This window comes from Pseudomonas sp. JC1203, assembly GCF_056175065.1.
Window position 1 is genome coordinate 164635 of sequence record NZ_JBWCAM010000008.1, and the last position, 105271, is coordinate 269905.

Annotated in this window: 94 protein-coding genes and 2 pseudogenes (1 of these 96 cut by a window edge); 39 read left to right on the forward strand and 57 right to left on the reverse strand. The window is 64.1% G+C overall.

The features are described 5' to 3' along the window. From ileS to murJ, 3 genes are all read right to left on the reverse strand, one after another. Positions 1-2090 carry the 5' portion of an isoleucine--tRNA ligase gene (ileS, locus tag AC0SZ7_RS14235; protein WP_475504995.1) on the reverse strand. The gene continues 742 nt to the left of window position 1, outside the view, so 2090 of the gene's 2832 nt are visible here — the first part of the coding sequence; its start codon is at positions 2088-2090; the stop codon falls past the left edge of the window. A 1-nt stretch (position 2091) separates the two neighbouring features. After that, positions 2092-3045 carry a bifunctional riboflavin kinase/FAD synthetase gene (gene ribF / locus AC0SZ7_RS14240; protein WP_475504996.1) on the reverse strand — a complete coding sequence of 318 codons (954 nt, stop codon included), beginning with the start codon at positions 3043-3045 and terminating at the stop codon, positions 2092-2094. A 108-nt stretch (positions 3046-3153) separates the two neighbouring features. Beyond that, entirely contained in the window at positions 3154-4692 is a 1539-nt protein-coding gene (murJ, locus tag AC0SZ7_RS14245; protein WP_475504997.1) for a murein biosynthesis integral membrane protein MurJ, read from the reverse strand. Between the two features lie 254 nt (positions 4693-4946). On the opposite strand from murJ, the gene rpsT reads away from it, so the two are divergent. Continuing rightward, positions 4947-5222: a 30S ribosomal protein S20 gene (gene rpsT, locus AC0SZ7_RS14250; RefSeq protein ID WP_027981210.1), complete on the forward strand. Its 276-nt coding sequence runs from the start codon at positions 4947-4949 to the stop codon at positions 5220-5222. Between the two features lie 71 nt (positions 5223-5293). On the opposite strand, the gene AC0SZ7_RS14255 is transcribed toward rpsT, so the two are convergent. The 6 genes from AC0SZ7_RS14255 to rplU form a co-directional block, all read right to left on the reverse strand. Next, positions 5294-6049 carry an autoinducer binding domain-containing protein gene (locus AC0SZ7_RS14255; RefSeq protein ID WP_475504998.1) on the reverse strand — a complete coding sequence of 252 codons (756 nt, stop codon included), beginning with the start codon at positions 6047-6049 and terminating at the stop codon, positions 5294-5296. Between the two features lie 472 nt (positions 6050-6521). Beyond that, positions 6522-6986, reverse strand: a complete 465-nt coding sequence (locus AC0SZ7_RS14260; protein ID WP_475504999.1) for a CreA family protein — start codon at positions 6984-6986, stop codon at positions 6522-6524. A gap of 9 nt (positions 6987-6995) precedes the next feature. Continuing rightward, positions 6996-8114 (reverse strand): glutamate 5-kinase, encoded by a 1119-nt coding sequence (proB, locus tag AC0SZ7_RS14265; protein ID WP_455922128.1) that lies wholly within the window; start codon positions 8112-8114, stop codon positions 6996-6998. A 137-nt stretch (positions 8115-8251) separates the two neighbouring features. After that, a complete protein-coding gene (gene cgtA, locus AC0SZ7_RS14270; RefSeq protein WP_475505000.1) occupies positions 8252-9475 on the reverse strand; it encodes an Obg family GTPase CgtA in 1224 nt (407 codons plus the stop codon). Between the two features lie 185 nt (positions 9476-9660). After that, positions 9661-9918: a 50S ribosomal protein L27 gene (rpmA, locus tag AC0SZ7_RS14275; RefSeq protein WP_003281574.1), complete on the reverse strand. Its 258-nt coding sequence runs from the start codon at positions 9916-9918 to the stop codon at positions 9661-9663. A gap of 34 nt (positions 9919-9952) precedes the next feature. Further along, positions 9953-10267, reverse strand: a complete 315-nt coding sequence (rplU, locus tag AC0SZ7_RS14280) for a 50S ribosomal protein L21 (RefSeq protein WP_007950961.1) — start codon at positions 10265-10267, stop codon at positions 9953-9955. A gap of 239 nt (positions 10268-10506) precedes the next feature. Between rplU and AC0SZ7_RS14285 the strand changes: the two genes are divergently transcribed. The 3 genes from AC0SZ7_RS14285 (at position 10507) to AC0SZ7_RS14295 (ending at position 12362) form a co-directional block, all read left to right on the forward strand. After that, the gene (locus AC0SZ7_RS14285) at positions 10507-11475 is read left to right on the forward strand and encodes a polyprenyl synthetase family protein (protein ID WP_475505001.1); all 969 of its coding nucleotides are present in this window, start codon (positions 10507-10509) and stop codon (positions 11473-11475) included. 152 nt (positions 11476-11627) lie between these two features. Further along, on the forward strand, positions 11628-11969 hold the full coding sequence (locus AC0SZ7_RS14290; protein WP_475505002.1) for a zinc ribbon domain-containing protein YjdM: 342 nt from the start codon (positions 11628-11630) through the stop codon (positions 11967-11969). A 150-nt stretch (positions 11970-12119) separates the two neighbouring features. Next, positions 12120-12362 carry a PA4570 family protein gene (locus AC0SZ7_RS14295; RefSeq protein WP_475505003.1) on the forward strand — a complete coding sequence of 81 codons (243 nt, stop codon included), beginning with the start codon at positions 12120-12122 and terminating at the stop codon, positions 12360-12362. Positions 12363-12495: 133 nt separating this feature from the next. Here AC0SZ7_RS14295 and AC0SZ7_RS14300 read toward each other — a convergent pair whose 3' ends face one another. The 5 genes from AC0SZ7_RS14300 to AC0SZ7_RS14320 form a co-directional block, all read right to left on the reverse strand. Continuing rightward, positions 12496-13113, reverse strand: coding sequence for an FKBP-type peptidyl-prolyl cis-trans isomerase (locus AC0SZ7_RS14300; protein WP_475505004.1), 618 nt, complete (start codon positions 13111-13113; stop codon positions 12496-12498). 128 nt (positions 13114-13241) lie between these two features. After that, positions 13242-13547, reverse strand: a complete 306-nt coding sequence (locus tag AC0SZ7_RS14305; protein WP_475505005.1) for a DUF6482 family protein — start codon at positions 13545-13547, stop codon at positions 13242-13244. A 104-nt stretch (positions 13548-13651) separates the two neighbouring features. Next, complete coding sequence (locus AC0SZ7_RS14310; protein ID WP_027981200.1) at positions 13652-14140, reverse strand: TIGR00645 family protein; 489 nt, start codon at positions 14138-14140, stop codon at positions 13652-13654. A 146-nt stretch (positions 14141-14286) separates the two neighbouring features. Beyond that, a complete protein-coding gene (locus AC0SZ7_RS14315) occupies positions 14287-14607 on the reverse strand; it encodes a PA4575 family protein (protein ID WP_475505006.1) in 321 nt (106 codons plus the stop codon). Positions 14608-14769: 162 nt separating this feature from the next. Then, positions 14770-17208, reverse strand: a complete 2439-nt coding sequence (locus tag AC0SZ7_RS14320) for a Lon protease family protein (RefSeq protein WP_475505007.1) — start codon at positions 17206-17208, stop codon at positions 14770-14772. Between the two features lie 315 nt (positions 17209-17523). Here AC0SZ7_RS14320 and AC0SZ7_RS14325 point away from each other — a divergent pair, with 315 nt between their 5' ends. The 3 genes from AC0SZ7_RS14325 (at position 17524) to AC0SZ7_RS14335 (ending at position 20423) form a co-directional block, all read left to right on the forward strand. Continuing rightward, the gene (locus AC0SZ7_RS14325; RefSeq protein ID WP_475505008.1) at positions 17524-18012 is read left to right on the forward strand and encodes a DUF3015 domain-containing protein; all 489 of its coding nucleotides are present in this window, start codon (positions 17524-17526) and stop codon (positions 18010-18012) included. Positions 18013-18094: 82 nt separating this feature from the next. Then, on the forward strand, positions 18095-19948 hold the full coding sequence (locus AC0SZ7_RS14330) for an Lnb N-terminal periplasmic domain-containing protein (RefSeq protein WP_475505009.1): 1854 nt from the start codon (positions 18095-18097) through the stop codon (positions 19946-19948). A gap of 124 nt (positions 19949-20072) precedes the next feature. Next, the gene (locus AC0SZ7_RS14335; RefSeq protein WP_475505010.1) at positions 20073-20423 is read left to right on the forward strand and encodes a hypothetical protein; all 351 of its coding nucleotides are present in this window, start codon (positions 20073-20075) and stop codon (positions 20421-20423) included. A 118-nt stretch (positions 20424-20541) separates the two neighbouring features. On the opposite strand, the gene ettA is transcribed toward AC0SZ7_RS14335, so the two are convergent. Further along, positions 20542-22206, reverse strand: a complete 1665-nt coding sequence (gene ettA / locus AC0SZ7_RS14340; RefSeq protein ID WP_475505011.1) for an energy-dependent translational throttle protein EttA — start codon at positions 22204-22206, stop codon at positions 20542-20544. A gap of 245 nt (positions 22207-22451) precedes the next feature. Between ettA and AC0SZ7_RS14345 the strand changes: the two genes are divergently transcribed. Both AC0SZ7_RS14345 and glyA read left to right on the forward strand, forming a co-directional pair. Next, the gene (locus AC0SZ7_RS14345) at positions 22452-26285 is read left to right on the forward strand and encodes a sensor domain-containing protein (RefSeq protein ID WP_475505012.1); all 3834 of its coding nucleotides are present in this window, start codon (positions 22452-22454) and stop codon (positions 26283-26285) included. Positions 26286-26475: 190 nt separating this feature from the next. Then, positions 26476-27729, forward strand: a complete 1254-nt coding sequence (gene glyA / locus AC0SZ7_RS14350; protein WP_455922143.1) for a serine hydroxymethyltransferase — start codon at positions 26476-26478, stop codon at positions 27727-27729. Between the two features lie 154 nt (positions 27730-27883). Here the strand turns inward: glyA and AC0SZ7_RS14355 are convergent, their stop codons facing one another. The 4 genes from AC0SZ7_RS14355 to AC0SZ7_RS14370 all read right to left on the reverse strand — a co-directional run bounded on the left by AC0SZ7_RS14355 (position 27884) and on the right by AC0SZ7_RS14370 (position 32558). Further along, complete coding sequence (locus tag AC0SZ7_RS14355; RefSeq protein WP_475505013.1) at positions 27884-29107, reverse strand: phospholipase D-like domain-containing protein; 1224 nt, start codon at positions 29105-29107, stop codon at positions 27884-27886. Positions 29108-29170: 63 nt separating this feature from the next. Beyond that, positions 29171-30133: a GTPase gene (yjiA, locus tag AC0SZ7_RS14360; protein ID WP_475505014.1), complete on the reverse strand. Its 963-nt coding sequence runs from the start codon at positions 30131-30133 to the stop codon at positions 29171-29173. 142 nt (positions 30134-30275) lie between these two features. Next, on the reverse strand, positions 30276-30473 hold the full coding sequence (locus AC0SZ7_RS14365; protein ID WP_008371622.1) for a YbdD/YjiX family protein: 198 nt from the start codon (positions 30471-30473) through the stop codon (positions 30276-30278). Positions 30474-30491: 18 nt separating this feature from the next. Then, entirely contained in the window at positions 30492-32558 is a 2067-nt protein-coding gene (locus AC0SZ7_RS14370) for a carbon starvation CstA family protein (protein ID WP_475505015.1), read from the reverse strand. Positions 32559-32777: 219 nt separating this feature from the next. Between AC0SZ7_RS14370 and AC0SZ7_RS14375 the strand changes: the two genes are divergently transcribed. Both AC0SZ7_RS14375 and AC0SZ7_RS14380 read left to right on the forward strand, forming a co-directional pair. Then, positions 32778-33227: a methyltransferase family protein gene (locus AC0SZ7_RS14375; protein ID WP_475505016.1), complete on the forward strand. Its 450-nt coding sequence runs from the start codon at positions 32778-32780 to the stop codon at positions 33225-33227. Positions 33228-33269: 42 nt separating this feature from the next. Continuing rightward, entirely contained in the window at positions 33270-33638 is a 369-nt protein-coding gene (locus tag AC0SZ7_RS14380; RefSeq protein WP_475505017.1) for a PilZ domain-containing protein, read from the forward strand. A gap of 376 nt (positions 33639-34014) precedes the next feature. On the opposite strand, the gene AC0SZ7_RS14385 is transcribed toward AC0SZ7_RS14380, so the two are convergent. The 3 genes from AC0SZ7_RS14385 to AC0SZ7_RS14395 form a co-directional block, all read right to left on the reverse strand. Continuing rightward, on the reverse strand, positions 34015-34296 hold the full coding sequence (locus AC0SZ7_RS14385; RefSeq protein ID WP_475505018.1) for a hypothetical protein: 282 nt from the start codon (positions 34294-34296) through the stop codon (positions 34015-34017). A gap of 251 nt (positions 34297-34547) precedes the next feature. Beyond that, positions 34548-35126 (reverse strand): hypothetical protein, encoded by a 579-nt coding sequence (locus tag AC0SZ7_RS14390; protein WP_475505019.1) that lies wholly within the window; start codon positions 35124-35126, stop codon positions 34548-34550. Then, positions 35123-36148: a hypothetical protein gene (locus tag AC0SZ7_RS14395; protein WP_475505020.1), complete on the reverse strand. Its 1026-nt coding sequence runs from the start codon at positions 36146-36148 to the stop codon at positions 35123-35125. The genes AC0SZ7_RS14390 and AC0SZ7_RS14395 overlap by 4 nt, the downstream gene beginning before the upstream one ends. Between AC0SZ7_RS14395 and AC0SZ7_RS14400 the strand changes: the two are divergent. Then, a pseudogene (locus AC0SZ7_RS14400) lies at positions 36129-36407 on the forward strand (hemagglutinin repeat-containing protein); the annotation flags it as partial. The gene AC0SZ7_RS14395 and the pseudogene AC0SZ7_RS14400 sit on opposite strands and share 20 nt — an antisense overlap. Before the next feature lie 150 nt (positions 36408-36557). Here the strand turns inward: AC0SZ7_RS14400 and radA are convergent. Beyond that, positions 36558-37925: a DNA repair protein RadA gene (radA, locus tag AC0SZ7_RS14405; protein ID WP_475505021.1), complete on the reverse strand. Its 1368-nt coding sequence runs from the start codon at positions 37923-37925 to the stop codon at positions 36558-36560. 164 nt (positions 37926-38089) lie between these two features. Between radA and mscL the strand changes: the two genes are divergently transcribed. Further along, positions 38090-38503, forward strand: a complete 414-nt coding sequence (mscL, locus tag AC0SZ7_RS14410; protein WP_475505022.1) for a large-conductance mechanosensitive channel protein MscL — start codon at positions 38090-38092, stop codon at positions 38501-38503. Positions 38504-38563: 60 nt separating this feature from the next. Here mscL and AC0SZ7_RS14415 read toward each other — a convergent pair whose 3' ends face one another. Further along, a complete protein-coding gene (locus AC0SZ7_RS14415) occupies positions 38564-39340 on the reverse strand; it encodes a ferredoxin--NADP reductase (protein WP_475505023.1) in 777 nt (258 codons plus the stop codon). A gap of 207 nt (positions 39341-39547) precedes the next feature. Between AC0SZ7_RS14415 and AC0SZ7_RS14420 the strand changes: the two genes are divergently transcribed. Together AC0SZ7_RS14420 and AC0SZ7_RS14425 are read left to right on the forward strand one after the other, a co-directional pair. Beyond that, on the forward strand, positions 39548-40246 hold the full coding sequence (locus AC0SZ7_RS14420) for an autoinducer binding domain-containing protein (protein WP_475505024.1): 699 nt from the start codon (positions 39548-39550) through the stop codon (positions 40244-40246). A gap of 135 nt (positions 40247-40381) precedes the next feature. Continuing rightward, positions 40382-41506: a methyltransferase gene (locus AC0SZ7_RS14425; RefSeq protein ID WP_475505025.1), complete on the forward strand. Its 1125-nt coding sequence runs from the start codon at positions 40382-40384 to the stop codon at positions 41504-41506. 129 nt (positions 41507-41635) lie between these two features. On the opposite strand, the gene AC0SZ7_RS14430 is transcribed toward AC0SZ7_RS14425, so the two are convergent. From AC0SZ7_RS14430 to AC0SZ7_RS14440, 3 genes are all read right to left on the reverse strand, one after another. Further along, positions 41636-41797 carry a DUF2474 domain-containing protein gene (locus AC0SZ7_RS14430; RefSeq protein ID WP_475505026.1) on the reverse strand — a complete coding sequence of 54 codons (162 nt, stop codon included), beginning with the start codon at positions 41795-41797 and terminating at the stop codon, positions 41636-41638. Positions 41798-41901: 104 nt separating this feature from the next. Next, complete coding sequence (gene cydB, locus AC0SZ7_RS14435) at positions 41902-42909, reverse strand: cytochrome d ubiquinol oxidase subunit II (protein WP_475505027.1); 1008 nt, start codon at positions 42907-42909, stop codon at positions 41902-41904. A 3-nt stretch (positions 42910-42912) separates the two neighbouring features. Next, positions 42913-44352 (reverse strand): cytochrome ubiquinol oxidase subunit I, encoded by a 1440-nt coding sequence (locus AC0SZ7_RS14440; RefSeq protein WP_475505028.1) that lies wholly within the window; start codon positions 44350-44352, stop codon positions 42913-42915. A gap of 392 nt (positions 44353-44744) precedes the next feature. On the opposite strand from AC0SZ7_RS14440, the gene AC0SZ7_RS14445 reads away from it, so the two are divergent. From AC0SZ7_RS14445 to trmA, 3 genes are all read left to right on the forward strand, one after another. Further along, complete coding sequence (locus tag AC0SZ7_RS14445) at positions 44745-45977, forward strand: MFS transporter (protein ID WP_475505029.1); 1233 nt, start codon at positions 44745-44747, stop codon at positions 45975-45977. Between the two features lie 226 nt (positions 45978-46203). Continuing rightward, positions 46204-47499 carry an NCS2 family permease gene (locus AC0SZ7_RS14450; protein WP_416426998.1) on the forward strand — a complete coding sequence of 432 codons (1296 nt, stop codon included), beginning with the start codon at positions 46204-46206 and terminating at the stop codon, positions 47497-47499. Continuing rightward, the gene (trmA, locus tag AC0SZ7_RS14455; RefSeq protein WP_475505030.1) at positions 47496-48581 is read left to right on the forward strand and encodes a tRNA (uridine(54)-C5)-methyltransferase TrmA; all 1086 of its coding nucleotides are present in this window, start codon (positions 47496-47498) and stop codon (positions 48579-48581) included. Before AC0SZ7_RS14450 ends, trmA begins: the two co-directional genes overlap by 4 nt. 123 nt (positions 48582-48704) lie before the next feature. Here trmA and AC0SZ7_RS14460 read toward each other — a convergent pair whose 3' ends face one another. The 3 genes from AC0SZ7_RS14460 to AC0SZ7_RS14470 all read right to left on the reverse strand — a co-directional run bounded on the left by AC0SZ7_RS14460 (position 48705) and on the right by AC0SZ7_RS14470 (position 51871). Next, positions 48705-50555: an amidohydrolase gene (locus tag AC0SZ7_RS14460; RefSeq protein ID WP_475505031.1), complete on the reverse strand. Its 1851-nt coding sequence runs from the start codon at positions 50553-50555 to the stop codon at positions 48705-48707. A gap of 40 nt (positions 50556-50595) precedes the next feature. Further along, positions 50596-51162, reverse strand: a complete 567-nt coding sequence (locus AC0SZ7_RS14465) for an antibiotic biosynthesis monooxygenase (RefSeq protein ID WP_475505032.1) — start codon at positions 51160-51162, stop codon at positions 50596-50598. A 64-nt stretch (positions 51163-51226) separates the two neighbouring features. Further along, positions 51227-51871: a hydrolase gene (locus tag AC0SZ7_RS14470; RefSeq protein WP_475505033.1), complete on the reverse strand. Its 645-nt coding sequence runs from the start codon at positions 51869-51871 to the stop codon at positions 51227-51229. A gap of 162 nt (positions 51872-52033) precedes the next feature. Here AC0SZ7_RS14470 and AC0SZ7_RS14475 point away from each other — a divergent pair, with 162 nt between their 5' ends. After that, the gene (locus AC0SZ7_RS14475; protein ID WP_475505034.1) at positions 52034-52927 is read left to right on the forward strand and encodes a LysR family transcriptional regulator; all 894 of its coding nucleotides are present in this window, start codon (positions 52034-52036) and stop codon (positions 52925-52927) included. Between the two features lie 89 nt (positions 52928-53016). Here AC0SZ7_RS14475 and AC0SZ7_RS14480 read toward each other — a convergent pair whose 3' ends face one another. The 7 genes from AC0SZ7_RS14480 to AC0SZ7_RS14510 all read right to left on the reverse strand — a co-directional run bounded on the left by AC0SZ7_RS14480 (position 53017) and on the right by AC0SZ7_RS14510 (position 61727). Beyond that, entirely contained in the window at positions 53017-54324 is a 1308-nt protein-coding gene (locus tag AC0SZ7_RS14480) for a TolC family outer membrane protein (protein WP_475505035.1), read from the reverse strand. After that, positions 54324-55583, reverse strand: coding sequence for an HlyD family type I secretion periplasmic adaptor subunit (locus AC0SZ7_RS14485; RefSeq protein ID WP_475505036.1), 1260 nt, complete (start codon positions 55581-55583; stop codon positions 54324-54326). The genes AC0SZ7_RS14480 and AC0SZ7_RS14485 overlap by 1 nt, the downstream gene beginning before the upstream one ends. Then, the gene (locus AC0SZ7_RS14490; RefSeq protein WP_475505037.1) at positions 55580-57256 is read right to left on the reverse strand and encodes a type I secretion system permease/ATPase; all 1677 of its coding nucleotides are present in this window, start codon (positions 57254-57256) and stop codon (positions 55580-55582) included. Before AC0SZ7_RS14490 ends, AC0SZ7_RS14485 begins: the two co-directional genes overlap by 4 nt. Positions 57257-57433: 177 nt before the next feature. After that, positions 57434-58063, reverse strand: coding sequence for a heme acquisition protein HasA (locus AC0SZ7_RS14495; RefSeq protein ID WP_475505038.1), 630 nt, complete (start codon positions 58061-58063; stop codon positions 57434-57436). A 79-nt stretch (positions 58064-58142) separates the two neighbouring features. After that, on the reverse strand, positions 58143-60857 hold the full coding sequence (locus AC0SZ7_RS14500; RefSeq protein ID WP_475505039.1) for a TonB-dependent receptor: 2715 nt from the start codon (positions 60855-60857) through the stop codon (positions 58143-58145). Between the two features lie 106 nt (positions 60858-60963). Beyond that, entirely contained in the window at positions 60964-61152 is a 189-nt protein-coding gene (locus AC0SZ7_RS14505) for a FecR/PupR family sigma factor regulator (RefSeq protein WP_475505040.1), read from the reverse strand. A 77-nt stretch (positions 61153-61229) separates the two neighbouring features. Continuing rightward, the gene (locus AC0SZ7_RS14510) at positions 61230-61727 is read right to left on the reverse strand and encodes an RNA polymerase sigma factor (RefSeq protein ID WP_475505041.1); all 498 of its coding nucleotides are present in this window, start codon (positions 61725-61727) and stop codon (positions 61230-61232) included. Positions 61728-61937: 210 nt separating this feature from the next. On the opposite strand from AC0SZ7_RS14510, the gene aroQ reads away from it, so the two are divergent. Together aroQ and AC0SZ7_RS14520 are read left to right on the forward strand one after the other, a co-directional pair. After that, entirely contained in the window at positions 61938-62384 is a 447-nt protein-coding gene (aroQ, locus tag AC0SZ7_RS14515) for a type II 3-dehydroquinate dehydratase (RefSeq protein WP_475505042.1), read from the forward strand. A gap of 5 nt (positions 62385-62389) precedes the next feature. Further along, positions 62390-63244, forward strand: a complete 855-nt coding sequence (locus AC0SZ7_RS14520) for a shikimate dehydrogenase (RefSeq protein ID WP_475505043.1) — start codon at positions 62390-62392, stop codon at positions 63242-63244. A gap of 149 nt (positions 63245-63393) precedes the next feature. Here AC0SZ7_RS14520 and AC0SZ7_RS14525 read toward each other — a convergent pair whose 3' ends face one another. Then, positions 63394-64161, reverse strand: coding sequence for an IclR family transcriptional regulator domain-containing protein (locus tag AC0SZ7_RS14525; RefSeq protein WP_475505044.1), 768 nt, complete (start codon positions 64159-64161; stop codon positions 63394-63396). 150 nt (positions 64162-64311) lie between these two features. Here AC0SZ7_RS14525 and AC0SZ7_RS14530 point away from each other — a divergent pair, with 150 nt between their 5' ends. Genes AC0SZ7_RS14530 through AC0SZ7_RS14545 form a run of 4 tightly spaced genes read left to right on the forward strand, consistent with a single transcriptional unit; the run spans position 64312 to position 68914 of the window. Continuing rightward, positions 64312-65121, forward strand: coding sequence for a shikimate dehydrogenase family protein (locus tag AC0SZ7_RS14530; RefSeq protein ID WP_475505045.1), 810 nt, complete (start codon positions 64312-64314; stop codon positions 65119-65121). Between the two features lie 10 nt (positions 65122-65131). Then, positions 65132-66853 (forward strand): FAD-dependent oxidoreductase, encoded by a 1722-nt coding sequence (locus AC0SZ7_RS14535; protein ID WP_475505046.1) that lies wholly within the window; start codon positions 65132-65134, stop codon positions 66851-66853. A gap of 2 nt (positions 66854-66855) precedes the next feature. Beyond that, a complete protein-coding gene (locus AC0SZ7_RS14540; RefSeq protein WP_473004558.1) occupies positions 66856-67176 on the forward strand; it encodes an NIPSNAP family protein in 321 nt (106 codons plus the stop codon). Positions 67177-67186: 10 nt separating this feature from the next. Then, the gene (locus AC0SZ7_RS14545) at positions 67187-68914 is read left to right on the forward strand and encodes an FAD-dependent oxidoreductase (RefSeq protein ID WP_475505047.1); all 1728 of its coding nucleotides are present in this window, start codon (positions 67187-67189) and stop codon (positions 68912-68914) included. On the opposite strand, the gene AC0SZ7_RS14550 is transcribed toward AC0SZ7_RS14545, so the two are convergent. Both AC0SZ7_RS14550 and quiC read right to left on the reverse strand, forming a co-directional pair. Beyond that, a complete protein-coding gene (locus AC0SZ7_RS14550) occupies positions 68841-69512 on the reverse strand; it encodes a TetR/AcrR family transcriptional regulator (protein ID WP_475505048.1) in 672 nt (223 codons plus the stop codon). The two genes, AC0SZ7_RS14545 and AC0SZ7_RS14550, sit on opposite strands and share 74 nt — an antisense overlap. A gap of 111 nt (positions 69513-69623) precedes the next feature. After that, positions 69624-71534: a 3-dehydroshikimate dehydratase QuiC gene (quiC, locus tag AC0SZ7_RS14555; RefSeq protein WP_475505049.1), complete on the reverse strand. Its 1911-nt coding sequence runs from the start codon at positions 71532-71534 to the stop codon at positions 69624-69626. Between the two features lie 350 nt (positions 71535-71884). On the opposite strand from quiC, the gene AC0SZ7_RS14560 reads away from it, so the two are divergent. Then, on the forward strand, positions 71885-73201 hold the full coding sequence (locus tag AC0SZ7_RS14560; RefSeq protein ID WP_475505050.1) for an MFS transporter: 1317 nt from the start codon (positions 71885-71887) through the stop codon (positions 73199-73201). A 113-nt stretch (positions 73202-73314) separates the two neighbouring features. On the opposite strand, the pseudogene AC0SZ7_RS14565 reads toward AC0SZ7_RS14560, so the two are convergent. Then, positions 73315-74067: pseudogene (locus AC0SZ7_RS14565) on the reverse strand (IclR family transcriptional regulator); the annotation flags it as partial. A gap of 188 nt (positions 74068-74255) precedes the next feature. Between AC0SZ7_RS14565 and AC0SZ7_RS14570 the strand changes: the two are divergent. Further along, positions 74256-75077 carry an aldo/keto reductase gene (locus AC0SZ7_RS14570; RefSeq protein ID WP_475505051.1) on the forward strand — a complete coding sequence of 274 codons (822 nt, stop codon included), beginning with the start codon at positions 74256-74258 and terminating at the stop codon, positions 75075-75077. A gap of 54 nt (positions 75078-75131) precedes the next feature. Here AC0SZ7_RS14570 and pcaG read toward each other — a convergent pair whose 3' ends face one another. Continuing rightward, positions 75132-75737: a protocatechuate 3,4-dioxygenase subunit alpha gene (gene pcaG / locus AC0SZ7_RS14575; protein WP_455922192.1), complete on the reverse strand. Its 606-nt coding sequence runs from the start codon at positions 75735-75737 to the stop codon at positions 75132-75134. Positions 75738-75750: 13 nt separating this feature from the next. After that, complete coding sequence (gene pcaH / locus AC0SZ7_RS14580) at positions 75751-76470, reverse strand: protocatechuate 3,4-dioxygenase subunit beta (RefSeq protein WP_027981145.1); 720 nt, start codon at positions 76468-76470, stop codon at positions 75751-75753. A gap of 146 nt (positions 76471-76616) precedes the next feature. On the opposite strand from pcaH, the gene ypfJ reads away from it, so the two are divergent. Beyond that, complete coding sequence (ypfJ, locus tag AC0SZ7_RS14585) at positions 76617-77516, forward strand: KPN_02809 family neutral zinc metallopeptidase (RefSeq protein ID WP_475505052.1); 900 nt, start codon at positions 76617-76619, stop codon at positions 77514-77516. Here ypfJ and AC0SZ7_RS14590 read toward each other — a convergent pair whose 3' ends face one another. The 4 genes from AC0SZ7_RS14590 to AC0SZ7_RS14605 form a co-directional block, all read right to left on the reverse strand. Then, the gene (locus AC0SZ7_RS14590) at positions 77517-78803 is read right to left on the reverse strand and encodes a carbohydrate porin (protein WP_475505053.1); all 1287 of its coding nucleotides are present in this window, start codon (positions 78801-78803) and stop codon (positions 77517-77519) included. A 296-nt stretch (positions 78804-79099) separates the two neighbouring features. Then, positions 79100-79687 (reverse strand): HAD family hydrolase, encoded by a 588-nt coding sequence (locus tag AC0SZ7_RS14595; protein ID WP_475505054.1) that lies wholly within the window; start codon positions 79685-79687, stop codon positions 79100-79102. Continuing rightward, positions 79684-80553: an acyl-CoA thioesterase II gene (tesB, locus tag AC0SZ7_RS14600; protein ID WP_475505055.1), complete on the reverse strand. Its 870-nt coding sequence runs from the start codon at positions 80551-80553 to the stop codon at positions 79684-79686. Before tesB ends, AC0SZ7_RS14595 begins: the two co-directional genes overlap by 4 nt. Positions 80554-80652: 99 nt before the next feature. Then, positions 80653-81222 carry a GNAT family N-acetyltransferase gene (locus AC0SZ7_RS14605; protein WP_475505056.1) on the reverse strand — a complete coding sequence of 190 codons (570 nt, stop codon included), beginning with the start codon at positions 81220-81222 and terminating at the stop codon, positions 80653-80655. 79 nt (positions 81223-81301) lie between these two features. Between AC0SZ7_RS14605 and AC0SZ7_RS14610 the strand changes: the two genes are divergently transcribed. Beyond that, positions 81302-82219, forward strand: a complete 918-nt coding sequence (locus tag AC0SZ7_RS14610; protein ID WP_475505057.1) for a histone deacetylase family protein — start codon at positions 81302-81304, stop codon at positions 82217-82219. Positions 82220-82372: 153 nt separating this feature from the next. Continuing rightward, entirely contained in the window at positions 82373-83629 is a 1257-nt protein-coding gene (locus tag AC0SZ7_RS14615; protein ID WP_475505058.1) for a TIGR03862 family flavoprotein, read from the forward strand. A gap of 98 nt (positions 83630-83727) precedes the next feature. Here AC0SZ7_RS14615 and AC0SZ7_RS14620 read toward each other — a convergent pair whose 3' ends face one another. From AC0SZ7_RS14620 to AC0SZ7_RS14635, 4 genes are all read right to left on the reverse strand, one after another. Continuing rightward, positions 83728-85065 carry a DEAD/DEAH box helicase gene (locus tag AC0SZ7_RS14620; protein WP_475505059.1) on the reverse strand — a complete coding sequence of 446 codons (1338 nt, stop codon included), beginning with the start codon at positions 85063-85065 and terminating at the stop codon, positions 83728-83730. Between the two features lie 76 nt (positions 85066-85141). Beyond that, positions 85142-85750: a 3'-5' exonuclease gene (locus AC0SZ7_RS14625; RefSeq protein ID WP_475505060.1), complete on the reverse strand. Its 609-nt coding sequence runs from the start codon at positions 85748-85750 to the stop codon at positions 85142-85144. A gap of 15 nt (positions 85751-85765) precedes the next feature. Beyond that, complete coding sequence (locus AC0SZ7_RS14630; RefSeq protein ID WP_416427033.1) at positions 85766-86245, reverse strand: LabA-like NYN domain-containing protein; 480 nt, start codon at positions 86243-86245, stop codon at positions 85766-85768. A gap of 127 nt (positions 86246-86372) precedes the next feature. Then, on the reverse strand, positions 86373-87101 hold the full coding sequence (locus AC0SZ7_RS14635; protein WP_475505061.1) for a DUF2076 domain-containing protein: 729 nt from the start codon (positions 87099-87101) through the stop codon (positions 86373-86375). 200 nt (positions 87102-87301) lie between these two features. Between AC0SZ7_RS14635 and AC0SZ7_RS14640 the strand changes: the two genes are divergently transcribed. Beyond that, the gene (locus AC0SZ7_RS14640) at positions 87302-87961 is read left to right on the forward strand and encodes a YciC family protein (RefSeq protein WP_475505062.1); all 660 of its coding nucleotides are present in this window, start codon (positions 87302-87304) and stop codon (positions 87959-87961) included. Between the two features lie 63 nt (positions 87962-88024). Continuing rightward, positions 88025-89113, forward strand: coding sequence for an endonuclease/exonuclease/phosphatase family protein (locus tag AC0SZ7_RS14645; RefSeq protein ID WP_475505063.1), 1089 nt, complete (start codon positions 88025-88027; stop codon positions 89111-89113). A gap of 84 nt (positions 89114-89197) precedes the next feature. On the opposite strand, the gene hrpB is transcribed toward AC0SZ7_RS14645, so the two are convergent. Further along, positions 89198-91723: an ATP-dependent helicase HrpB gene (gene hrpB / locus AC0SZ7_RS14650; RefSeq protein WP_475505064.1), complete on the reverse strand. Its 2526-nt coding sequence runs from the start codon at positions 91721-91723 to the stop codon at positions 89198-89200. Between the two features lie 108 nt (positions 91724-91831). On the opposite strand from hrpB, the gene AC0SZ7_RS14655 reads away from it, so the two are divergent. Both AC0SZ7_RS14655 and AC0SZ7_RS14660 read left to right on the forward strand, forming a co-directional pair. After that, positions 91832-92251 carry a polyribonucleotide nucleotidyltransferase gene (locus AC0SZ7_RS14655; RefSeq protein ID WP_475505065.1) on the forward strand — a complete coding sequence of 140 codons (420 nt, stop codon included), beginning with the start codon at positions 91832-91834 and terminating at the stop codon, positions 92249-92251. A 12-nt stretch (positions 92252-92263) separates the two neighbouring features. Then, positions 92264-93178 (forward strand): cation diffusion facilitator family transporter, encoded by a 915-nt coding sequence (locus AC0SZ7_RS14660; protein ID WP_475505066.1) that lies wholly within the window; start codon positions 92264-92266, stop codon positions 93176-93178. Here the strand turns inward: AC0SZ7_RS14660 and AC0SZ7_RS14665 are convergent. Then, entirely contained in the window at positions 93163-94239 is a 1077-nt protein-coding gene (locus AC0SZ7_RS14665; protein WP_475505067.1) for a DUF6515 family protein, read from the reverse strand. The two genes, AC0SZ7_RS14660 and AC0SZ7_RS14665, sit on opposite strands and share 16 nt — an antisense overlap. A 766-nt stretch (positions 94240-95005) precedes the next feature. Here AC0SZ7_RS14665 and AC0SZ7_RS14670 point away from each other — a divergent pair. Continuing rightward, positions 95006-95485, forward strand: a complete 480-nt coding sequence (locus tag AC0SZ7_RS14670; RefSeq protein ID WP_416427041.1) for an Lrp/AsnC family transcriptional regulator — start codon at positions 95006-95008, stop codon at positions 95483-95485. A gap of 12 nt (positions 95486-95497) precedes the next feature. Next, positions 95498-95701: a DUF2788 domain-containing protein gene (locus AC0SZ7_RS14675; RefSeq protein WP_475505068.1), complete on the forward strand. Its 204-nt coding sequence runs from the start codon at positions 95498-95500 to the stop codon at positions 95699-95701. Positions 95702-95730: 29 nt separating this feature from the next. Here AC0SZ7_RS14675 and AC0SZ7_RS14680 read toward each other — a convergent pair whose 3' ends face one another. From AC0SZ7_RS14680 to AC0SZ7_RS14695, 4 genes are all read right to left on the reverse strand, one after another. After that, on the reverse strand, positions 95731-96300 hold the full coding sequence (locus AC0SZ7_RS14680) for a pseudouridine synthase (RefSeq protein ID WP_475505089.1): 570 nt from the start codon (positions 96298-96300) through the stop codon (positions 95731-95733). A 139-nt stretch (positions 96301-96439) separates the two neighbouring features. After that, positions 96440-97912, reverse strand: a complete 1473-nt coding sequence (gene amn, locus AC0SZ7_RS14685) for an AMP nucleosidase (protein ID WP_475505069.1) — start codon at positions 97910-97912, stop codon at positions 96440-96442. Positions 97913-98058: 146 nt separating this feature from the next. Continuing rightward, positions 98059-99708 carry an acyl-CoA dehydrogenase family protein gene (locus AC0SZ7_RS14690; RefSeq protein ID WP_475505070.1) on the reverse strand — a complete coding sequence of 550 codons (1650 nt, stop codon included), beginning with the start codon at positions 99706-99708 and terminating at the stop codon, positions 98059-98061. Between the two features lie 71 nt (positions 99709-99779). Continuing rightward, positions 99780-102173, reverse strand: a complete 2394-nt coding sequence (locus AC0SZ7_RS14695) for a hybrid sensor histidine kinase/response regulator (RefSeq protein ID WP_475505071.1) — start codon at positions 102171-102173, stop codon at positions 99780-99782. A 263-nt stretch (positions 102174-102436) separates the two neighbouring features. Here AC0SZ7_RS14695 and AC0SZ7_RS14700 point away from each other — a divergent pair, with 263 nt between their 5' ends. Genes AC0SZ7_RS14700 through hemL form a run of 3 tightly spaced genes read left to right on the forward strand, consistent with a single transcriptional unit; the run spans position 102437 to position 105186 of the window. Continuing rightward, the gene (locus AC0SZ7_RS14700) at positions 102437-103234 is read left to right on the forward strand and encodes a hydroxymethylpyrimidine/phosphomethylpyrimidine kinase (protein ID WP_475505072.1); all 798 of its coding nucleotides are present in this window, start codon (positions 102437-102439) and stop codon (positions 103232-103234) included. Between the two features lie 24 nt (positions 103235-103258). Further along, the gene (thiE, locus tag AC0SZ7_RS14705) at positions 103259-103885 is read left to right on the forward strand and encodes a thiamine phosphate synthase (protein WP_475505073.1); all 627 of its coding nucleotides are present in this window, start codon (positions 103259-103261) and stop codon (positions 103883-103885) included. A gap of 17 nt (positions 103886-103902) precedes the next feature. After that, on the forward strand, positions 103903-105186 hold the full coding sequence (hemL, locus tag AC0SZ7_RS14710) for a glutamate-1-semialdehyde 2,1-aminomutase (protein WP_475505074.1): 1284 nt from the start codon (positions 103903-103905) through the stop codon (positions 105184-105186). The last annotated feature ends 85 nt before the right edge of the window (positions 105187-105271 follow it).

Here is a 105271-nt window from a genome sequence, read left to right on the forward strand (position 1 = left end):
CGGTCGACGGCCCAGCGGTCCAGGGCGATCATTTCATCGGCTGGCAGCAGGTCGGTGGCCGGGTTGAAGCCCGACAGGTTCGACAGCAGGAAGCGCGCGGTATTGCGGATACGGCGGTAGGCGTCGGCGCTGCGCTGCAGGATGGTGTCCGACACGGCCATTTCGCCCGAGTAGTCGGTGGCCGATACCCACAGGCGCATGATGTCGGCGCCCAGGGTGTCGTTGACCTTCTGCGGGGCGATGACGTTGCCCAGCGACTTGGACATCTTGCGGCCGTTCTCGTCCACGGTGAAGCCGTGGGTCAGCAGCTCGCGGTACGGCGCGTGGTTGTCGATGGCGCAACCGGTCAGCAAGGAGGAGTGGAACCAGCCGCGGTGCTGGTCGCTACCTTCCAGGTACAGGTCGGCACGCGGGCCAGTCTCGTGGCCCATCGGGTGCGAGCCGCGCAGCACGTGCCAGTGGGTGGTGCCGGAGTCGAACCACACGTCCAGGGTGTCGCTGATCTTGTCGTACTGGGCTGCTTCTGCGCCCAGCAGCTCGGTGGCGTCCAGCTTGAACCAGGCCTCGATGCCTTCGACTTCAACGCGCTTGGCCACCTCTTCCATCAGCTCGACGGTGCGTGGGTGCAGCTCGCCGCTTTCCTTGTTCAGGAAGAACGGGATTGGCACGCCCCAGTTGCGCTGACGCGAGATGCACCAGTCCGGGCGGTTGGCGATCATGGAGTGCAGGCGCGCCTGGCCCCAGGCCGGGACGAACTTGGTTTCTTCGATGGCTTTCACCGCGCGGTTGCGCAGGGTGGCGCCGTCGGTGGGCTGCTTGTCCATGCCCACGAACCACTGCGCGGTGGCGCGGTAGATCAGCGGGGTCTTGTGGCGCCAGCAGTGCATGTAGCTGTGGCTGATGGTTTCGGTGTTCATCAGCGCGCCGACTTCGGCCAGCTTGGCGATGATGTTCGGGTTGGCCTTCCAGATGAACTGGCCACCGAAGAACTCCAGCGAATCCACGTACACACCGTTGCTCTGCACCGGGTTGAGGATGTCGTCGTTGACCATGCCGTATTTCTTGCAGGTCACGAAGTCGTCTTCACCGTAGGCAGGCGCGGAGTGAACCACGCCGGTGCCGGCGCCCAGTTCCACGTACTCGGCCAGGTAGACCGGCGAGGTGCGGTGGTAGAACGGGTGCTGGAAATGAATATTTTCCAGGGCCGAACCCTTGGCAGTGGCGATGGTGTTGCCGGTCAGGCCGTAGCGGCTCAGGCAGGCTTCCACCAGCTCTTCAGCCAGGATCAGCAGGCGGTCACCGACGTCCACCAGGGCGTAGGTGAAGTCCGGGTGCACGTTCAGCGCCTGGTTGGCCGGGATGGTCCACGCGGTGGTGGTCCAGATGACGATGGCGGCAGTCTTTTCCAGGCCCGGCAGGCCGAAGGCGTCGGCCAGGCTTTGCTGGTCGGCGACATTGAAGGCCACGTCGATGGTGTCGGATTTCTTGTCCTGGTATTCCACTTCCGCCTCGGCCAGGGCCGAACCGCAGTCGAAGCACCAGTTCACGGGCTTGAGGCCCTTGAACACGAAGCCGTTCTTGACCATTTCGGCGAGGGCACGGATTTCGCCGGCCTCGTTGCCGAAGCTCATGGTCTTGTACGGGTTGGCCCAGTCACCCAGCACACCCAGGCGGATGAACTCGGCCTTCTGGCCCTCGATCTGCTCGCTGGCGTAGGCGCGGCACAGTTCGCGGGTCTTGTCGGCGCCCAGGTTCTTGCCGTGGGTGACTTCCACCTTGTGCTCGATCGGCAGGCCATGGCAGTCCCAGCCCGGCACGTACGGCGCATCGAAGCCGGCCAGGGTCTTGGAACGGATGATCATGTCCTTGAGGATCTTGTTGACCGCATGACCGATGTGAATGCTGCCGTTGGCGTACGGAGGGCCATCGTGCAGCACGAACTTTGGACGGTCCTTGCCAATTTCACGCAGCTTCTGGTACAGGCCAATGCTGTCCCAGCGCTGCAGAGTTTGCGGCTCGCGCTGGGGCAGGCCGGCCTTCATTGGGAAGGCGGTGTCCGGAAGGTTTAGCGTGGCTTTGTAGTCGGTCATTTCAGGCTCTTGGGTTAGCAGTTGGCCGATGCTCAAGGGCATAGGCTCGGGCGGCGGCGACATCCGCATCGATCGCCGACTTCAGCGCCTCAAGGGAGGCGAAACGCTGCTCATCACGCAGCTTGTGGTGGAACACCACCGTCAAACGCCGGCCATAAAGGTCACCGGCAAAGTCCAGCAAATGTATTTCCAGGTGGGCACTGCCATCACCTGCAACGGTTGGCCGCACGCCTATGTTGGCGACTCCTGGCCACAGCTTGCCGTCGATTTCGGCGCTTACCTGGTACACCCCGGTAAACGGCACGCGACGGCGCTTTAGCTGCACGTTGGCGGTAGGCCAGCCCAGTTGGCGGGCCAGCTTCTGGCCGTGCAGCACCCGCCCGGCAATGCGGTACGGGCGGCCGAGCAGTTGCTCGGCCAGGGAAAAATCGGCGGCGGCCAGGGCCTTGCGCACCTGCGTGCTGCTGACACGCACGCCGTTCAGCTCGACGGTCTGCGCCGCTTCCACGGTGAAGCCCTGCACCACGCCTGCCTGCATCAGGAAGTCGAAGTCGCCGAGGCGGTCGCAGCCAAAGCGGAAATCATCCCCCACTTCCAGGTGCTGCACACCCAGGCCATCGACCAATATGGTGTCGACGAACTCGGCGGCGCTGAGCTTGCACAGGCGCTGGTTGAACGCCAGGCACAGCACCCGGTCAACGCCCTCCTCGGCCAGCAGCGCGAGCTTGTCGCGCAGGCGGGCCAGGCGCGCAGGTGCGGTCTCGGGGGCGAAGTACTCGCGCGGCTGGGGCTCGAAAATCACCACGCAGCTGGGCACGCCCAACTCCCGGGCACGCTCGCGCAGCCGCGCCAGGATAGCCTGGTGGCCACGGTGAACACCGTCAAAGTTGCCAATAGTGGCGACACAGCCCCGATGTTGGGGCCGCAGGTTGTGGAGGCCTCGAACCAGCTGCATAACGCGCTTCTTGCTCATAAAGTGGCCGATTATAACCACACACGGGCGCTGGCGACAGGCGCCACCGCCCCGTGCGGGCCGTTAAACCGGAAAACCGACGCTTGGGCCTCAGGCCAGCCCGCGACGGGCAAAATCGCGCAGCCGGAAGCCGAACGCGAACAACACACCGAAATACACTACCACGCCTGTCAATACCAGGGCGCCCAGGCGCAGGAAACGCGCCAGCATCTGCCCGTCGGACCAGGCCGGCATAAAGTGCATCAGGCCCAGCAGCACGGCTGCCATGGCGATCACCGCCAGCAACAACTTGATGAAAAATTTCATCCAGCCGGGTTGTGGCTGGAACATGTCCTGCTTGCGCAGCTGCCAGAACAGCAGCCCTGCGTTCAGGCAGGCACCGCCACTGATCGCCAGGGCCAGGCCGGCGTGCGCCAGCGGGCCGATGAACACCAGGTTCATCAATTGCGTGGCCACCAGGGTAAAGATGGCGATCTTCACCGGCGTACGAATGTTCTGCTGGGCATAGAAGCCAGGCGCCAGCACCTTGATCAGAATGATACCCAACAGGCCCACGGCGTAAGCGATCAGCGCGCGCTGGGTCATGGAGGCATCGAAAGCGTCGAACTTGCCGTACTGGAACAACGCCACGGTCAGCGGTTCGGACAGCAGCGCCAGGGCCACGGAACACGGCAGCACCAACATGAAACACAGGCGCAGGCCCCAGTCCAGGATGCGTGAGTACTCCTGGCGGTCACGGTTGGCGTAGGTCTTGGCCAGGGTGGGCAGCAAGATGGTGCCCAGGGCCACGCCCAGCACGCCGGAAGGCAGCTCCATCAGGCGGTCGGCGTAGTACATCCACGACACCGAGCCCGCCGCCAGGAACGAGGCGAAGATGGTGTTGATGATCAGCGAGATCTGGCTCACCGACACGCCGAGAATGGCGGGCCCCATCTGTTTCATCACCCGCAGCGCGCCGGTGTCGCGCCAGCTGAAGCGCGGCAACACCAGCATGCCGATCTTCTTCAGGTGCGGCAGCTGGTAGAGCAGCTGCGCCAGGCCACCGGCCAGCACGCCCCACGCCAGCACCATGATCGGCGGGTGGAAATACGGGGTCAGGAACAATGCGAAAATGATCTGCGCGATGTTCAGCAGGGTCGGCGTGAATGCCGGCACCGAGAAACGGTTCCAAGTATTGAGGATGGCCCCCACGAACGACGACAGCGAAATCAGCAGAATGTAGGGGAAGGTCACCCGCAGCAGGTCGGCGGTGAGCTGGAATTTCTCCGGCGTGTCAGCGAAACCCGGCGCCGTGACCCAGATGACGAACGGCGCGGCGATCATTCCCGCCACGGTCACCAGCGCCAACACCAGGGTCAGCATGCCCGCCACATAGGCAATGAAGGTCCGCGTGGCCTCCTCGCCCTGCTGGCTCTTGTACTCAGCCAGAATAGGCACGAACGCCTGGGAGAACGCCCCCTCGGCGAAGATGCGGCGCAGCAGGTTGGGCAGCTTGAAGGCAATGAAGAAGGCATCGGTGGCCATGCCGGCACCGAAAATACGCGCGATCAGGGTGTCGCGCACAAAGCCCAGCACCCGCGAGATCATGGTGATGGAGCTGACCGCGGCCAGTGACTTGAGAAGATTCATCGAAAGATTTTTCTGCCTTCTGGACGAAAGAGCAGCGCGAGAGTGCGCCCAACTGTGCGATACTCCGCGCCGCATCAGCAGGCAGAGCCAAAACTCGCGAGTTTACAGGTCATGCGTCAGAAGTGAATCACTTCACTCTGGAGAATGACCACTCAGCGGAACGTCTCACGCACCCTTGACAAGAGATCCAGTCATCGGCATGATTCGCGGCCTATTTTGTTTGCTATTTAAAAAGTCTTTCGAGGAGCTCGACGGTGGCCAACTCACCTTCCGCCAAAAAACGTGCAAAACAGGCTGAGAAGCGTCGCAGCCACAACGCCAGCCTGCGTTCCATGGTCCGCACCTACATCAAGAATGTAGTTAAAGCCATTGACGCAAAAGACGCCGAAAAAGCACAAGCTGCTTACGTTCTGGCCGTGCCTGTAATCGACCGTATGGCCGATAAAGGCATCATCCACAAGAACAAGGCTGCTCGCCATAAAGGCCGTCTGAATGGCCACATCAAAGCACTGGTTCAGGCTGCCGCCTAAGCTTATTGCTTGATGTACCAAAAAACCGACCCTAGGGTCGGTTTTTTGTTGCCTGCAATAAAGGCAAAGGCTTAAAACGAAATCAGCCCCTGGGACACGGCAATGCCAATGGCATGCCCGCGATTGGTCGAGCCCAGCTTGTGCCCCGCATTGGCAATGTGAAAGTCAACCGTGCGCTCGGCACAGCCGATGATGCGGCCGATCTCCCAACTGGTCTTGCCCATGCTTGCCCAGCCAAGGCATTCGGCCTCCTTCAGCGTGAGGCACGTCTCTGGTGACTGCTCGATAGCGATGCGCCGCTGCAACCCCTCGATCAGGTAGGGCACCAGCATGAACAACAACCCCAGGTCGTCAGCACCTCCTGCCTGCACACCCTCCCCCACCGAGTGCGCCACACTAAGTGCCCCTACCAACGTTTTCCCGCGCAAAGGGATACTGACCCCACCCTGCAAACCCTGCCCGGCCAACGCGTCCCAGTAGTCCCTGGAGCGGCCACGCGCGCGACGCTGGGCACGCTCCCAGAACAGCGGCTTGAGGTGTTGCCGACAGTGACGAACAATAGGATCGATTTCCTGATAACGCTCGCGCTCATAATGCTCCAACCAACCACTGGGAAAGTTGGTTAACGGGCGAACAGGCTCAGCCCCCTTGGCCGAGCCGAACGACATCGAATAATAACGAAAGCTCATGCGCTTCAAGATCCGCCGCAATCGCAACTCCCAACCGCGCTGATGGGCACGCCCCGCCAATAAGGCAAAGTCTGCCAGCAATGAACTTTCCAACAGACGAACGCTGTCGACCGAGTGATTCAAGATCCGGCTTTTCATATTATTTCGCACTCAATTTACACTGCAACCATTACAAGGAGGACAGCGCTATCCTCCTCCATGGCAGCACCCACGACCCATGGGCCCTGCCGTCGCGCCGGCGTGCGACGGGCGGGACACTACGCATGGACGGAAAACGTGTCAATGCGCCGAAACACTTTGGATTGGCCGGGAAATATAACCCCTAAACACCAAATGGCAGCGGCACACATTCTCTATAAATAGGCGCAAAGCTTTGTGTCAGCGGGTTAAAAAGACCAACCCCAAGGAATACCAAATATTTGCAACACTCATTCACATAACAACTTTCGAGCTGCAGCAACACTGTACTTTCCCCAAGGAAACAAAAGCCCTGTACTTTTAACCGGCACCCTGCCGACCGCAAAATTCAATAGGGAACAATAAGCCCACGCATTGTTCGCAAGCATAAAAAAACGGCGAGCAATGCTCGCCGTTTTTTAAGGCCACCCATTCAGGGCTGAGCCCAAGGCAGGATCGGAATGGCCGTCACCGCATTCTGCGGGCTACCCTCGATCAGACGATCGCTGTACACCAGGTAGACCAGGGTGTTGCGCTTCTTGTCGAGGAAGCGCACCACCTGCATGGTCTTGAACACCAGCGAAGTGCGCTCCTTGAACACCTCCTCGCCATCCTTCAAGTCATCAGGCAGATGGATAGGGCCTACCTGCCGGCAAGCAATGGATGCCTCGGCACGGTCCTCCGCCAGGCCCAGGCCACCCTTGAGGCCACCGGTCTTGGCGCGCGACAGGTAGCAGGTCACGCCCGGCACCTTGGGATCGTCGAACGCCTCGACGACGATACGGTCGTTGGGCCCGACGAACTTGAACACCGTCGACACCTGGCCGATCTCCTCGGCCGAGGCGAACAACGGCAACGTCAGCAGCAGCCCTGCAACCGCCTTGATGATCACGCGCATGGGTATTCCTCAGACCAGAATGAGATTGTCGCGGTGCACCAGTTCCGGCTCGGCTATGTAGCCCAGCAGGCTCTCGATGACCTCGGAGGACTGCCCAATGATTTTCTGCGCCTCGGCAGCACTGTAGTTGGCCAGGCCGCGGGCAACTTCACGCCCGTCGGGCGCCAGGCACACCACCATTTCGCCGCGGCGAAACGCGCCCTGCACACCCTTGACGCCTACCGGCAACAGGCTCTTGTGACCTTCCAGCAGCGCCTGCACGGCACCAGCGTCCAGGGTCAGGGTGCCACGCGTCTGCAAGTGGCCAGCCAGCCACTGCTTGCGCGCCGCCAGCATGCCGCGCTCGGGCGACAGCAGGGTACCCAGCCGCTCGCCAGCCTTGAGGCGGTCCAGCACACGCTCCAGGCGGCCGCCGACGATGATGGTGTGGGCGCCGGAGCGCGCGGCCAGGCGCGCGGCGCGCAGCTTGGTCTGCATGCCACCACGCCCCAGCGCACCACCGGTACCACCAGCAACGGCATCCAGGGCCGGGTCGTCGGCACGGGCTTCGTAGATCAGCTGCGCATCGGGGTTGTTGCGCGGGTCGGCGTCGAACATGCCGTCACGGTCGGTGAGAATCACCAACAGGTCAGCTTCCACCAGGTTGGCCACCAGGGCGGCCAGGGTGTCATTGTCGCCGAAACGGATCTCGTCGGTAACCACGGTGTCGTTTTCGTTGATGACCGGGATCACCCCCAACTGCACCAGGGTACGCAGGGTGCTGCGGGCATTGAGGTAGCGCTTGCGGTCGGAGAGGTCGTCATGGGTCAGCAGGATCTGCGCCGTGTGCCGGCCATGCTCGGCGAAGCTCGACTCCCAGGCCTGCACCAGGCCCATCTGGCCGATGGCTGCGGCCGCCTGCAGCTCATGCATGCCGCTGGGGCGCTTGGCCCAGCCCAGGCGGCTCATGCCGGCTGCCACGGCACCGGACGACACCAGCACCAGCTCCACGCCAGCCTCGTGCAACGCTACCATCTGCTCGACCCAGACGCCCATGGCGGCACGGTCCAGCCCCTTGCCGTCAGCCGTCAGCAGCGCGCTGCCGATTTTCACGACCCAGCGCTGCGCACCTGTCACCTTGCTCCGCATGTTCTTCCAACCTATGCCCGGGAGAAATTATTCGTAGAAACCAAAACGCCGCTCCCTGGGGAGCGGCGCTGTAGTTTACTACGGTCTTGCCGGCGACACACGGTAGCCGCTGCCGCGAGGCAACGGCTACCGGCGAATCAGTCGCGCACGTAGATGATTTCCGGACCGTCTTCAGCGTCCTCTTCATCCCAGAAGCTGTCGTCCTCGCCAATGTCGTGAACGCTCTTCACGCCGCTGCGGCGCAGGGCACGGGCATCGTCCAGGGCTTGCAGCTGGGCGCGCGCCTCGTCTTCAATGCGCTGGTCCAGGTCACGCAGCTCTTCAGCGTAGGCCGGGTCGTTGGCCAGGCGATCGGCGCGGTCTTCCAGGTAACGCATCAGGTCGCGCGTCAGGCGTTCGGTACCTTCCTTGGCGATGGCCGAGATCACGTAGACCGGACCTTCCCACTGCAGGCGCTCGACGATTTCCTTGACGCGCTCTTCGTGCTCTTCTTCCAGGATCTGGTCGCACTTGTTCAGCACCAGCCAACGCTCGCGCTCGGCCAGCGACGGGCTGAACTTGGTCAGCTCGTTGACGATGACCTCGGCAGCATCCGGGGCACTGGTTTCATCCAGCGGCGCCATGTCCACCAGGTGCAGCAGCACGCGGGTACGGGCCAAGTGCTTGAGGAAGCGGATACCCAGGCCAGCACCGTCGGAAGCACCTTCGATCAGCCCCGGAATGTCGGCAACCACGAAGCTTTTCCAGCGGTCGACGCTGACCACGCCCAGGTTCGGCACCAGGGTGGTGAACGGGTAGTCGGCGACTTTCGGCTTGGCAGCCGATACCGAGCGAATGAAGGTGCTCTTGCCCGCGTTCGGCAAGCCCAGCAGACCCACGTCGGCCAGCACTTTCATTTCCAGCTTCAGGTCGCGCTGCTCGCCCGGCTTGCCCGGGGTGGTCTGGCGCGGCGCACGGTTGGTGCTGGATTTGAAGCGGGTGTTACCCAGGCCGTGCCAGCCGCCATGGGCAACCAGCAGGCGCTGGCCGGCCTTGACCAGGTCACCGATGATTTCCTGGGTGGCCGCGTCAATCACGGTGGTGCCGACCGGCACGCGCAACTCCAGGTCTTCACCCTTCTTGCCGGTGCAGTCGGTGCTGCCGCCGTTCGAACCGCGCTCGGCGTCGAAGTGGCGGGTGTAACGGTAGTCCACCAGGGTGTTGAGGTTTTCGTCGGCGATCATGTAGATCGAGCCGCCGTCACCACCATCACCACCGTTGGGACCACCGTTCTCAATGAACTTTTCCCGGCGGAAGCTCATGCAGCCATTGCCGCCGTCGCCAGCTTTTACCCGGATGGATACTTCATCAACAAATTTCATGAAAAACGCCTCTCGCCTTACGGACGAGCCAAAAAAAGCAAAGACATAAGGCTCTTGCAAAAATGAGCGCGGCGGACCCCATCAACGATACTCGCGCCAGCGGCCCATGCAAACCTTTGCAAGAGACTCACCCCACAAACGAAAAAGCCCCGTCGCGAGACAGGGCTTTCCAAGCGAACTCGCGATTAGGCCGCGACTACGCTCACGTAACGACGACCGAAGGCGCCTTTTACTTCGAACTTGATCACGCCTTCGACTTTAGCGAACAGAGTGTGATCTTTACCCATGCCAACGCCGTAGCCAGCGTGGAATTGGGTGCCGCGCTGACGCACGATGATGTTGCCTGCTTTGATAGCCTGGCCGCCATACATCTTCACGCCAAGGCGTTTGGCTTCTGAGTCGCGACCGTTACGGGTACTACCACCAGCTTTTTTGTGTGCCATGAGTCAATTCTCCTAGTGAGGAATTAGGCTGAAATTAAGCCTGAATACCGGTGATTTTGATCTCGGTGTACCACTGGCGGTGGCCCATGCGCTTCATGTGGTGCTTACGACGACGGAACTTGATGATACGAACCTTGTCGTGACGACCTTGGGAGATCACTTCAGCAACAACGGTAGCGCCAGCAACAACTGGTGCGCCGATGTTGACGTCGTCGCCATTGGCGACCAGCAGAACGCGATCAAAGGTAACGGATTCGCCAGTGGCGACTTCCAGTTTCTCGATCTTCAGGTACTCACCCGGGGCGACTTTGTACTGCTTGCCACCGGTAACAATTACTGCGTAAGACATGGTATTTCTCCGATAATCCTGCTCACCCAGCTCTTTATAAGTAGAGTGTCGGCTGGCATGGCTGCATGGGGTGGAAAGACCCAAATGCAATTGCGTAAGGCAGGTGCTGCCCAGGAAGTTCAGGGTGCGCGATTGTACGCAAGCCCTGCCCGCCTTGCAATAGGCCGTCCATCGCGCCTTGACAGGGCCGGACCTGCGACCTAGCATGCCGCGCAACCCTTCTGGAGCACCTGTCGCTGATGCAACCCCAAGCTTTCTACCGCGCGGTGGCGGACGATTTCAACGCCGTCGACGTCATCATCAAGAAGCAACTGACTTCGCGCGTACCGCTGGTGTCGAAAATCGGTGACTACATCACGTCGGCCGGGGGCAAGCGCCTGCGTCCTTTATTGGTGTTGCTCTGTGGCAAGGCGCTGGGCCGCGAAGGCGACGAACTGCGCCTGCTGGCCGCCACCATCGAATTCCTGCACACCGCCACCCTGCTGCATGACGACGTGGTAGACATGTCCGGCATGCGCCGTGGCCGCTCCACTGCCAACGCCATGTGGGGCAACGCCCCCAGCGTGCTGGTAGGCGACTTCCTGTACTCGCGTTCGTTCGAGATGATGGTAGAGCTGGGCTCGATGCCGGTGATGCGCATCCTGTCGCAGGCCACCCGCGTCATCGCCGAAGGCGAAGTGCTGCAATTGTCCAAGGTTCGCGACGCCAGCACCACCGAAGAAGTGTATATGGAAGTTATTCGTGGCAAGACCGCGATGCTCTTCGAAGCCTCCACCCACAGCGCCGCGGCCCTGGCAGACGCCACCCCCGAGCAGGCCGAGGCACTGCGCACCTTCGGTGACCACCTGGGCGTAGCCTTCCAGCTGGTCGACGACCTGCTGGACTACAAGGGCGACGCCGAAACCCTGGGCAAGAACGTCGGTGACGACCTGGCCGAAGGCAAGCCGACCCTGCCGCTGATCTACACCATGCGCGAAGGCACAGCCGAGCAGGCTGCCCTGGTACGCCGCGCCATCCAGAAAGGTGGCATCGAGGACCTGGAAAGCATCCGTGCCGCCGTGGAAAGCTCCGGCGCCCTGGACTACACCGCCAACCTGGCCCGCGAGTTCGTCAAGCGCGCCATTGCCTGCCTCGACGCCCTGCCGCCAAGCGAATACCGCGATGCGCTGGTTGAGCTGAGCGAATTCGCCGTAGCTCGTACGCACTGATACCTGTGGGAGCTGGCTTGCCAGCGAGCCTTTGACCCTAACAGCTCGCTGGCAAGCCAGCTCCCACGGGCTTGTCGATTCCGCAGATCCCCCTCCGGGTTAAAAACCCTATATAATGCGCGCCTTTATTTTGCCCGCACCGAGGATCCCGCGTGAGCACTCTGCCTGCCTGCCCCAAATGCAATTCCGAATACACCTACGAGGACGGCACCCAGCTGGTGTGCCCGGAATGCGCCCACGAATGGTCGGCCAGCGGTGAAGCCGAGGCAGCTGGCGATGACACCGTGAAGAAGGACGCCGTAGGCAACGTGCTGCAGGACGGCGACACCATCACCGTGATCAAGGACCTCAAGGTCAAGGGCACCTCACTGGTAGTGAAGGTCGGCACCAAGGTCAAGAACATCCGCCTGTGCGACGGCGACCATGACATCGATTGCAAGATCGACGGCATCGGCCCCATGAAGTTGAAGTCCGAATTCGTCCGCAAGGTCTGACCTGACGAATGGTTGCGAGGCTGCCCGCTGCGGCCTCCGCCCCCTCCAGCTGATCCCCTGCCAACCCGCCGTGACAAAATTCGCACGATAGATCCTTGCTATTCTTTGAATAAGAATTATTCTCATTGAACGCTTTCAAGGAGAATTATCATGACCTATCTCATCGACGCCTGGCTGGACCGGCCACACCCTTACCTGCGCATCCTGCATCGGGAAACGGGCGAAGTGTGCGCGGTACTGGAAGAAGAAGCGCTGGATGAACTGCGCGACCAGGGTGACCTGGACCTAACGGGGTTGAGTTCCAGCGAGCCTATCGTGCTCAAGGAGCTGGTGCGCAACCTGTTTCTGTTCTGCTATGCCCGAGCGTTGCGCCCGGTAAGCAGTTTGCATTGAACCCCTGGATTCAAACCGTACCCTTGTGGGAGCGGGCTCTGCCCGCGAAGCAGACACTGCTGTAGCAATGAAGCTACGCGGTGTACTTTTCGCGGGCAGAACCCGCTCCCACAGGGCGCGCCATTGCTAGCGCTTACAGTACGTCCAGCAGCTCTACGTCGAACACCAGCACGCTGTGCGGCGGGATGCTGCCAACGCCCTGGGCACCGTAGGCCAGTTCGCTAGGCACGTACAGACGCCATTTGCTGCCAGCGTTCATCAGTTGCAGCGCCTCGGTCCAGCCTGCGATCACGCCGCTGACCGGGAACTCGGCCGGCTGGCCACGCTCGTAGGAGCTGTCGAATACGGTGCCGTCGATCAGGGTACCGTGGTAGTGGGTGCGCACGCTGTCGTCACGCGAAGGCTTGGCGCCCTCGCCTGCGGTCAGCACTTCGAACTGCAGGCCCGAAGCCAGGGTGGTGATGCCGTCACGCTTGGCGTTTTCAGCCAGGAATGCCAGGCCAGCGCCAGCGGCCGCTTCAGCCTTGGCAGCCGCTTCGGCTTGCATCACTTCACGAATGACCTTGAAGCTGGCAGACAGGTCTTCCTGGCTGACACGGCTTGGCAGGCCATTGAAGGCGTCGGTCAGGCCGGCCAGGATCGAATCCAGGCTTACACCCGGTGGTGGGTTGTCGCGCAGCTGGTCACCCAGCTGGCGGCCAATGCCGTAGCTGACGCGGGTTTCGTCGGTGGACAGGTTTACTTCGGACATCTCGGTGCTCCGCTGCAGGGCCCGGGCTTGTGGCCACAATGTGGCCCGCCGGCTTGGGCCCAAACCAAAAGGGCAAGCAGACTAGCATACTGAGTGCGCCAGTTCAGCCTGCCGGCCTGCAGCGGCAGTCAGTGCCGGGAGCGGAAGGAAATGGGTACGCGCAGGTCTTTCTCGGCGCTGGCGCCCAGGCCACACATTTCGTCGTGCACCGAACCGTGGATCAGGTGGAAGGGCACCACCGGCAAGGCGTGCAGCAGGTCGCGGGCGTGCTCCACCGAGCGCAGATGCATGGCGTGGCCGCTGGCATCGTTGAGGGGGTGGGACTTGCCGTGCATGCGCGCTTCAAGCAGGTAGATGCCGCCTTCGAGCGAGATCAGGTTGAGCTCGTCGATCATGCCGGCATTGGCGTGGGTGGTCAGCTCCTGAAAATTCATGACTGCACCTCAGGGTGATTCGAATGGATGTCACCGCTCATTTTTCGTACAGCCACGCGCAAAGCACAAGGCGGCCGCCACGCCGCCCGTCCGATAGCTGTCGGTCAGTGCTTGGTGATCTTGTCCAGGTAACCCATGGCAAACGCCGACACCACGAAGGTCATGTGGATGATGACGTACCACATCAGGTACTGCGGCTCGATGTTGCGCGCATCCATGAACATGCGCAGCAGGTGGATCGAGGAGATGGCAACGATGGACGCCGCCACCTTCATTTTCAGTGAGCTGGAGTCCATCTTGCCCAGCCAGCTGAGCTTTTCCTCGCCCTCGTCGACGTCCAGCTGCGAGACAAAGTTCTCGTAGCCCGACAGCATCACCATGACCAGCAAGCCGCCTACCAGGGCCATGTCGATCATCGACAGCAGCACCAGGATAAGGTCGGCCTCGCCCATGGAGAACACGTTGGGAATGACGTGGAAAACTTCCTGGAAGAACTTCAGGGCCAGGGCCAGCAGCCCCAGGGACAAGCCCACGTAGATCGGCGCCAGCAACCAGCGCGAGGCGTACATGGTTTTTTCGATAAAGCGTTCCATTGAAAACTGCACCTGGGCGGTAAAATCGGGAGGCGATTATACCTGCCAAGTGCAGACTCTTGTGGGAGCTGGCTTGCCAGCGAGCTTTTGAAGGCCCTCAAAAACTCGCGGGCAAGCCAGCTCCCACAAATATCGCACCGCAACATTCAAGACGAACAGCGGTGACATCGCTCGCCGTTGATCTTGCGCAGCTGCGCCTGCAAATGCAGCGACCAGATCTGCGGGTCACCCGCCACCTTGTACCCGTGCAGCGTGAGGCTGTCGACGATGGCTTCCATCACCGACTCGGCCACGGTGGGGCCGGGGAAAGGCCCCTGGGACTTGATGGCGGAGGGTTGTTCGCCGGCCATGCCAGCGGCGAAAAGCAGCGTCCACATCCCGGTATCACCGGCCAGTGGGCGTATGCTGCATTCGATTCGGGTCACCAGACCCAGGCATTGGCGAGTAAGGCTGAGGTTGCGCGGCATCGCGTCGCTCCTCAATAAAGCTTTTGCTTCAACCTTCAGGGGAAGGCTGTTTCATTCCTGCGACCCGTGGCTATCCATGCCCTGAGGATAGAAGAAAACCCACGCTGGCAATATGCGACTGCGCAGTCAGGCGCCGAATGGTCATCCGGCGCCCTCCCCGCTTCAGGCTGGCTTCACCTGGGCCAGTTCGGCCTCGGCGTGTTCCTTCTCGGCTTCCTTCAGGTCTTCCTCGCTGATCATCTCGGCAATTTCGCGCAGGCGCTCCACCACCCGCGCGTTGACGCTGCCCTCGGGGAACTCGCCGTCGGCGTCCGGCGAGCCGGCGTCCTCGCCCACCAGCAGGCTCAGGGCCTCGTCGGCCTGGCGCACGGCGTACACATGGAACTGCCCGGCGCGCACCGCCTGCAGTACTTTCTCGTCGAGCATCAACGTGGCGACGTTGGCATAAGGGATGATTGCCCCCTGCTCGCCGGTCAGCCCGCGGGCTTCGCACAGGCGGAAGAAGCCTTCGATCTTCTCGTTGACGCCGCCCACCGCCTGCACTTCACCAAACTGGTTGATGGAGCCGGTGATGGCGAAGCACTGCTTGAGCGGTGTGCGCGACAGCGCCGAGATCAGCGTGCAGGCCTCGCCCAGCGAGGCGCTGTCGCCGTCCACATAGCCGTAGGACTGTTCCAGCGCGATGCTGGCCGAGATCGCCAGGGGGAATTCCTGGGCGTAGCGGCTGCCCAGGTACCCGGTGAGAATCATCACGCCCTTGGAGTGGATTGGCTGGCCCAGGTTGACCTCGCGCTCAATGTCGACGATGCCGCTGCCGCCCGGGTACACCGTGGCAGAGATACGCGCCGGCACGCCGAAGGCCGAATCACCGACCTCCAGCACCGTGAGGCCGTTGCATTTGCCCACGGCGGCGCCATCCGTGTCGATGAGGATGATGCCCGCCAGCATGTCGTCGAGAATCCTTGCCGACACCCGCCCGGTGCGCGTGGCCTTGGCCTTCAGCGCGCGGTCGATGTGGCCGGCATCGGTCATCTCGTCGTTGGCCAGGTGGCGAATGAAATCCGCCTCGCTGACCAGCTGGAACAGGTCGCCAATGCGCGCCGACAAACGCCCCTGGTGTTCGGCCAGGCGCGCGCTGTAGGTGGCCAGGCGCGCCACGGCGTCGGCAGTCAGCGGCGCCATGCCCTCTTCCGAGGTGCGGGTCTTGAGCAACTGGGCGAACTGCTCCAGGCTCTCGTCGACCATGGGAATGTCTTCGTCGAAGTCCACCAGCACCCGGAACATCTCCTGGAAGTCCGGGTCGGCGTCCTGCAGCGCGTAGTACAACTGGCGCGAGCCGATGATGATGACCTTCACCTGCAACGGGATCATCTGTGGCGTCAGGGTGATGGTCGCCAGGCGGCCGTACTCGCCCAACGGCGATTCCATTTTCAGCTTGCGCGACTGCAGGGCGCGCTTCAGCGCATCCCACACAAATGGCTCGCCCAGCATCTTCTCGGCTTCCAGAATCAGGAAGCCACCGTTGGCGCGGTGCAGCGCGCCCGGGCGCAATTGCCGGTAGGTGGTGTACAGCGCGCCCTGGTCAGTGCTGTATTCAATACGCCCGAACAGGTTGTCGTAGGTTGGGTGCGGCTCGAACACCACTGGCGCGCCACCATTGCCCGGGTGGCCCACCACCAGGCTTGGCGCGTATTGTTCTTCGAGCAGCTTGCGCGCCTGGGCGTCGGTCTTGCTGTCGTCCACCAGCTGCTCGACCACGGTCTTCAGCAGGTACACCTGCATGGCCTGCAGGTAGGCGCACACCGCGGCGTTCTCGGCGTACTTTTCCGACAGCGGCGACAGCAGCGGCTGCAGGGCCAGGGTGATGGTTTCTTCGTTCAACTGGCGCAGCTGATTGCCGGACTCGCGTTTCCACTGCGGCAGGCTGGCCAGCTCTTCGTTCAGGCGCTCTTCCAGGTCGGAGATGTCCGAGTGGAAACGGTCGCGGTCGGCTTCGGGCAACTGCGCAAATTCCGCCTCGTCCAGGGCCTTGCCGTCGAGCATGGGCGTGAAGGCGATGTTGCTGCTGTCACGGTACAGGGCCACGTCCTTTTCCAGCGACAGGCGCTCGATCACGTCCAGTGCGCGGTCATAGCGCTGGTTGAACGCGCGGTCGATGGCGCTTTTCTTCTGCTGGTAGGACGGGTGCTCGAACACCGCCGGGAAGGTCGACAGCAGGTTGTCGATCAGGCCACCGATATCACCGATGAAGGCGCCGGCGGACCCTGGCGGCAGTTCCAGCGCGCGGGGTTCGCGCGGCTCATCGAAGTTGTTGACGTACACCCAGTCCGAAGGCGTCTGCAGGCGTTTGCCTTCGGCCTTCAGGTAGCGCTTCACGAACGAGAAGCGGCCGGTGCCCGGCTCGCCCATGACGAATACGTTGTAGCCGGGGCGCGGCATGGCCACGCCAAATTGCAGCGCCTCTACAGCGCGTTCCTGGCCAAGTACACCGCGAAAGGGCTCCAGATCATTGGTGGTGGAGAAGCTGAACTGTTCAGCGGAAAACGGACGGGTCAGCGCTTCGGGCGCTAGACGCAAGCTGGCAGCAACAGGATCAGGCATCGGGCATCCTTACTTCGGCGGGGCAGATGACGGCATTCTGGCGCCGATAACCGCCGCGCTGCAAGCGACATGCGCAGTGTTCCCGTAGCAGCTGCCGCCAGGCGGCGTCCGGCACGGTGCAGGGTTGGCTGGAAATACGCGATTGCCGCGGACGCGGCCTGGCGGCCGCTGCTACGCAGAGGGTGGCGCGCATGGAAAAGGCAGTTTTTCAGTTGAACTGTGAATCCCCGCCTAAACTCCAAACTGCGTCCTGGAGCCGTGCCGTCCCAGGCAGTCCTGAACCTTAAGTTTTGCACCTTAAAAGAGAACAAAGCTATGAAACGGATTCTTCTGGGTACGCTATTCACCGTTGTTTCGCTCAACGCCATGGCCCAGGCGCCTGGCGGCCCGGACTGCGGTTGGGGGAACATGCTGTTCCAAGGCCAGCGCGGCACCCCCGCCCACTTCCTGGCATCCACCACCAACGGCACTTCCGGCAACGCCACCTTCGGCATGACCTCCGGCACCAACGGCTGCTCCACCAACGCGGCGTTGACCTACGGCGGCAAGTCGTGGATCGCCATGAACGGCATGATGAACGAACTCTCCGAAGACATGGCCAAGGGCCAGGGCGAGGCGCTGACCACCTATGCCGTGGTACTGGGCGTGGCGCCGCAGGACCGCGCCTACTTCGAATCCGTCACTCACCAGCACTTCCAGGACATCTTCACCACCGCCAACGTCACCGCCGACGACGTCCACACCAACACCCTGCACGTGTTGAAAAACGACCCACGCCTGGCCAAGTACGCAGCCGAGGCCTAAGCTCGAACCGCCCGCCCTTCGGGGCGGGACTTTCCACGCCACTGCGGCACGCCTTTTCGTCCATCTGACTTAGTTGCCAAAGATGCTCAAACGCCTTGCCTACCTGGCGCTCTGTGTCTGCGCCCCGCTGCATGCCGCACCTCACGTGGATCCATCCCGCATCACTGCCCTGGCAGCCGACCCGTACTGGCTTGCCCTGGGCCATTACACCCCGGCCAAGCTGGGCGGCTGGCGCAGCTACGTCAATGACCCACGCTTCTTCCTGGCCAGCGACGGTGCCCACCACCCCGACCAGGAACTGGCGGCTACGGTGCAGGCGCTGTACGCCCCCACAAGCCTGGGCAACCAGCAGGCCCAATGCGTGTTTCCCGCGCGCACACGCTGGCTACGCCAACAGCTGAACCTGCACGACCTGCCCGCACCCGACTGCGGTGATTTCCACCAGTGGTACAAGGAAATCTCGCCGCACAATGCCGTGCTGGTGTTCCCGGCTGCCTACCTCAACAGCCCTTCTTCGATGTTCGGCCACACGCTGCTGCGCATCGACCAGGCCGAAGCCCGGCAGGACAACACCTCGCTGCTCAGCTACGCGATCAATTTCGGTGCGTACATCGAGGGCAACGACAACAGCATTCTGTATGCCTGGAAAGGCTTGGCGGGCGGCTACCCGGGCATGTTCTCGCTGGTGCCCTACCAGCAGAAACTGGCCGAATACCGCAGCCTGGAAAACCGTGACCTGTGGGAGTACCACCTGGACCTGACGCCAGAGGAAACCGCACGCATGGTGGAGCACGTGTGGGAGCTCAAGCAGATCCGCTTCGGCTACTTCTTCTTCGACGAAAACTGCTCTTACCGCCTGCTGGAACTGCTGCAAGTGGCACGCCCCAGCCTGAACCTAACCGGGCAGTTCCCGCTGACGGCCATCCCTACCGACACAGTAAAGGCGGTGAAACAGGCGGGCATGGTGCGTGATATCGATTACCGCCCTTCTCGCGAGCGCGAACTGCTGGCCAGCGCCAAGCCGTTGGACGCCGACGAGCAGCAATGGGTGCTGAAGGTGGCCGCCGACACCCAACAACTGCAGGACCCGGCCTATACGGCCCTGCCGGCCCCACGCCGGGCGCTGATACAAGATGCCGCCTACCGCCTGGAACGCTACCGCGCCACCGCCCAGGAACGCGACCCGGCCAGTGCCCAACGCAGCTTCCAGTTGCTGCGCGCCATCAGCCAAAACCCGCCGCCAGCGCTGAAGGTGGCGCGCCCCGCCCTGCCCGAGGACGGCCACGACTCGCGCACCTGGCAGGTGGGCGTGGGCAGCCGCGACGGCAAGGCTTTCGGCGAGTATGGCCTGCGCATGGCCTACCACGACCTCAACGACAATAGCGCGGGCTTCCCACTGGGCGCGCAAATCGAGATTCTCAACATGAAGCTGCGCCAGTACGAGGGCAACCGCTGGCAGGTGCAGCGCCTGGACCTGGCCACCATCCGCTCCATGACCCCGCGCAACGAGCTGCTGCAACCGTTGTCGTGGCAGGTCACCGGCGGCCTGGAACGGGTGCTGGGCAAGCATGGCGACGAAACCCTGGTAAGCCATGTCAATGGCGGCGCCGGCGGCACCTGGCAGCTAGGCGAAAACACCCTGGCGTTCGCCCTGGGCACGGTGCGGTTGGAGCACAACAACGACTTCTCGGCCATGGCCTCCCCCGCCGCCGGTTTCGACAGCGGCCTGCTGTGGAAAAACCGCCTGGGCAACCTGCGCCTGGAAGCCCAGGGCGACTATTTCCTTAACGGCGAAGTACGCCGCACCCTGAGCCTCAACCAGCAGTGGGAGCTGTCACGCAACTTGGGCCTGCGCCTGAGCGCCCAGCGCGACTTCAGCGAGCTCACAGGGCCACGCAACGAGGTGATGCTGGAGCTCAAGTGGTACCACTACTGACAATTCCATCACATGGCCTTGACGCGGCGGCAACCAAATCGAACCTAGACTTGACTCACGGGTCCACCGTTTGACCGCCGCAGTTTCCAGGCGGGAGCGGTGGGCATGAAACGGGAGTCGGATCATGTGGCGCTGTGCAGTGGTATTGATGGTGGTGGCGCTGGCGGGATGCCAGTCCACTCACGAACAAATGGTCAGCCAAGGGTACCCGCCCGGTTACGCCGACGGGTTCAAGGATGGCTGCGGCAGCGGGCGGGAAGCAGCGGGCGTCAACGGCTTCTTCCGCAAGAATGTGCCGCGCTACCTCAACGAGAAGGTCTACGCCACCGGTTGGGACGACGGCTTCCGCCAATGCCAGGCCAGCGCCGCCGCACAGCCCAACCAGAACGACTGGAGCGTGCAGCACGGCGACGACCGCGAGCGGGCCTGGCAGCAGCGCAAAACCCAGGGTGAAGGGCGGGCGTACCACCCGTGAATACGCCTCCCCCGTAGCAGCGGCCGCAGGCCGCGTCCCAGCCCCGCCACCGAGGACGCGGCCTGGTGGCCGCTGCTACGGAAATAAAAAAACGGGGCCCGAAGGCCCCGTTTTTTGCTTACGCCAATTTCTTGTGGCGTACCCGATGCGGCTGGGCCGCTGCGTCGCCGAGACGCTTTTTGCGGTCGGCTTCGTATTCGGTGTAGTTACCTTCGAAGAACACCGCCTGCGAGTCATCCTCGTACGCCAGGATGTGCGTTGCCACGCGGTCCAGGAACCACCGATCGTGAGAGATCACAATGGCGGCGCCAGGGAAGTCCAGCAGCGCTTCTTCCAGCGAACGCAGGGTTTCCACGTCGAGGTCGTTGGAGGGTTCGTCGAGCAGCAGGACGTTGCCGCCCTCTTTCAGGGTCAGGGCCAGGTGCAGGCGGCCACGCTCACCACCGGACAGGTCCTTGACGAACTTCTGCTGGTCGCCGCCCTTGAAGTTGAAACGGCCAACGTAGGTGCGCGACGGGATCTCGTAGTTGCCGATGCGGATGTTGTCCGAACCGTCGGAGATCTGCTGGAACACGGTCTTGCTGCCGTCGAGGTCGTCACGGCTCTGGTCCACGCAGGCCAGCTGCACGGTTTCACCGATCTCGATGCTGCCCGAATCCGGTTGTTCCTTGCCCATCAGCATGCGGAACAGGGTCGACTTACCGGCACCGTTACCGCCGATCACGCCGACGATGGCGCCTTTGGGCATGGCGAACGACAGGTTGTCGATCAGCACGCGGTCGCCGTAGCCCTTGGTGACGTTCTTGAACTCGATGACCTTGTCACCCAGGCGCGGACCGGCCGGGATGTAGATCTCGTTGGTTTCCGAACGCTTCTGGAATTCCTGCGACTGCATCTCTTCGAAGCGCTGCAGACGTGCCTTGGATTTCGACTGGCGGGCCTTGGCGCCTTTGCGCACCCACTCCAGCTCTTCCTTCATGGCCTTTTCATGGGCCGACTGCTGCTTGGATTCCTGGGCCAGACGATCGGACTTGGCTTCCAGCCAACCCGAATAGTTGCCCTCGTAAGGAATGCCGGCGCCGCGGTCGAGCTCCAGGATCCAGCCCGCCACGTTGTCCAGGAAGTAACGGTCGTGCGTGATCGCTACCACGGTGCCCGGGAAGTCGTGCAGGAAGTGCTCCAGCCAGGCGACGGAGTCGGCGTCCAGGTGGTTGGTCGGTTCGTCGAGCAGCAGCATGTCGGGGGCCGACAGCAGCAGGCGGCACAGGGCCACGCGGCGTTTTTCACCACCCGACAGGTGTTCTACCTTCGCGTCCCAGGCCGGCAGGCGCAGGGCGTCGGCAGCCACTTCCAGCTGGCGCTCCAGGTTGTGGCCGTCGCTGGCCTGCAGGATGGCTTCGAGCTTGGCCTGCTCGGCGGCCAATTTGTCGAAATCGGCATCCGGTTCGGCGTAGGCGGCATACACTTCATCGAGGCGCGCCTGGGCGTCCTTGATGACGCTGACCGCTTCTTCCACGACTTCACGCACGGTCTTGGCCGGGTCAAGTTGTGGCTCTTGCGGCAGATAACCCACGTTGAGCTCGGGCATCGGGCGGGCTTCACCGTCGAATTCCTTGTCGACGCCGGCCATGATTTTCAGCAGGGTGGATTTACCCGAGCCGTTGAGGCCCAGCACGCCGATCTTGGCGCCAGGGAAGAACGACAAGGAAATGTTTTTGAGAATTTCCCGCTTCGGCGGCACAACTTTGCTCAGCCGATGCATGGTGTAGACGTATTGAGCCATGAGAAACCTGGTGACAGTAGACAGATGAAGAATCCGCGAGAAGGTCAAAGCTACCGGAATGCGCGAGACAGGGCAAACGACCTGCAACCACTGGTGGCACATGGCCATAAAACAAGGCATGCTAGCCGCCCTTCGGGCGTCCGGCTTATAGTGCGCGCAGTTTATGGCCTGAGCCCCCGTTGCAGCGGGCTGCAACGCCTCTCGCCAGCCACTTGTCACAGCCAGCCAGACCGCAGGATCACAGTTTGACCAACCTCAACCAGCCGTCATCCCTGCGCTCCCCGATCAATGCGACCGGCGAGCCGACGCGCGGCACCCTGAAAAGCGCGCTGGCGCTCCTGGCCCTGCTGCTGCTGACGTTGCTGGTGTGGCAACTGCTGGACCAATTCAGGCACAGCGTCGCCGACCAGCGGCAGCGCACCCTGGACTACACCACGGTGCTGGGTGAACACCTGGGGCTGAACATGGCCCTCAAAGGCCAGCAGGCGTTGTACCGCGCCACCAGCGGCGATGCGCAGACGCCCCAGGGCGTACAGGCCCTGCTGCAGGCGCACCTGCCGGCGGTGCAGAGCGTGGCCCGCCTGGACAGCCAGGGCAACGTGCTGGCGGACAACGGCCATGCTGCGCCCGGCTACGACCTGCCGGGCCTGGTGAAGCGCAGCCAGGGCGAAAATTTCCATTTCAGCCAGAGCCCCGACGCCCACCAGGTGTACCTGCTGCTCAGCGCCAGCGAACACCCGGGCGAAGGCTACTGGCTGCTGCGCCTGGACACCTCTGTTTACTCCATCCTCACCCACCGCGTGGACCCCACCGCCCCACCGCGCTGGCTGCTGGAAAGCCGTGAGCCGGCGCTGGTGCTGCAGCGCGACCCGCGCAGCAGCGAGACAGGCCTGGCGCTGAGCGCCCGCGAACAGGCCCAGAGCGTCACCAGCGTGCCGCTGGCCAACACCGACTGGCAGCTGCGCACACTGTTCGACGAACACGAGGCCGAACTGCAACTGCTGCCGGCCCTGATCGGCAAGTTCCTGCTGCTGGGCGCCTGCTCGCTGCTGCCGCTGATGGCGCTGTTCAACCTGCGCCGCCGCCAGCGCCAGCTGCACGAAGACCGCCGCCGCTACCACGACATCTTCGAAGGCACCGGCGTGGCCCTGTGCGTGCTGGACCTGTGCGCCCTGCAGGACTTCCTTGGCGAAAGCGCCATCAACACCCCGGCAGAACTGGAAGCCTGGCTGGCCGCAAAACCGGCTGCCCGTGACCAGTTGATGCAGCAACTGCGCATCACCGAAGTCAACCAGATGGCCCTCGACCTGCTCAACGTCGAAGATAGCCAGGGCGCCTGGCAGCGCCTGTTCGCAAGCACGCACCTGGACAACGCCAGCATGGGCCGGCAGTTGCTGGACACCCTGCTGGGCGAACAGCTGGAGCTGGAAACCGAGATCCGCATCAGCGACCGCCTGGGCCAGCATCAGTACCTGTGGCTCACCCTGCGCCTGCCACATGCCAGCGGCGACTACGGCTCGGTGATCCTCAGCATCAACGACGTCACCAGCCGCAAGAGCATCGAACTGTCTTTGGTGGAGCGCGAAGGCTTCTGGTCGGACGTGGTACGCACCGTGCCCGACCACCTGTATGTGCAGGACGTGCTGAGCCAGCGCATGATCTACAGCAACCACCACCTGGGCCAGACCCTGGGCTTCAGCAAGCCCGAGCTGGTGCAGATGGGCGAATATTTCTGGGAAATACTGCTGCACCCCGAAGACGCCAGCGACTACCAGCGCATGCGCCTGGCCCGCCGCCAGGACGCCGACGTGGAAATGCAGCAGTGCCAGCTGCGCTTCAAGCACAAGGACGGGCGCTGGCTGCGCTTCGACATTCGCGAACAGGCCCTGGCCCGTGACAGCGAAGGCCGCGTCACGCGCATTATCGGCGTGGCCAAGGACGTCACCGAGCAGATCGAGGCCAGTGAATCGCTGCGCGACAGCGAACAGCGCTACCGCATGCTGGCCGAGAGCATCAGCGACGTGATCTTCTCAACCGACAGCCAGCTGGCGCTCAACTATGTCAGCCCCTCGGTGCAGGCGGTGCTGGGCTACGACGTGAAGTGGGTGTTCGACAACGGCTGGCAATCGACCATCGCCAACCCGCAGCAATTGACCGGCATCTACCAGTTGATCGAGCGGGTCAGCAAGGTCCTGGACAAGCCCGACGAACTGGCCGCGCTGCGCAGCCAACTGACTACCCAGCTGTTTGTGCTGGACTGCCTGCGCGGCGACGGCCGCAAGATCCCCATCGAACTGCGCCTGGTGCTGGTGTGGGACGACCACGGCACCTTCGAGGGCATTCTCGGCGTTGCCCGCGACATCAGCCAGCAGCGCCGCGCCGAGAAAGACCTGCGCATGGCCGCCACGGTATTCGAGCACTCCACCTCGGCCATCCTGATCACCGACCCGGCGGGCTACATCGTGCAGGCCAACGAGGCCTTCAGCCGCGTCAGCGGCTACGAAGTGGCGCAGGTGCTGGACCAGCTGCCCACCATGCTTACCGTAGACCAGGAGCAGCAGGCGCACCTCAGCTACGTGATCAAGCAACTGCACACCCGCGGCACCTGGGAAGGCGAGGTGTGGCTCAAGCGCCGCAGCGGCGAGCACTACCCGGCCTGGGTAGGCATCACCGCCGTGTTCGACGACGAAGGCGACCTGGCCAGCTACGTGTGCTTCTTCAGCGACATCAGCGAGCGCAAGGCCAGCGAGCAGCGCATCCACCGCCTGGCCTACTACGACGCCCTCACCCACCTGCCCAACCGCACACTGTTCCAGGACCGCCTGCACACGGCGCTGCAGCAGGCCGAGCGGCAGAAGTCGTGGGTAGTGCTGATGTTCCTCGACCTGGACCGCTTCAAACCGATCAATGACTCGCTGGGCCACGCCGCCGGCGACCGCATGCTCAAGGAAATGGCCACCCGTTTGCTGGCCTGCGTGGACGACGAAGACACCGTGGCGCGCATGGGCGGCGACGAGTTCACCCTGCTGCTGCAACCGCGCGCCACCCGCGAGGCAGCGCTGAACCGCGCCATCCACGTGGCCGAGCAGATCCTCACCAGCCTGGTGACGCCTTTCGTGCTGGAGAACCGCGAGTTCTTCGTCACCGCCAGTATCGGCATTGCCCTCAGCCCCCAGGACGGCAACGAACTGAGCCAGCTGATGAAGAACGCCGACACCGCCATGTACCACGCCAAGGAACGCGGCAAGAACAACTTCCAGTTCTACCAGGCCGACATGAACGCCAGCGCCCTGGAGCGCCTGGAACTGGAAAGCGACCTGCGCCACGCGCTGGAGCAGAAAGAATTCGTGCTTTATTACCAGCCGCAGTTCAGCGGCGACGGCAAGCGCCTGACCGGTGCCGAGGCACTGCTGCGCTGGCGCCACCCGCGCCGTGGCCTGGTGCCGCCGGGCGACTTCATTCCGGTGCTCGAAGAGCTGGGCCTGGTGGTGGACGTCGGCGACTGGGTGCTGACCGAGGCCTGCCGCCAGCTGCGTGCCTGGCACCAGGCCAAGGTGCGGGTGCCGAAAGTGTCGGTGAACATCTCGGCGCGGCAGTTCTCGGATGGCCAGCTGGGCACGCGCATCGCCAACATCCTCAAGGAAACCGGGCTGCCACCGGCCTGCCTGGAGCTGGAACTGACCGAAAGTATCCTGATGCGCGAAGTCAACGAAGCCATGCAGATCCTCGACAGCCTGAAGTTCCTGGGCCTGAGCATCGCCGTGGACGACTTCGGCACCGGCTACTCGTCGCTCAACTACCTCAAGCAGTTCCCCATCGACGTGCTGAAAATCGACCGCACCTTCGTCGACGGCCTGCCCGAAGGCGAGCAGGACGCGCAGATCGCCCGCGCCATCATCGCCATGGCCCACAGCCTGAACCTGGCGGTAATCGCCGAAGGCGTGGAAACCCATGAGCAGTTGGACTTCCTGCGCGAGCACGGCTGCGACGAGGTGCAGGGCTACCTGTTCGGCCGCCCCATGCAGGCCAGCCGTTTCGAGGCGCAATTCAGCAATGACGCCCTATTCATGTTCGACTGAACATTGTGGGAGCTGGCTTGCCAGCGAGCTTGTGGAGCCCCCAAAGAACTCGCTGGCAAGCCAGCTCCCACAGAGGCGTCATGAACACCACTCGTCAAGGCAATGACTGCCTTTCATATGCCAGATAAAACGCGATGGGGTAGAATGCGCGCCTGATCACCTTTTTCCAGCACGATCCTTGAGGACCGCCATGTTCAGCCGTGATTTGACCCTTGCCAAGTACGACGCCGATCTCTTTGCCGCCATGGAGCAAGAAGCTCAGCGCCAGGAAGAGCACATCGAGCTGATCGCCTCGGAAAACTACACCAGCCCAGCCGTCATGGAAGCCCAAGGCTCGGTGCTGACCAACAAGTACGCCGAAGGCTACCCAGGCAAGCGCTACTACGGTGGCTGCGAATACGTCGACGTGGTTGAGCAACTGGCCATCGACCGCGCCAAAGAGCTGTTCGGCGCCGACTACGCCAACGTCCAGCCGCACGCCGGCTCCCAGGCCAACGCTGCCGTCTACCTGGCCCTGCTGCAGGCTGGCGACACCATCCTGGGCATGAGCCTGGCCCACGGCGGTCACCTGACCCACGGCGCCAGCGTTTCCTCGTCCGGCAAGCTGTACAACGCTGTCCAGTACGGCATCGACGCCAACGGCCTGATCGACTACGACGAAGTAGAGCGCCTGGCCGTCGAGCACAAGCCGAAAATGGTCGTGGCCGGTTTCTCCGCCTACTCGCAGGTGCTGGATTTCGCCCGCTTCCGTGAAATCGCCGACAAGGTAGGCGCCTACCTGTTCGTCGACATGGCCCACGTGGCCGGCCTGGTCGCCGCTGGCGTCTACCCCAACCCTGTGCCGTTCGCCGACGTGGTCACCACCACCACCCACAAGACCCTGCGCGGTCCACGTGGCGGCCTGATCCTGGCCCGCGCCAACGCAGACATCGAGAAGAAGCTGAACTCGGCCGTCTTCCCAGGCGCCCAGGGCGGCCCGCTGGAGCACGTCATCGCCGCCAAGGCCGTGTGCTTCAAGGAAGCGCTGCAGCCTGAGTTCAAGGCTTACCAGCAACAAGTGGTGAAGAACGCCCAGGCCATGGCCGGCGTGTTCATCGAGCGCGGCTTCGACGTGGTGTCGGGCGGTACTCAGAACCACCTGTTCCTGCTGTCGCTGATCAAGCAGGAAATCTCCGGTAAAGACGCCGACGCCGCCCTGGGCAAGGCTTTCATCACCGTGAACAAGAACTCGGTGCCAAACGACCCGCGCTCCCCGTTCGTCACCTCGGGCCTGCGCTTCGGCACCCCGGCCGTGACCACTCGTGGCTTCAAGGAAGCAGAGTGCAAGGAACTGGCCGGCTGGATCTGCGACATCCTGGCGGACCTGAACAACGAAGCGGTGATCGACGCCGTTCGCGAGAAGGTCAAGGCCATCTGCGCCAAGCTGCCGGTTTACGGCAACTGATAGCAGTACCCTGACGCAAAAAAAACCGGCTCATCGAGCCGGTTTTTTTATGCCCGGACGCAGCCTTCGGCAGCTGCTACGGGGGACATTGCCTGCTTCCGTAGCAGCGGCCGGAGGCCGCGTCCAGGGCGCTGGGCGCAGCCTTCGGCAGCTGCTACGGGGTGCCGGGGTGTGGGGCTGGGTAGGTCTTGTCCAGCTGCAGCGGGTGCGCGTAAGGGCTGTCCCACAGCTGCGCATGCAGTTGGCCTACGCGCGAGGCCATGGCCGGGTTGCGCATCACCACTTCAAGGTTGCGCGACTTGTCCAGGTAGCCACCCAGCCAGTTGCTCGTACCCACCCACGCCACCTGGTCATCAACGTCCATGGTCTTGCTATGGGTCACCCGCGCATACGGAATGAAGCCCGTGGGCGCCTCGGGGAGGGTGACGATGCGCACCTGCACGTTGGGCAGCACGGCAAGGCTCTTGAGGTAGGCAAGTTCGGGCTCGGCAGTGTTCCAGTCCGACACCATCAGCTTCACCTGCACGCCCCGGGCGGCGGCGGCGCGCAAGGCGTCGTCGATGACCGGATAGTAAGGGCGGGTATGGTCGGGGCCGTAGGACAGCGGCGCATAGTCGAGCAGTTGCACGCGCACCTCGTGTTTGGCCTCGGCCAGCAGCTGTGGCAGCTCCTGCTCTGAATCACCCACACCCTGCGGGTTGAAGCGCGCCGGGCTGGCCACCAGGTAATTGCCGGTGCGCGGCGGCGTGGCACCATGGGCCGGCTGGGGCACAGGTTGGTGCTGGCTGAGCGCCTGCTCGGCGGCCCAGTCCTGGTTGAAGATGGCCTGCACCTGGGCGGCCATTTGCGGCTCGCTGATGAGCATGCCGGTCTCGTGGATATGCTCCATGGAGCGCCAATCGAAATTCTGGCTGCCGACGAACGCCTGCTTGCCGTCCACCACCATGAACTTGGCGTGAATGATGCCGTTGCCGGTCAGCTGTGCGTAGGGCAGCACGGCGAAGGTCAGGTTGGGGATGGTGCGCAGCCGCGCCAGGGTGGCCGGGTCGGAGAGCTTCTGGCCCTTGTCTTCCAGCAGGAAGCGGATCTTCACCCCCCGCTCGCCAGCGGCCTGCAGGTGGTTGATCACCTGCGCCATCACCGAACCGGCATGGTCCACGGCATAGAACTGCTCGATGTCGATGCTGTGCCGGGCGTTGTCGAACAGCTGCTCCCACACCGGCCCGGGCGCGCGCAGGTCGGGGGTTTGCAGGGCGGTGGCCAGCGGCACCGTGTGCACCAGCTCGAAGCCGGGAATGCTGAAATCGGCGCGTGCCGCCGGCAGCGCCAGCAACAGGGCAAGGGCCAACCAGGGCCGTGGGGTATGGCGTGAACGCATCGGTGCTCCGCTGTCAGGGGGTGGGCAGGGGCGCCACGCTAACAGCGAAACATGACCGATCGGTTAAGCCTGCAACGCGGCGAAGCCGGCGCGGATCTTTTCCTCGGGCAGGTCGTCGGCGATGAACACCATCACGCTCTCGCGCGCCTCCCCCGGGGCCCACTCGGTGTCCCAGTCGAAGCCGTACAGCTTGAGCACGCCCTGGAACACCAGGCGGCGGTCTTCGCCGGCAATGTTCAGCACGCCCTTGTAGCGCAGCAGCTGGCGGCCGTGGTCTTCCAGCAGCTGGTTCATGAAGTCGCTGAGGCGGTCGATCTCCAGTGGCTGGTCGGTGCGCAGCACCAGGCTGCTGATGCGATCCAGGCTACCAGCGGCCACCACCGGGCGCAGGCTGAGGCTGGCGGTGAGGTTGAAGCCGCGCACGTCCAGCAGCTCGGCCAGGTCGATCTCGCCATGCTGCACCACGCGCACCGGGGCGCGGCGGTTGATGCGGGTAAGCCGTTGGCTCAGCGCCTCGAAGGCTTCAGGGCTGACCAGGTCGGTCTTGCTGACCAGCAGGCGGTCGGCAAAGCCTACCTGGGCCTGGGCGATGGTCTGCGTCAGGTGTACGTCGGCGTTGGCGGCGTCCACCAGGGTAATGATGCCGTCGAGGATGTAGCGCTCGCGCAGCTCCTCGTCGATGAAAAAGGTCTGCGCCACGGGCGCGGGGTCGGCCAGGCCGGTGCACTCGATCACCAGGCGGTCGAAGGCCAGCTCGCCGCTGTCCAGGCGTTCCAGCAGCAGGAACAGCGCCTTGGTCAGGTCGGTGTGGATGGTGCAGCACACGCAACCGTTGGCCAGGGTCATGACCTGCACCGGGGCGTCGCCCAGCAGTTGCGTGTCGATGCCGGCGTCGCTGAATTCGTTCTCGATGACGGCTATTTTCAGGCCGTGCTCGGCCTTCAGCAGGTGGCGCAGCAAGGTGGTCTTGCCGGCGCCCAGGAAGCCGCTGAGGATGGTGACGGGAATGGGGGAAGACAAATGCATACTCCAGAGGAAACCCGTAGCAGCTGCCGCCAGGCTGCGTCACAGGCACCGCGCAATACCTGGGGAATCACGTGTGCCCGGACGCAGCCTGCGGCAGCTGCTACGAAAAACATGCCCCCAACTAGTGGGGGCATGGCTTATTTCAACAACACTTCGGCCCGCCCTTGCCGCCGTAGCGGGCCTCCTGGCGTTCGCGGAAGAACGCCTCGTAGTCCATCACCGGCTTGTCCGGGTGCTTGGTCTGCATATGCTCTACGTAGTTGTCGTAGTCGGGCATGCCTACCATCAGGCGCGCGGCCTGCCCCAGGTATTTGCCCAGCCGGCTCAGGTCATTGAACATGTCTGCCTACCTCGCTCATCACGCTTCGGGAACCGCCTGGAAGGGCGATTCCTTGTCGGTGCGTTCCTTCTTGCCCCAGGCCGCGATGCTGACCTTGATGGCAAACAGCAAGATCGAGAACACCACCAGCAGGAACAGCCCGGTCAGCGCCGCGTTGGTATACGCGTTGAAGATGACGTGCTGCATCTGGTTGATGTCCTTGGCCGGGGCAATGATCTGCCCGGCGTCCAGCGCCGTGCTGTATTTCTTCGCCAAAGCCAGGAAGCCGACGGCCGGGTTGGCATCGAACAGCTTGATGAAGCCTGCGGTAGTGGTGCAGATCAGCAGCCACACTGCCGGAATCAGCGGCACCCAGATGTAGCGCTGGCGCTTCATCTTGATCAGTACCACCACGCCCAGCATCAGCGCGATACCGGCCAGCATCTGGTTGGAAATACCGAACAGCGGCCACAGGGTGTTGATGCCGCCCAGCGGGTCGACCACGCCCTGATACAGCAGCCAGCCCCACAGCGCCACGCAACCGGCGGTGCCGATGATGTTGGCGGTCCACGACTCGGTGCGTTTCAGCGCCGGCACGAACGAGCCCAACAGGTCCTGCAGCATGAACCGCCCGGCACGGGTGCCGGCGTCCACTGCGGTGAGGATGAACAGCGCCTCGAACAGGATCGCGAAGTGGTACCAGAACGCCATGGTGTTCTCACCCGGCAGCACCTGGTGCAGGATTTGCGCGATACCCACTGCCAGGGTCGGCGCACCACCGGCGCGGGCCAGGATGGTAGTTTCACCAATGTCATGGGCCACGGCCGTCAGCGCTTCCGGGGTAATGGCAAAGCCCCAGTTGCTGACCGCCGTCGCCACCGCCACCACGTCAGTACCGACCACGGCGGGCGGGCTGTTCATGGCGAAGTACACGCCCGGCTCGATCACCGACGCGGCGACCATGGCCATGATCGCCACGAACGACTCCATCAGCATGCCGCCGTAACCGATGTAGCGGGCATTGGTTTCGTTATCCAGCAGCTTGGGCGTGGTGCCCGAGGAAATCAGTGCGTGGAAGCCCGACACCGCGCCACAGGCGATGGTGATGAACAGGAACGGGAACAACCCGCCCTTCCACACCGGGCCAGTGCCGTCGATGAACTGGGTAAGGGCCGGCATTTTCAGCACTGGCATGGTCACCAGAATGCCGATGGCCAGGGCCACGATGGTGCCGATCTTGAGGAAGGTGGACAGGTAGTCACGCGGTGCCAGCACCAGCCACACCGGCAGCACCGCCGCCACGAAGCCGTAGCCGATCAGCATCCAGGTGATCTGGATACCGGTGAAGGTGAACACCTTGGCCCACGATGGGTCCGCGGCAATCTGGCCCCCCAGCCAGATCGAGCCCAGCAGCAACGCCACGCCCACCACCGAGATCTCGCCAATGCGGCCCGGGCGGATGTAGCGCATGTACACGCCCATGAACATGGCTATCGGGATGGTCGCCATCACCGTGAACATGCCCCATGGGCTGTCGGCCAGGGCCTTGACCACGATCAGCGCCAGCACCGCGAGGATGATGATCATGATCAGGAAGCAACCGAACAGGGCGATGGTGCCGGGAATGCGGCCCATTTCCTCGCGCACCATGTCCCCCAGCGAGCGCCCGTTGCGCCGCGTGGACATGAACAGCACCAGGAAGTCCTGCACCGCGCCGGCCAGCACCACGCCGGCAATCAGCCACAGCGTGCCGGGCAGGTAGCCCATCTGCGCGGCCAGCACCGGGCCCACCAGCGGGCCTGCGCCAGCGATGGCGGCAAAGTGGTGGCCGAAGAGAATGTGTTTGTTGGTCGGCACGTAGTCCAGACCGTCATTGTTGAGCACCGCCGGCGTGGCCCGACGCGGGTCCAGCTGCATCACGGTGTTGGCGATGAAGAGGCTGTAGTAACGGTAGGCAACCAGGTAGATAGCCACCGCCGCCACCACAATCCACAGTGCGTTGACCGCTTCGCCGCGGCGCAACGCCACGACGCCGAGGGCGCACGCTCCCAGTACTGCCACGATCAGCCATGGCAGATGGCGGAGCGGACTATTGTTGTTGTTCATTTTTTTTATTCCAACCAAGTGGATACGAAAGTCAGCCCTGCGAGTCTAGCGAGACTGAAGGGAAAGGCCACCCCTTACGTTGGTCTAGAGCGCTCTTTTACAGGACAACCATCATTTTTATCCGCCCTTGCCTGGCACTTGGCAAGCACCAGCGGACCAGTGAACACCGCGGCCAAACGCGGGTCGCAATAAGTAAGCCCCCCGCACAGGACTGCACCCATGCCCAAGGCCCCGTTTCCACCACCGCTGCTGTACCTGACCTTCATTGCCGTGGCCATCGCCCTGAGCTACGCCCTGCCCCTGCCCGTGCCCGACACCAGCTGGACACGCGCCACCGGCATTGCCCTGATAGTGCTGGGCCAGGGCCTGTCGTTCTGGGCCATGCTGCGCTTCAAGCGCCAGGCCACCAGCCCCAGCAACTTCGAACAGCCCGACGCCCTGCTGCAGAGCGGCCCCTTCGCCGTTTCGCGCAACCCGGTGAACCTCGGCGACACGCTGTCGTACGCCGGCATCGGCGTGCTGCTGAGCAGCCTGTGGCCGTGGCTGCTGTTGCCCGCGCTGATCGCCATCATGAACCGCGCCGTCATCCGCCCCGACGAGGCGCAACTGGAGCAACAGTTCGGCGAAACCTATCGTCAGTATTGTCGACGGGTTCGAAGATGGCTTTGAGACACTAAGCTATAGTCATGGGAATCGCAGAGGGCCGCAGCCATGACCGACACCCACGACGAGCGCCGCCGCTTCAAGCGCGTCGCCTTCGACGCCAAGACCCAGATCAGCCAGGGCGACCGCAGCTGGTGGGTGAAACTCATCGACCTGTCCCTGCGCGGCGCCCTGATCCAGCGCCCCGAACACTGGGACGTCGACCCGCGCAAGCACTTCCAGATCAACATCCACCTCACCGACCTGATCGAAGTGCGCATGGACGCTGAATTGCGTCATGAAGAGCATGGGCACCTGGGGTTTGCGTGCCTGCACATCGGCCTGGAGGATATCGGCCATTTGCGCCGCATCATCGAGTTGAACCTGGGGGATATGGAGGAGCTGGAGCGGGAGTTGGGGGCGTTGGTGGAGGTTTGAGGGGGGAAGCTGCCCCCGGGACTGTAGCCGCTGCCGCCAGGCTGCGCTTTTCAAGCCCCGAGGGCTCGCCAAAAACCTTAGACAGCAAACCGTAATTCGTACTCCCGCCCAACGGATCACCTCCGATCTGCATAAGCTTATCAAGCGCAGTACACATAAAAACCCCTTTCATCAAACTAGGATTAACCGCAGGCCGATCTCAAAAGGTTTCTCGGGGCGGTAAGGTTGGGGTCGATTGGTTATAAACCGATAAACTTATTTTCTGACTCAAAAAACCTACCTCAACTGACCGCACTACCAGCCCCCCTGACGCATAACGCTCAGAGACCAGTTAACCAAATCCCCTGCCCTTGAAAGTTCTACGCCCCCGTCAGACCTACTGCTTCAAGATGGAAATAAATGTCTGGAAGACATCAACTTCAAGTTCCGCATCATACGGAGAAAGAAGCACATTCATAAGCTGCTGACCTATCAAACAATCATATATATCGACCCCAACCCACCCCCTAGACCAAAATTCGATCGTAGCCACCTTACTAAAGCCATCCAGCTCCACGCGTTCAAGCGCCCCGAAATCTCCGTCCTCAAACTGAGAATATTCCACGGAATATCCTTGGAGCAACGGGACAAGCTCCCTGTCAAACTGAAGAAGGTTCATAACCCCTCTCATTCATTACCCAGGGCGGTAATATTTTTAATTCTGAAAATTTTCACCACCATCTTTACTGAGCACATACTGCTGACCTCTACCCTCCTTCATAAACTTTTCGAGCGAAGCCTACTCGAAAATCGGAGAAAGACGAGGGATAAACCCTCACTCCCTGCCATCCTTACAGACTAGGCTATAACAATCAAACTCTCCGAACCCCGCCAAACCAGTAATGCACTAGCATTTCAGCACATGTCATTTCAGTCACAGCAGGGGCTTTTCGATATCACACAAAGCGCGTTAATTTTTTGATCAGGATAATCTTCAAGCGGAATTCCCAGACCGGTAACTTCCAGCCCACCATAATCGACATCGGTATAGAACCACCCCTCCGCCTCATCAAACTCCAACTTGGTGAATTGACTCAAAACGGCTACCCGATCCCCCAGCCCGATGGCTTGGGGCAATTTCCCTCTATAAATATAATCTCGACAACGTTCACCAGGGAAGCTGAAATCATAAATCTTGAGCGCGTACACCTTATACTCTCTAATCATGATAGATAGCGCGGGGATCAACGCTGTTGACTTATTTATTATTTCTCTATCCAACAGAAAGAAAGCGTATCCGCCGTTACCGTACTCATCAAGGCTATAGCTTTCCAATCGCAGGCGCGGCCCCCGATCAAACTGAAAAACCGACAACCCATCATCTACAGCCGAGCGCAACAACACTTCTCGAAGCCGCTGAGCACTAGTCTTCAGTGGGATACCAGCCAACGACACCGAAGGTACAACTGGAGCATCCCACGACACGACAAAACCATCATCGATATTCACTTTGGCACCCACATATTTCTCGCAGGGTCGAACTTAACCTGCTGACCTTGAGGATTCAAGTAGATCGTTGCCTTATCATATATCGGCCCATTCTCATCAAATGTCGGCCTATAATCCGTCGGTTGAACCACTTTAATTTTACTCCCATCCTTTAGAGTGATTTTATAATATTCACCTATGTTAGTTGTTTTAATTTCAGCGTCCACTGTCGAGGGGCTATACTGAATTTCCTTGATTCCTGAAGCCCCGCCGTCGATCTTGAACGCTTGAGAAAGCCCGGAGGTACCAGAGCGAGTAGAGTCTACTACCGCTGCACCGTCCATAGTAAATGACTGCTTGATTTGTTCAATTGACTTTCCCCACACGCTGGTCGGGTCGTCGAGTATATTGCGGGGAATTCCCGCCTGCGCTGCCAGATCCTCCCTTAATCTCTCTCTGGCAATAGCAGACGTTGCCGGAATCAGAGGAGTGTCGACAGTCAGGACCTCCTCTGCAGCATTTACCCCAGACTTCGCCATGCTTTTAGCCGCTATGGATGCCGACCTTGCTTCAGCCAGCGCACCCAATACAGCTGTTAGCCCACCCTTGGCCGCACTGGCCCCAGGTACCACAGCCAACAACACATCCAGATCGACTGTACTAGTATCCACCCCACCAGTGGCATAACGCTCCAACGCGTGCCACTGATCAGCGTTCAGCTCAGCATTGTTGGAGATAGCGCCGATCTCGCGAAGCTTTTTAGTCGCTACCGATTCACCATACTGCTCAACCCACTTGTCAGGAACGACACCAACACCTCCTGGTGGGTCGTAGGTAGTCGAGTTGGCCGAATTGAACAGCGCATTGTCTTTGAACTGCGCTGGCGTAGCGCTGAACTCATAAACCTTTGCGCCATCGGCGACCACCGGTTTACCGTCCTCCCACGTCAGCAACACCTTGGCGTTTTGAAGGTCCTGCACCACTGAACGCGCCGCCGCAGTGCTGGCCGCATTGCCATTCCAGGCTGTGGAGCGAGATTTCAACGTGGCCTCCGCAGGCGACGTCCATAAGGTGGAAAGCCGCAGCAAAGACGACAAAAAACGCATCAAGGAAGAAAACGACACCACCACTCAACGCGCTTCCACCTTCACCGCGGGCAACAACTTCACCAGCGAAGCCCAGCGCGACACCACCCTGGTCGCCAGCAAAATCACCGCCGGCAACGAGGCGTACCTGTACAGCGGCGAGCAGACCAACCTGCTGGCTGCCCAGGACAGCACCCACACCCTCTACGACATGAAGCAACTGTCTTGTGGGAGCTGGCTTGCCAGCGAGCTTTTATGGCCCCAACATCTCGCTGGCCAGCCAGCTCCCACAGGGTGTAGCGAGTCCGGCGGCGGCCCTGCGTTGCTCCGGGACGCGGCCTGCGGCCGCTGCTACGGGGCGGTGGTGCTATTCGAAGAGGGCGTCGAGGGCCTGCTCCAGGCGGGTCACGGCGATGATCTGCAAGCCGGCCGGCGCTTCCTTCGGCGCGTTGCCCTTGGGCACGATGGCGCGCTTGAAGCCGTGCTTGGCGGCTTCCTTCAGGCGCTCCTGGCCGCTGGGCACGGGGCGCACTTCGCCCGACAAACCCACCTCGCCGAATACCAGCAGGTCATGTGGCAGCGGCCGGTTGCGCAGGCTGGACATGATGGCCGCCAGCAACGCCAGGTCGGAGGCGGTTTCCAGCACCTTCACGCCGCCCACCACGTTGAGGAACACGTCCTGGTCGTGGGTGGGAATGCCGCCGTGGCGGTGCAGTACGGCCAGCAACATGGCCAGGCGGTTCTGGTCCAGGCCCAGGGTCACGCGGCGCGGGTTGGCCAGGTGGCTGTCGTCCACCAGTGCCTGCACTTCCACCAGCATCGGCCGGGTGCCTTCCCAAGTGGCCATGACCACGCTGCCGGGCACTTCCTCCTGCGCGCGGGTGAGGAAGATGGCCGAGGGGTTGGACACCTCCTTCAGGCCCTTGTCGGTCATACCGAACACGCCCAGCTCGTTCACCGCGCCGAAGCGGTTCTTCACCGCACGCAGCAGGCGCAGGCGGCCGTCGGACTCGCCTTCGAAATACAGCACGGTGTCGACCATGTGCTCCAGCACGCGCGGGCCGGCCAGGGCGCCCTCCTTGGTGACGTGGCCCACCAGGAAGATGGCGGTGCCGCTCTGCTTGGCGTAGCGCACCAGCAGCGCCGCGCTCTCGCGCACCTGGGAGACGCCACCGGGGGCGGACTGCAGCGCTTCGGTGAAGATGGTCTGGATGGAGTCGATGACCATCACCTTGGGCTGCTCGACCCGGGCGGTAGCGATGATGGTCTCGATGCAGGTCTCGGTCATCACCCGCAGCTGGTCCTGGGGCAGGCCCAGGCGGCGGGCGCGCATGGCCACCTGCTGCTGCGACTCCTCGCCGGTGACGTACAACGCCGGCATGCGCGCGGCGATGTTGCACAGGGTCTGCAGCAGGATGGTGGACTTGCCGATGCCCGGGTCACCGCCAATCAGCACCACCGAGCCGTCCACCAGCCCGCCGCCCAACACGCGGTCAAGCTCGGTGGAGGCGGTGGTGAAGCGCGGTATTTCCTCGACGCTGACCTCGGCCAGGGTCTTGATCTGCGCCTGCTGGCCGGCCCAGCCGGTGCGGCCGCTGGGGGGCGCGGCGGCGCCAGCTTCAATCATGGTTTCGGTCAGGGTGTTCCAGGCGCCGCACTCGCCGCACTGGCCGGCCCATTTCGGGAAGGTGGCGCCGCACTCGGTGCAGCCGTACAAGCGCTTGGCCTTGGCCATGAGGAATACCCCTGTATATAAAAACAGTCATCATACCGATACGGACGTGATTGGGTAAAACTTCTGGGAATGAGGTGGGTCATTGTTACCAGGTGTTGGGCATGACGCGAATAGGTGTCTTACACTGCCTGCAACCATTCATCTGTAACAAGGGATATCAAAACATGGGCGTACTAGCTGAGTTCAAGGCCTTCGCGGTCAAAGGCAACGTGGTCGACATGGCCGTGGGTATCATCATTGGTGCGGCGTTCGGCAAGATTGTCTCGTCGTTCGTGGGTGACGTGGTCATGCCGCCGCTGGGCCTGTTGATTGGCGGCGTCGATTTCAGCGACCTGGCGGTGGTGCTGAGGGAAGCCCAGGGCACGGCACCGGCGGTGGTGCTGGCCTACGGCAAGTTCATCCAGACGGTGATCGACTTCCTGATCGTGGCGTTCGCCATCTTCATGGGCGTGAAGGCCATCAACCGCCTCAAGCGCGAAGAGGCCAAGGCCCCTTCCCTGCCGCCTACCCCTACCAAGGAAGAGCTGCTGCTGGGCGAGATTCGTGATTTGTTGAAAGAGCAGAACGCGCGGCCTTGATGAAGGGCCGAGACGCGGCCTTGCGGCCGCTGCTACCGGGTGCGTGTAGTAGCGGCCGCGCTACCAGTAATTTTCCACCGCGATGTGCCCCGGCTTGCGGGTCAGGGTCAGGCGCATGTCGCGGGTCTTGAGCACCGCGCGGGTGTCATCGATCATCTGCGGGTTGCCGCAGATCATTACGCGCGAATGCTCGGGCGTCAGCTCACACCCGGCCGCCGCCTCCAATTCGCCATTCTCGATCAACGTGGTAATGCGCCCGCCCAGCGCACCTGGGTGCTGCTCGCGGGTGACGATGGGGATGTACTGGAACTTGTGCGCGTACTCCGCCAGGTAATCGCGCCCGGTCAGCTCGGCAATCAGCGGCTGGTACGCCAGTTCCCGGCCTTCGCGGGCACTGTACACCAGGATAATGCGCTCGAATTTCTCCCACACCTCGAAGTCCTGCAGTATCGACAGGAACGGCGCAACGCCCGTGCCCGTCGCCAGCAGCCACAGGTCGCGGCCGTCGATGAAGCGGTCCGGGGTCAGGTAACCGAAGGCCTGGCGGTCCACCAGCAGCGTGTCGCCCTCACGCAGGCGGCTCAGCTCACTGGTGAATTCGCCTCCCGGCACCACGATGGAGAAGAACTCCAGGAACTCGTCATGGGGCGAGGACACCATCGAATAGGCCCGCCACACCACGCTGCCATCCGCCTTTGTCACCCCCAGGCGGGCAAATTGCCCGGCACGGAAGCGGAAGCCTGCGTCACGGGTGGTTCTCAAGGTGAACAGGCTGGGGGTCAGTGGCTGGACGTCCAGCAACGTCTGGCGGGTGAAATTCTCGGCACTGGCGGTCATGGTGCTCTCCATGGAAACAATGTTGCTAGTGTCCTGCAAACCAGCGCGCGGGAACACCCGCAAGTTGTAATGACTTTTTCAGGATTAAAGCCGCAGATAACTCCATTTTACCGACCAAGTTTATCTATTTCGACACATTTTGCACCTAGACTGATTCAACGGACCGATATTTGGATCCAGGTAATTTGCCTAACCAAAGGTGTCGTCATGAGAATTTGGCACGAAGCTCAGTTGCACCACCTACAGCGCATGGCCGGCAACGAGGACGTCCTCGGCACCGCCTTCGAACTCACTCGCCAGCTGGGGTTCGACTACCTGGCCTTCGCCACCGGCCCGCAACAGGCCATGCCGCGGCTGGAGGCGCTGAGCAACATGCCCACGCCGTGGTGCCAGCGCTACCGGCAAAAAGGCTATGCAGCGGTGGACCCCTGCGTCAGGCACTGCCTGCACTCGGTGGTGCCGCTGCCCTGGACCGACGAGTTGTTCAGCACCACCCCCCAGTTCCGCCGGGACGCCTGGGCCCACGGTATTCGCCACGGCTTGAGCCTGGCTATCCACGACAGCGCCCATCACATCAGCATGGTGAGCCTGGCCCGCCGCGACTCGCCACTGAGCGCCGACGAATTCTGCAGCAAGGTGGGTGAGTGCCTGTGGCTGGGCAACCTGCTGCATCAGCGCCTGGGGGATCAGCCAGAGGTACCTGAACCCCCGCGCGGCCACCTGACGCTGCGCGAACTGGAAGTACTGCGCTGGTCGGCCGAAGGCAAGACGGCCGGTGATATTGCCGCCATTCTCAGCCTTTCGGAACGCACGGTGAATTTCCACATCACCAGCGCCGTGAAGAAACTGGGCACGGGCAACAAGACCGCTGCCGTGGTCCGCGCCGCTCAGGCAGGGTTGTTATGACGTACCGCGCCTGCATTAATCTGCAAATGGACGTAGAATTCCTGCCCCGGAGCGCCGCATGGCGCGCCCCTGCTGCGAGTTTGGTACCGCCGAGACTTGCGTAATCTACAGCTGCCCACCCCGAGTCTCTGCCCCATGCCCGTGCTGACCACGCCCTTCGCCCAACTTGACCTGATTCGCCAGCCCGACCAGCCCAACGAGCCGCTGCAGGCCTTCGATGCCGCCGACGAGTACCTGCTCAGCCACATGGCCGAGCAGCAGCTGCCGGCAAGCACCCGCGTGCTGGTGCTCAACGACAGCTTCGGCGCCCTGGCCATCAGCCTGCAGGACCAGTTCGAGCTGGTCAGCAGCGGCGATTCGTTCCTGGGTAGCCAGGCCCTGGAAAAGAACCTGGTGCGCAACGGCCGGCCGTTCGACGCCATTGCCGTGCTGCCGGCCAGCCAGCGCTGGGACGGCCTGTTCGACCGGGTGCTGATCCGCGTGCCCAAGACCCTGGCACTGCTGGAAGAGCAGCTCATCCGCCTGCACGGCCACCTGGCACCCGGCGCGCAGGTCGTGGCGGCGGCCATGGTCAAGCACCTGCCCCGCGCCGCAGGCGACCTGCTTGCGCAGTACGTAGGCCCGGTCAGCGCCTCGCTGGCCGTGAAGAAAGCGCGACTGCTGATTGCCACCAGCGAGGTGCGCGGGCCGTTCACCTCGCCCTACCCCAGCCGTTACCGCCTGGAGCAGCCGCCGGTAGAACTGCTGAACCACGCCAACGTGTTCTGCCGCGAAGGCCTGGACATTGGCACCCGCGCGTTCCTGCCACACCTGCCCACAGGCCTGGGCGAAGCGCGGGTGGCCGACCTGGGCTGCGGCAACGGCGTGCTGGCCATTGCCAGCGCACTGCAGAACCCGCAGGCGCACTACACCCTGGTGGACGAGTCGTACATGGCCGTGCAGTCGGCCGCCGAGAACTGGCAGGCCGCCCTGGGCGACCGCGAAGTGACCGTGCGCGCCGGTGACGGCCTGGCCGGCCAGGCGCCGCAGTCGCTGGACGTAGTGCTGTGCAACCCGCCCTTCCACCAGGCCCAGGTGGTGGGCGACTTCCTGGCCTGGCGCATGTTCCAGCAGGCACGTGAAGCGCTGGTGGTGGGCGGCGCGCTGTACATCGTCGGCAACCGCCACCTGGGCTACCACAGCAAGCTGGCCCGGCTGTTCCGCGGCGTAGAGCAGGTGGCGGCGACGCCGAAGTTCGTGATTCTCAAAGCCCGCAAGTAACTGCCCGCGCCGTAGCCGCTGCCGTCAGGCGGCGGCTACCGGCCAATAATCCCAGGCAAAAAAAAACCCTCCGAAGAGGGCTGTAAAACCGCTGCCTGTGCTAAACAGCGGATGGGATGAGACGGTATTTCAATGGGACTTCATGCCCGCCGCAGTCATGAACATGCGCAGCAGTTCGGCGACGATGCCCAGGGCCACGATGCTGCCCGCCCAAATCACCAGCAACCAGCCCACGCGTTTCCACCACGGGCTGTTGGCGGCTGGGTCGGGTTCATGTTCCTTGCTGCTCATCGCATGCTCTCCTGTGTACGTCCGCAGCAGCTGCCGCAGGCTGCGTCCGGCTTTCCCGCGCGGGGGCGTCGGACGCGGCCTGGGGCCGCTGCTACAGGGTTCTGTCAGTGGTAGCCATCTTCATGGGTCACCTTGCCGCGGAACACGTAGTAGCTCCAGAAGGTGTACACCAGGATGAACGGGATGATGAACAGCGTGCCCACCAGGATGAAGCCCTGACTTTGCGGTGGCGACGCTGCGTCCCAGATCGAGATCGACGGCGGGATGATGTTCGGCCACAGGCTGATGCCCAGGCCGCTGTACCCCAGGAAGATCAGGATCAGGGTCATGATGAACGGCATGTAGTGGGCGCGTTGCGACACCGACTTCAGCAGGCCGTACAGCGACAGCAGCACCAGCAGCGGCACCGGCATGAACCACAGCAGGTTAGGCATGCTGAACCAGCGGTTGGCGATGTCGGCGTGGGTCAGCGGCGTCCAGATACTGACGATGCCGGTGACCAGCAGCAGGCCCAGGGCCAGCGGCTTGGCCAGCTTGTGCATGGCCTCCTGCAGGCTGCCTTCGGTCTTCATGATCAGCCAGGTGCAACCCAGCAGGGCGTAGGCCACGATCAGCGCCAGGCCGCAGAACACGGTAAACGGCGTCAGCCAGTCCAGGCCACCACCGGCGTATGCGCGGTTGACCACCGGGATGCCATCGATGAAGGCACCCAGGGCCACGCCCTGGGCAAAGGTGGCCAGCAGCGAGCCGCCGATAAACGCCTTGTCCCAGATGTGACGCTTGTCGGCACGGGCCTTGAAGCGGAACTCGAATGCCACGCCGCGGAAGATCAGGCCGATGAGCATGAGGATCAGCGGCAGGTACAGCGCTTCCAGCACCACCGAGTAGGCCAGCGGGAAGGCGCCGAACAGCGCCGCACCGCCCAGTACCAACCAGGTTTCGTTGCCGTCCCACACGGGGGCGACGGTGTTCATCATTACATCACGGTCGGACTCGCCCTTGATGAACGGGAAGAGAATCCCGATACCCAGGTCGAAGCCGTCCATGATCACGTACATCATGATGCCGAAGATAATGATCACGGCCCAGATCAGTGGTAGATCGATACCCATGACTCAGTTCCCCTTGCTCAGGCTGTCGGCGTGGCCTTCTTCGCTGCCTTCGTGGGCGGCGGAGAGAGGGCGTGCAGGCGTACGTGGCTGTCCAGGGCCACCATGGGTAGCTTCGGCGCCTTCGTGGGTTTTCGGACCTTTGCGCACCAGGCGCATCATGTAGCCGAAGCCAGTACCGAACAGCGAGAAATACACCACCACGAACAGCACCAGGGTGACGCTCATCTGCGTGACGCTGTGGTTGGACACCGCATCGGCGGTGCGCATCAGGCCGTACACGACCCACGGCTGACGGCCGATCTCGGTGGTGAACCAGCCCGCCAGCAAGGCGATCAGGCCGGATGGGCCCATGCACATGGCCAGGGTCAGGAACAGGCGGTTGGTGTACAGGCCACCGCGCCAGCGCAGCCAGGCACTCCACAGGCCCACGCCGATCATCAGCATGCCCAGGCCGGCCATGATGCGGAACGACCAGAACACGATCAGCGAGTTCGGACGGTCTTCAGGCGGGAACGACTTCAGCGCCGGGATCTGCTTGTCCAGGCTGTGGGTCAGGATCAGGCTGCCCAGGTACGGCACTTCGATGGCGTACTTGGTCTTCTCTTCCTTCATGTCCGGGATACCGAACAGGATCAGCGGGGTCGGCTCGTTGCCGACGTTTTCCCAGTGGCCCTCGATGGCGGCGATCTTGGCCGGCTGGTGCTCCAGGGTGTTCAGGCCGTGGGCGTCACCGACGAAGGCCTGGATAGGCGCGACGATCAGTGCCATCCACATGGCCATGGAGAACATCTTGCGGATGGCCGGGTTGTCGCGGCCACGCAGCAGGTGCCAGGCCGCCGAGGCGCCGACGAAGAACGCAGTGGCGACGAACGCGGCGATAGCCATGTGCGCCAGGCGGAACGGGAACGACGGGTTGAAGATCACCGCCAGCCAGTCCACCGGAATCACGCGACCGTCGACGATCTCGTAGCCCTGCGGAGTCTGCATCCAGCTGTTGGATGCCAGGATCCAGAAGGTGGAGATCAGCGTGCCCACGGCCACCATCACCGTGGAGAAGTAGTGCAGGCCACGGCCCACACGGTTCCAGCCGAACAGCATGACGCCGAGGAAACCCGCTTCCAGGAAGAACGCGGTCAGCACTTCATAGGTCAGCAACGGGCCGTTGACGGCGCCGGCGAAGTCCGAGAAGCGGCTCCAGTTGGTGCCGAACTCGTACGCCATGACGAGGCCCGAGACCACGCCCATGCCGAAGTTGACGGCGAAAATTTTCGACCAGAAGTGGTACAGGTCGCGATAAGTGTCGTCCTTGGTCTTGAGCCACAACCCTTCGAGCACAGCCAGGAAACTGGCCAGGCCGATGGTGATGGCGGGGAACAGGATGTGGAACGATACCGTAAACGCGAACTGCATTCGGGCGAGATCTAGAGCCTCTAAGCCGAACATATGGTTTCCTCTATCAGATGAATCATCTGCGTGCGTCGGGGGGACGCCCCGTCAACTCGCACCGACAGCCCTCACGGTTAATGAGTGCGGCGCGCGAAATGTGTTCTGAGTGTTCAAGTGTGGCAGTGACCGGCGGCCTCAACACAATGCAAGAGCAATGGGTATTGACCAGGATCAATGATCCCTAAAAGAGTAGACCCAAACTGCGCACATAACCGCGTGGTCTATTGTCACGCGGCACGTTGCCTCACCCTTCTAAAGCAGGGGGTGCGGCCAATTTCGGGGATCGCGCGAGGGCATTGCGGCGAATGGCAACGAATGCCATTTACGTAACCTGCGGTTACAAACTAGTGATAATCTCGCGCCTCCCGCCCGCGAGGTTGTCCTGCCCCATGTCCAGTTCCGCTGTACTGCTGCTGCGCCATCACCGTCCTTTCCTGGCTTTCTGGCTCGCGCGGGTGTGCACCGCCAGCGGCTTCCAGATGCTCACAGTGGCCATTGGCTGGCACCTTTACCAGTTGACCGGCAGCGTGCTCGACCTGGGCCTGGTGGGCCTGGTGGAATTCACCCCGCGGGTACTGTTCATGCTGCACACCGGGCATGTGGCCGACCGCTATGACCGACGCAAGGTAGCTGCCATCTGCCAGACGGGCCAGGCCCTCGTGGCCCTGGCGCTGGTGATCGGCAGCAGCACCGACAGCGTCAGCCGCGAGATGATTTTCGTGCTGGCCTTCCTGCTGGGCAGCGCGCGGGCGTTCGAGATGCCCACCACCCAGGCGCTGCTGCCCAACATCGTGCCCACCGAACTGTTCCCGCGTGCGGTAGCGGCCTCGGCCTCGGCCATGCAGACGGCGACCATCGTCGCCCCGGCGCTGGGCGGCTTCCTTTATGCGTTCGGCAGCGTATGGGTGTACGGCCCCACCGTGGTCCTTTATATCCTGGCGCTGTCGCTGATGCTCAGCCTGCCGGCCCGCCAGACCCCGCTGAACAAGGGCAAGGCCACCCTGCAGTCGTTGCTGGCGGGCATCAACTTCATTCGCAGCCGCCCGGACATCCTCGGTGCGATCTCGCTGGACCTGTTCGCCGTGCTGCTGGGCGGCGCCACCGCGCTGCTGCCGGTGTTCGCCCGTGACATCTTGCTGACCGGCCCCTGGGGCCTGGGCCTGCTGCGCTCGGCGCCGGCGGTGGGGGCGCTGCTGATGTCATTCTGGCTGTCGCGTTTCCCCATCGAACGCAAGGTGGGCCGCACCATGTTCGCCGGTGTCGGGGTGTTTGGCGTGGCGACCATCGCCTTCGGCCTGTCCACCTCGTTCTGGTTCAGCCTGGCGACCCTGGCGGTGCTGGGCGCGGCAGACATGATCAGCATGGTGATACGCGGTGCGTTCGTGCAGCTGGAGACCCCGGACGAGATGCGCGGCCGCGTCAGCGCGGTGAATGGCCTGTTCATTGGCGCCTCGAACCAGCTGGGCGAGTTCGAATCGGGCCTGACGGCGCACTGGTTCGGCACGGTGCCGGCGGTGGTGCTGGGCGGCGTCGGCACGCTGGTGGTGACCGGCACCTGGATCAAGCTGTTCCCGACCCTGGCCAAGCGCGACCACATGCTGAACCGCGAGAAAGCGCTGTAACCATCTCGCCCACTGTGGGCGCTGGCTTGCCAGCGAGCTGTTGAGGCCCGAAAAGCTCGCTGGCAAGCCAGCTCCCACATCACACGGGACGAAAGCGACACACGCATTCACCGCCAGCCAGCCATGCTGGTATGATGCGCGGCTTTTTTCGGCCCCTCGGCGAGCTTGTGCTTTGCTTGAGGGGTCAATTCATTCACGGCGCCGGGGCGCGCCACGGGGATCAGGCATGCTGGAAAGGCTGTTTCAACTAAAAGCACACAACACCAACGTGCGTACCGAGATACTGGCGGGCATCACCACGTTCCTGGCCATGGCCTACATCCTGTTCGTCAACCCGAGCATCCTCGGCGAGACCGGCATGGACAAGGGCGCGGTGTTCGTCGCCACCTGCCTGGCAGCCGCAATCGGCTCCACCGTGATGGGCCTGATCGCCAACTACCCGATCGCCCTGGCACCGGGCATGGGCCTGAACGCCTTCTTCACCTACACCGTGGTCCTGCACATGGGTTACACCTGGCAGACCGCGCTGGGCTCGGTGTTCATCTCGGCCGTGCTGTTCTTCCTGCTGTCGATCTTTCGCATCCGCGAATGGATCGTCAACAGTATCCCGCTGCCCCTGCGCTCGGCCATTGCCGCCGGCATCGGCCTGTTCCTGGCGCTGATCGCCCTGCATAACGCCGGCATCGTCGTCGGCAACCCGGCCACCCTGGTGGGCCTGGGCGACCTGAAGCAACCTGCACCTATCCTGGCCACCCTGGGCTTCGTGCTGATCGTGGCCCTGGAAGCCCTGAAAGTGCGCGGCGCCGTGCTGATCGGCATCCTGGCGGTGACCATCGTCTCGATATTGATGGGCTTCAGCCCGTTCGGCGGCGTTACCTCCATGCCGCCATCGCTGGCCCCGACCTTCCTGCAACTGGACATCAAGGGCGCGCTGAACGTGGGCCTGGTGAGCGTAATCTTCGCCTTCCTGTTCGTTGACCTGTTCGACAACTCCGGCACCCTGATCGGCGTAGCCAAGCGCGCCGGCCTGATGGGCAAGGACGGCCACATGCCGAAAATGGGCCGAGCCCTGATCGCCGACAGCACCGCGGCCATGGCAGGTTCGCTGCTGGGCACCTCCACCACCACCAGCTACATCGAGTCGGCGGCAGGCGTGAGCGCCGGCGGCCGTACCGGCCTGACCGCCATCGTGGTGGCCCTGCTGTTCATCCTGGCGCTGTTCTTCGCGCCGCTGGCCGGCAGCGTGCCAGCCTTCGCCACCGCCCCTGCCCTGCTGTTCGTGGCCGTGCTGATGATGTCGGGCCTGGCGGAGATCAACTGGGACGACATCACCGAGGCCGCGCCCGTGGTGGTCACCGCCCTGGCCATGCCGTTCACCTACTCGATCGCCAACGGCATTGCCTTCGGCTTCATTTCGTGGACACTGATCAAGCTGCTGTCGGGCCGTACCCGTGACCTGAACCCGGCACTGATCATTCTGTCGATTCTGTTCGTCATCAAGCTGGGCTGGTTCAACGCATGAGCACGGTAGTGAACCCGGCGGACTACAGCCGCCAACTGGACGAGAAAACCGCGCGCCTGCGCGAGCTGCTGGCGCCGTTCGATGCACCGGAACCACAGGTGTTCGATTCGCCGCGCGAGCATTACCGCCTGCGCGCCGAATTCCGCCTGTGGCGCCAGGACGGCCAGCGCCACTACGCCATGTTTGCCCCGGGTGAAAAGCACACGGCCATCCTGATCGAGGAATTCCCGATCGCCAGCCTGCGCATCAACGAACTGATGCCCAAGCTCAAAGCCGCCTGGCAAGCCAGCGACGCCCTGAGCAACAAGCTGTTCCAGGTGGAGTTCCTCACCACCCTGGCCGGCGACGCCATGGTTACCCTGTGCTACCACCGCCCGCTCGACGAACACTGGCAAGCGGCCGCCGAGCAACTGGCTGCCGACCTGGGCATCAGCCTGATCGGCCGTTCCAAGGGCAAGCGCGTGGTGATTGGCCGCGACTTCGCCCTGGAAAAGCTGGAAGTGGCTGGCCGCGTGTTCAGTTATCAACAGCCCGAAGGCGCGTTCACCCAGCCCAACGGCACGGTGAACCAGAAGATGCTGACCTGGGCGTATGAAGCCCTGGGCCAGCGCGAAGACGACCTGCTGGAGCTGTACTGCGGCAACGGCAACTTCACCCTGCCCCTGGCCACCCGGGTGCGCAAGGTGCTGGCCACCGAGATCAGCAAGACCTCGGTGAACGCTGCGCTGAACAACCTGGCCGACAACGCCGTGGACAACGTCACCCTGGTGCGCCTGAGCGCCGAGGAGCTGACCGAGGCGCTGAACGAGGTGCGCCCATTCCGCCGCCTGCAAGGCGTGGACCTGAAGAGCTACCAGTTCGGCAGCGTGTTCGTCGACCCGCCGCGTGCCGGCATGGACCCGGACACCTGCGAGCTGACCCGGCGCTTCGACAACATCCTGTACATCTCCTGCAACCCGGAGACCCTGGCCGCCAACATCGCTCAGTTGCACGATACCCACCGTATCGAGCGTTGCGCGCTGTTTGACCAGTTCCCGTATACCCATCACATGGAATCGGGTGTGCTGCTGGTTCGCCGCTAACGGGCATCAGAATCTACTGTAGGAGCGGACCGTGTCCGCGAAGGGCACACCGCGGTTCGTCAGACAAACCCTGGCGAGGCCTTCGCGGACACGGTCCGCTCCTACAGGGTTATGTAACCCGGCTCAAAACGCGAAACACGAACAGCCAAACGCCCCCCAGAACCCCTGGAAATCACTGACCGGCACGCTCGACTGCCGCGCCCTGTCGTGGCTGTGCGCATGCACGCCGCAGGGCCCGCTGCACTGGTGCACCTGCTGCAACACCGGCGACTGTGGCCGCCAATGGCCCGGCACAATGGCCACCGGCGACCAGTCCGGCGTCACCGGCAGGGTTGGCGGCGCCAGTTTGTCGAACTCACCGGCCGCGTGCACCACCTTGCCATCCACCACGGTCAGCAGCGACTCGATCCACTTGATCGCCTCTTCCTCGACGCTGAAATAGTCCGCCGACAAGGCCACCAGGTCCGCCAGCTGCCCAACCTTGATCTGGCCCTTCTTGCCCTGCTCGGATGAGAACCAGGCGCTGCCATGGGTGTACAGCTCCAGCGCGGTATCGCGTTCCAGGCCCTGTGGGTAAAGCTCCAGGCCGCCGACGGTCTTGCCGCTGACCATCCAATACAGCGAGGTCCACGGGTTGTAGCTGGACACCCGCGTGGCGTCGGTGCCCGCGCCCACCGGCACGCCCTCGGCGAGCATGCGCTGGATGGGCGGGGTCTGCTCGCCAGCCTTCTTGCCGTAGCGGTCGACGAAGTATTCACCCTGGAAGGCCATGCGGTCCTGGATGGCGATGCCGCCGCCCAGCGCCTTCACCCGCTCGATGTTTTTCGGCGTGATGGTCTCGGCGTGGTCGAAGAACCACGGCAGGCCGTTAAAGGGAATGTCGCGGTTGACCTTCTCGAACACGTCCAGCATGCGCGAAATCGACTCGTCATAAGTGGCGTGCAGGCGGAACGGCCAGCGCTGCTCCACCAGGTGGCGCACCACCGGTTCCAGGTCCTGCTCCATGGTGGCGGGCAGGTCCGGGCGCGGCTCCAGGAAGTCCTCGAAGTCGGCGGCAGAGAACACCAGCATCTCGCCCGCGCCGTTGTTGCGCAAAAAGTCGTTGCCCTGGCCGTAGCGGGTGCTGGCGGTCCAGTGCTGGAAGTCGGCCAGCTCTTCCTTGGGTTTTTGGGTGAACAGGTTGTAGGCGATGCGCACGGTCAGCTGGTCCTTGGCTGCCAGTTCGTTGATCACCTCGTAGTCGTCGGGGAAATTCTGGAAGCCGCCGCCAGCGTCGATGGCGCTGGTAACGCCCAGGCGGTTGAGTTCGCGCATGAACTGGCGGGTGGAGTTCACCTGGTACTCCAGCGGCAGTTTCGGCCCTTTGCTCAAGGTGGAATACAGGATCATGGCGTTGGGGCGAGCCACCAGCATGCCGGTGGGGTTGCCCTGGGCGTCGCGTTGAATCTCGCCGCCGGGCGGGTTCGGGGTGTTGCGGTCGTAACCCACCACGCGCAAGGCGGCGCGGTTGAGCAGCGCGCGGTCGTACAGGTGCAGCACGAACACCGGGGTGTCGGGCGCGGCCTTGTTCAACTCGTCGAGGGTGGGCATGCGTTTTTCGGCGAACTGGAATTCGTTCCAGCCACCCACCACCCGCACCCACTGCGGCGACGGGGTACGCAGCGCCTGCTCGCGCAGCATGGCCAGTGCGTCTACCAGCGAGGGCACGCCTTCCCAGCGCAGTTCCAGGTTGTAGTTGAGGCCACCGCGGATCAGGTGCAAGTGCGAGTCGTTGAGCCCGGGGATCACCGTGCGGCCGCGCAGGTCAATGACCTGGGTGGCGCTGCCCCGCAGGGCCATGGCTTCGGCGTCGGTGCCCACGGCCACGAATTTACCGTCCTTGATGGCCACGGCGCTGGCGGTGGGCTTGGCGCGGTCGACGGTGTGCAGGCGGCCGTTGTACAGGATCAGATCAGCGGTGACGGTGGTGTTCATGACAGGGTTCCTTGTTGTCCGGGTTCAACGGGCGCGGGGCTCAGCGGGCTTGCAGCCAGTTGCTCAGCCAGCGGGTGGCCCGCGGCATGAACACGTAGACCACAAGCAGCACGACGCTCAGGGTGATGACGGTGTTGGCCGGGGCATAGCCGCCCAGCCACGGAAACAGTTTGAAAATCGGTGCCCACAGCATCGGCACGATGAAGCTCAGCGGCAGGATGACCATGAAGGTCACGCAGGCCTGCTTCCAGCGCGGTGGCTGGGCGGCGCCGGCGTCCACCGGGGTGAACCAGAATTCGCGGTCGTTGTTGATTTCCAGCTGGTCGCCGTCGGCCAGCATGGGCTTGGCTTCCTCCACCAGGCGCTGGCGGTCGGCAGAGTCGAGCCAGGTTTGCAGCTGTTCGGTGCTGGCGAAGCGCAGCACGCTGGTGAACAGTTGCAAGCCATCGCTATGGCCGCGCATGACATCGATGCCCAAGTGGCCGGGGTAACTGCGGGCGGTGCCGATGATGCGGCGCAGCCATTCTTCGTAGGCCCGTTCACGGCCTTTGCTGATGCGGTGGCGAACCAGCAGGGTGACAACGCCATCGGCCATTTCGATGTTCATGCCTGACTCCTTTCACACGGATGCGGGAAAGCGAACCGGGACCTTGCGGCCCCGGGCGCTGAGCTTAGTTGACCTGGCGTTGCGGGGCCTTGTGCACCATGGTGTAGGCGTAGTCGACGCCCATGCCGTAGGCGCCGCTGTGCTCGCGCACCAGGCCCATGACTGCGTCGTAGGTGTCCTTGTGCGCCCAGTCGCGCTGGAATTCGAGCAGCACTTGCTGCCAGGTGACCGGTACCGCGCCGGCCTGGACCATGCGCTGCACCGACATGTCGTGGGCTTCCTGGGTGGTGCCACCGCTGGCGTCGGTGACGATGTACACCTCATAGCCCTCGGCCATGGCTTCCAGCGCCGGGAAGGTCAGGCACACTTCGGTCCACAGCGCGGCGATGATCAGCTTCTTGCGGCCGGTGGCCTTTACCGCTTCCACGAACCTGGCGTCTTCCCAGCTGTTCATCGACGTGCGCTCGATCGGCTTCTGGCCTGGGTTCACACCCAGCAGTTCGGGCCAGATGAAGCCGCTGAAGCTTTCGGTTTCCACCGAGGTGTAGATAGTCGGCACGTTGAAGATCTTGGCCGCCTTGGCCAGGCCCACGGTGTTGTTCTTCAGGGTCTGGCGGTCGATGGACTGCACGCCGAAGGCCATTTGCGGCTGGTGGTCGATCAGGATCAGGGCGGCGTTGGTTGGGTTCAGCAGTTCGCGGATGGACATGGTGTATTCCTTTTCAGATGTCGATAATCAGGTTTGAGGTGGCTGACGCTGTTCCCTTCGTTGGGCGCTGTGTGCGTCTGGCTTGGTGCTAATGTATGCGCGTGCAATATCCGAGACAATTCCCTAAAATCGAGAATCATTGATTCCAATTTGGGGACACCGATGGACCGTATCGACGCCATGCGTGCGTTTGTCACCACCGTCAACGAGAACGGCTTCGCCGCTGCCGCCCGTGCCATGGACGTGCCGCGCTCGAAAATCAGCAAGCAGATCCAGGCGCTGGAAGAAGACCTGGGCGTGCAGTTGCTGCAACGCACCACCCGCAGCCTGCACCTGACCGAGGCCGGCGCCGAGTACTACGAAGCAGTGCGCGAAGTGCTGGCGTCGGTGGATGAAGCCGAGCAACGCGCACGCAGCGGCCTGGGCGAGGCCCGCGGGGTGCTGCGGGTGAACGCGCCCATGTCGTTTGGCTTGCGCAAGCTGGGGCCGCTGATTCCGTTGTTCCATGAACAGCACCCGCAGATCGAGCTGCAACTGGTGCTCAGCGACCAGCAGGTGGACCCGGTGCGCGGTGGTTTCGACGTGACCGTCCGCATCGCCAGCCTGGGCGACTCGAGCATGGTGGCCAAGCAACTGGCCCCGGCGCCACGGGTGCTGGTGGCCTCACCTGGCTACCTTGAGCGCCACGGCACCCCGCAGGAACCACGCGACCTCACCAGCCACCAGTGCCTGAACTATGGCTACCTGCAAAGCGGCGTCAGCCTGCAGTTGAGTAACGGCCGCGAGACCCAGCGCGTGCACGTCACCGGCCCGCTGCACGCCAACAACGGCGACCTGCTGGCCACCGCTGCCGAGGGCGGCATGGGCATCGCCTTGCTGCCTTCGTTCATCGTCGAGGAAGCGCTGGTGGCGGGGCGCCTGGTGGCGGTGATGTGCGAGTGGCAGGCGCCAGCCATCAGCATCAACGCGGTATACCCCACGGCGCGGCGCGTGCCGCAGAAGACCCGCGCATTCATCGAGTTCATGGTGGCGCACCTGGCCCCCGCGCACCCGTAGCAGCAACTGTCTTGTGGGAGCGGGCTTGCCAGCGAGCTTTTATGGCCCCAACAGCTGGCTGGCAAGCCAGCTCCCACAAGAACCCGGGCCTACTCGCGAAAATGGCTGGCCACCTGGCGCATGTCTTCCTCGTCAAGCACCCCGGCGGCAGCCCTCAGCTCTACCGACGCCAGCAACCAGCCATGCTGCGCTTCACGCAGTTCCAGGCGTGCGCGGTACAGCTGCTGCTCGGCGTCCAGCACGTCGAGGTTGATGCGCTCGCCGCCCTGGTGGCTGCGCCGCGTGGCGTGCACCTGCGCTTCGGCGCTGCTGGCGGCCAGGCGGTAGGCGTGCACCCGCGCGGCGCCGCTGCGGGTGGCGTTGTAGTGGCGGCGCAGGCTGTTGAAGGTAGCCTGGGCTTGGCCGTCCAACTCGTGCTGGGCCTGGGCCAGGCGGTTGGCCGCCTGGCGCGTGGCAGCGCTGACGCCGCCGCCGGCAAACAGTGGCACGTTGAGTTGCAGGCCGATGGTGTTGGTATCGAAGGCCTGTTGGTAACTGTTTTCCGAATCCGACTGCGACTGGCGGTTGCTGGCGAACAGGCTCAGCTTGGGCAGATGCCCGGCGCGCTGGCGCTGCACCTCCTGCTCGGCAACGTCCAGGCCGCGACGCCGCGCCAGCAGCTCGGGGTTGCGGCTCACCGCCAGCTGCTGCCAGGCCTCGAAGGCTGCGGGCTGCAACGGGGGCAGGTGGATTTCTTCGGCCAGCGCCTGCAATTGCGCCGGCGGCTGCCCCAGCAGCGCCTGCAACTCGCGCGCGGCGCTGTCCTGGGCGTCCAGCGCCTCGATCTCCTCGGCCAGCGCCAGGTTCAGCCGCGCTTCGGTCTCCAGCACGTCGGTGTGGGTGCCAACGCCATCCGCGAACAGGCTGCGGTTCAGCGCCAGCCGCTCACCCAGGGCGTGCTTGCGCTCGCGGCTCAGCTGCGTACGCCGCGCCGCCAGCAGCGCGTTGCTGTACAGGCGCACCACCCGCACCCGCAGCGCCTGCTGCTGGCCCTGCCACTGGGCCTGGGCCAGGTGCGCCTGGGCATCCCCCTGGCGGAAGCGCGCCAGGGCGTCGAAATCCAGCAGTGGCTGTTGCAGGCTGAGGGTGGCGGCGTGGCTGCGGTAGTCACGCTGCTGGCGCTGGCTGCCCTGGCTGACCTGTGACTGGATGCGCGACTGGGTGTAGCCCCAGCTCAACGTCGGCAACAGCGCGGCGCGGCCGATGGCCCGCTGTTCAAGGCCGGCATCGCGCGCCGCGCCCGCCGCCTGCCAGGCCGGGTCGTTGCGCCGGGCCAGCTCGTAGGCGTCCAGCAGGCCCAGGGCCTGGGCGTTGCTGGCGAAGGTTAGTGAGGCAAGAAGCAGCAACACAGGTTTCATTATTCCTCCACCAGCGCGAGATGGCTGCGGTCGCGCAGCGGCTTCAGCAGGTAATTGAGCAGCGAGCGCTCACCGGTGCGCACGAAGGCCTGCACCGGCATGCCCGGTTGCAGGGTCAGCCCGGCCAACTGCGCGCGGCCGGTGACTTCGGCGCGCAGCAGGTAGTAGGGCTCACCGTTGCGCTCATCCTGTTGGCGGTCGGCGCCCACCAGGGTCACCCGCCCGGCCACGCGCGGCGTGGTGCTCTGGTTGAAGGCCGGGAACAGCAGTTCCACCGGCAGGCCCGGGCGTACCTTGTCGACCATGTCCACCGGCAGCCGCGCCTCCACCTGCAAGGGTTTGCCGGCCGGCACAATCTCCAGCAGCACCTGCCCCGGGGCCACCACTTCGCCCAGGGTGCTCACCTGCAAGCCGCTGACGCGCCCGGCCACCGGCGCTTTCAAGGTGCTGGCGGCCAACTCCTGTTCGGCCACGGCCAACCGGTGGCGCAGTTCTTCAGCCTGTTGGCGGGTGTCGGCCAGCTGGCTGCCGGCATCGCGGCGGAAGGCCTGGGTCAGGTGCTGCAGCCGCAGGCGCTGTTCATCAACTTGCCGCTGCAACAGCCCCGCGCGCCCCTCATCGACGCTGATGCCGGCAGTCAGCTGCGCCAACTGGCGCTCGTCCGCCAGCACCCTGTGGCGGCTGACATGCCCTTCGGCACCCAGGCGGCGCAAGCTGGCCAGTTGCGTCTCCAGGCTGGTTTGCTGGGCGCGCAGGCTGTGCAAGGAAGCCTTTAGCCCACGCAGTTGCGCCTCGCTGCCCTGAATGGCCGCCTGCATGGCAGCCCGCTCGCTATTGAGGCTGGCGGCGCGGCTGGCGTGAATCTCGCGCTGTAGCGCCATGGCCTCCGGGCTCAAGCTTAGGGGAAACACCGGCTCCTGCTCCTGCTGTTCGGCGGCCAGGCGCGCACCTTGCGCCGCCGCAGCCTGCCATTGACTGCGCAGGCTGCGCACCTGGCTTTGCAGCAGCGGCTGGCGCAGGCGCAACAGTGGCTGCCCCGCCTCCACCGGCTGGCCGTCGCTAACCAGGATACTTTCCAGCACCCCGCCGCTGGCGTGCTGCACGGTCTGGCGCTGGCCTACCACGGTGAGGTGCCCGGCCACCGCCACGCCCTGGTCCAGCGGCGCCCACATGGCCCAGGCGAAGAAGCCGCCCACGCCCAGCAGCAGCACCGTCCAGCCCAGGCGCGCCGCCGCGCGGTCATCCCTCGGCCGGCTCATGCCGCCACCCCCTGTTCGGCCAGCACCGTGGCGGCGGGGCCGAAGCGGTGCAGGTGGCCATCGCGCAGGATCAACAAGTGATCGACGCGGCTGAGCACGTTGGCACGATGGGTAATCAGGATCACCGTGCGCTGCAGCGCCTTCAGGCGGTCGATGGCCGCCAGCAATGCCCGCTCGCCCGCCTCGTCGAGGTTGGCGTTGGGCTCGTCCAGCACGATCAATGCCGGCAGCCCATAAAGCGCCCGCGCCAGGGCGATGCGCTGTTTCTGCCCGCCGGACAGCCCGGCGCCGCCCTCCCCCAGGTGGGTGTCGTAGCCCTGGGGCCATTGCAGTACCAGTTCATGCACGCCAGCCAGGGCCGCGGCAGCCAGCACCTTGTCAGCATTGGCAGGGCCGAAGCGGGCGATGTTTTCCGCCACGGTGCCGGCAAACAGCTGAATGTCCTGCGGCAGGTAGCCGACCTGCGGGCCCAACTGCCGCGGCGGCCACTGGCCAAGTTCGGCGCTGTCCAGCCGCACCTGGCCAGCCAGGGGCTGCCACACCCCCACCAGCACCCGCGCCAGGGTCGACTTGCCGCTGCCGGAAGGGCCGATCACCCCCAGCACGCTGCCTGCCGGCAGCTGCAACTCCAGCCCGTGCAAGGTCGGCTGCGCGCGGCCCGGCGGCCCCGCGTCAACACCCTGCAACGCCAGCGCCCCCTTGGGCGCCGGCAAGCGCAGTGGGTCGTCGGCCGGCGGATGCGCCTGCAGCAAGGCCACCAGCCGCTGGTAGGCATCGCGGGCCGGCCCCCATTGCTTCCAGGCGCCGATCAACTGATCGATAGGCCCCAGCACCCGCCCCATCAGGATGGAACCGGCGATCATCATGCCCGGGCTGATTTGCTGCTGCACCGCCAGCCACGCCCCCAGCCCCAGCACCAGCGACTGCAGCGCCAGGCGGATGCCCTTGGCCCAGGCGCCCACCGCCGCCGAGCGCTCGCTGGCCACCCCGTACAAGGTCAGGAAACCCTGTTGCTGCACCTGCCAACGGCCACGCAGGGCGTCGAGCATGCCCATGGCCTGCACCGCCTCGGCGTTGGCCAAATGGGCCGTGGCCTGCTGGGTAGCCGCCTGGGCCAACTGCCCGGCACGCGCCTGGAACCCGCCGCACAGCCGCTCGTTGAGCCACGCCAGCAGCACCAGCACCACCGCGCCGCCCAGCGCCAACCCGCCCAGCGCCGGGTGAAACACGAACAGCACCCACAGGAACAGCGGAAACCACGGCGCATCGAACAACGCGAACAGCGCCGTGCCGCTGGCGAACTGCCGCAGGCACGCCAAGTCCGCCAACGCCTGCCCCGCCGCGCCATGGCCGCTGCGCAACTGCGCGGCGTGGGCGGCATCATGCACGCGCGCCTGCAAACCCAGCTCCAACTGCGCGCCGAGGCGAATCACCAGCACCCCGCGCAGCCAGTCCAGCGTGCACATCAGCGCCAACAGGCCCAGCACCATCAGGGTCAACATCAGCAGGGTCATTTCATTGCCCGAGGCCAGCACCCGGTCATACACCTGCAGCATGTACAACGCCGGCGCCAGCATCAGCAGGTTGACCACCGCGGAAAACACACCGATGTCCACCAGCGAACGCCGGGCAGCCGCCAGCGCACTGCGCAATTCATTGCCAGAGCGGTACATTCAGAGGGTTCCTTGCAAGATATCCACAGAAGCCCGCCGAGCGGCGTTGACGGCACGCCCGGCGTTCCCCACAATTCAGGAGCGCCATGACCCTGGCCTAGAGAACTCGGGTCACAGCGCTGTGTCAGCGGAGCGGGTGGGAGAGCAATCTTCCACTCGCTTTTTTACGCCTGCGGTTTAGGCAGCAAGGGCCCAGTCCCACCAGGATTGCTCTGCCCCCGCCACCACCAGGTTCGGCAGGGCGACAGGCGCGGCTACCGGTGCTGCGGCAGCTACCTGGTCGAAGGTGGCGGCGGTGGACAGGTTGTATTCCGAGAGCAATTTGTTGAGGGTTGCCTCCAGCGGGTCGGCGTTGCCCTTCATGAGGCCGTAGACGACTTCATGCACGGGGTTGCCGGCGCGGCCTGCGCCTTCCGGGGCGGAGAGGTCGAGACCGTTGAAGGAGACGTTGTTTTCGGCGAGGGAGAAGTTGGTGCCTTTGCCACCGGTTAGTTTTTGGCCGAGTTCAACGTTGTCCAAAGTGCCCCACAGGTAGTGATTCATGTTGGAGCTTGAGCCACCCAGAAGCTTGAATACATAATTTAGTCCGCCCGAAGTTTCGCTCTCAGCGATCATGGCGTAATTGGAGACCTTGCTAGGCGTTGCGTATTGCTCCCCGGTGGTAGGAGGGAGAATACCTGCAGTGTTGAACCCACCCGTTGCCCCAGCGCCATGCCCGGCAGTGACAAAGCCAGTCTCCCACGTCTGGAGGTAGTCACTGATTTTGACGGAGCCCAACTCGGTTTTATAGCTAACAGAAACGCTCATATAGTTCACTCTCATTATCGGCGGATAAAGCCGCCACTTCTCGCCCTGAATAGGGCAAAGTCGTACACCTCACTAGACATCAAAAAACGTATTGCAAAGTACCCGTCAGCGTGCGCCCCTTGGCGATCGCAAGATTTTCAAAGTCAGCCTTGGGAACAAAGTAAGCTTCATCCGTTGCGTTTTCCAGCGAAAGAAACACGCTAACTTCTTTGTTTACAGCATAACTTCCATATAGATCGTAGGCGATATAGGACGGCCAGGCGGCAATGTCAAAGCGTTGTCGATACGCGCTTTTATCAAGGTCTTTTCCATAACCAGCGCTGTATCTCGCCCTAATTCCCACGTCAAGTTTTCGCTCCAGAAACCTGGCACCCAGCGTGAGAGAGCCTTTGTCAGCAGGTGTATAAGTTGCATTCCCAACAATGTAATTACAGCTAACCTCTGCATTACCTACAGCGTCATCCAAAAACAAGTCTTTCGCATTGCGTGGCCCCCAGATTACCTTGGTCGCTCCACCCATATAGTTTTTACGACCGCAGAAAGTATTTTGCCCAATCATTCTTGTGTAAGTGAAGTTAGCATAAGCCCGTTCAATATCGTAATCAAGCTGATACTCCAGTCCGCGATACCTAACTTGTTTCAGATTATTTACATTCGCCAGCTTAGCATGCTCATATGGATCAGACCGCGGCGGGACCACATCAAGCATCAAAAACATCATATTATCGATACGGGTATCAAAGTAATTAACTTTCATCGCAAAGCGATCACCGGCTAGCAACATTGAACGCTTGAACACATTCAAGCCAAACTCCCAATTCGTCGACGATTCCGGTTCAAGTGTGGAATTAGGAAATAGCAAGCCGCCACCACCGCGAGAGTGGGGGCTTCCAGACATAAACATTTCGCTTACGCTGGGAGGCCGCCATCCTTTGCCCCAACTTGCGTAAAACTGTGCCCATTCGACCCCAGGCTTGATGCCAAGGCCAAAATTGGGTGACCAGCGCCCGGCACTAACGTCGACGTTGTAACGATGCTCGACCGGGCGCTTGTGATAATGATGAAACCCTACCGGCGGAAACTCGTAAATCGTTGCTTGCGACTCTCCATAAGTGCGGTATTGGTCGTAGCGGAATCCACCATCCGCGGTCAACCAACCGCCGAAATCGTACTGTACACGGCTAAATAGGCTTGCCATGGTGCGATCTCCATGGGGGGTGGCCCCAATGATAAAAGGAGTGGTGTCCTGATTTTTCGCGGCCTTGAAGTCTGTTTGCGGCCTGAAGCTGTCATGAAAAATCTCACCACCCATCGTCCATCGCGACTGCCCTTGATCACCGTGATCAAACCGCGCCACGTTCTGCACCTGCATTCCCCACGTCGAAGTCCGGTATAGCGAATCAAACGGCGCAATGGCGTTACCCGAGTCTTCCGATGCTTCATGCCCCCGGCTCCACCGCGCGAGGCGGGTATCAACGAAGTAAAGTTTGGCCTTCACGTCCACCAATGGGTTGTCGGGTTGGTAGCTGTAGTCAAGTGCGTAATTCTGGACATTCATCCGGTCCCGACTGATACGGGCATACCCTTCGAACGTCTTCTCCAACAATGGGCCGGCATTAGCGCCATCGGCACTGATGCGTAAATAGCTCGCCTGAATACGCTGATCATTGGGCAGGTTCAGGCCAAACTTGAACATCTGCGAACGGTTGGCCCCATCCATGAAGTCAACATCCGAGTCCAGCCACTCGCGAAATGTCGCCTCGGAGTAATCCCGGCCGCCGATCTGCTCCCCCAACCGCCGATCATTATTATTCCCCGCCCGATAATCCCCGAACCGCCGCTCACTCACTCCCAGCAAGATATCCCCGCGCTCATCACCAATCGCCAACACTCCACTACCGTTGAAGTGCGTGCCATTGCCCAACTTGCCAATCCCGTGGCCCACCCGCACGCGGCCGCCGACGTCCTTGCCGTCCTGCAGGAAATCACTGGCCTGGAACGTACGGAAGGTGGCGATGCCGCCCAGTACCCCTGCGCCACCCTGGCCGGCCTGGGTGCCTTTTTCGATATCGACGCCCGCCACCATTTCCGGGTCCACCAGGATCACGCCGTTACGCTGCTGGTGGCCGCTGACGTTGAAGTTCTGGCGCATGCCGTCGATGTTCATGTTCACGCGACCGTAGTCCTGGACGCCGCGGATGTTCACCGACAGGCCGGGGTCGCGCTGGTTGACGGCGGTGTAGACGCCGGTGCTCTCCTCAAGCATGTCGGCGCTGTGGCGCGGCGGGCGGTTGTCGATCATGCGGCGGCTGATGTGCGAGACGCCGCGCGGCTCGTGGTACACCCAGTCGCCAACCTGGGCGGGGTTGGCGGCGTCGGCACTGATGTCGATCATGTCCAGTTCCAGCGCGCCACCGTCGACGGCGCCGGGGCGCGGCACAAGACTGATGTGGCCGTTTTCGCCGTGGCGCAGTATCAGCGGGTGGCCGCTGATGATCCGCTCCAGCGCCGCCTCGGGGGTGTAGCTGCCCTTCAGTGCCGTGCTGCGCAGGCCGGCCAGCAGGCGGTTGTCGTACAGCAGCGTGAGGCCGGCGCGCTGGGCGAACTGCGCCACGGCCTGCTTGAGCGGCTGTTCGGGGATGTCGAAGGTCAGTGTGCGGGACTGGGCGCTGGCGCCCCGGCGCTCATCCGCGTACGCCAGCCCTTCCCCGGCCAGCAACGTGAACAAGCCCATGTGGATGGCAAGCGCGAGCCGGCGCGTAGCCGGGGTTGCCTTGCGGTGGGTTACAGACATTGAGTTTCCCTTGTTGGCAGTATCTTGTGATGAGAATGAATCTCGGTAGCAAGACGCTGCAGCGGGGAAAACTCAGTAAATTAATTTGTATCAGGCGCGGCGTGGGCTAATCCAGCGCGCTTAACGCCGCCCAGGTCTGCTGTGCAAACGCCAGGGCTTGTGCATGCCGGGGGTCCTGGGCCAGCCATCGGGCCAATTCGGCCTGCTCGCTCAGGCTCAGTTCACCGGCCTGTTGGCGGACCAGCCACCGGGCGGCGGTTTCGATCAGGTGCGGGGGCAGTGGCGCTGGTTTCACGGCAAGGCTCGTTGGTAGGCGAAAGCCTGACTATGCCACTGTCGCCCTACATTTGTCGTAGGGCATTTCCCACAGTCCTACTGCAAACGCTGCATGATTATGGCGAGTCCTTTTGCCAGATGCTTCTGCACACAGCTGTCGGAAATTTCCATCCGCCGTGCCACTTCGGCGTGGGTCAGGCCTTCCAGGCGGTTCAGTTGCAGCACTTCGCGGGTGCGCGGCGGCAAGGCCGCCATGGCTTCGCGCAGGGCCTGGCGCTGCTGCGCGGCCATGGCGCGAATTTCTACACAGGCGTCGGGGGCTTCCAGGGTGGCGATCAGTTCAGGCGTCAGCGGCTGAGTGTTGCGCCGTTGCTGCTGGCGCAAGTGGTCCACCAGCAGGTTGCGGGCGGTGCGGTAAAGGTAGGCCGGGGACGGGCATGGCCTGCCGCCCTGGCAGTGCTGCTCGACCAGCCGCACGTAGGCGTCCTGCACCAGGTCGGCGGCCAACTGCGGGTCACCCAGGCGCTGGGTGAGGTAGCCGCGCAGGGCCCGGGCATGGCCGAGATAGAGGCCCGAGAGTTCCGTATCCGACAACAACCGATTCCCTGGAGAGTGACGCGTGAGGGCGGCATCTTAGGGCTTATCGCGAATGAGGATCAAACGTAACGCCATGTTGAATTGTGTCGGTTTGTCTAGCGAGACATTCACAGGCACAAATTAATTTGACCAAATTAACTGGTTAGTACAATTTATAGGCACCCTGCTTCAAAGTCTCACACCAAAAATAACAAGGGAGAGTCCCCCATGAGCCGTACCGTACTGGTGCTCAACGGCCCTAATCTCAATATGCTCGGCACCCGCGAGCCCGCCACCTATGGCCGCGAAACCCTGGCCGACGTCTCTGCCCTGTGTGCCCGCACTGCCGAAGAACGCGACCTTGTGGTCGAGTTCCGCCAGAGCAACCATGAAGGCGAAGCCATCGACTGGATTCACCAGGCCCGCGGCCGCTGCGCAGCGATCGTGATCAACCCGGGTGCCTGGACCCACACCTCCATTGCCATTCGCGATGCCCTGACCGCCAGCGAGCTGCCGGTGATCGAGGTGCACATCAGCAACGTGCACGCGCGCGAAACGTTCCGCCACCACAGTTACATCTCCGGCATGGCCGTGGCGGTGCTGTGTGGCTTTGGCACCCATGGCTATCGGTTGGCGCTTGAACACGTCGGCCACCTGTTGAACAACAAGGGTTAACTCGCATGTCCCAGAACAAGAAAACCAGCGTACTGGCCGGCCTGATTGGCGCTGGCATCCAGGCCTCCCGCACCCCTGCCCTGCACGAGCGCGAAGGCGCCGCCCAGGACATCGGCTACCTGTACCGCCTGATCGACCTGGACCAGCTGAAGCTCGACACCAGCCACCTGGAAGAACTGCTGACCGCCGCCCAGCGCATGGCCTACACCGGCCTGAACATCACCTTCCCGTGCAAGCAGGCGATCATCCCGCTGCTCGACGACCTGTCGCCTGAAGCCCGTGGCATTGGCGCGGTAAATACCGTGGTACTCAAGGACGGCAAGCGCGTCGGCCACAACACCGACTGCCTGGGCTTTGCCGAAGGTTTCCGCCGTGGCATGGACGGCGCCGCGCGCGAGCGCGTGGTGCAGATGGGTGCCGGTGGCGCCGGTGCGGCCGTGGCCCACGCGCTGCTGATCGAAGGCGTGCAGCAGCTGACCATCTTCGACGTGGACGCCAGCCGCGCCCAGGACCTGGCCGACAACCTCAACCAGCACTTCCCGGGCAACCGCGCCCGTGCCGGCAGCGACCTGGCCGCCGCCGTGAACGAGGCCGACGGCCTGGTCAACACCACGCCCATGGGCATGGTCAAGCTGCCGGGCATGCCAGTGCCGGCCGAGCTGCTGCGCAAGGACCTGTGGGTAGCCGAGATCGTCTACTTCCCGTTGGAAACCGAACTGCTGCGCACCGCGCGCGCCTTGGGCGCACGCACCCTGGACGGCGGCACCATGGCGGTGTTCCAGGCGGTGAAAGCGTTTGAACTGTTCAGCGGTATCGTGCCGGATGCAGACCGCATGACGGCGCACTTCAACAGCATGTAACCCCCCTGACGCGGGGGGGGGGGGGGGGGGCGGCACAAAAACAACAACAGCCCCGCGCCGCCGCGCCCCCCCCCCCCCCCCCCCCCGCGGCGCCCGCGCCCCCCCCCCCCCCCCCCCGCCGCCCCCCCCCCCCCCCCCCGCGTCCAGCCTCACAACACCGGCCGCAGCAGCGCCTGGGCCTCGTACAGCGCCGGCAGGTAGCGCTGCTGCATGGCCTGGGTGCTCAACCGGGCCACTTGGGTAGTAATCGACAGGCTCGCCTTCAACTCCCCCTTGCGGTCGCGCAGCGGCACGCTCAACACCGCCATGCCCACCTCGTATTCCTGATCCACGCAGCAGAAACCCTGCTCGCGCACCCGCGCCAACTCTTCCTGCAACGCCGCCACGCTGGTGCGGGTGTAAGGCGTCAGCGCGCGCAATTCCACACCCTCAAGGTACGCCCGCAACTCCTCGGCCGGCAGCGCTGCCAGCCACACCCGGCCACTGGCCGTGCAGTACAGCGGCAAGCGCGACCCGGGGCGAATCGACAGCGATGAAACGTGGCTGTAGCGGCTGCGCACCACGTGGATGATGTCATCGCCGTCGCGCACGCCCACCGAGACATGCTCCTGAGTGGTGCGGGCCACTTGCTCGACGATGGGCCGCAGCATGCGCGGCAGTTGCGCCGAGTCGACGTAGGCCTGGCCGATGCGCAGCGCCTTCGCGGTGAGCCAGTAGTGGCGGCCGTCGGTTTCGACGAAGCGCTCGTGCACCAGTGTTAGCAGGAAACGCCGCGCCGCGCTCTGGGTCAGGCCCGACAGGCTGGCCGCCAGCGGCACGGTAAGGCGCGGGTGGTCTTCGCTGAACAGCTGCATCAACGCCAGGCCCTTCTGCAGCCCGGCAATCAGGTCACGCTCATGAATGGTCGGTTGCTTCATCACGGCCCCAGGAGGAATTATCGGCAGGTAGTGCGATTATCGCAGTGAGCCCGCGATTAACAACCGAAACCGCGTTCTACCGCGTTGTCGCCCTGCCCCACCCGCCGCACCATGGCCTGACAACAACAGGCAACGGTCCAGGAGATCGACATGATTCGCGGCTCGACGCAGCTGGTGGCCATTCTCGGCACGCCCATCGCCCAGGTTAAATCCCCGGAAAACTTCAACCGCTGGTTCGCCGACAACGACCGCGATATCGCCATGCTGCCGGTGGACATGGGCGCCGACGCGCTGCCCGCCTTCATCCACACCCTGCGCGGCTGGCACAACCTGCGCGGTTGCGTGGTGACCGTGCCATACAAACAGGCCGTGGCACCGCTGCTCGACGCCCTGACCGAACGCGCCGCCGCGCTGGGCATGGCCAACGTGATCCGCCGCGAGGCCGACGGCCGCCTGGTGGGCGACCACCTGGACGGCACCGGCTTCCTCAAGGCCGCCGCGGCCCACGGCTTCCAGGCCGCCGGCAAGCGTGCGCTGGTGGTGGGCGCCGGTGGCGTCGGTGCGGCCATTGCCTACGCGCTGGCCGAAGCCGGCCTGGCGCAGCTGGTGGTCGCCGATGTGCGCGCCGCCCAGGTCGAGGCCCTGCGCGGGATATTGCACAAGGCCTTTCCGAAGTTGGATGTGAAGGCGACCTACACTGACCTGAGCGCCTTCGACCTGGTGGTGAACGCCACGCCGGTCGGCATGGGCGACACCGGGCAGATGCCGTTGCCCGCCGAGCAGTTGGCCACCTTGCAGGGCAACGCGCTGGTCGCCGACGTGGTCACCTCGCCGCAGATTACCCCGCTGCTGGCCCAGGCACGCGCCCAGGGTTGCCGCATCCAGACCGGCCCGGAGATGGCCCGCGCGCAGATGGGCAACCTCGGCGCCTTCATGGGCGTGACGCCCGAAGACGCCTGAGGAGCCAGCCATGAACGCAGCTGTACAACCCTGGACTCACGCCTTCGACCTGGTGGTGCTGGGCAGCGGCGCCGCCGGTTTCGCCGCCGCCACCACTGCCGCCTGCCGTGGCCTGAGCGTGCTGCTGGTGGAAAAGGCCGAGACCTTCGGCGGCACCTCGGCGATCTCTGGCGGCGCGGTGTGGGTGCACGGCACCGACCAGGCGCGTGCCGCTGGCGTACCGGACAGCGCCGAAGCGGTGCGCACCTACCTTGCGCGCACCATCGGCCCCGGCTACCGCGCCGAATTGATCGACGCCTACATAGAACGCGGCGCTGAAGCCCTGCGCTACCTGGAACAACACAGCGAACTGAAATACGCCCTGCGGCCCTTCTCACCCGATTATTACCCGGACGAACCGGGTGCCACCGACACCGGCCGGGCGCTGGAGATGGTGGAATACGACGGCCGCCGCCTGGGCCCGGCGTTCAAACACCTGCGCAAGCCCACGCCGGGCATGCTGCTGTTCGGCGGCATGATGGTGAACCGCGTGGACATCCAGCATTTCCTCAGCTTCCGCCGCTCGCCACGCTCGCTGTGGCATTGCCTGAAACTGATGGCGCGCTATGCTCGCGACCGCCTCGGCCATGACCGTGGCACCCGGCTTACGGTGGGCAACGCGCTGATCGCACGGCTGGCCACCACCGCCTTCGACAAGGGTGTGCAGCTGTGGCTCAAGGCCCAGGCCACCCAGCTGGTGACCAACGCTGGCGCGGTGACAGGCCTGGTGATTCGCTACAACGGTCAGGATCTGCGGGTGCAGGCCCGTGCCGGCGTGGTATGCGCGGCCGGTGGCTTTGCCGCAGCCGCCGACGCCAGCCAACGCCGCCCCGCCACCGGCCCCGGGCACCTGACCATGTCGCCCGCCAGCAACAGCGGCGACAGCCTGGCGCTGGCCAGTGCCGTGGGCGCACGTTTGGGCGAAGGCCTGGCGGCGGACTTCTTCTGGGCGCCGGTGTCGCAACTGCGCTGTGCCAATGGCGACACCGAGCGCTTCCCGCACCTGGTCACCGACCGCGCCAAGCCCGGCATCATCGCCGTGAACCGCCACGGCCTGCGCTTCGTCAACGAGGCCAACTCGTACCACCACTTCGTCCAGGCCATGCAGCAGGACGGCAACGCGCCGTGCTGGTTGATCGCCGATGCCCAGGCCATGAATGCCTACGGCATGGGCCTGGCGCGCCCTCGCCCTGTGGATAACAGCGCCTTGATTGACGCCGGCTACCTGCACCGTGCCGACAGCGCCGAGCAGCTGGCACAACAGATCGGCATCGACCCCGCCGGCCTTGCCGCCACCTTGCGCCAGCACAACGCCGACGCCCTGACCGGTACCGATACCGCGTTCGCCAAGGGCGGCAACAGCTACAACCGTTCGCTGGGCGACCCGCACCATAGCCCCAACCCATGCCTGGCGCCGCTGACCCGCGCGCCCTGGTACGCCATCCGCGTGGAAACCGGCGACCTGGGCTCGGCGCGCGGGCTGGTCACCGACGCCAACGCCAACGTCCTCAACCTGCACGGCCAACCCATCGCCGGGCTGTACGCCGCCGGCAATGACATGAATTCGATCATGGACGGTACCTACCCCGGCCCCGGCATCACCATCGGCCCGGGCCTGACCTTCGGCTACATCGCCGCTACCCACGCCGCCGCACGCCTGCGCACCGGCCACACCACCCCACTCGAGGCTTGACCATGTTCTACGAACTGCGCACCTACACCCTCAAACCCACCAAGCTGGCCGACTGGCTGGCGCTGTACCAGAGCGACGCGCTGGCGGTGCAGACCGAGCACCTGGGCCAACTGGTGGGTTTCTTCACCACCGAGATCGGCGATGTGAACCAGGTGGTGCATATCTGGGCCTGGGAAAGCCTGGACGACCGCATGGCCCGCCGCACCGCCATGGCCGCCGACAGCCGCTGGATGGAGTTCAGCCGCAAGAACAAGGAGCTGGACGCGGTGGTGAAGCTGGAGTCGCGGATGATGCGGCCGACCGCGTTCTCGCCGCTTAAATAAAGGGCCTGCCATGAACGCCTCCGACAATTTTGACTGCGACGTACTGGTCATCGGCTCGGGGGCTGCAGGCCTGGCCGCTGCCGTGACCGCCGCCCATGCTGGCCTCAAGGTGATCGTCGCCGAGAAGCATCACCAGCTAGGCGGCACCAGCGCCTGGTCCGGCGGCTGGCTGTGGGTGCCTGGCAACCCGCTGGCCGTGGCCGACGGGCAGGTGGAAGCGCCCGGCGCGGTGGAAGCCTACCTGCGCCAGCAATTGCACACCGAGGTGCTGGACGAGCGTCTTCAAGCCTACCTGCGCCACGGGCCGATGATGGTCGAATTCTTCCAGCGCCATACCCAGGTGCAGTTTTATTCCGGCAGCCGCATGCCTGACATGCACGCCGGCCCCGGCGCTGCCAGCGGCGGCCGCTCACTGTGTGCGCAACCGTTCGATGGCCGGCTGTTGGGCGATTGGTTGCCCAGGCTGCGGCCGCCGCTGGAGCTGATCAGCCTGGGCGGCATGGGCATCGCCGGGGGCGCCGACCTGGCGCATTTCTTCAACGCCACGCGCTCGCCGCGCTCGGCGATCTACGTGGCGGGGCGGCTGCTGCGGCACTGGCGTGACCGGTTGCTGCACGGGCGCGGCCTGCACCTGGTGAACGGCAATGCGCTGGTGGCGCGGCTGCTGCGCAGTGCCCTGGACCTTGGGGTGCAGGTGCGCACCGCGGCACCCGCGCTTGGGCTGCTGTACGACGGCACGCGGGTAACCGGCGCGCGGTTGCCCGACGGGCAGGTGCGTGCGCGGCGTGGCGTGGTGCTGGCGGCGGGCGGGTTTGCCCATGACGCCACGCGCATCGCGGCGACGTTCGGGCATGCCAACCACCTGTCGGCAGCACCGCTGGAAAACACCGGCGACGGCCTGCGCCTGGGCGAACAGGCTGGCGGCACAATCCCGCCGCTGGCCCACGCGGCAGCCTGGGCACCGGTGTCCAAGACCCACAGCGGCGCTTTTCCACACCTGCTGGACCGTGCCAAGCCCGGCTTCATCGCCGTGCTCGACAACGGCCAGCGGTTCACCAACGAAGCCGATTGCTACCACGACTTCATGCAGGCGCTGTTCGCTCAAGCGCCCAACCCGCGCGCGCCGCACTGCTGGCTGATCTGCGACCACAAGGCCCAGCGCCGCTACGGCCTGGGCGCGGCGCGGCCGTTCCCATTCCTGAACCGCCGGCTACGGCGTGAAGGGTATTTGCTCAAGGGCCGCACCCTGGCAGAGCTGGCCGGGCGCTGTGGCATCGATGCGCAGCAACTGCAGCGCACTGTGGATAACTTCAATGCCGGCGCCCGCGAAGGCTGCGACCCAGCCTTCCAGCGCGGCGCCTCAGCCTACAACCGCGCCCAGGGGGAAGCGCTGCACGGCCCCAACCCGTCGCTGGGCGAGCTGGGCCGTGGGCCGTTTTATGCGGTGAAGTTGGAACCCGGTAGCCTGGGCACCTTCACGGGCCTGGCCACCGACGCCCGTGCCCGCGTGCTGGGCGCACAGGGGCAGGTCATCGAGGGGCTGTATGCGGTGGGCAACGACATGGCCAGCATCATGGGCGGCCACTACCCCAGTGGCGGCATCACCCTGGGGCCGGCGCTGACCTTCGGCCACATCACCGGCCTCGACCTGGCGCAGCCGGAGGTCAGGGTTGCAGGAAGCGCAGCACCGTCTCGACGATCATCTCGCGATGACGCACCTTGTGTGCTTCCTCGCTGAAGTCGATCTGGAAGATCTCGCCGAAGGTGTGCTTGTTGGACACGCGGTAGAAGCAAAACGAGCTGATCAGCAGGTGCACGTCCAGTGCGGCCAGCCCCTGACGGAACAGCCCAGCCTTGGCACCGCGTTCCAGCACTTCGTCCAGGGCATGCAACACGGTCTTGTTCATCGCGCGAATCGCCGAGGATTGCTTGATGTACTCGCCTTTGTGCATGTTTTCGTTACAGACGATGCGGACGAAATCGACGTTGCGGTCGTGGTGGTCGAAGGTGAATTCCACCAGGCGGCGGATACCTTCCTTCGGCTCCAGCTCACCCAGGTGCAGGTCCACCTCGGTGCTGCGGATGTCGCCGTAGAGTTTTTCCAGCACCTCGACGTACAACTGCTCCTTGCTGCCGAAGTAGTAGTAGATCATGCGCTTGGAGGTTTGCGTGCGCTCGGCAATGGCGTCTACCCGTGCACCCGCCAGGCCCTGCTGGACAAACTCGGCGATTGCCGCCTGGAGAATGTTCTCGCGGGTTTTCTCGGGGTTGTTCTTGCGGCTCTTGCGTGGTTGCGCTTCGGCGGTGTCCACGGAGCGTTCTGTCATTGTTGTCATTCTGGGCTCACGGCCATCGTTAAACAGCGGCAATTATGGAGCGGCCAGCGCGGCGAAGGAAGCCTGCAAGCCCCGGTATACAACCAAAGGCTTGCAGTTATCTACAAATGGTTACAGTTTGGCGTGACGGACACCCTTGCTACGCGCCTTGGCCATGGCCGCCAGGCGCACCGCCACGTTAGCCGCGCCATAGCCGGCATAACCATTGCGACGCTGGATGATTTCGAAGAAGAAGCGGTCTTCGAAGGGTTCGGTGTACACGTGGAACAGCTCGCCGCCGTTGGCATCACGGTCGTAGAGCACGTTGTAGTAGGCCAGCTCGCTGAGGAATTCGTCATCGAAATCGAAGCGCGCGGCCAGGTCGTCGTAGTAGTTCAGCGGAATATCCAGCAGCGCCAGGCCGGCTTCCTTGGCCTTGGTCACGGCGGCGAAGATATCGTCGCAGTCGAAGGCAATGTGGTGCACGCCCGAGCCACGGTAGGTGGACAGCGCGTGGGAAATGGCCGTGTTGCGGTTTTCCGAGATGTTCAGCGGCAGGCGAATGGAGCTGTCGCGGCTACGGATGGCGCGGCTTTTCACCAGGCCGTAGGGGTCGGGCAGCACCACTTCGTCGTCGGCGGTGAAGTCCAGCAGGCTCTTGTAGAACAGCGTCCAGTTGTCGAGGTTGTCCGGCGGCAGCGCCATGGCCATGTGGTCGATGCGCTTGAGGCCCAGCGCGCTCGGCTTGACCTCCTGGATGCTGAAGTCGGTGTCGTAGATGGTACGGCCCTGGTCGTCCTGGTCCACCAGGTAGATCAGGCTGCCATCGGGGGCGCGCACGGCGGCCAGTTCACGCTCGTTGGGGCCTACCAGGCCACGGAACGGCTGGCCCTTGTAGGCCACGGCGCGCTCCAGCGCCTTGGCGCTGTCTTTCACGCGGATGGCGGTGGCGCACAGCGACGGGCCGTGGGACTCGAAGAAGTTGTGGGCGAACGAGTACGGCTCGGAGTTGAGGATCAGGTTGATGTCGCCCTGGCGCATCAGGCTCACGGCCTTGGACTTGTGCTGGCCGGCCTTGGCGAAGCCCAGTTGCTCCAGCCACTGGCCCAGCTTGGCGCCCTGGGCTTCGTCGACGGCGAACTCCAGGAACTCGACGCCATCGTACTGATCGGCTTCAGGCGGCGAGAACAGGATGTCCAGGTTCGGTACCGGGGTGCTTTCCTTTTCCAGCAGCTTGCGGGTTTTCTCTTCCAGGTACAGCAGCGAGCGCAGGCCGTCGGCGGCGTTGGCACGCGGCGGCGCGGCACGGAAGCCGTCGTTGAAGATTTCCAGCGACAGCGGGCCGGTGTAGCCCGACTTGATGATAGGCGCCAGGAAGCCCGGCAGGTCGAACTCGCCCTGGCCCGGGAAGCAGCGGAAGTGACGGCTCCACTCCAGCACGTCCATGTTGAGGATGGGCGCGTCGGCCATTTGCACGAAGAAGATCTTGTCGCCCGGAATGTCGGCGATGGCCGCCGGGTCACCCTTCAGCGACAGGGTGTGGAAGCTGTCCAGCAGCACGCCCAGGTTGGGGTGGTCGGCGGTTTTGACGATGTCCCACACTTGCTGGTAGGTGTTGACGTGCTTGCCCCACGCCAGGGCTTCGTAGCCGATGCGCAGGTTGCGCTTGCCGGCGTGCTCGGCCAGCAGGTGCAGGTCGTCGATCAGGATCTGGCGGTCGCCCACCGAGTCGGCCGAGGCGTTGCTGCATACCAGCACCAGGTCGGTGCCCAGTTCCTGCATCAGGTCGAACTTGCGCTCGGCGCGGTCGAGGTTGCGGGCCAGACGGTCGCGGCGGCAGCCTTCGAAATCACGGAAGGGTTGGAACAGGGTGATGGCGATGCCCAGATCGGCGCACATCTGGCGGATCTCACGGGGGCTGCCGTCGTAGTAGAGCAGGTCGTTTTCAAAAATCTCGACGCCGTCGAAACCCGCCGCGGCGATGGCTTCGAGTTTTTCCGGCAGGGTACCGCTCAGGGAGACGGTGGCAATCGAACGATGCATGGTTCAGCTCCATGGGGCCGCCGGCAGGGCACTTCACGGGTGCGCATCTGGGCAGCTGACCGGTGTCCGTCGCGAGCGTCAGGCGCGCCTGCAACGGGTTGAAAGAATTCTTGGAAGCTAATTTATACCGCAAATTTGACGCGTACGAACCAGTTAGTTTTGTGTGCGATTATCGACCGGAAAGCGGCCTATTCAATTGACGATTTTTCGGCTGATCGCCAACATCCCAACCCCCATTGAAGTCCGTCATGCGGCCAAAAGCCAACCGACAAGTGAAACTGAATGTCTTAAACCCAGAGACCTTCAGCGCAGCGCTACTCCATAAAAATTTCAAGAATCGGGTAACTCACATGCACGCTGTAAATGCTCTCGTGCCTCGCCATGCCAGCATGGGCGAGAAAATCCGCGGCGCACTGGCCGTGGGCAAGACCCGCTGGGGCATGCTCGCCCTGGTGTTCTTCGCCACCACCCTGAACTACATCGACCGCGCCGCCCTGGGCGTGATGCAGCCTATCCTGGCCAAGGAAATGAGCTGGACGGCGATGGACTACGCCAACATCAACTTCTGGTTCCAGGTGGGCTACGCCATCGGCTTCGTGCTGCAGGGCCGGCTGATCGACAAGGTCGGGGTCAAGCGCGTGTTCTTCTGCGCGGTGCTGCTGTGGAGCCTGGCCACCGGCCTGCATGGCCTGGCGACGTCCGCCGCCGGCTTTATGGTGTGCCGCTTCATTCTCGGCCTGACCGAAGCCGCCAACTACCCGGCCTGCGTGAAAACCACGCGCCTGTGGTTCCCGGCCGGCGAGCGCGCCGTGGCCACCGGCATCTTCAACGCCGGCACCAACGTCGGCGCGATGATCACCCCGGTGATGCTGCCGTTGATCCTGACCGTGTGGGGCTGGCAGGCAGCGTTTGTCTGCATGGCCTGCCTGGGCCTGACCTGGGTGGTGTTCTGGGGCCTGAAATACTACAACCCCGAAGACCACCCGCGGGTGAAGCAGAGCGAGCTTGAGTACGTGCAGGGCGAGCCCGAGCCTGCGCAGCAGGCCGTGCCGTTCCACCGCATCCTGCGCATGCGCGGCACCTGGGCCTTTGCCCTGGCGTACTCGATTACCGCGCCGGTGTTCTGGTTCTACCTGTACTGGCTACCGCCGTTCCTGAACCAGCAATACCAGCTGGGCATCAACGTGACCCAGATGGGCATTCCGCTGATCATCATTTACCTGAGCGCCGACTTCGGCAGCGTCGGCGGCGGCATTCTGTCGTCGTTCCTGATCGGCCGTGGCGTGTCGCCTGTGAAGGCACGGCTGACCTCGATGCTGATGTTCGCCCTGTGCATCATCGCCGTGGTGGGCGCCGCGGGCACCAGCAACCTGTGGGTGGCGGTGCTGGCGATTTCCCTGGCGATTGCCGCGCACCAGGCCTGGACTGCGAACATCTGGGCGGTGGTAATGGACTACACGCCCAAGCACATGATGAGCACGGTGTTTGGTTTCGGCGGCATGTGCGCCGCGGTGGGCGGCATGTTCATGACCCAGATCGTGGGCTACATCCTGACCGTGACCAACAACAACTACCACGTGTTGTTCATGATCATTCCAGGCATGTATTTCATCGCCCTGGCCTGGCTGTACCTGATGGCCCCGCGCAAGGTGCCGGTGGTCGATTAGTTGTTGCGCCCCGTGGGAGCTGGCTTGCCAGCGAGCGGTTGAGGCCCAAAAACTCGCTGGCAAGCCCGCTCCCCCAAAGCCCGCACAGTATAACAGCAAAAATACCACCCAGGGCTTGCCCCAGACAGCTCTTCAGCCGCCGCCAACAAGGCAACCGACAGCTCCTGCAACCGCCCCTCGCTCAACCGCGCCGTCGGCCCGGCGACGCTCAACACCCCCACCACCTGGCCGTCCACCGGCCGGCGCACCACGGCGGCAATGGCCGAGGTGCCCACCGCCGAGCTCTCCATCACCAGCGAATACCCGCGCAAGCGCGCCTGTTCCAGGCATTGCAGCAACTCGGTGTTGGACTTCGGTGCGTTCGGCCCGAAGTCCGCCGGGTCGGCGATGCCCTGCTGCTCCACCAGCGCCAGCGCCTGGGCATCGCTCATGCTGGCCAGCCAGGCGTGCCCGGAAGCGGTATAGAACAGCGGCGCGTCGCGGCCCATCTCCGGGTCGTAGCGCAAGCCGGAACGGGCGCCCTGGGACTTGGCGATCCAGGTTTGCCGGTCGCCATCGATCACCCCCAGCCGCACCAGTTCGCCGGTGTACTGCGCCAGCCGGTCGAGAATCGGCTGGACGATATCGGCGCCGCTGCTGGCCAGGTAGCGAAACCCCATGGCCACAAGCTTGGTGGACAGGTGGTAGCGGCTGTTGTCCGGGTTCTGGCGCACGTAGCCCAGGCGCATCAGTTCGCCGAGCATGCGGTGGGTGGCGCTCTTGGGGATGTCCAGTTGCTCGGCCAGGGTTTGCATGGGCAAGCCGCGAGGGTCGCTGGTGAGGCTTTCGAGAAGGCTGAAAGCGCGTTCGATCTGACTGCCGGCCATGGTCGTGGGTCCTGGTGAAAGTGTGGCGATTCTAGCCACGGGGGGACGAAGCGCAACCATTGTCCGATCTTCGCCCAACTTCGGCGCCGCACCCCTTGGCCTGGCGGGAAACCCGGCCATAGAATGTGGAACTTGATTCCAGAATATTACATAACCCGTCAGCAAAAACGAATGCAGGGAGATTGCGCATGCAGAGCATCACCAACCGTCACGGGCTGAACATGCCCAAGCTGGGCCTGGGTACCTGGCCCATGGTCGGCGAGGAATGTACCGCCGCCGTGGTGCAGGCGCTGGAGGTGGGCTACCGGCACATCGACACCGCCGCCGGTTACAACAACGAAGACGCCGTGGGCAAGGCGCTGGTGCAGTCTTCGGTGCCCCGCGAGCAGATCCACGTCACCAGCAAGGTATGGTGGGACAAGCTGGCCCCGGCCGACATGCGCCAATCCTTCGACAACACCCTGAAGGCGCTGCAAAGCGACTACGTCGACCTGTTCATGATTCACTGGCCGACCAAGGACTGGGACCTGGAACGCACCATCGACACCCTGGTGTCGTTCAAGGAAGACGGCCGCGCGCGCAACATCGGCGTGGCCAACTTCCCGCTGCCGCTGCTGACCAGGGTGCTGGAAGAGCTGGGCGCGCCGCTGTCGGTGCTGCAGGTCGAATATCACGTCACCCTGGACCAGACGCCGCTGCTGCAACTGGCGCGCAAGCACGACATGGCCCTGACCGCCTACAGCCCGATTGTGCGCAACCGCGTGTCGGACATCCCGCAACTGCAGGCCATTGCCGAAAAGCACGGCGTGTTGCCGACCCAAGTGGCGCTGAAGTGGCTGCTGGACCAGGACGGCGTGGCCGCCATTCCGAAGGCTGCGAGCAAGGCCAACCAGCTGAGCAACCTGGCATCGCTGCAGGTGCCGCTGGATGATGAAGACCGCAAAATCATTGCCGCGCTGCCCAAAGACCAGCGCCTGGTAAGCCCGCCGTTCGCCCCGCAGTGGGATTGATGGCCACACAAAAAACCGCCGATAACGGCGGTTTTTTTGTGGCTGCAGACAGGCTTAGAAGTCGAAGAACACTGTCTCGCCTTCACCCTGGATGCGGATGTCGAAGCGGTAGGCGGTCTTGCCGTTCACTTCGCAACGGGTGGCGATCAGGGTTTCGCGACGGGCCGGCTGCTCGATCAGGTTCAGCACCGGGTCCTTGGCGTTGGCCTCGGCTTCGTCGCTGAAGTACAGGCGGGTCTGCAGGTGGATGTTGATGCCACGGGCAAACAGGCTGACGTTGATGTGCGGCGCCATCGGCACGCCGGCCGCGTTCTTGACCACGCCCGGCTTGATGGTGTGCAGGTCCCACTCGCCACCGTCGAAGGTGGTGGCGGTGCGGCCGAAGCTGTTGAACGGCTTCTCCAGGTTGTAGTCCGTGTCGTAGTGGCCGTTGGCGTCAGCCTGCCAGAACTCCAAGAACGAGTCGCGCACCTTGTGGCCGTTGCCGTCGTAGACGTCGCCGATCAGGATGATGTGCTCGCCGGGCGCGCCGGGCTTGGCCATCTGGTTCCAGATTTCCTCGTCGCGCGGCGGGTTGCCGGCAGCGGACAGGGCCAGGCCGATGTGCACGTACGGGCCGGCGGTCTGCGAAGGTGTTTCCTTGAGCAAGGTAATAGGCATGGTGGCGCTCTCCTCAGCAGTTCTCGAAGTGGGTCTTGCGCTGGCCGCGCAGCACGATGTCGAAGCGGTAGGCCAGGCAATCCATCGGGTTTGCGTGGTTCATGTCGAGCTTGGCGATCAGGCTCTGCACGGCTTCGGGGTCGGCGATCGACTTGACGATCGGGCACATCGGAATCAGCGGGTCGCCTTCGAAGTACAGCTGGGTGATCAGGCGCGTGGAGATCGACGGGCCGCTGACCGACACGTGGATGTGCGCTGGGCGCCAGTCATTGGGGCCGTTGCGCCATGGGTACGGGCCCGGCTTGATGGTGCGGAAGTTGAAGTAGCCTTCGCTGTCGGTAACCATGCGGCCGACACCACCGAAGTTGGGGTCCAGCGGCGCCAGGTAGCGGTCGTTCTTGTGACGGTAGCGGCCGCCGGCGTTCGCTTGCCAGATCTCCACCAGGGTGTGGGGAATAGGCTTGCCGTACTGGTCGCACACACGGCCGGCGACGATGATGCGCTCGCCGATGGGCAGGCCACCATTGTTGAAGTTCAGCAGCAGGTCGTTGTCGTACTTGCCGAATTTCAGGTGGGAAAAGTCAGGGCCGGTAGACTCGCTGGCCGACTGTGGAATGCTCACCAGCGCTTGGCGCGGGGAACGGGCCACGGAGGTCTTGTAGTCGGGGGTCAGGGCCTTGGGGTGCCAATTGCGATCACGGATAACGAAGCGACTGGTGTCTTGGGAAGACATGCCGTTCTCCTATTATTTGATTTATTGGGTCCTGCGGACAGGCTTCGGACTAGTCTCAATGAAAATTCCCACAACGAAAATTGAATATAGCAGTCGGATACATATCCAAATGGTTATCTGAATATCTGTCGTGGAGGGTGCTCACCATGCTGTGGAAAAAAGGCCGGCGCAGTGACAACGTGGTGGATGCCCGCGATGACGGTTCAGGTGCAGGCGGTGGGGGCGGCGGGCTGCGCATTGGCGGCAAGGGCCTGAGCCTGACCGCCGTGGTGCTGATCGTCGGCTTTGGCCTGCTGACAGGCCAGGACCCCATGCAGATTCTCGGACAACTGACCGGGCAACTGAGCCAGCCGCAGACCGCCCCGGTGGACACCAGCAACCGAGCTGCCCCGCCGGCCAACGACCAGCAGGCCGATTTTGTCCGGGCCATCCTCGGCGATACCGAGGACACGTGGCAGCAGATCTTCCAGCAAGGCGGCCGTCAGTATCAGGACCCCAAACTGATCCTGTTCCGTGGCCAGGTGAATTCGGCGTGCGGTTTCGCCACCTCGGCGACGGGCCCCTTCTATTGCCCGGGTGACCATCAGGTGTACCTGGACATGGATTTCTTCAAGGAAATGGACCAGCGCTTTCACGCCGCCGGCGAGTTTGCCGACGCTTACGTGATCGCCCATGAAGTGGGCCACCATGTGCAGAACCTGCTGGGCATACCCGCCAAGGTGCAGGCTGCACGCCAGCGTGGCGCGCCCATGGAAGGGGCCAATGGCTTGTCGGTAAGGCAGGAGTTGCAGGCTGACTGCCTGGCGGGAGTGTGGGCCTTCCACGCGCAACAGCGGTTGCAGTGGCTGGAACCCGGCGACGTGGAGTCGGCGCTGAACGCCGCCAATGCCATTGGCGACGATCGCTTGCAGCAGCAGAGCCAGGGACGCGTGGTCCCCGACTCGTTCACCCATGGCACTTCAGCCCAGCGCGTGCGCTGGTTCAAGGCCGGTTTCGCCCAGGGTCAGATCAACCAGTGCGATACCTTCGGGGCGAAGACCCTCTGATCAGAACGCAGCCTTGATCTGTACGCCAGCCATCAGCGCGTTCTGGGTGTTCACGCCGTAGAAGGCGCCGGGTTCCTTGATGTACTGCACGTCAGGGCGCACGGTCAGCCACTTGGTGACCTGGGCGGTGTAGCTCAGTTCGATCAGCTGTTCGCCGCTGTCCAGGTTGTCGATGGCATCGGCGGCGGCAGCAGTGCTGGCGGCGGCGATCTGGTTGTCACGGGTGCGCTCGTTCAGCACGGCACGGCCGTAGGCCAGGCCGATGGCGTCGTCAGGACGGCTGTCGAACGGCTTGTGCAGCACCACGCCAACCGAGTACCAGTGACGGAACGGCGAGGTAGCGGCGTCGGTCTGGGTAGCCTGGCCGAACACGTGCAGGTTGCGCTTGGCATCGGTGGCAGAGCGCCACACAGCCTGGTCAGCCAGTACGTAGGAGCCCGAACGGCCGGCGGCGGTACCGCTGCCATTGATGCGCGCAGTGTCGGAAGTATCGTAGTACCAGCCGAACTTGTACTGGCCGTCGTAGGTGCCGCCACGGGTGTAGATGGCTTCAATCGGCATGATGGTGCCGGTGTACTGGTCCGGGCTCACGCGCAGCGCGTATTTCGACTCGCTGCTGGTGACTGGGTTGACCTCGAACGCAGCGGTCTGGATAGCCCACTCGTCGTTGATCTTGTACTTCAGCATGCCGCCCCACTTACCGGTCGGGGCGTTGGTCCAGCCGCTGCCACCGGACATCGACAACGGGTGGGCGCAGAAGCCGGCGTTGACGAAGTTGGTGAGGATGCTCATGCCGCCGAAGTCGTTACCCATGGGCATGAAGCCCACTTTCATGTCCAGGTTCGGGGTGAATATAGTGCGCTCGTAGCTGATTTCGCTGATACGAGTGTACTGGCCGCCGTAGATTTCCTGCACCGGCAGGCGGTTGCCCACCAGGTCAGCCGAGGCGCTGTTGCCGCGACGGTCGGTGACCATCACCTGCACCACGCCGCCATTGTCGATACCCAGGATCTTGCTCAGGTCGAAACGGGCGCCAATACGCAGTTGTTGCGCGTAACGAGCGCCGTGGCTCTCGCCACCGTGCACGGTGCCGAACGTTTCGGAAACGTAGTCGCTGGTGATCTTGATGCCTTCGTTCTCGAGGCGGGTCCGCTCGCCACCCCAGTTACCGGTCATGGTCGAGTCGTCAGCCAGGGCCATGCCCGGGGCCGCAACCACCAGGGAGCCCAGCGACAGGCCGGCCACCAGGCCCGAAGTCTTAATGCAACGCGAGGATTTGATCAGCATGATTCTCTACGATTTGAATTGATTCTGGGGGTGTATCGGCAGGCAGGGCAGTTCTAGCCTAGTGCGAGGGGTGCATCATAATGACGCACCCCTCAAGGATTAAGACCAATGGTAGCAAAAAACTATTTCGAAATTTAAGAAAATGATCGGAATAGTTAGTTTAGTTTCATCTGCTGGTGTGCGAAGGTCCGCCGGGGGCAACCGTATCCCGTAGCAGCGGCCGAAGGCCGCGTCCCCGGCCCCATGCATGACGGGGGAGGACGCAGCCTTCGGCAGCTGCTACGGGGTAGTGGGAATCAGACGAGGTTGAGCAGGGCAGCGCAGGTGGGCGCGTGCCAGTCGGCCAGTTCGGGCCAGGGGTTATCGGGCAGGTTCACCAGCACGGTGTGGGTGCCTGCCGCGCGGCCGCAGTCCAGGTCAAAGCGGTAATCGCCGACCATCACCATCTGCGACGGCGCCACGCCCCAGGCGCTGGCCAACTTGAGCAGGCCATCGGGGTTGGGCTTTGGCAACGCGTCGTCACGGCCCAATACATCTTCCACTGCAAAGCAGTCGGCAATGCCGATGGCTTCCAGGGTGATATGCGCCAGCTCCCGCGCGTTGCGCGTCAGGATGCCCAGGGTGTGCCCACGCGCCGCCAGGCTGCGCACCAGCGCCACGGCGCCATCAGCGGCGCGCGAGGCCACCGCCAACTCGCGCTCGTGTTCCAGCAGCCAGGCATGCTTGGCCGCCGCCTCCTCGGCCGGCAACGCGGCCAGGTGGGTGAGGATATCGTCCTCGGGCGGTATCTCCAGGGCCACGCGAATGGCCGCGAAGTCATGCACCGCCACGGTCAGGGTGCCGTCCATGTCGAACACCCAGTGACGAATGTCGCGCAGGCTCACGCCCAGTCCTTGCGCTGGCGAATCAAGCCTTCCTGGGCGGCGGATGCCACCAGTTGGCCGGCGCGGTTGTACACGCTGCCGCGGCAGAAACCACGGGCGTTGGCGGCCCAGGGGCTGTCCATGGCATACAGCAACCAGTCATCGGCGCGCAGGTCACCGTGGAACCACAGGGCGTGGTCGAGGCTGGCCAGTTGCATATCCTTGTGCCACACCGACTTGCCGTGTGGCAGCAGCGAGGTGGTCAACAGGCCGAAGTCCGAGGCATACGCCATGATGTATTTGTGCAGCGCCGGGATGTCCGGCAGGGTGCCGTCGGCGCGGAACCACACGTATTTCACCGGGTCGCCGGGCGCCGGGTTGTACGGGTCACGCTCGGTCACCGGGCGCACTTCGATCGGCTTGGGGCACAGCAGCTTGTCGCGGATGTGCTCGGGCAACAGGTGCGCGTTCTTTTGCGTCAGCTCAAGCTCGGTGGGCAGGTTTTCCGGCCCCACCACGTTGGGCATCGAGGCCTGGTGCTCGTAGCCTTCCTCGTCGTACTGGAAGGAGGCGCTGCAGGTGAAGATCTGCTGGCCCTTCTGCACGGCCGTGACCCGGCGAGTGCTGAAGCTGCCGCCGTCGCGCACCTTGTCGACCATGTACACCACCGGCAACTGGGCGTCGCCCGGGCGCAGGAAATAGCCGTGCAGCGAGTGCACGTGGCGGGCATCTTCCACGGTCTGGCTGGCCGCCGACAGCGACTGGCCCAGCACCTGGCCGCCGAACAGCTGGCGGAAGCCCAGGTCCTGGCTGCGCCCGCGGAACAGGTTTTCCTCGATGGGTTCCAGGGTCAACAGGTCGACCAGGTCGTCCAACACATGGCTCATACGAACTCTCCAAATAACGCTGACAGTGCCCGTGAAACGAGCCAACGGGGGAAATGATACAGGCTTTACAGGGGCAAACCCCACCGCCGCGACGTTGGTCTAGCCGTGCAAGGTGTGGCGCCACTGGTCGCGGTCGATGCGGTACAGCACGTGGCGCTGCAGTTCATGGCCGGCGGGCAGGCGCGGGTGATCGAAGTCGTCCCGGGGGTCACGTTGCATGCCGATGGCCTGCATCACCTTCTCCGAAGGCAGGTTGCACTGGGCAGTGAACGACACCACCTCCTCAAGGCCCAACTGCCCGAAGGCCACGCGCAGGCTGGTCCAGGCGGCTTCGCTAGCAAAGCCCAGGCCCCAATGGCGGCGCGCCAGGCGCCAGCCGATCTCCACCGCCGGCGTAAACGGCGCCTCGAAGTTGACGTAGTTCAGGCCGGTGAAACCGATGAAGGCACCGGTGTCCTTGCGTTCCAGCGCCCACAGGCCGAAACCGTATTCATTGAAATGGCCACGCACGCGACCGATCAGCGCGGCGCTTTCCAGGCGCGTGAGTGGCGCCGGGAAATAGCGCATCACCTGCGGGTCGGCCGACATGGCGGCGAACTCCGGCAGGTCGTCGTCGCGCCACTGGCGCAGCACCAGGCGTGCGCTTTCCAGCTGCAAAATCGGCTTCATTGGTGCAATCCCCCGTGCAGTCCTTGAAGTTTACCGTGACCCTGGCAAGAATCGGACATCCACCTGCCGTGAATTGCTCATGCCGCTGCCACTGATTTATCACGACGACTACAGCCCGCCCTTCCCGCCTGAACACCGGTTCCCGATGGACAAGTTCCGCTTACTGCGCGACCACCTGGTGGCCAGCGGCCTGGTCAACGACGCCGACCTGCTGCGCCCGCAGCTGTGCCCCAATGAGGTGCTGGCGCTGGCCCATGACCGCGACTACATCGAGCGTTTCATGAGCGGCGACCTGGCCCGCGAAGACCAGCGCCGCCTGGGCCTGCCCTGGAGCGAGGCGCTGGCGCGGCGCACCGTGCGCGCGGTGGGCGGCTCGCTGCTGGCCGCCGAGCAGGCCTTGCAGCACGGCCTGGCCTGCCACCTGGCCGGCGGCACTCACCATGCTCATTATGACCACCCCGCCGGCTTCTGCATTTTCAATGACCTGGCCATCATCAGCCATGCGCTGCTGGGCAGCGGCCGGGTCAACCGCGTGCTGATTTTCGATTGCGACGTGCACCAGGGCGACGGCACGGCGCGGATCCTGGCGGATACCCCGGACGCGATCACCGTTTCCCTGCACTGCGAAAAGAACTTTCCCGCGCGCAAGGCCGACAGTGACTGGGACATCCCGCTGCCCATGGGCATGGGCGACGCCGACTACCTGACGGTGGTGAACGACACCCTCAACTACCTGCTGCCGCTGTACCAGCCGGATCTTGTTTTGTACGACGCCGGCGTGGACGTGCACAAGGACGACGCCCTGGGCTACCTGCAACTGACCGATGCCGGCGTCTCGGCCCGCGACGAAGCGGTATTGCGCCACTGCCTGGGCCGCGACATTGCGGTGATGGGCGTGATCGGCGGCGGCTACAGCAAAGACCGCGAAGCCCTGGCGCGCCGCCACGGCCTGCTGCACCACAGCGCGCAGCGGGTGTGGACGGATCTGGGGCTGTAACTTACCCACATCCACTGTGGAACCGCCTGTGGATAACCTGCGCGCAAGCTCTGCCACGCCAGTATCGGCGCGGCCTGCAGCCTGCTGTACGTTTTTTATCCACCGGCGATGAGATACAATGCACGGCTCAATTTCGCACCCGATGGCCGCCCCATGTCCGATTCCCTGCCCGCCCCTGCCCACCACGTCGCGATCATCGGCGGCGGCCCTGCCGGGCTGATGGCGGCTGAAGTCCTGAGCCAGGCCGGCGCGCGCGTCGAGGTGTTTGACGCCATGCCCTCGGTGGGGCGCAAGTTCCTCCTGGCCGGCGTGGGCGGCATGAACATCACCCACTCCGAGCCGTACGCTGCCTTCGTCGGCCGCTACGCCGAACGTCGCGACGAAGTGGCGGCGCTGCTGGAGGGCTTCAACGCCGACCAGCTGTGCCAATGGATTCACGGGCTGGGCATTGAGACCTTCGTCGGCACCTCTGGCCGCGTATTCCCCACCGACATGAAAGCCGCGCCGCTGCTGCGCGCCTGGCTCAAGCGCCTGCGCGAGCAGGGCGTGGTTATCCACACCCGCCACCGCTGGCAGGGCTGGAACGCGGACGGCAGCCTGCGCATCAGCCACCCCGATGGCGAATTGGCGCTGGCGCCAGCCGCCACGCTGCTGGCGCTGGGCGGCGCCAGCTGGGCACGCCTGGGTTCCAACGGCGCCTGGCTGCCGTGGCTGAACGCCCGCGGCGTGGCTACCGCGCCATTGCAGGCGGCGAACTGCGGTTTCGAGGTGGCGGCCTGGAGCGACCTGCTGCGCGAGAAGTTCGCCGGTGCGCCACTGAAGAACGTCGCCATGTACCTGGCCGGCGAAACACCGCGCCTGGGTGAAGCCATCGTCACCGCCGGCGGTATCGAGGGTAGCCTGGTGTACGCGCTGTCGGCGCAGGTGCGCGAGCAGATCAACGCCAGCGGCCAGGCCACGCTGTACCTCGACCTGCTGCCCAACAAGCCTGTGGATAAAGTGGCTGCCGCGCTGGCCAGGCCACGCGGTTCACGCTCAATGGCCAAGCATCTGCACAGCGTGCTTGGCCTGGATGGCGTGAAGGCGGCCCTGCTGCGCGAGCTGACCGACAAGGCCACCTTCGATGACCCGCAGGCGTTGGCCCAGGCGATCAAGGCGCTGCCGATCGTGCTGGTGCGGCCACGGCCGCTGGATGAGGCCATCAGCACCGCCGGTGGCGTGCGTTTCGAAGGGCTGGACGCCGGGCTGATGTTGCAGGCGTTGCCTGGGGTGTTCTGTGCGGGAGAAATGCTGGACTGGGAAGCGCCGACCGGCGGCTACCTGCTGACCGCCTGCTTTGCCAGCGGCCGGCGCGCTGCGCAGGGCGCGCTGGCTTGGCTGAACGCCCCACACATCCCGTACACCCCGTAGCAGCGGCCGCCAGGCCGCGTCCCGATGCAACGCAGGACGGCCGCCGGACGCAGCCTTCGGCAGCTGCTACGCAGAGAGGCCGAAGGCGCTGCGATAGGTCAGGGCTTGCGCTTGCGCGGGCCGGTGTTGAACGCGGGCACCTTGCGCACCGGCTTGGCCGCCGGGGCAACGTTTTCGGTGGGGGTGTCGCCGCTGTCCAACCATTTGCCCAGGGTGCGCTTGCCGCCGGTAACCTTGGGTTTCTTCGGTTTTTTCGGCTTCTTCAGCACGTCGCCGCTGGCGTTGGTTTCCGGCACCCGGTGGTCGGGCTCGAAGCCATGCTCTTCGGTACGCTTGAGGGTCTGGCGGGTCAGCACTTCGATGGCCGAGAGCAGCTGCACCTCGTCGGCGCACACCAGCGAGATCGCCTCGCCGGTCAGGCCGGCACGGCCGGTGCGGCCAATGCGGTGCACGTAGTCTTCGGCAACGATGGGCAGGTCGAAGTTGACCACGGTAGGCAGGTCGTCGATGTCCAGACCGCGGGCGGCAACGTCGGTGGCCACCAGGATCTGCACTTCACTGGCCTTGAAGCGGTCCAGGGCGCGCTGGCGCGTGGCCTGGGGCTTGTCGCCGTGGATACCGTCGGCGTTGATGCCCAGGCCCTGCAGGCGTTCCACCAGCGCGTCGACACCGTTGCGGGTCTTGGCGAACACCAGGGTCTGCTTCCACTTCAGGCGCTTGAGCAGGTGGATGAACAGCTCTGGCTTGCGCTTCTTGTCCACGGTCACCACCCACTGCTTCACCGACGCGGCGGCGACGTTGCGCGGGCTGACTTCAATGCTCAGCGGGTCGTTGAGCATCTGCCCGGCCAACAGGCGGATGGCGTCGGAGAAGGTGGCGGAGAACAGCAGGGTCTGGCGCTTTTTCGGCAGGGCGGCGTAGATGTCACGCAGCTCTTCGGCGAAGCCCAGGTCGAGCATGCGGTCGGCTTCGTCCAGCACCAGGGTTTCCAGTTGGCTGAACTTGACGGCGTTCTGGCGGTACAGGTCGAGCAAGCGCCCGGGGGTGGCCACCAGCAGGTCGACGCCCTTGCGCAGTTTCATCATCTGCGGGTTGATGCTGACGCCGCCGTACACCGCATAAGTGCTCAGCGGCAGGTGCTGGCCGTATTCCTGGATGTTGGCGTGCACCTGCTCGGCCAGCTCGCGGGTCGGCACCAGCACCAGCGCGCGCACCGAGTTGCTGGCAACTTTCGGGCCTTCCATGGTCAGGCGCTGCAGCATCGGCAGGGCAAAACCTGCGGTCTTGCCGGTGCCGGTCTGGGCGGCGGCCATCAGGTCGCGGCCGGCCAGCACGGCCGGAATGGCCTGGGCCTGTACCGGCGTCGGGGTCTGGTAGCCGAGGGTTTCCAGGGCGCGCAGCAGGGGTTCGATCAGGCCAAGGGTGGCGAATGTCATCAGGGGGTACCGTAAGGTCAAGTTCTGCAATGGTGCGCAGTTTACCTTGTCGGCGCCTGTTGCGGTTCGCCGGCGTTCAACCGCGCTGCTTGCGCAGCGCCTCGCCTATCTTGGCCGCGGGGATCTTCTGCAAGGTGCAGAACAGGTCGTGCCCGACGTTGCTCAGGCCATGGGTGCCACGCAGCTCCCCGGCCAGGTGCTGGATGAGGTTGGCGGCCATTTCGGCGTCGGCCATGGCCCGGTGGGCGGTGCCGGTGTTCGGCAGGCCGGCCCATTGGGTCAGGGTGCCGAGCTTGTGGTTGGGCGCGGCCGGCATCAGGCGGCGGGCCAGCAGCATCGAGCAGGCGAAGCGCTGGCGGCGCTCGCGGCGCAACAGGCCCAGTTCGAAGTCCCAGAACCGTTGGTCGAATGAGGCGTTGTGCGCCAGCAGCGGCGTGTCACCGACGAAGTCCGCCACCTCGTTCATCACCTGCGCCACCGGCGGCGCGCTGCGCACCATGGCGGTGGTGATGCCGGTCAGGCTGGCGACAAAGCCGGGCACCGCGACGCCAGCGTTCATCAGGCTCTGGTAACGGTCCACGATCTGCCCGCGTTCGAGCATCACCACGGCGATTTCAGTGGCGCGGCAGTAGGCGTTCGGCGAGATACCGGTGGTTTCAAAGTCGATGACGGCAATACGTTCCAAAGCAACTCCAGGTGTTCAGTTCTTGAGCAGCAACGCGCCTTCGATGGGCACGTAGCGGCTGGCGGCGCGGATCAGTGAATTGGCGGTGAGCCCCGGCACGCCGTAGGCAACGGCGGTGACGCCGTGCTTGCTGATGATGCGTTCGAGCAGCAGGTCGAAGTCGCCATCGCCGGAGGCCAGCACCACTTCGTCGACGCGGTCGGCGGCGTCCATGATATCGATGGTGATGCCCACGTCCCAGTCACCCTTGGCCGAACCGTCGCTGCGCTGGATGTACGGCTTGAGTTTTACCGTGAAGCCCAGGTTGCGCAGGATCTGCTGGAACTGCTGCTGTTTGCTGTCACCGCGGTCGATGGCATAGGCGTAGGCCTCGACGATCTGCCCGCCCTTGCTGATGTCAGCCCACAGGGCGGCATAGTTGAAGTGGCAACCATACGCCTGACGAACGGTGTAATAGAGGTTTTGTACATCGGCGAACACCGCGATTCTTTTCACCGCACATCCTCGTGGCGCCGAAGCGCTCGACCTTGATCAGGCCGTCAGTATGCCAGTTGCAACGCGGGTGCTGGGAATTGTCTGGCGAAACGGCCCGCCGGGGGTGGCGGGCCGAATGCCGAGGGGGTCAGACGAAGGTGTCGTCGTCGTCGAAGAAGCTGCCGCCGCCGTCATCGTTGAAGTTGGAGTCAGCGAAGCCGCCGTCGTTGTTGTTGCCGCCCCACGAATCGTTGTTGGCGAAACGCTCGGGCTCATTGCCCCAGCCACCCTGGTCCTGCATCGGCACTGGCTCTTGCAGTACTTCGACGATTTCCTGGGGCTGGTTGTTGTGGTGGAACAGGCTGCTGATGCCTTCGGCCAGCATCACGCCACCGGCCACGCCGGCTGCGGTCTGCAGGGCGCCACGCATGAAGCCGCCAGCGGCTGGAGCCGCCTGTTGTGGCGGTGGTGGTGGCGCGTACTGTGGCTGTTGGGGCGGTTGCTGGTACTGCTGGTTGCCAGGCTCGCGCCAGCCGCCGGACGACTGCGGGGCCGGGGCAGGCGCCTGCTCGCGGGAACCACCACCGAAAATGCTCGACAGGAAACCGCCGCTTTGTTGCGGCTGTTGCTGGGGCGCGGCTGCGGCGCGGGCTTGCGCCAGGTCGGCCTGCAGCTTCTTGACCTGCTCGTCCATGCGCTTGAGGGCCGCTTCCTGTACCAGGATGGCCTGGGCCATGTAATAAGGCACTGCCGGTTGCGCGGCCACATGTTCCTTGATCCGCTCGAACGCCTGGGCGTCGCGTGGGGCTGCTCCCGTTTCGGCTTGCTTGAGCCGGGTAAACAGACCATCGATCAGGGTTTGCTCTTCGCTGTTCATGGCGACCTCGTTAGATTGCCGGTAAAAATTCGGCCCGGCCCGGTATGGGCGGCCTGCGTACAAAATGGGGCACGTGCATGACGGTTTCAATGGTAGCGCCCCATGAAACTTCCTTCAGGCAGCGACACGCCAACGCGGTTGGAGCCACCAGGCGCATGGGCTAAAGTGTCGGCCTGCTTTGACTACTGCGATACCGACTGATGAACCCCTTGAGCGTACTGCGCGACTCCCTGTATTTCTTCCGCCGCAACCTGCTGGCCATTGCCCAGCTGTGCCTGCCATTGGTGGTGCTGGAAGCACTGGCCACCCAGGTGGTGCAGCACACCGTGGGCGAAGACGCCTCTCCCATGTATGACATCGTCGTGGGCCTGCTGTTCTACCCGCTGTACACCGGTGCGCTGATTCTGTTCCTGGATGCCCGCAGCAAGGGCCTGCAACCGCTCAAGCGCAATTTGCTGGCCGTGACCCTGCGCATGTGGCCATTCTTCGCCGTACTGGCGGCAAGCAGCACTGTGCTGATCATGCTCGGCCTGTCGCTGTTCGTGCTGCCGGGCGTGTACGTGATGGTCAAGCTGGTGTTCGCCGAATACTTGCTGGTATTGCGCGGCCTGACGCCCATGGCCGCCATGCGCGACAGCTTCCAGCTGACCCAGGGCCACTTCGTGCGCATCGTGCTGTGCGTGTTCGGCGCGCTGATACCGTTGTGGGCCATCGACCTGGTCAGCAATTCGGTGTGGCCCGAGCCCAGCAACTGGCAGGCGCTGCTGCTGGACAGCGTCAATGGCTTCCTGCAGCTGTTCACCAGCGTGGTGCTGTACCGCCTGTTCATGCTGCGCATGGACGACACCGCCCAGGCGTGAGGCTTGGGCGCGGCGCCCGGCTCGGTTATGCTCCGGTGATACCGCGAAGCCAAAGCCGAGCCCATGACCCGACTCCTGCGCAATACCCTGCTGGTACTGGTGACCCTGGCGCTGCTGCTGGGCATTCTGGCCTACACCCTGACGTGGCACCCGCCGCAGCGCGAGAAACTTGCCAACCTGTGCCGCGGGCCGGCGCCGCAGCTGGTGCCGGGCCAGGCCGTCAAAGTGATGACCTGGAACGTGCAGCACCTGGCGGGCAAGCAGTATGTGTTCTGGAACGATATGCCCGATGGCAGCGGCCCGGACGACCGCGCCACCACCGAGGACCTGGCCTACAACCTTGATGAAGTGGCGCGGGTTATCCGCGACGAGCAGCCCGACCTGGTGTTGCTGCAGGAGCTGGACGACGGCGCCAAGGCCAGCGACTACCAGGACCAGCTGTCGTTGCTGCGCGCCCGCATCGTCGACCTGTACCCGTGCGGCGTCGAGGCGTTCGACTGGAAGGCCGACTTCATTCCCAACCCGCACATCCTCGGCAGCGTCGGCCGCAAGCTGGCCACCCTGAGCCGCTTCCAGATCGTGCAGGCCGAGCGCCAGCAGTTACCCCAGGCCGAAGGCCACTGGCTGACCGCGCCGTTTGCCCCGCACCGGGCACTGCTGACCAGCTACCTGCCGATTCAGGATGGCGGCCAGCTGGCAGTGCTCAACACCAACCTGGACAGCCATGCCCCGGGCGAGGACACCCAGGCGCGGCAGATGCAGGCCATTCTCAAGCGCATCGACCGCATGGAAAGCCACGGCACGCCGTGGCTGCTGGGCGGCGATTTCAACGCCCTGCCCCTGGGCCAGGCCCTGCGCCTGCCGCCAGCGCAACGCAACGCCTACCCCACCGACAGCCCGCTGCACCTGCTGTGGGACCGCTACCCGATGATTCCGGCCAACACCGAAGCCAGTGGCGAGGACCGCAGCGACTGGTTCACCCATTACCCCAACGACCCGGCGATACCGGCGCCCGACCGCACCCTGGACTACCTGTTCCACAGCCCCAAGCTCAAGCGCATGGAGGCGCGGGTGCGGCAGGATGATACCGAGGAGATCTCGGACCACCTGCCGCTGACGGCGCGCTTGTTGCTGCCGCCACCCGCCCCCTGACGATCGATACCCGTGTGGGAGCTGGCTTGCCAGCGAGCTTTTATGGCCCCAACAACTCGCTGGCAAGCCAGCTCCCACAAGGGGTTATTTGCGCGGTTTGATGCGTGCGGTGGCTTCGGCGATCAGCGGGTCGTCCGGCCAGTAGTGCTTGGGGTAGCGGCCTTTGAGGTCTTTCTTCACTTCGGCGTAGGTGCTGCGCCAGAAGTTGGCCAGGTCCTGGGTGACCTGCACCGGCCGCCGCGCCGGCGACAGCAAGTGCAACAGCACCTTCTGGCGGCCGTTGGCGATGCGTGGGGTTTCGGCCAGGCCGAACAGTTCCTGCAGGCGCACCGCCAGAATCGGCGGCACCTCGCTGTAGTCCAGGCGCACATTGCTGCCTGACGGCACCATCAAATGCTGCGGCGCCAGTTCGTCCAGGCGCTGGGGCAACGGCCACGGCAAGGCGTTGCGCAGGATTGAAGACAGGTCCAGGCTGCCGAAGTGGCTCAACCGCGTGACTTTGCCCAGGTACGGCTCCAGCCAGGCTTCGAGGTTGGCCAGCAATGCCACGTCGCTGACGTCCGGCCATTCGCTGCTACCGCTGCCGGCCAGGTCCAGCTGGCGCAGCAGGTTGACCCGCGCCTGCCACTGGCGCAGCTCCGGGGTCCACGGCAACAGCTCCAGGCCCTTGCGCCGCACCAGCCCCACCAATGCTTTCGCTCGTGCGGCGTCGTCCAGCCCCGGCAACGGCTCGCGGCTGAGTACCAATTCACCCACCTTGCGCTGGCGCTCGGCGCGCAGCACGCCTTCGCGCTCGTCCCACTCCAGCTGGTCGACCTGGCGCACCTGCTCGGCCAGCACACCGTCGAATAGCCCGGCGTCGAAGTCGGTGGCCAGGTAAATGCGCTCTTCGCGCTGGCCCTGGCGGCTGCCCAGGTCGGCGATGACAATCCACTCATGCTTCATCAGCGCATCCGGCTCGCCGAATTGCGCGGCGCGGCCGTTGGCCAGGCGGTATTCGCCACCACCGGCACGTCGTTGTTGCGCCACGCGGTCGGGATAGGCCAGCGCCAGCAACGCGCCCAGCCAGCGCGGGTGGTCGGCATCGGCCACAGGCGTGCTGGCGTTGCCGCGCAGGTAGCTGCGGTATTGCCGCGCCAGTTGGCGCACCCGCTGCACCCCGCCCTGGCTGCCGCGCGCGCCACGTTGCTCGCCAGACACCAGGCCCAGGCGGCTGTGCAGGTCGGCACCGGCACCGCGCAGAATGTCGCGCTCGCCCAGCAGCGCCGCCACATCACAGGCAAGCCCGGCCAGGCCCAATGCCTGGCCGCGCAACAGCAGGTGGGCGATGCGCGGGTGCGCCGGCAGCTGCGCCATGGCCTCGCCATGCCTGGTGAGCGCCGTGGCGCCCGGCTCGGCCAGGGCGCCCAGGCGCACCAGCAGGTCCAGCGCCTGGCCATAGGCCGCCGCCGGTGGCAGGTCGAGCCAGCTCAACTGCTCGGGGCTCACACCCCAGCGGTTGAGTTGCAGCGCCAGCCCGGCCAGGTCGGCCTGGAGAATCTCCGCCGCGCCATAGGCGGCCAGTTGTTCATGCTGGGCCTCGGACCACAACCGGTAGCACACACCCGGCTCAAGCCGCCCGGCCCGGCCAGCACGCTGGGTGGCGCTGGCGCGCGAGATGCGCTGGGTGTCCAGGCGGGTCATGCCGCTGCCCGGGTCGAAACGCGGTACCCGCGCAAGCCCTGCGTCGATGACTACGCGCACGCCGTCGATGGTCAGGCTGGTCTCGGCGATGTTGGTGGCCAGCACCACCTTGCGCTTGCCTGCTGGCGCGGGGTCGATGGCGGCGCGTTGTGCATTGAGATCCAGCTCACCGTGTAGCGGGCACAGCAACACATTGCCGCCATCACCCAACGCCTCGGCCAGTTGCTGGTGCACACGACGTATCTCGGCCTGGCCGGGCAGGAACACCAGCAGGCTGCCGGTTTCGTCGTTCAGTGCCTCCAACACGGTATTCACCACCCGTGGCTCGATGTACTCGCCCACCTGGAAGGGCCGGCCCCAGCGCATGGCCACCGGGAACATGCGCCCTTCGCTGCGCACCACCGGTGCGTCATCGAGCATCGCGGCCAGCCGCTCGCCTTCCAGGGTCGCCGACATCAGCAGGATCTTCAACGGCGGCTCATCGCGCAGCAGTTCGCGGCCGTTAAGGCTCAGGGCCAAGGCCAGGTCGGCATCCAGGCTGCGCTCATGAAATTCATCGAAGATAACCAGCCCCACACCTTCCAGCGCCGGATCTTCCTGCAGGCGGCGGGTCAGGATGCCTTCGGTGACCACCTCGATACGCGTGTTCGGGCCCACCCGGCTCTCCAGGCGAATGCGATAACCCACGGTTTCACCGACCTTCTCGCCCAGCTCGCTGGCCAGCCGCTCGGCTGCCGCGCGTGCAGCCAGGCGCCGCGGTTCGAGCATGAGGATGGTCTGCCCGGCCAGCCACGGCTCGCCCAGCAACGCCAGCGGCACACGCGTGGTTTTACCGGCACCGGGCGGGGCTTCGAGGACAGCTTCGTGGCGCGCCGCGAGGGCCTGGCGCAACGCAGGCAGAACGGCATCTATCGGCAATGAAATCATGGTGGCTCCCAAGCAAGCCGCCAAGTATAACGGCGAACTAGAGCCTTATAATCATGGTCTTACTATCAGCAGCCATGTAGGGTTGCATTCACCATTTCGGAGATTCCCATGCGTATTCCTTCGCGTTTGATTGGCGGTGTGCTGGTGGGCGCCCTGCTCACCCAGGTAACGGCCTGCGGCAGCCTGTTCTACCCTGAGCGTCGCGGCCAGATCGAAGGCCGCATCGACCCGGTCATTGCCATCGCCGATGCCGTCGGCCTGCTGTTCTACATCATCCCGGGGCTGATCGCGTTCGGTGTCGACTTCGCCACCGGTGCCATTTACTTCCCCCATGGCAAGACCGCCCAGGTGGCGCCGGAAAAACTGCACGAGGCGGTGGGCGCCGACGGCAAGGTGGATCGGGCGAAACTGGAGGCTATCCTGCAGAACGAGCTGGGCCGCACCCTGCCCCTGAACGACCCGCGCCTGATCGAAAGCCGTGGCAGCGCGGAACAACTGGCCATGTACGGCCTCAAGCCCGCCGCTTAAGCACAGGCCACCATGACCACATCCGCTCACCACATCAAGCTGCTTCGCCTGGCCACACGTGCTTCCCTGGCCACGGCGGCCATCCTGATCGTCGCCAAGGCCATCGCCTGGTGGTTGAGCGGCTCGGTCAGCCTGCTGGCCGGCCTCACCGATTCGGTGCTGGACGGCGCCACCTCGTTTCTCAACCTGCTGGCGGTGCACTATGCGCTGCGCCCGGCCGATGAAGACCACCGCTATGGCCACGGCAAGGCCGAGGCCATGGCGGGCATGGCCCAGGCCTTGTTCATCGGCTTCAGTGCGGTGCTCATCGCCTACCAGGCGGTGGAACGGCTGCATAACCCGCAGCCGCTGGGGCAGGCCGGCATCGGCATCGCCGTGATGGTGCTGTCGTTGGTGCTGACTGCAGGGCTGCTGGCCATCCAGTACAAGGTCATTCGCGAAACCGGCTCCACGGCCATTCGCGCAGACTCGCTGCACTACCGCTCGGACATGATGCTCAACGGCAGCATCCTGGTGGCCTTGCTGCTGGCGCAGTTCGGCTTCGGGCAGATGGACGCCTTCTTCGGCCTGGGCATCTCCCTGTACATCCTCTGGAGCGCCTACCAGATCGCCCGGGAAAGCGCCGCCATTCTGATGGATGAGGAGCTGCCCGCAGACGTCAGCGCGCAGATGCTGGAACTGGCCTGCGCGGTGCCTGGCGTGCTGGGTGCCCATGACCTGCGTACACGCGTGTCGGGCAACCACTGGTTCGTGCAGCTGCACCTGGAGCTGCCCGGCACCTTGAGCCTGACCGCCGCCCACGCCCTGTGTGAACAGGTGGAAGCGGCGATCATGGCGCAGTTCCCCAAGGCCGAAGTACTGGTGCACGCCGACCCGGAAGAAGTGGTGCAGGCCGGCAAGGCCCACACCCCTCAGTTCACCCTGTAACCGCGGGTGCTCAGGCACGACGCCATGGCGTTGCGGTAGCTGTAGACCACCGCCGGGTCAGGCTGGTAGGTGGCGCTTGCCGGGTCGAACCCGGTCTGCTGCACGGCGATGCGGTAGCACTCGTATTTGTCTTGCTGGACCTGTTCCGGGCTTTGGCCGTAGGCCGGGTACACCGCCACGTCGTAAGGGTCGGCGGCCGGTTGTGGCTGAGGCTGCGGCTGGGGTTGCGGAATCTGTTCCTGGGCCACGGGCGGGTTCACCACCACGTAATCCTGGCTGTCGTCCGCCCACTGGTAGTAACTGCCAGCGGCCATGAAGAACAGTGAGCCACCGACCCACACCTCACTGGCATAGTCGGGCAGGTAACGCGTGCGGATGCCGTAGGGCGGCGCCACTACCACGTAGCGCGGGCCTTGAGGGCGGTACCAGTAGCCATCGGAGAAGAAGTAGTCACCGCCGCGATAGGGGACGCGGTAGGACTGCCCCGGGAAACGATCGACATATTGCCCCGGCCGGTATTGCGGGCCCGAGCCCCAGCCGTTGCCATAGCCACCCGGCCGCCCCGGCCAGCGGTGGTCGTCACGCCGGTCACGGTTGGGCATATCGGCGTAGTTGCCGCGAATAGGCGGCTGGGTCTGGCGCACTTCATCGGGGTGCGGGCGAATGGGCGGCTGCTCGGCCTGCTGCTGGCGCGGTTCCTGGTGAAACTGGTACTGGCCGCTTTGCTGCGGCGCGCGCGGCTGCTCCTGGTGGAACTGCGTGGGCGTGTCATGCTGCTGATGGAACTGCGGCTGCGCGTTCTGCGGCCGGGCGTTGCCGGGCTGCTCGCGGTTGAAATTCTGTTGATGGAACTGGTATTGCCCGCTTTGTTGCGGCGGGCGCTGTTGCTGCTGAGGCTGCTGCTGTTGTTGCGGATGGTTCTGCTGCTGGCCACCCCCGTGCTGTTGCCCCTGCGGACCGTGCTGTTCCTGTTGCGAGTTCGGACCTTCGGCCAGGGTTTGAGCGCTGGCGCTCACGCAAAGCAGACCAACACCTGCCAAATGCCAGATGCGCGACTTCATGCTATTCCTCACGGGGGGTGGATGGGCGCTTGTAGATAAGACTGGAAAAACCGCCTTCGGTTCTTCAAGTTTATCAGCCTGTATGCGAAGGGTATCGGCGGGGACATGATTTTCATGCGTGGTTGGTTTGGCACAGAGTTGCTAGTCGATGCTTTTTGATTGTTCATGAAATCGAGCGCCGCCCGCGCGGCGCTTCGCCGCCTTCGGCAGCTCCTACATTTGCTTAAACGTACCATGGCCTGATCGACCGAGGTCTTAGCCATGTGGGCTCGACGGAATTCAGCGTGGGCACCAGGCAGGCAACGCCTCTCGGACAGGCTGCGGCACGTTGCAACAGATGTAGGAGCTGCCGAAGGCTGCGAAGCGCCGCGGGGGCGGCGCGCGATTGGCGCGGCAACAAAGAAATACTGCCGGACACCTGGGCGCGGGACAGATTTTCCCGCGCACAAATAAAGAAGGGAGGCCCGTCGGCCTCCCTTGAGTGTCTTCCGTCCTGCTCGACGCTTGTGGCGCCGGCTCACCTCACGCCGCCTTCTGGGCAGTGTGCAACCCGGGGGCCAGCACAGCCCCTGTGGGGGTGGTGGCCGCAACCTGCCTGCTTGGGTCTGGTTGCAGTGGACTCGTGTCCGGGTAGTGATTCTGGTTAAAAGAATACGTCGAAGGCGGCGACAGGGGATTGCTAAGATTGCTGACGAAAACATCACTTGCGCAATTTTTGCCTTCAGATGGATAATTTGCAGCAATATTAAAGATCAAGGGCAGATCCATGAGCAAGCTGGACCGATATGACCTGAGCATTCTGGCTGAATTGCAGCGCGATGCTCGTATCTCCAACCAGGAACTGGCCGAGCGCATCGGCCTGTCGCCATCGCCGTGCTCGCGCCGGGTCAAGCAGCTGGAAGACGACGGCTACATCACCCGCCAGGTCGCCCTGCTGGACCGCAAGATGCTGGGCCTGAGCCTCACCGCCTACGTGCACATCGGCATGGACCGCCACACGCCCGAGCGTTTCGAGAACTTCGAGGCCGCAGTGCGCGCCCTGCCCCAGGTGCTGGAATGCAGCCTGGTGACCGGCATGGAAGCTGACTACCAGCTGAAAGTGGTGGTGCCGGACATGGACCACTACCAGAAACTGCTGCTGGGCCACCTGACCCGTATCGACGGCGTCACCAGCGTGCGTTCCAGCTTTGTGCTGAACCAGGTACTGGCCAGCACCGAGCTGCCCCTGACCCACCTGCGTACCTGACGGAGGTTGCCCATGGACCCGGCGGTATTCGAAGAATGGATGATGACCATCCTGGTGACCGTGCTAATCGGGTTCATGGGGTTTATCGTCTGGGACCTGGCGAAGAAGTCCAGGGCCGGGCGGTTTGGCACCATTATCCTGTTTGCGGTGCTGGGGCTGGGGATACTGGCGTTCGTGATCAAGAGCGTGGTGATTGCGGTGATTGAGGCCCATTGACCGCGGCGGGACGCGGCCGGTGGCCGCTGCTACGGGCGGGGGGCGGGGACTTCGCGGTATTTGCCTTGTTCCAGGCCATCCAGCGCCCAGTCGCCAATGCGCACGCGCACCAGGCGCAGTGTGGGCAGGCCAACTGCGGCAGTCATTCGTCGCACCTGGCGGTTGCGGCCTTCCTTGATGATCAACTCCAGCCAGTGGGTGGGCACGCTCTTGCGGAAACGCACCGGCGGGTCACGCGGCCACAGGTCTGGCTCTTCCAGCAAGCGCGCCTGGGCTGGCAGGGTCATGCCGTCATTGAGCTCGACGCCCTGGCGCAGGCGCTGCAGGTGCTCTTCGGTGGGCTCGCCTTCAACTTGTACCCAGTAGGTTTTCGCCAACTTGTGCTTGGGGTCGGCGATGCGCGCCTGCAACTGGCCGTCATTGGTCAGCAGCAGCAGGCCTTCGCTGTCGCGGTCAAGGCGCCCGGCGGGGTAGATGCCTGGGATGTCGATAAAATCCTTGAGCGTCGCGCGGCCCTCGCCGTCGCTGAACTGGGTCAGCACGTCGAACGGCTTGTTGAACAGGATCAGCCGCGGTTCGGCCGGCGGCGCCTTGGCCACGCGCCGTGGCTGCCCGGGTTTGGCAAAGGGTTTGGCGCCTGGGCGGCGGGCATTGGTGCGGGGTGGCAAAGGCATGGGGGCAAGGTTTCAAGGCAGCTGGGCCGACTATGCTAGTGGGCCCGGCTGCTTTGGGCAAACCTCAGCGGAACGGCGGCTCGTCGAAGCTGCGCAGTTTGCGCGAATGCAGCGAGTTCAGCTCGGTGCGCAGCAGGTCCAGGGCGGCGATGCCGATGTTCAAGTGCTGGCTGACCGCGCGGTTGTAGAAGGCGTTGGCCGAACCCGGCAGCTTGATCTCGCTGTGCAGCGGCTTGTCGGACACACACAGCAAGGTGCCGTAAGGCACCCGCAGGCGGTAGCCCTGGGCGGCGATAGTGCCGCTTTCCATGTCCACTGCCACGGCGCGCGACAGGTTGATCAGCGGCCGTTCCTGGGCCCAGCGCAGCTCCCAGTTACGGTCGTCGTAGGTCAGCACGGTGCCGGTGCGCAGGCGCTTTTTCAGTTCGTCGCCGCGCTCGCCAGTCACTTGGGCAGCCGCCTCCTGCAGCGCCATCTGCACCTCGGCCAGGGCCGGGATGGGAATGTTCGGCGGCAGCACGCGGTCAAGGATACCGTCCTGGCGCATGTAGGCGTGGGCCAGCACATAGTCGCCGATGGTCTGCGACTGCCGCAGGCCGCCACAGTGGCCGATCATCAGCCAGCAGTGCGGGCGCAGCACGGCCAGGTGGTCGGTGATGTTCTTGGCGTTGGAGGGGCCCACGCCGATGTTGACCAGGGTCACGCCGTCGCCGTCGGCGGCGATCAGGTGGTAGGCCGGCATCTGGTAGCGGTGCCACACCACGCTGTCCACCAGGGCCTGGGCCTGCTCGCTGGCCATGCCCTTTTCGATCACCACGTTGCCGGGCATGACCATGCGCACGAAACGCGGGTCGCTCTGCAATTGCTCCAGGCCATGGGTGACGAACTGGTCGACATAACGGTGGTAGTTGGTCAGCAGGATCCACGGCTGTACATGGCGCCAGTCGCTGCCGGTGTAGTGGATCAGGCGGCGCAGGGAGAAGTCGACGCGGGCGGCGTCGAACAGCGCCAGCGGCATCGGGTCGGCGGTGGCCCAGTCATACAGGCCGTCGGCGACGCCATCGGTGGCGGCGGACAGGTCGGTGCTGGGGAACACGCGGGCCAGGGCTGCGGCGGTGACACCGCTGCCGGCCAGTTCATCGCCCTGCTCGACCACATAGGGGTACGGGATGTTCTGTTCGCTGACGCCCACCTCGACGGTGACGGAGAAGTCGCGCATCAGCGGCTTGAGCTGGTCCAGCAGGTAGGTGCGGAACGCGGCGGGCTGGGTGACGGTGACCGAATAGGTGCCCGGCGACTGCACCTTGGCGTAGGCGCGGGTGATAGGCGGCACTTCGCCGCTGTAGGTGTAGGTGACGCGCAGCTCCGGGTAGTGGAACAGGGCGCGCTGGGCAGCGTCGGGTTCGCTGCGGTCCTTGAGGTATTGCTTGAGCGCCTGGCTCAGGGCCTTGGTACCCCGCTCGTGCAGCTCAGCCAGACGATCGACGGCTTGTTCGGCGGTTTCGACAACAACAAAGGCTTCGGCAGTTCGAGTCACGGTGCGCTTCCTGTCTGATCTTGCAGACCTCCATCTTGCCTGTAACAAAGCGTAAAGGCACGCGTTCAAGGTGTTTGTGGGAGCTGGCTTGCCAGCGAGATTTTCAGCGCCAGAAAAGCTCGCTGGCAAGCCAGCTCCCACAGGTATCATGCAAAGTAGGGGGTTGAGCGTTGGACCAGTGCTTCGACGTCGAGGCCGCGCGGCAGCGCGCCGTAGACGCGGCCGCCACCGCTCAGGCGGCTGGCGATGAAGGCGTCACTGACCAGCGCGTTACCGGCCTCCAGCAACAGCTTGGCCTGCACCGCCAGGGCGATGTCCTCGGTGAGCTGGCGGGCGCGGTACTGGATGTCGCTGGTGTCCTGGAACGCCGCCTTCAGCGCGTCGATGTGCGCCGCCAGGCGGCGGTCGCCGTGGCCATCGCCCAGCTCGCTGAACAGCGCATCGAGCACGCCCGGTTCCTTGGACAAGGCGCGCAGCACGTCCAGGCACTGGACGTTGCCCGAGCCTTCCCAGGTGGAGTTCACCGGCGCCTCGCGGTACAGCCGCGGCAGGATGCTGTCCTCGACGTAACCCGCGCCGCCCATGCACTCGGCGGCTTCGTTGATCATGGCGGGGGCACGCTTGCAGATCCAGTATTTGCCCACCGCCGTCATCAGCCGGGCGAAGCGCGCCTGCTGGCCGTCATCCAGGTGGTCCAGCGCCTGGCCCATGCGCAGGCTCAGCGCCAGCGCCGCCTCGCTTTCCAGTGCCAGGTCGGCCAGCACGTTCTGCATCAACGGCTGCTCGGCCAGCAGCCGCCCGCCCACCTGCCGATGGGCGCAGTGGTGCGCCGCCTGGGTCAGCGCCTGGCGCATCAGCGCGCTGGAGCCGACCATGCAATCGAAGCGGGTCATGGCCACCATCTCGATGATGGTCGGCACGCCACGGCCCTCCTCGCCCACCATCCACGCCAGCGCGCCGCGGAATTCCACTTCGCTGGAGGCATTGGAGCAGTTGCCCAGCTTGTTCTTCAGGCGCTGGATGTAGAACTCGTTGCGGGTGTCGTCCGGGCGGTGGCGCGGCAGCAGGAAGCAGGTCAGGCCCTTGTCGGTCTGCGCCAGCGTGAGGAAGGCATCGCACATGGGCGCCGAACAGAACCACTTGTGCCCCACCAGCTCATAGGCCTGGCCGGGCCCCGGCGCGCCTACCGGAAACGCGCGGGTGGTGTTGGCACGCACGTCGGTGCCGCCCTGTTTCTCGGTCATGGCCATGCCCAGCGTAACGCCCGCCTTGTGCGCCATGCCGACGTTGCGCGGGTCGTATTCGGTGCTCAGCACCTTGGGCAACCACTGCTCGGCCAGGTCGGGTTGCAGGCGCAGCGCCGGCACGCTGGCGAAGGTCATGGTCAGCGGGCAACCACTGCCGGCCTCGGCCTGGGTGTGCAGGTACGTCATGGCGGCGCGCGCCACGTGGGCGCCCGGGCGCGGCTCGGTCCAGGGTAGCGACGGCAGGCCGTGCTCGACGGCGGTGCGCATCAGTTCATGGTAGGCGGGATGGAACTCCACCAGGTCGATACGGTGGCCGTAGCGATCATGGCTGCTGAACACCGGCTTGTTCTGGTTGGCCAGGAAACCCGCCGCCATCAGCGGCCCACCGGCCAGCACGCCGTAGGCATCGATGCGCGCCTCGGCCCAGCCACCCCCGAAGCGCTTGGCCCAGGCCTGCAATGGCAGGTCGATACGCCACAAGTTGGCACCGTCCAGGGAAGGTGGCTGGTTGCTGACTTCGTGGGTTTCGGCGAACTGGTGCAGGTTCATGGCGCGCTCCCGGGGCAGGTTCATACCCCAGTGAATCACGCCACCCGCCAGCGTCAAAGTGACATATCGGCCTAAATGTCGGCGCTTTCGCCCTCAGCCTTCACCAGCAACCAGCGGTGCAGGGCCGTCTGCAGCTCCTCGAAACGCACCGGCCGGTTCAGGCAATCGCTCATGCCGGCCTCTAGGCAGCGCTCGCGCTCCTGGCGCTGGCCTACCACCGCCAGCACCGGCAGGCGCGCGCAGCCGGGCAACTCGCGCAGGCGCCGGCAGGTGGCGAAGGCGTCGGTAAGCGGGGTCTGGCAGTCCAGCAGCACGGCGTCGAAACGCTCGCGGTGCAGCAGTTCCAGCGCGGTAATGCCATCGTCGGCAGTGCGCACGCGGTAGCCCAGCTTGAGCAGCATGCCGCGAATCACCAGCTGGTTGATGCTGTTGTCATCCACCAGCAACACGGTGCAATCGTGCGGCGAACGCTGGGTGCGCTGGGGTTCGGTGCGCGGGCCTGCGGGGGCTGCGTCGGCGTCATCCACCAGGCCCAGTTGCACGTGCAATTCAAACCAGCTGCCGCGCCCCGGTTCGGAATGGTGGCTGATTTCGCCGCCCATCAGGTCGGCCAACTGCCGGCAGATTGCCAGGCCGATACCCAGGCCGCCGTATTCGCGGGTCATCGAGCCGTCGACCTGGAAGAAGCGCTGGTACAGGGTGGCGTCCGCCAGTTGGCTGAAGCCGATGCCGGTGTCGCTGACCTTGAAGCTCAGCGCCAGGCTATCTGCCGTGCGCTCGCCCACCCGCACGCGCAGGCCCACCGAGCCCTGGCGGGTGAACTTGATGGCATTGTCCAGCAGGCAGCCCAGGCACAGCGCCAGCTTCTTCGAGTCGCCCTGCAGGCGTTCGGGCAGGTCGCTGTCGGTTTCCACCGAGAACGCCAGGTGCTTGGCCTGCGCCGCGCGGCCGAACTGCATCTGCAGCGTGTCGAGCAGGGCCTGCACGCCGAACGGCTCGTGGCGCGGGTAGAGCTTGCCAGCCTGCAGTTCGGTGAGGATGAGGATGTCGTCGACCATGCGCATCATGTCCCGCGCCGAGCCGGCGGCGGTCTGCTGATACTGCTCAAGCTCGGTTGCCATGGGCACGGTCTGCATCAGTTCCAGCGAGCCGATCACACCGTTCATGGGCGTGCGCAGTTCATGGGTGACGGTGGCCAGGAACTCGTCTTTCAGGCGGTTGCTGTTGGCCAGTTGCTGGTTCAGCAATTCCAGCTTCTGGCCCGCTTCCAGCAGCACCCGCGCCTGTTGCTCGCGCATGGAATTGATGCGGTCGGCCAGCGCCAGCGACAGCAGGCCCACTTCCAGTGCCGAGCCAATCTGGCTGGCGTACATGGTGATGAAGACGTTGGGCAGGTAGCCCAGCACCATCAGGGTATTGACGATGCCGCCGGCCAGGAACGCGGTCCAGGCAATGATGAAGTAACGCGCCAGGCGCAGGCCGCGCCACCAGGCGATCAGGCCGGCGCTGAAGATCACCACGGTGAACACCAGCGCCAGCAACGTGGCCAGGCGCAGCGCCATGCCGTAGGTGGCGGTCAGCGACAGCAGCATCGTCACCACGCCCACGCCCATCAGGCCCATCAGCACGCGGTCGAGCCAGCGGCTGTGGTCGGCGGTCTGCAGGAAACTGCGCGCGAACTGGCTGCCGAACAAGGCGGCCGAGCCGATCAGGAACGGCGTGGCGGCGTTGGCCCACCAGGGGTTCTCGGGCCAGAAATACTGCACCCCGGCACCGTTCACCGACACCTGGTACAGGCCGAACGAGGCGATGTAGAGGATGTAGTAGAGGTAGCTTTTGTCGCGCACGCTCAGGTAGATGAACAGGTTGTAGACCAGCATGCCCAGCAGCACGCCATAAATCAGCCCCAGCACATACAGACGAGTGGGCTGATCTTCAAGGTAAGCGGTGTAGGACCACAGGTTCAGCGGCGCCTGCACCGAGCCTTCGCTGTGAATGCGCAGGTACACGGTCCTGGCCTGGTAGGCCGGGAACGGGATGGCGAATACGTAGTTGTTCTGCTTGATCTCGCGCACCGAGTACGGCAGTTCGTCGCCGGTGCTCTGGGCCAGGCGGAACTTGCCGCTGGCATCGGGCAGGAACAGCTCGATGCTGTCCATGGGCGGGTACGCCAGCTCCAGCAGCCAGTTGCCGACGGCGTCGGGGTCCTTGGGCGTGAAGCGCAGGTCCACGCGCAGCCAGAACACCGAGCGCGAGTAGCCGGCGTTGAGCACGGCTTCGCTTTGCCGACGGAATTTGTCGGCAAACGCCGCGGACGTGACCTGCTCGATGCTGGCCGAGCCATCGACATCTTCATAGACGTGCATCACGTGCCCCAGGGGAAGGGTGCGCGTGGACTCGTCAAAATCGAGCGCGCAGGCCAGCAGCGGTAGCCAGCCCACCAGTAGAATCAGGAAATAGCGCATACAGCCCCAGCGTAGCCTGTCCGAGCGCGTCAGGAAGCCCCCATTCCCTTTGAGACGACGTCGTCCGGCAGTGCCTGTTATCGGTTTCGAAGCACTCTAGCATAGCTTCTGGCCACTAGTGCAGCGCTTGTAGAAAATTGTATCAAAGGCTCTAGAACAACACTTACAGCCAATACCCTGGAAAATTGCCTGACTATTGTGACAAAAAATCAGTCCCTGCCGCCCGGTCCCGGCAAAAGCGTTTGGTGGTAAGCTCGCGCACCATGAATATCTATAGCTCCCGCCCCGTTGTCCTCTGTCTCTCCGGCCACGACCCCAGTGGCGGCGCCGGCCTGCAGGCAGATATCGAAGCCCTGATCGCCCAGGGTTGTCACGCAGCACCTGCCGTGACCGCCCTGACCGTGCAGGACACTGTCAATGTCACCGACTTCCGCGTGCTGGACCGCGAGTGGGTACTGGCCCAGGCCAATGCCGTGCTCAACGATTCCGAAGTGGCGGCAGTCAAGCTGGGCATGCTCGGCTCGCTGGAAATAGTCGACACGGTGGTCGAACTGCTGACCCAGCACCCGCACCTGCCGATGGTGTGCGACCCGGTGCTGCGCGCCGGTGGTGGCGGCCGCCTGGGCAAGGATGAAGTGGGCTACGCCATGCGCGAACGCCTGCTGCCGCTGGCCATCATTGCCACCCCCAACCTGCCTGAAGCACGCATCCTGGCCGAACTGCCCGAAGGCAGCGCCGACGAATGCGCGGAAAAACTGCTGCCCTACGTGCGCCACCTGCTGATCACCGGCGGCCACGGTGACGAGACCGAGATTCACAACCGCCTGTACAGCCGCGACGGCCGCCGCCAGACCTTCACCTGCCAGCGCCTGCCGGGCAGCTATCATGGTTCGGGATGCACCCTGGCCAGCGCCCTCGCCGGCCGCCTGGCCCTGGGCGAACAGTTGGAAAGCGCCGTGAAGTCGGCCCTGGATTACACCTGGCGCACCCTGCGTGACGCCGAGCAGCTCGGCAAGGGCCAGTATGTGCCGCGCCGCTTGCCGCTGGATTTCTGCTCGTAACGCCGCGCCAAAGAGGTGAGTGTGATGAAACTACGTGGCCTTTACGCCATTACCGACAGCAAGCTGCTGGCCGGCCGCTTCCTTGACTACGTCAAGGCGGCCCTGGACGGCGGCGTGCTGCTGCTGCAATACCGCGACAAAAGCACCGACGAGGCCCGCCGCCTGCGTGAGGCCGAAGCCCTGCGCAAACTGTGCGAACCCTACAAGACCCAGCTGATCATCAACGATGACGCCGAACTGGCCGCCCGCCTGGGCGTGGGCGTGCACCTGGGCCAGACCGACGGCCCGCTGACCCCGGCGCGTGCGCTGCTGGGCCGCAACGCCATCATCGGTTCCACCTGCCACGGCCGCCTGGACCTGGCTGAACAAGCTGCCCGCGAAGGCGCCAGCTACGTGGCCTTCGGCGCCTTCTTCGACTCCAGCACCAAGCCCGATGCCGGCCTGGTGCCCCTGGACACCCTCAGCCAGGCCCGTGCCCAGTTGAAGCTGCCGATCTGTGCGATTGGCGGCATCACCCTGGAAAACGCCCCCCTGTTGCTGGAACAGGGCGCCGACCTGCTGGCCGTGGTGAATGCGCTGTTTGGCGCCGACACCGCCCAGGAAGTGACCGCCCGCGCCCGCGCGTTCAACGCCCTGTTCGAAACTGCCTGATTAACGAGACCCTGATTATGTCCCGCTCCGAAACGCTATTCGCCAATGCCCAGAAACACATTCCCGGTGGCGTCAACTCGCCCGTGCGTGCTTTCAAGAGCGTGGGCGGCACGCCGCTGTTCTTCAAGCACGCCGCCGGCGCCTACGTCACTGACGAAGATGACAAGCGCTACGTCGACTACGTGGGCTCCTGGGGCCCGATGATCCTGGGCCACAGCCACCCGGACGTGCTGGACGCGGTGCGCAAGCAGCTGGAGCACGGCCTTTCGTACGGCGCGCCGACTGAAATGGAAACGCAGATGGCAGACCTGGTCTGCTCGCTGGTGCCATCGATGGAAATGGTGCGCATGGTCAGCTCGGGCACCGAGGCCACCATGAGCGCCATTCGCCTGGCCCGTGGCTTCACCGGCCGCGACAGCATCATCAAGTTCGAAGGTTGCTACCACGGCCACTCCGACAGCCTGCTGGTGAAAGCAGGTTCCGGCGCATTGACCCTGGGCGTGCCAAGCTCGCCAGGCGTGCCGGCGGCCTTCGCCAAGCACACCCTGACCCTGCCGTTCAACAACCTGCAGGCCGTGGCCGAAATGCTCGCTGAAGTGGGCGAAGAAGTGGCGTGCATCATCGTCGAGCCGGTGGCCGGCAACATGAACTGCGTGCCGCCTGCCCCGGGCTATCTGCAGGGCCTGCGCGACCTGTGCACCCAGCACGGCGTGGTACTGATCTTCGATGAAGTGATGACCGGCTTCCGCGTGGCCCTGGGCGGCGCCCAGGCCTACTACGGCGTCACCCCCGACCTCAGCACCTTCGGCAAGATCATCGGCGGCGGCATGCCAGTGGGCTGCTTCGGCGGCAAGCGCGAGATCATGTCGCACATCGCGCCGCTGGGCCCGGTGTACCAGGCTGGCACCCTGTCGGGCAACCCGCTGGCCATGGCCGCCGGCCTGACCACCCTGAACCTGATCAGCCGCCCCGGCTTCCACGACGAGCTGACCGACTACACCACGCGCCTGCTCGACGGCCTGCAACAGCGCGCCGACGCCGCCGGCATCCCGTTCGTGACTACCCAGGCGGGCGGCATGTTCGGCCTGTACTTCAGCGGCGCCGATGACATCGTCACCTTCGAAGACGTGATGAGCAGCGATGCCGAGCGCTTCAAGCGCTTCTTCCACCTGATGCTGGAAGGCGGCGTGTACCTGGCGCCTAGCGCCTTCGAGGCTGGTTTCACTTCCATCGCCCATGGCGATGCCGAGCTGAAAATCACCCTGGATGCGGCCGAGCGTGCCTTCGCGGCGTTGAAATAAGCGTGTTGTGGGAGCTGGCTTGCCCGCGAGTTTTTAGGGCCTCAAAAGCACCCTCTGAAGACAGCGACCCCCCACCGTCCCAGCT

Coding starts and splice junctions, on each gene's coding strand:
- rpmA (WP_003281574.1), bottom strand. CDS start 9,918: ATGGCACACAAAAAAGCTGGTGGTAGTACCCGTAACGGTCGCGACTCA.
- hrpB (WP_475505064.1), bottom strand. CDS start 91,723: ATGATTTCATTGCCGATAGATGCCGTTCTGCCTGCGTTGCGCCAGGCC.
- cydB (WP_475505027.1), bottom strand. CDS start 42,909: ATGGGTATCGATCTACCACTGATCTGGGCCGTGATCATTATCTTCGGC.
- AC0SZ7_RS14325 (WP_475505008.1), top strand. CDS start 17,524: ATGAAACGGATTCTTCTGGGTACGCTATTCACCGTTGTTTCGCTCAAC.
- AC0SZ7_RS14490 (WP_475505037.1), bottom strand. CDS start 57,256: ATGTACCGCTCTGGCAATGAATTGCGCAGTGCGCTGGCGGCTGCCCGG.
- proB (WP_455922128.1), bottom strand. CDS start 8,114: ATGCGGAGCAAGGTGACAGGTGCGCAGCGCTGGGTCGTGAAAATCGGC.
- quiC (WP_475505049.1), bottom strand. CDS start 71,534: ATGCATCGTTCGATTGCCACCGTCTCCCTGAGCGGTACCCTGCCGGAA.
- AC0SZ7_RS14380 (WP_475505017.1), top strand. CDS start 33,270: ATGACCGACACCCACGACGAGCGCCGCCGCTTCAAGCGCGTCGCCTTC.
- trmA (WP_475505030.1), top strand. CDS start 47,496: ATGAGCACGGTAGTGAACCCGGCGGACTACAGCCGCCAACTGGACGAG.
- AC0SZ7_RS14675 (WP_475505068.1), top strand. CDS start 95,498: ATGGACCCGGCGGTATTCGAAGAATGGATGATGACCATCCTGGTGACC.
- AC0SZ7_RS14285 (WP_475505001.1), top strand. CDS start 10,507: ATGCAACCCCAAGCTTTCTACCGCGCGGTGGCGGACGATTTCAACGCC.
- ribF (WP_475504996.1), bottom strand. CDS start 3,045: ATGCAGCTGGTTCGAGGCCTCCACAACCTGCGGCCCCAACATCGGGGC.
- AC0SZ7_RS14355 (WP_475505013.1), bottom strand. CDS start 29,107: ATGCGTTCACGCCATACCCCACGGCCCTGGTTGGCCCTTGCCCTGTTG.
- AC0SZ7_RS14665 (WP_475505067.1), bottom strand. CDS start 94,239: ATGAAGTCGCGCATCTGGCATTTGGCAGGTGTTGGTCTGCTTTGCGTG.
- AC0SZ7_RS14425 (WP_475505025.1), top strand. CDS start 40,382: ATGCCCGTGCTGACCACGCCCTTCGCCCAACTTGACCTGATTCGCCAG.
- AC0SZ7_RS14620 (WP_475505059.1), bottom strand. CDS start 85,065: ATGACATTCGCCACCCTTGGCCTGATCGAACCCCTGCTGCGCGCCCTG.
- radA (WP_475505021.1), bottom strand. CDS start 37,925: ATGGCCAAGGCCAAGCGCTTGTACGGCTGCACCGAGTGCGGCGCCACC.
- glyA (WP_455922143.1), top strand. CDS start 26,476: ATGTTCAGCCGTGATTTGACCCTTGCCAAGTACGACGCCGATCTCTTT.
- AC0SZ7_RS14615 (WP_475505058.1), top strand. CDS start 82,373: ATGTCCGATTCCCTGCCCGCCCCTGCCCACCACGTCGCGATCATCGGC.
- AC0SZ7_RS14450 (WP_416426998.1), top strand. CDS start 46,204: ATGCTGGAAAGGCTGTTTCAACTAAAAGCACACAACACCAACGTGCGT.
- AC0SZ7_RS14375 (WP_475505016.1), top strand. CDS start 32,778: ATGCCCAAGGCCCCGTTTCCACCACCGCTGCTGTACCTGACCTTCATT.
- mscL (WP_475505022.1), top strand. CDS start 38,090: ATGGGCGTACTAGCTGAGTTCAAGGCCTTCGCGGTCAAAGGCAACGTG.
- AC0SZ7_RS14635 (WP_475505061.1), bottom strand. CDS start 87,101: ATGAACAGCGAAGAGCAAACCCTGATCGATGGTCTGTTTACCCGGCTC.
- AC0SZ7_RS14315 (WP_475505006.1), bottom strand. CDS start 14,607: ATGCCGCGCAACCTCAGCCTTACTCGCCAATGCCTGGGTCTGGTGACC.
- murJ (WP_475504997.1), bottom strand. CDS start 4,692: ATGAATCTTCTCAAGTCACTGGCCGCGGTCAGCTCCATCACCATGATC.
- AC0SZ7_RS14525 (WP_475505044.1), bottom strand. CDS start 64,161: ATGAAGCAACCGACCATTCATGAGCGTGACCTGATTGCCGGGCTGCAG.
- ypfJ (WP_475505052.1), top strand. CDS start 76,617: ATGCTGTGGAAAAAAGGCCGGCGCAGTGACAACGTGGTGGATGCCCGC.
- AC0SZ7_RS14370 (WP_475505015.1), bottom strand. CDS start 32,558: ATGAACAACAACAATAGTCCGCTCCGCCATCTGCCATGGCTGATCGTG.
- AC0SZ7_RS14310 (WP_027981200.1), bottom strand. CDS start 14,140: ATGGAACGCTTTATCGAAAAAACCATGTACGCCTCGCGCTGGTTGCTG.
- AC0SZ7_RS14610 (WP_475505057.1), top strand. CDS start 81,302: ATGCCGCTGCCACTGATTTATCACGACGACTACAGCCCGCCCTTCCCG.
- AC0SZ7_RS14540 (WP_473004558.1), top strand. CDS start 66,856: ATGTTCTACGAACTGCGCACCTACACCCTCAAACCCACCAAGCTGGCC.
- AC0SZ7_RS14475 (WP_475505034.1), top strand. CDS start 52,034: ATGGACCGTATCGACGCCATGCGTGCGTTTGTCACCACCGTCAACGAG.
- rplU (WP_007950961.1), bottom strand. CDS start 10,267: ATGTCTTACGCAGTAATTGTTACCGGTGGCAAGCAGTACAAAGTCGCC.
- AC0SZ7_RS14305 (WP_475505005.1), bottom strand. CDS start 13,547: ATGAATTTTCAGGAGCTGACCACCCACGCCAATGCCGGCATGATCGAC.
- AC0SZ7_RS14480 (WP_475505035.1), bottom strand. CDS start 54,324: ATGAAACCTGTGTTGCTGCTTCTTGCCTCACTAACCTTCGCCAGCAAC.
- AC0SZ7_RS14430 (WP_475505026.1), bottom strand. CDS start 41,797: ATGAGCAGCAAGGAACATGAACCCGACCCAGCCGCCAACAGCCCGTGG.
- AC0SZ7_RS14440 (WP_475505028.1), bottom strand. CDS start 44,352: ATGTTCGGCTTAGAGGCTCTAGATCTCGCCCGAATGCAGTTCGCGTTT.
- ettA (WP_475505011.1), bottom strand. CDS start 22,206: ATGGCTCAATACGTCTACACCATGCATCGGCTGAGCAAAGTTGTGCCG.
- pcaG (WP_455922192.1), bottom strand. CDS start 75,737: ATGCCTATTACCTTGCTCAAGGAAACACCTTCGCAGACCGCCGGCCCG.
- cgtA (WP_475505000.1), bottom strand. CDS start 9,475: ATGAAATTTGTTGATGAAGTATCCATCCGGGTAAAAGCTGGCGACGGC.
- AC0SZ7_RS14550 (WP_475505048.1), bottom strand. CDS start 69,512: ATGACAACAATGACAGAACGCTCCGTGGACACCGCCGAAGCGCAACCA.
- AC0SZ7_RS14570 (WP_475505051.1), top strand. CDS start 74,256: ATGCAGAGCATCACCAACCGTCACGGGCTGAACATGCCCAAGCTGGGC.
- AC0SZ7_RS14485 (WP_475505036.1), bottom strand. CDS start 55,583: ATGAGCCGGCCGAGGGATGACCGCGCGGCGGCGCGCCTGGGCTGGACG.
- yjiA (WP_475505014.1), bottom strand. CDS start 30,133: ATGCATTTGTCTTCCCCCATTCCCGTCACCATCCTCAGCGGCTTCCTG.
- AC0SZ7_RS14520 (WP_475505043.1), top strand. CDS start 62,390: ATGTCCCAGAACAAGAAAACCAGCGTACTGGCCGGCCTGATTGGCGCT.
- AC0SZ7_RS14470 (WP_475505033.1), bottom strand. CDS start 51,871: ATGTCCATCCGCGAACTGCTGAACCCAACCAACGCCGCCCTGATCCTG.
- AC0SZ7_RS14655 (WP_475505065.1), top strand. CDS start 91,832: ATGCGTATTCCTTCGCGTTTGATTGGCGGTGTGCTGGTGGGCGCCCTG.
- AC0SZ7_RS14335 (WP_475505010.1), top strand. CDS start 20,073: ATGTGGCGCTGTGCAGTGGTATTGATGGTGGTGGCGCTGGCGGGATGC.
- AC0SZ7_RS14295 (WP_475505003.1), top strand. CDS start 12,120: ATGACCTATCTCATCGACGCCTGGCTGGACCGGCCACACCCTTACCTG.
- AC0SZ7_RS14460 (WP_475505031.1), bottom strand. CDS start 50,555: ATGAACACCACCGTCACCGCTGATCTGATCCTGTACAACGGCCGCCTG.
- AC0SZ7_RS14330 (WP_475505009.1), top strand. CDS start 18,095: ATGCTCAAACGCCTTGCCTACCTGGCGCTCTGTGTCTGCGCCCCGCTG.
- AC0SZ7_RS14670 (WP_416427041.1), top strand. CDS start 95,006: ATGAGCAAGCTGGACCGATATGACCTGAGCATTCTGGCTGAATTGCAG.
- AC0SZ7_RS14320 (WP_475505007.1), bottom strand. CDS start 17,208: ATGCCTGATCCTGTTGCTGCCAGCTTGCGTCTAGCGCCCGAAGCGCTG.
- AC0SZ7_RS14700 (WP_475505072.1), top strand. CDS start 102,437: ATGAATATCTATAGCTCCCGCCCCGTTGTCCTCTGTCTCTCCGGCCAC.
- AC0SZ7_RS14695 (WP_475505071.1), bottom strand. CDS start 102,173: ATGCGCTATTTCCTGATTCTACTGGTGGGCTGGCTACCGCTGCTGGCC.
- pcaH (WP_027981145.1), bottom strand. CDS start 76,470: ATGTCTTCCCAAGACACCAGTCGCTTCGTTATCCGTGATCGCAATTGG.
- aroQ (WP_475505042.1), top strand. CDS start 61,938: ATGAGCCGTACCGTACTGGTGCTCAACGGCCCTAATCTCAATATGCTC.
- AC0SZ7_RS14385 (WP_475505018.1), bottom strand. CDS start 34,296: ATGAACCTTCTTCAGTTTGACAGGGAGCTTGTCCCGTTGCTCCAAGGA.
- AC0SZ7_RS14495 (WP_475505038.1), bottom strand. CDS start 58,063: ATGAGCGTTTCTGTTAGCTATAAAACCGAGTTGGGCTCCGTCAAAATC.
- AC0SZ7_RS14415 (WP_475505023.1), bottom strand. CDS start 39,340: ATGACCGCCAGTGCCGAGAATTTCACCCGCCAGACGTTGCTGGACGTC.
- AC0SZ7_RS14365 (WP_008371622.1), bottom strand. CDS start 30,473: ATGTTCAATGACCTGAGCCGGCTGGGCAAATACCTGGGGCAGGCCGCG.
- AC0SZ7_RS14560 (WP_475505050.1), top strand. CDS start 71,885: ATGCACGCTGTAAATGCTCTCGTGCCTCGCCATGCCAGCATGGGCGAG.
- AC0SZ7_RS14590 (WP_475505053.1), bottom strand. CDS start 78,803: ATGCTGATCAAATCCTCGCGTTGCATTAAGACTTCGGGCCTGGTGGCC.
- thiE (WP_475505073.1), top strand. CDS start 103,259: ATGAAACTACGTGGCCTTTACGCCATTACCGACAGCAAGCTGCTGGCC.
- tesB (WP_475505055.1), bottom strand. CDS start 80,553: ATGAGCCATGTGTTGGACGACCTGGTCGACCTGTTGACCCTGGAACCC.
- AC0SZ7_RS14465 (WP_475505032.1), bottom strand. CDS start 51,162: ATGAACATCGAAATGGCCGATGGCGTTGTCACCCTGCTGGTTCGCCAC.
- AC0SZ7_RS14690 (WP_475505070.1), bottom strand. CDS start 99,708: ATGAACCTGCACCAGTTCGCCGAAACCCACGAAGTCAGCAACCAGCCA.
- AC0SZ7_RS14640 (WP_475505062.1), top strand. CDS start 87,302: ATGAACCCCTTGAGCGTACTGCGCGACTCCCTGTATTTCTTCCGCCGC.
- AC0SZ7_RS14545 (WP_475505047.1), top strand. CDS start 67,187: ATGAACGCCTCCGACAATTTTGACTGCGACGTACTGGTCATCGGCTCG.
- AC0SZ7_RS14300 (WP_475505004.1), bottom strand. CDS start 13,113: ATGTCCGAAGTAAACCTGTCCACCGACGAAACCCGCGTCAGCTACGGC.
- AC0SZ7_RS14420 (WP_475505024.1), top strand. CDS start 39,548: ATGAGAATTTGGCACGAAGCTCAGTTGCACCACCTACAGCGCATGGCC.
- AC0SZ7_RS14260 (WP_475504999.1), bottom strand. CDS start 6,986: ATGCGCGTGATCATCAAGGCGGTTGCAGGGCTGCTGCTGACGTTGCCG.
- AC0SZ7_RS14530 (WP_475505045.1), top strand. CDS start 64,312: ATGATTCGCGGCTCGACGCAGCTGGTGGCCATTCTCGGCACGCCCATC.
- AC0SZ7_RS14645 (WP_475505063.1), top strand. CDS start 88,025: ATGACCCGACTCCTGCGCAATACCCTGCTGGTACTGGTGACCCTGGCG.
- AC0SZ7_RS14660 (WP_475505066.1), top strand. CDS start 92,264: ATGACCACATCCGCTCACCACATCAAGCTGCTTCGCCTGGCCACACGT.
- AC0SZ7_RS14445 (WP_475505029.1), top strand. CDS start 44,745: ATGTCCAGTTCCGCTGTACTGCTGCTGCGCCATCACCGTCCTTTCCTG.
- AC0SZ7_RS14255 (WP_475504998.1), bottom strand. CDS start 6,049: ATGAAAAGCCGGATCTTGAATCACTCGGTCGACAGCGTTCGTCTGTTG.
- AC0SZ7_RS14535 (WP_475505046.1), top strand. CDS start 65,132: ATGAACGCAGCTGTACAACCCTGGACTCACGCCTTCGACCTGGTGGTG.
- AC0SZ7_RS14605 (WP_475505056.1), bottom strand. CDS start 81,222: ATGAAGCCGATTTTGCAGCTGGAAAGCGCACGCCTGGTGCTGCGCCAG.
- hemL (WP_475505074.1), top strand. CDS start 103,903: ATGTCCCGCTCCGAAACGCTATTCGCCAATGCCCAGAAACACATTCCC.
- AC0SZ7_RS14500 (WP_475505039.1), bottom strand. CDS start 60,857: ATGTCTGTAACCCACCGCAAGGCAACCCCGGCTACGCGCCGGCTCGCG.